Annotated in this window: 97 protein-coding genes and 1 pseudogene (1 of these 98 running past the window's edge); 48 read left to right on the forward strand and 50 right to left on the reverse strand. The window is 72.3% G+C overall.

Translation table 11 applies throughout. The features are described 5' to 3' along the window. Positions 1 to 123: 123 nt before the first annotated feature. From AB0J71_RS12055 to AB0J71_RS12070, 4 genes are all read right to left on the reverse strand, one after another. Complete coding sequence (locus AB0J71_RS12055; RefSeq protein WP_364414013.1) at positions 124 to 1,788, reverse strand: ABC transporter ATP-binding protein; 1,665 nt, start codon at positions 1,786 to 1,788, stop codon at positions 124 to 126. Between the two features lie 69 nt (positions 1,789 to 1,857). After that, entirely contained in the window at positions 1,858 to 1,989 is a 132-nt protein-coding gene (locus AB0J71_RS12060; protein ID WP_352327332.1) for a SapB/AmfS family lanthipeptide, read from the reverse strand. Positions 1,990 to 1,994: 5 nt separating this feature from the next. Beyond that, entirely contained in the window at positions 1,995 to 4,550 is a 2,556-nt protein-coding gene (gene lanKC, locus AB0J71_RS12065; protein ID WP_352327331.1) for a class III lanthionine synthetase LanKC, read from the reverse strand. Between the two features lie 127 nt (positions 4,551 to 4,677). After that, complete coding sequence (locus AB0J71_RS12070; protein ID WP_352327330.1) at positions 4,678 to 5,808, reverse strand: histidine kinase; 1,131 nt, start codon at positions 5,806 to 5,808, stop codon at positions 4,678 to 4,680. A 213-nt stretch (positions 5,809 to 6,021) separates the two neighbouring features. Between AB0J71_RS12070 and AB0J71_RS12075 the strand changes: the two genes are divergently transcribed. Beyond that, positions 6,022 to 6,606, forward strand: a complete 585-nt coding sequence (locus AB0J71_RS12075; RefSeq protein WP_364414015.1) for an aldo/keto reductase — start codon at positions 6,022 to 6,024, stop codon at positions 6,604 to 6,606. Positions 6,607 to 6,967: 361 nt separating this feature from the next. Here the strand turns inward: AB0J71_RS12075 and AB0J71_RS12080 are convergent, their stop codons facing one another. The 4 genes and pseudogenes from AB0J71_RS12080 to AB0J71_RS12095 form a co-directional block, all read right to left on the reverse strand. Next, positions 6,968 to 7,324, reverse strand: coding sequence for a helix-turn-helix transcriptional regulator (locus AB0J71_RS12080; protein WP_352327328.1), 357 nt, complete (start codon positions 7,322 to 7,324; stop codon positions 6,968 to 6,970). Positions 7,325 to 7,774: 450 nt separating this feature from the next. Then, on the reverse strand, positions 7,775 to 7,912 hold the full coding sequence (locus AB0J71_RS12085; RefSeq protein WP_364414225.1) for a hypothetical protein: 138 nt from the start codon (positions 7,910 to 7,912) through the stop codon (positions 7,775 to 7,777). A gap of 29 nt (positions 7,913 to 7,941) precedes the next feature. Beyond that, positions 7,942 to 8,607 (reverse strand): annotated as a pseudogene (locus AB0J71_RS12090) (replication initiator); the annotation flags it as partial. Between the two features lie 605 nt (positions 8,608 to 9,212). Continuing rightward, a complete protein-coding gene (locus AB0J71_RS12095; RefSeq protein ID WP_364414017.1) occupies positions 9,213 to 10,733 on the reverse strand; it encodes a recombinase family protein in 1,521 nt (506 codons plus the stop codon). 19 nt (positions 10,734 to 10,752) lie between these two features. On the opposite strand from AB0J71_RS12095, the gene AB0J71_RS12100 reads away from it, so the two are divergent. Both AB0J71_RS12100 and polX read left to right on the forward strand, forming a co-directional pair. Beyond that, positions 10,753 to 11,184 carry an aldo/keto reductase gene (locus AB0J71_RS12100; RefSeq protein WP_352327326.1) on the forward strand — a complete coding sequence of 144 codons (432 nt, stop codon included), beginning with the start codon at positions 10,753 to 10,755 and terminating at the stop codon, positions 11,182 to 11,184. 38 nt (positions 11,185 to 11,222) lie between these two features. Then, on the forward strand, positions 11,223 to 12,902 hold the full coding sequence (gene polX, locus AB0J71_RS12105; RefSeq protein WP_364414019.1) for a DNA polymerase/3'-5' exonuclease PolX: 1,680 nt from the start codon (positions 11,223 to 11,225) through the stop codon (positions 12,900 to 12,902). A gap of 577 nt (positions 12,903 to 13,479) precedes the next feature. Here the strand turns inward: polX and AB0J71_RS12110 are convergent. Continuing rightward, a complete protein-coding gene (locus AB0J71_RS12110) occupies positions 13,480 to 14,157 on the reverse strand; it encodes a hypothetical protein (protein WP_364414021.1) in 678 nt (225 codons plus the stop codon). 539 nt (positions 14,158 to 14,696) lie between these two features. On the opposite strand from AB0J71_RS12110, the gene AB0J71_RS12115 reads away from it, so the two are divergent. From AB0J71_RS12115 to AB0J71_RS12125, 3 genes are all read left to right on the forward strand, one after another. Beyond that, positions 14,697 to 15,416, forward strand: coding sequence for a hypothetical protein (locus AB0J71_RS12115; protein WP_364414023.1), 720 nt, complete (start codon positions 14,697 to 14,699; stop codon positions 15,414 to 15,416). Between the two features lie 172 nt (positions 15,417 to 15,588). Next, positions 15,589 to 16,662 (forward strand): sulfite oxidase, encoded by a 1,074-nt coding sequence (locus AB0J71_RS12120; RefSeq protein ID WP_352328354.1) that lies wholly within the window; start codon positions 15,589 to 15,591, stop codon positions 16,660 to 16,662. 182 nt (positions 16,663 to 16,844) lie between these two features. Beyond that, positions 16,845 to 18,326, forward strand: coding sequence for a wax ester/triacylglycerol synthase family O-acyltransferase (locus AB0J71_RS12125; protein WP_364414025.1), 1,482 nt, complete (start codon positions 16,845 to 16,847; stop codon positions 18,324 to 18,326). On the opposite strand, the gene AB0J71_RS12130 is transcribed toward AB0J71_RS12125, so the two are convergent. Further along, positions 18,264 to 18,809, reverse strand: a complete 546-nt coding sequence (locus AB0J71_RS12130) for a TetR/AcrR family transcriptional regulator (RefSeq protein ID WP_352328356.1) — start codon at positions 18,807 to 18,809, stop codon at positions 18,264 to 18,266. The two genes, AB0J71_RS12125 and AB0J71_RS12130, sit on opposite strands and share 63 nt — an antisense overlap. A 120-nt stretch (positions 18,810 to 18,929) precedes the next feature. Between AB0J71_RS12130 and AB0J71_RS12135 the strand changes: the two genes are divergently transcribed. From AB0J71_RS12135 to AB0J71_RS12145, 3 genes are all read left to right on the forward strand, one after another. Further along, on the forward strand, positions 18,930 to 19,502 hold the full coding sequence (locus AB0J71_RS12135; RefSeq protein ID WP_352328357.1) for a TetR/AcrR family transcriptional regulator: 573 nt from the start codon (positions 18,930 to 18,932) through the stop codon (positions 19,500 to 19,502). Beyond that, positions 19,502 to 21,007: an MFS transporter gene (locus tag AB0J71_RS12140; protein WP_364414027.1), complete on the forward strand. Its 1,506-nt coding sequence runs from the start codon at positions 19,502 to 19,504 to the stop codon at positions 21,005 to 21,007. The genes AB0J71_RS12135 and AB0J71_RS12140 overlap by 1 nt, the downstream gene beginning before the upstream one ends. A 78-nt stretch (positions 21,008 to 21,085) precedes the next feature. Beyond that, on the forward strand, positions 21,086 to 22,015 hold the full coding sequence (locus tag AB0J71_RS12145) for an aldo/keto reductase (RefSeq protein ID WP_364414029.1): 930 nt from the start codon (positions 21,086 to 21,088) through the stop codon (positions 22,013 to 22,015). An 80-nt stretch (positions 22,016 to 22,095) separates the two neighbouring features. Here AB0J71_RS12145 and AB0J71_RS12150 read toward each other — a convergent pair whose 3' ends face one another. Then, entirely contained in the window at positions 22,096 to 23,133 is a 1,038-nt protein-coding gene (locus AB0J71_RS12150; RefSeq protein ID WP_364414031.1) for a polyprenyl synthetase family protein, read from the reverse strand. 284 nt (positions 23,134 to 23,417) lie between these two features. On the opposite strand from AB0J71_RS12150, the gene AB0J71_RS12155 reads away from it, so the two are divergent. After that, on the forward strand, positions 23,418 to 24,788 hold the full coding sequence (locus AB0J71_RS12155) for a cytochrome P450 (protein WP_352324447.1): 1,371 nt from the start codon (positions 23,418 to 23,420) through the stop codon (positions 24,786 to 24,788). Continuing rightward, entirely contained in the window at positions 24,785 to 26,311 is a 1,527-nt protein-coding gene (locus tag AB0J71_RS12160) for a prenyltransferase/squalene oxidase repeat-containing protein (RefSeq protein WP_364414033.1), read from the forward strand. Before AB0J71_RS12155 ends, AB0J71_RS12160 begins: the two co-directional genes overlap by 4 nt. Here AB0J71_RS12160 and AB0J71_RS12165 read toward each other — a convergent pair. After that, positions 26,308 to 27,327: a terpene synthase family protein gene (locus AB0J71_RS12165; RefSeq protein ID WP_364414035.1), complete on the reverse strand. Its 1,020-nt coding sequence runs from the start codon at positions 27,325 to 27,327 to the stop codon at positions 26,308 to 26,310. The two genes, AB0J71_RS12160 and AB0J71_RS12165, sit on opposite strands and share 4 nt — an antisense overlap. A gap of 186 nt (positions 27,328 to 27,513) precedes the next feature. Here AB0J71_RS12165 and AB0J71_RS12170 point away from each other — a divergent pair, with 186 nt between their 5' ends. Genes AB0J71_RS12170 through AB0J71_RS12185 form a run of 4 tightly spaced genes read left to right on the forward strand, consistent with a single transcriptional unit; the run spans position 27,514 to position 31,237 of the window. Then, complete coding sequence (locus AB0J71_RS12170; protein ID WP_352324450.1) at positions 27,514 to 29,841, forward strand: nitrate- and nitrite sensing domain-containing protein; 2,328 nt, start codon at positions 27,514 to 27,516, stop codon at positions 29,839 to 29,841. Between the two features lie 34 nt (positions 29,842 to 29,875). Continuing rightward, positions 29,876 to 30,295 (forward strand): roadblock/LC7 domain-containing protein, encoded by a 420-nt coding sequence (locus tag AB0J71_RS12175; RefSeq protein WP_352324451.1) that lies wholly within the window; start codon positions 29,876 to 29,878, stop codon positions 30,293 to 30,295. After that, the gene (locus tag AB0J71_RS12180) at positions 30,292 to 30,669 is read left to right on the forward strand and encodes a DUF742 domain-containing protein (RefSeq protein WP_352324452.1); all 378 of its coding nucleotides are present in this window, start codon (positions 30,292 to 30,294) and stop codon (positions 30,667 to 30,669) included. Before AB0J71_RS12175 ends, AB0J71_RS12180 begins: the two co-directional genes overlap by 4 nt. Further along, entirely contained in the window at positions 30,650 to 31,237 is a 588-nt protein-coding gene (locus tag AB0J71_RS12185) for an ATP/GTP-binding protein (protein ID WP_352324453.1), read from the forward strand. The genes AB0J71_RS12180 and AB0J71_RS12185 overlap by 20 nt, the downstream gene beginning before the upstream one ends. Before the next feature lie 55 nt (positions 31,238 to 31,292). Here AB0J71_RS12185 and AB0J71_RS12190 read toward each other — a convergent pair whose 3' ends face one another. From AB0J71_RS12190 to AB0J71_RS12215, 6 genes are all read right to left on the reverse strand, one after another. After that, positions 31,293 to 32,117, reverse strand: coding sequence for a carbohydrate ABC transporter permease (locus AB0J71_RS12190; protein WP_352324454.1), 825 nt, complete (start codon positions 32,115 to 32,117; stop codon positions 31,293 to 31,295). After that, entirely contained in the window at positions 32,114 to 33,031 is a 918-nt protein-coding gene (locus AB0J71_RS12195; protein WP_364414037.1) for a sugar ABC transporter permease, read from the reverse strand. Before AB0J71_RS12195 ends, AB0J71_RS12190 begins: the two co-directional genes overlap by 4 nt. A 1-nt stretch (position 33,032) precedes the next feature. Then, the gene (locus AB0J71_RS12200; protein ID WP_364414039.1) at positions 33,033 to 34,424 is read right to left on the reverse strand and encodes a hypothetical protein; all 1,392 of its coding nucleotides are present in this window, start codon (positions 34,422 to 34,424) and stop codon (positions 33,033 to 33,035) included. Between the two features lie 238 nt (positions 34,425 to 34,662). Beyond that, entirely contained in the window at positions 34,663 to 36,282 is a 1,620-nt protein-coding gene (locus AB0J71_RS12205; RefSeq protein WP_352324470.1) for a cation acetate symporter, read from the reverse strand. Positions 36,283 to 36,299: 17 nt separating this feature from the next. Beyond that, a complete protein-coding gene (locus tag AB0J71_RS12210; RefSeq protein WP_352324458.1) occupies positions 36,300 to 36,629 on the reverse strand; it encodes a DUF485 domain-containing protein in 330 nt (109 codons plus the stop codon). A gap of 165 nt (positions 36,630 to 36,794) precedes the next feature. Then, positions 36,795 to 37,973: an aminotransferase class I/II-fold pyridoxal phosphate-dependent enzyme gene (locus tag AB0J71_RS12215; protein ID WP_352324459.1), complete on the reverse strand. Its 1,179-nt coding sequence runs from the start codon at positions 37,971 to 37,973 to the stop codon at positions 36,795 to 36,797. 11 nt (positions 37,974 to 37,984) lie between these two features. Here AB0J71_RS12215 and AB0J71_RS12220 point away from each other — a divergent pair, with 11 nt between their 5' ends. Together AB0J71_RS12220 and AB0J71_RS12225 are read left to right on the forward strand one after the other, a co-directional pair. Next, a complete protein-coding gene (locus AB0J71_RS12220) occupies positions 37,985 to 38,980 on the forward strand; it encodes a LacI family DNA-binding transcriptional regulator (RefSeq protein ID WP_364414041.1) in 996 nt (331 codons plus the stop codon). A gap of 73 nt (positions 38,981 to 39,053) precedes the next feature. Further along, positions 39,054 to 40,523, forward strand: coding sequence for a hypothetical protein (locus AB0J71_RS12225; protein WP_364414043.1), 1,470 nt, complete (start codon positions 39,054 to 39,056; stop codon positions 40,521 to 40,523). Between the two features lie 73 nt (positions 40,524 to 40,596). Here AB0J71_RS12225 and AB0J71_RS12230 read toward each other — a convergent pair whose 3' ends face one another. The 6 genes from AB0J71_RS12230 to AB0J71_RS12255 all read right to left on the reverse strand — a co-directional run bounded on the left by AB0J71_RS12230 (position 40,597) and on the right by AB0J71_RS12255 (position 45,808). Further along, a complete protein-coding gene (locus AB0J71_RS12230) occupies positions 40,597 to 42,084 on the reverse strand; it encodes a cation acetate symporter (protein ID WP_352324462.1) in 1,488 nt (495 codons plus the stop codon). A gap of 19 nt (positions 42,085 to 42,103) precedes the next feature. Beyond that, complete coding sequence (locus AB0J71_RS12235) at positions 42,104 to 42,574, reverse strand: hypothetical protein (protein WP_364414045.1); 471 nt, start codon at positions 42,572 to 42,574, stop codon at positions 42,104 to 42,106. Beyond that, on the reverse strand, positions 42,571 to 43,320 hold the full coding sequence (locus AB0J71_RS12240) for a LytTR family DNA-binding domain-containing protein (RefSeq protein ID WP_352324464.1): 750 nt from the start codon (positions 43,318 to 43,320) through the stop codon (positions 42,571 to 42,573). Before AB0J71_RS12240 ends, AB0J71_RS12235 begins: the two co-directional genes overlap by 4 nt. Positions 43,321 to 43,435: 115 nt before the next feature. Continuing rightward, the gene (locus AB0J71_RS12245; RefSeq protein WP_352324465.1) at positions 43,436 to 44,614 is read right to left on the reverse strand and encodes a histidine kinase; all 1,179 of its coding nucleotides are present in this window, start codon (positions 44,612 to 44,614) and stop codon (positions 43,436 to 43,438) included. Positions 44,615 to 44,690: 76 nt separating this feature from the next. Beyond that, positions 44,691 to 45,104 (reverse strand): HIT domain-containing protein, encoded by a 414-nt coding sequence (locus AB0J71_RS12250; RefSeq protein ID WP_352324466.1) that lies wholly within the window; start codon positions 45,102 to 45,104, stop codon positions 44,691 to 44,693. Further along, positions 45,101 to 45,808, reverse strand: coding sequence for a DUF1838 family protein (locus tag AB0J71_RS12255; RefSeq protein ID WP_364414047.1), 708 nt, complete (start codon positions 45,806 to 45,808; stop codon positions 45,101 to 45,103). The genes AB0J71_RS12250 and AB0J71_RS12255 overlap by 4 nt, the downstream gene beginning before the upstream one ends. 52 nt (positions 45,809 to 45,860) lie before the next feature. Here AB0J71_RS12255 and AB0J71_RS12260 point away from each other — a divergent pair, with 52 nt between their 5' ends. Together AB0J71_RS12260 and AB0J71_RS12265 are read left to right on the forward strand one after the other, a co-directional pair. After that, positions 45,861 to 47,417 (forward strand): MFS transporter, encoded by a 1,557-nt coding sequence (locus tag AB0J71_RS12260; RefSeq protein ID WP_364414049.1) that lies wholly within the window; start codon positions 45,861 to 45,863, stop codon positions 47,415 to 47,417. A gap of 5 nt (positions 47,418 to 47,422) precedes the next feature. Continuing rightward, a complete protein-coding gene (locus tag AB0J71_RS12265) occupies positions 47,423 to 48,019 on the forward strand; it encodes a helix-turn-helix domain-containing protein (protein WP_352328836.1) in 597 nt (198 codons plus the stop codon). On the opposite strand, the gene AB0J71_RS12270 is transcribed toward AB0J71_RS12265, so the two are convergent. The 4 genes from AB0J71_RS12270 to AB0J71_RS12285 are packed head-to-tail and all read right to left on the reverse strand — an operon-like array spanning position 48,006 to position 50,396. Beyond that, a complete protein-coding gene (locus tag AB0J71_RS12270; protein WP_364414051.1) occupies positions 48,006 to 48,443 on the reverse strand; it encodes a protease inhibitor I42 family protein in 438 nt (145 codons plus the stop codon). The two genes, AB0J71_RS12265 and AB0J71_RS12270, sit on opposite strands and share 14 nt — an antisense overlap. Then, positions 48,440 to 49,327, reverse strand: a complete 888-nt coding sequence (locus AB0J71_RS12275; RefSeq protein ID WP_352328832.1) for a YihY/virulence factor BrkB family protein — start codon at positions 49,325 to 49,327, stop codon at positions 48,440 to 48,442. The genes AB0J71_RS12270 and AB0J71_RS12275 overlap by 4 nt, the downstream gene beginning before the upstream one ends. 53 nt (positions 49,328 to 49,380) lie before the next feature. Beyond that, positions 49,381 to 50,019 (reverse strand): DUF3618 domain-containing protein, encoded by a 639-nt coding sequence (locus tag AB0J71_RS12280; protein WP_352328831.1) that lies wholly within the window; start codon positions 50,017 to 50,019, stop codon positions 49,381 to 49,383. Further along, the gene (locus AB0J71_RS12285; RefSeq protein WP_352328829.1) at positions 50,016 to 50,396 is read right to left on the reverse strand and encodes a phage holin family protein; all 381 of its coding nucleotides are present in this window, start codon (positions 50,394 to 50,396) and stop codon (positions 50,016 to 50,018) included. Before AB0J71_RS12285 ends, AB0J71_RS12280 begins: the two co-directional genes overlap by 4 nt. A 295-nt stretch (positions 50,397 to 50,691) precedes the next feature. Between AB0J71_RS12285 and AB0J71_RS12290 the strand changes: the two genes are divergently transcribed. Both AB0J71_RS12290 and AB0J71_RS12295 read left to right on the forward strand, forming a co-directional pair. After that, positions 50,692 to 53,652 (forward strand): DEAD/DEAH box helicase, encoded by a 2,961-nt coding sequence (locus AB0J71_RS12290; protein ID WP_364414053.1) that lies wholly within the window; start codon positions 50,692 to 50,694, stop codon positions 53,650 to 53,652. A 2-nt stretch (positions 53,653 to 53,654) separates the two neighbouring features. Beyond that, positions 53,655 to 54,428, forward strand: a complete 774-nt coding sequence (locus AB0J71_RS12295) for an SWIM zinc finger family protein (protein ID WP_364414055.1) — start codon at positions 53,655 to 53,657, stop codon at positions 54,426 to 54,428. A 2-nt stretch (positions 54,429 to 54,430) separates the two neighbouring features. Here the strand turns inward: AB0J71_RS12295 and AB0J71_RS12300 are convergent, their stop codons facing one another. From AB0J71_RS12300 to ctaD, 3 genes are all read right to left on the reverse strand, one after another. Further along, a complete protein-coding gene (locus tag AB0J71_RS12300) occupies positions 54,431 to 55,369 on the reverse strand; it encodes a diacylglycerol kinase family protein (RefSeq protein ID WP_358285242.1) in 939 nt (312 codons plus the stop codon). A gap of 78 nt (positions 55,370 to 55,447) precedes the next feature. Continuing rightward, complete coding sequence (locus AB0J71_RS12305; protein ID WP_364414057.1) at positions 55,448 to 58,198, reverse strand: immune inhibitor A domain-containing protein; 2,751 nt, start codon at positions 58,196 to 58,198, stop codon at positions 55,448 to 55,450. 213 nt (positions 58,199 to 58,411) lie between these two features. After that, the gene (ctaD, locus tag AB0J71_RS12310) at positions 58,412 to 60,130 is read right to left on the reverse strand and encodes a cytochrome c oxidase subunit I (RefSeq protein WP_364414059.1); all 1,719 of its coding nucleotides are present in this window, start codon (positions 60,128 to 60,130) and stop codon (positions 58,412 to 58,414) included. Between the two features lie 184 nt (positions 60,131 to 60,314). On the opposite strand from ctaD, the gene AB0J71_RS12315 reads away from it, so the two are divergent. Then, positions 60,315 to 61,520 carry an aminotransferase class I/II-fold pyridoxal phosphate-dependent enzyme gene (locus AB0J71_RS12315; RefSeq protein ID WP_364414061.1) on the forward strand — a complete coding sequence of 402 codons (1,206 nt, stop codon included), beginning with the start codon at positions 60,315 to 60,317 and terminating at the stop codon, positions 61,518 to 61,520. Here the strand turns inward: AB0J71_RS12315 and AB0J71_RS12320 are convergent. Next, entirely contained in the window at positions 61,517 to 62,089 is a 573-nt protein-coding gene (locus AB0J71_RS12320; protein ID WP_352320236.1) for a hypothetical protein, read from the reverse strand. The two genes, AB0J71_RS12315 and AB0J71_RS12320, sit on opposite strands and share 4 nt — an antisense overlap. A gap of 52 nt (positions 62,090 to 62,141) precedes the next feature. On the opposite strand from AB0J71_RS12320, the gene AB0J71_RS12325 reads away from it, so the two are divergent. The 7 genes from AB0J71_RS12325 (at position 62,142) to AB0J71_RS12355 (ending at position 72,725) form a co-directional block, all read left to right on the forward strand. Next, positions 62,142 to 63,503, forward strand: a complete 1,362-nt coding sequence (locus AB0J71_RS12325) for an FAD-linked oxidase C-terminal domain-containing protein (protein WP_364414063.1) — start codon at positions 62,142 to 62,144, stop codon at positions 63,501 to 63,503. A 162-nt stretch (positions 63,504 to 63,665) separates the two neighbouring features. Next, positions 63,666 to 66,068 (forward strand): protein kinase, encoded by a 2,403-nt coding sequence (locus tag AB0J71_RS12330; protein ID WP_364414065.1) that lies wholly within the window; start codon positions 63,666 to 63,668, stop codon positions 66,066 to 66,068. Positions 66,069 to 66,129: 61 nt separating this feature from the next. Beyond that, positions 66,130 to 66,759, forward strand: a complete 630-nt coding sequence (locus AB0J71_RS12335; protein WP_364414067.1) for a TetR/AcrR family transcriptional regulator — start codon at positions 66,130 to 66,132, stop codon at positions 66,757 to 66,759. Positions 66,760 to 66,812: 53 nt separating this feature from the next. Further along, positions 66,813 to 68,345: an acyl-CoA carboxylase subunit beta gene (locus AB0J71_RS12340; protein WP_352320329.1), complete on the forward strand. Its 1,533-nt coding sequence runs from the start codon at positions 66,813 to 66,815 to the stop codon at positions 68,343 to 68,345. After that, a complete protein-coding gene (locus tag AB0J71_RS12345) occupies positions 68,342 to 70,222 on the forward strand; it encodes a biotin carboxylase N-terminal domain-containing protein (protein WP_364414069.1) in 1,881 nt (626 codons plus the stop codon). The genes AB0J71_RS12340 and AB0J71_RS12345 overlap by 4 nt, the downstream gene beginning before the upstream one ends. Then, positions 70,219 to 70,980: an enoyl-CoA hydratase-related protein gene (locus tag AB0J71_RS12350; RefSeq protein WP_352320246.1), complete on the forward strand. Its 762-nt coding sequence runs from the start codon at positions 70,219 to 70,221 to the stop codon at positions 70,978 to 70,980. The genes AB0J71_RS12345 and AB0J71_RS12350 overlap by 4 nt, the downstream gene beginning before the upstream one ends. Next, on the forward strand, positions 70,980 to 72,725 hold the full coding sequence (locus AB0J71_RS12355) for an acyclic terpene utilization AtuA family protein (RefSeq protein WP_364414226.1): 1,746 nt from the start codon (positions 70,980 to 70,982) through the stop codon (positions 72,723 to 72,725). The genes AB0J71_RS12350 and AB0J71_RS12355 overlap by 1 nt, the downstream gene beginning before the upstream one ends. Here the strand turns inward: AB0J71_RS12355 and AB0J71_RS12360 are convergent. Continuing rightward, positions 72,651 to 73,517 carry an ROK family protein gene (locus AB0J71_RS12360; protein WP_364414071.1) on the reverse strand — a complete coding sequence of 289 codons (867 nt, stop codon included), beginning with the start codon at positions 73,515 to 73,517 and terminating at the stop codon, positions 72,651 to 72,653. The two genes, AB0J71_RS12355 and AB0J71_RS12360, sit on opposite strands and share 75 nt — an antisense overlap. A gap of 216 nt (positions 73,518 to 73,733) precedes the next feature. Between AB0J71_RS12360 and AB0J71_RS12365 the strand changes: the two genes are divergently transcribed. From AB0J71_RS12365 to AB0J71_RS12380, 4 genes are all read left to right on the forward strand, one after another. Continuing rightward, the gene (locus AB0J71_RS12365) at positions 73,734 to 74,747 is read left to right on the forward strand and encodes a phosphotransferase family protein (protein WP_364414073.1); all 1,014 of its coding nucleotides are present in this window, start codon (positions 73,734 to 73,736) and stop codon (positions 74,745 to 74,747) included. A gap of 86 nt (positions 74,748 to 74,833) precedes the next feature. Continuing rightward, positions 74,834 to 75,094 (forward strand): hypothetical protein, encoded by a 261-nt coding sequence (locus tag AB0J71_RS12370; RefSeq protein WP_352320252.1) that lies wholly within the window; start codon positions 74,834 to 74,836, stop codon positions 75,092 to 75,094. A 59-nt stretch (positions 75,095 to 75,153) separates the two neighbouring features. Next, positions 75,154 to 76,005, forward strand: a complete 852-nt coding sequence (locus tag AB0J71_RS12375; protein ID WP_352320254.1) for a helix-turn-helix transcriptional regulator — start codon at positions 75,154 to 75,156, stop codon at positions 76,003 to 76,005. 69 nt (positions 76,006 to 76,074) lie between these two features. Next, positions 76,075 to 76,341, forward strand: a complete 267-nt coding sequence (locus AB0J71_RS12380; RefSeq protein ID WP_352320256.1) for a hypothetical protein — start codon at positions 76,075 to 76,077, stop codon at positions 76,339 to 76,341. 50 nt (positions 76,342 to 76,391) lie between these two features. On the opposite strand, the gene AB0J71_RS12385 is transcribed toward AB0J71_RS12380, so the two are convergent. The 8 genes from AB0J71_RS12385 to AB0J71_RS12420 all read right to left on the reverse strand — a co-directional run bounded on the left by AB0J71_RS12385 (position 76,392) and on the right by AB0J71_RS12420 (position 85,329). Then, positions 76,392 to 77,009: a TetR family transcriptional regulator C-terminal domain-containing protein gene (locus AB0J71_RS12385; RefSeq protein WP_352320258.1), complete on the reverse strand. Its 618-nt coding sequence runs from the start codon at positions 77,007 to 77,009 to the stop codon at positions 76,392 to 76,394. A 58-nt stretch (positions 77,010 to 77,067) separates the two neighbouring features. Further along, entirely contained in the window at positions 77,068 to 79,071 is a 2,004-nt protein-coding gene (locus AB0J71_RS12390; RefSeq protein WP_364414075.1) for a glycosyltransferase family 39 protein, read from the reverse strand. Then, complete coding sequence (locus AB0J71_RS12395; protein WP_364414077.1) at positions 79,068 to 80,243, reverse strand: bifunctional glycosyltransferase family 2/GtrA family protein; 1,176 nt, start codon at positions 80,241 to 80,243, stop codon at positions 79,068 to 79,070. The genes AB0J71_RS12390 and AB0J71_RS12395 overlap by 4 nt, the downstream gene beginning before the upstream one ends. Positions 80,244 to 80,267: 24 nt before the next feature. Next, positions 80,268 to 81,617: a HAMP domain-containing sensor histidine kinase gene (locus AB0J71_RS12400; RefSeq protein WP_364414079.1), complete on the reverse strand. Its 1,350-nt coding sequence runs from the start codon at positions 81,615 to 81,617 to the stop codon at positions 80,268 to 80,270. Then, on the reverse strand, positions 81,614 to 82,312 hold the full coding sequence (locus AB0J71_RS12405) for a response regulator transcription factor (RefSeq protein ID WP_364414081.1): 699 nt from the start codon (positions 82,310 to 82,312) through the stop codon (positions 81,614 to 81,616). Before AB0J71_RS12405 ends, AB0J71_RS12400 begins: the two co-directional genes overlap by 4 nt. A 93-nt stretch (positions 82,313 to 82,405) precedes the next feature. Beyond that, positions 82,406 to 83,911, reverse strand: a complete 1,506-nt coding sequence (locus AB0J71_RS12410) for an NAD(P)/FAD-dependent oxidoreductase (protein WP_364414083.1) — start codon at positions 83,909 to 83,911, stop codon at positions 82,406 to 82,408. A 112-nt stretch (positions 83,912 to 84,023) separates the two neighbouring features. Then, entirely contained in the window at positions 84,024 to 84,326 is a 303-nt protein-coding gene (locus tag AB0J71_RS12415; RefSeq protein WP_352320270.1) for a hypothetical protein, read from the reverse strand. Between the two features lie 112 nt (positions 84,327 to 84,438). Next, complete coding sequence (locus tag AB0J71_RS12420; protein WP_352320272.1) at positions 84,439 to 85,329, reverse strand: LysR substrate-binding domain-containing protein; 891 nt, start codon at positions 85,327 to 85,329, stop codon at positions 84,439 to 84,441. 70 nt (positions 85,330 to 85,399) lie between these two features. Between AB0J71_RS12420 and AB0J71_RS12425 the strand changes: the two genes are divergently transcribed. The 4 genes from AB0J71_RS12425 (at position 85,400) to AB0J71_RS12440 (ending at position 90,655) form a co-directional block, all read left to right on the forward strand. Beyond that, positions 85,400 to 86,509 carry a putative sulfate exporter family transporter gene (locus AB0J71_RS12425; protein ID WP_364414084.1) on the forward strand — a complete coding sequence of 370 codons (1,110 nt, stop codon included), beginning with the start codon at positions 85,400 to 85,402 and terminating at the stop codon, positions 86,507 to 86,509. A gap of 120 nt (positions 86,510 to 86,629) precedes the next feature. Continuing rightward, entirely contained in the window at positions 86,630 to 87,556 is a 927-nt protein-coding gene (locus AB0J71_RS12430; protein ID WP_352320276.1) for a pseudouridine-5'-phosphate glycosidase, read from the forward strand. Further along, positions 87,553 to 88,482 carry a PfkB family carbohydrate kinase gene (locus tag AB0J71_RS12435; RefSeq protein ID WP_364414085.1) on the forward strand — a complete coding sequence of 310 codons (930 nt, stop codon included), beginning with the start codon at positions 87,553 to 87,555 and terminating at the stop codon, positions 88,480 to 88,482. The genes AB0J71_RS12430 and AB0J71_RS12435 overlap by 4 nt, the downstream gene beginning before the upstream one ends. Before the next feature lie 82 nt (positions 88,483 to 88,564). Further along, entirely contained in the window at positions 88,565 to 90,655 is a 2,091-nt protein-coding gene (locus AB0J71_RS12440; protein WP_364414087.1) for a hypothetical protein, read from the forward strand. Between the two features lie 13 nt (positions 90,656 to 90,668). Here AB0J71_RS12440 and AB0J71_RS12445 read toward each other — a convergent pair whose 3' ends face one another. The 6 genes from AB0J71_RS12445 to AB0J71_RS12470 all read right to left on the reverse strand — a co-directional run bounded on the left by AB0J71_RS12445 (position 90,669) and on the right by AB0J71_RS12470 (position 99,731). After that, complete coding sequence (locus AB0J71_RS12445) at positions 90,669 to 93,581, reverse strand: AAA family ATPase (RefSeq protein ID WP_364414089.1); 2,913 nt, start codon at positions 93,579 to 93,581, stop codon at positions 90,669 to 90,671. A gap of 58 nt (positions 93,582 to 93,639) precedes the next feature. After that, a complete protein-coding gene (locus AB0J71_RS12450; protein WP_352320284.1) occupies positions 93,640 to 94,074 on the reverse strand; it encodes a GNAT family N-acetyltransferase in 435 nt (144 codons plus the stop codon). 92 nt (positions 94,075 to 94,166) lie between these two features. Further along, positions 94,167 to 95,303, reverse strand: a complete 1,137-nt coding sequence (locus AB0J71_RS12455; protein WP_352320286.1) for an acyl-CoA dehydrogenase family protein — start codon at positions 95,301 to 95,303, stop codon at positions 94,167 to 94,169. Positions 95,304 to 95,305: 2 nt separating this feature from the next. After that, on the reverse strand, positions 95,306 to 96,211 hold the full coding sequence (locus AB0J71_RS12460) for a hydroxymethylglutaryl-CoA lyase (protein WP_364414091.1): 906 nt from the start codon (positions 96,209 to 96,211) through the stop codon (positions 95,306 to 95,308). Continuing rightward, on the reverse strand, positions 96,211 to 98,160 hold the full coding sequence (locus tag AB0J71_RS12465) for a biotin carboxylase N-terminal domain-containing protein (RefSeq protein WP_364414093.1): 1,950 nt from the start codon (positions 98,158 to 98,160) through the stop codon (positions 96,211 to 96,213). The genes AB0J71_RS12460 and AB0J71_RS12465 overlap by 1 nt, the downstream gene beginning before the upstream one ends. 2 nt (positions 98,161 to 98,162) lie before the next feature. Next, positions 98,163 to 99,731, reverse strand: coding sequence for a carboxyl transferase domain-containing protein (locus tag AB0J71_RS12470; RefSeq protein WP_364414095.1), 1,569 nt, complete (start codon positions 99,729 to 99,731; stop codon positions 98,163 to 98,165). Positions 99,732 to 99,840: 109 nt separating this feature from the next. Between AB0J71_RS12470 and AB0J71_RS12475 the strand changes: the two genes are divergently transcribed. Both AB0J71_RS12475 and AB0J71_RS12480 read left to right on the forward strand, forming a co-directional pair. Then, positions 99,841 to 100,392, forward strand: a complete 552-nt coding sequence (locus AB0J71_RS12475; protein ID WP_352320333.1) for a TetR/AcrR family transcriptional regulator — start codon at positions 99,841 to 99,843, stop codon at positions 100,390 to 100,392. Between the two features lie 231 nt (positions 100,393 to 100,623). After that, positions 100,624 to 102,759, forward strand: coding sequence for a thiamine pyrophosphate-dependent enzyme (locus AB0J71_RS12480; RefSeq protein WP_352320294.1), 2,136 nt, complete (start codon positions 100,624 to 100,626; stop codon positions 102,757 to 102,759). Here AB0J71_RS12480 and AB0J71_RS12485 read toward each other — a convergent pair. Both AB0J71_RS12485 and AB0J71_RS12490 read right to left on the reverse strand, forming a co-directional pair. Next, entirely contained in the window at positions 102,748 to 104,418 is a 1,671-nt protein-coding gene (locus AB0J71_RS12485; protein WP_364414097.1) for a protein kinase, read from the reverse strand. The two genes, AB0J71_RS12480 and AB0J71_RS12485, sit on opposite strands and share 12 nt — an antisense overlap. 46 nt (positions 104,419 to 104,464) lie before the next feature. Beyond that, positions 104,465 to 105,169, reverse strand: coding sequence for a M50 family metallopeptidase (locus tag AB0J71_RS12490; protein ID WP_352320298.1), 705 nt, complete (start codon positions 105,167 to 105,169; stop codon positions 104,465 to 104,467). 34 nt (positions 105,170 to 105,203) lie between these two features. Between AB0J71_RS12490 and AB0J71_RS12495 the strand changes: the two genes are divergently transcribed. The 8 genes from AB0J71_RS12495 (at position 105,204) to AB0J71_RS12530 (ending at position 113,940) form a co-directional block, all read left to right on the forward strand. Continuing rightward, on the forward strand, positions 105,204 to 106,091 hold the full coding sequence (locus tag AB0J71_RS12495) for an amidohydrolase family protein (RefSeq protein WP_364414099.1): 888 nt from the start codon (positions 105,204 to 105,206) through the stop codon (positions 106,089 to 106,091). A gap of 4 nt (positions 106,092 to 106,095) precedes the next feature. After that, complete coding sequence (locus AB0J71_RS12500; protein ID WP_352320302.1) at positions 106,096 to 106,572, forward strand: nuclear transport factor 2 family protein; 477 nt, start codon at positions 106,096 to 106,098, stop codon at positions 106,570 to 106,572. Between the two features lie 32 nt (positions 106,573 to 106,604). Beyond that, positions 106,605 to 107,723 (forward strand): magnesium and cobalt transport protein CorA, encoded by a 1,119-nt coding sequence (locus AB0J71_RS12505; RefSeq protein ID WP_352320304.1) that lies wholly within the window; start codon positions 106,605 to 106,607, stop codon positions 107,721 to 107,723. Positions 107,724 to 107,916: 193 nt separating this feature from the next. Next, positions 107,917 to 108,522 (forward strand): TetR/AcrR family transcriptional regulator, encoded by a 606-nt coding sequence (locus tag AB0J71_RS12510; RefSeq protein WP_352320306.1) that lies wholly within the window; start codon positions 107,917 to 107,919, stop codon positions 108,520 to 108,522. Positions 108,523 to 108,533: 11 nt separating this feature from the next. After that, complete coding sequence (locus tag AB0J71_RS12515; RefSeq protein WP_364414101.1) at positions 108,534 to 110,759, forward strand: glycoside hydrolase family 3 C-terminal domain-containing protein; 2,226 nt, start codon at positions 108,534 to 108,536, stop codon at positions 110,757 to 110,759. Between the two features lie 336 nt (positions 110,760 to 111,095). Continuing rightward, a complete protein-coding gene (locus AB0J71_RS12520) occupies positions 111,096 to 111,332 on the forward strand; it encodes a hypothetical protein (RefSeq protein WP_352320310.1) in 237 nt (78 codons plus the stop codon). Between the two features lie 8 nt (positions 111,333 to 111,340). Further along, on the forward strand, positions 111,341 to 113,389 hold the full coding sequence (locus tag AB0J71_RS12525) for a hypothetical protein (RefSeq protein ID WP_364414103.1): 2,049 nt from the start codon (positions 111,341 to 111,343) through the stop codon (positions 113,387 to 113,389). A gap of 128 nt (positions 113,390 to 113,517) precedes the next feature. Then, complete coding sequence (locus AB0J71_RS12530) at positions 113,518 to 113,940, forward strand: hypothetical protein (protein ID WP_364414105.1); 423 nt, start codon at positions 113,518 to 113,520, stop codon at positions 113,938 to 113,940. Between the two features lie 46 nt (positions 113,941 to 113,986). Here AB0J71_RS12530 and AB0J71_RS12535 read toward each other — a convergent pair whose 3' ends face one another. Next, positions 113,987 to 114,739 (reverse strand): IclR family transcriptional regulator, encoded by a 753-nt coding sequence (locus AB0J71_RS12535; RefSeq protein ID WP_364414107.1) that lies wholly within the window; start codon positions 114,737 to 114,739, stop codon positions 113,987 to 113,989. 440 nt (positions 114,740 to 115,179) lie between these two features. On the opposite strand from AB0J71_RS12535, the gene AB0J71_RS12540 reads away from it, so the two are divergent. After that, positions 115,180 to 115,343: the 5' end (the start) of a fumarylacetoacetate hydrolase family protein gene (locus tag AB0J71_RS12540; RefSeq protein ID WP_352320318.1), read on the forward strand. 658 nt of this gene lie beyond the right edge of the window; 164 of the gene's 822 nt are visible here — the first part of the coding sequence; it begins with the start codon at positions 115,180 to 115,182; its stop codon lies off the right edge, out of view.

A 115,343-nucleotide genomic window follows, 5' to 3' on the forward strand; every position in this document is an offset into this window, starting at 1 on the left:
ACGCGACTGTCGGAGGCCACCCGAGGCTCTTCCGCTCTTGCGCAGGGCGGTCGCGGGGCTGCGGGAGGGCGAACGCGGGGAGGGCGGGGGTCATGGGCCGGGCGGTGGCAGGGCGCGCGGGGGTCATGGGCGGGCCTCCTGGAAGACGGCCCGGTAGGCGGGGTCGCGCCACAGCACCTCGTGCGGGCCGGCGGCGCGCACCCGGCCCTCCTCCAGCCAGACGACCTGGTCGGCGCGGGCGGCGGTGGCCAGGCGGTGGGCGGTGATCAGGCGGGTGCGGCCCCTGGGGTCGCCGGTGAGCGCCCGGCTGACCTCGCGTTCGGTGACGGTGTCCAGGCTGGAGGTGGCGTCGTCGAGCACCAGCAGCCGATCCCCCCGCGCGAACGCCCTGGCCAGGCCGAGCCGCTGCCGCTCGCCGCCGGACATGGGGGTCTCGGCCAGCGGCGTGTCGTAACCGGCGGGCAGCCGGCGGACGAACCCGTCGGCGCGCGCCGCCATGGCGGCCTCCCGTCCCGCCTGGGAGCCGGGGACGGCGCTGATGGCCTCGCCGACGGTCTCGCCGACCATGACCGGCCGCTCGAAGGCGTAGCCGATGGCCGAGCGCAGGCCGTCGCGGGTCAGCTCCCGTAACGGGACGCCGTCGAGCAGCACGTCCCCGCGTTCCGGGTCGGTCAGGCGGCCGGCGAGAGCGGCCAGCAGGGACTTGCCCGAGCCCGACCGTCCCACCACGGCGGTGACGGTGCCGCCGGGGATCGTCAGGTCGCCCACGGTGAGCCCGTCGGCGGCGACGTCGCGGAACTCGACCGTGCCGGGGCCGGGCGGCAGCGCGCGGGCGCCGTGGCGGACCGGGGGCAGGGTGAGGACGTCGGCGACGCGGGCGGCGGCGGCCCGTGCCCTGGCCAGGCCGCCGACGTAACCGAGCGAGGTGCTGAGTGCGGCGCCGAGGGCGGCGTAGCGGGCGGCGGCGTACAGGTCGCCGACGGTGAGCCGCCCGGCGGCCAGCATGAACCCCCCGGCGGCCAGCACGGCGACCTCCAGCAGCGGGATCATCAGCCCCGACCGGACCCCGGCGGAGGCGTTCGCCCGCCACAGGGCCATGCCGTGCGCGCGCAGCCGGGGCAGGGGCGCCAGCACCCGCCGGGCCTCCTGGCCGGCGGTCCCGGCGGCGGCGATGGTGCGGGCGCCGTCGAGGGCGTCCACGAGGCGGGCCGCGATCTCGCCCTGGACCTCCTGGTAGCCGCCGGAGATGACGGTCGTGGCGCGCAGGAAGGCGCGCAGGACGAACACGATGAGGACGATGCCGGCCCCGAGCGTGAGGGTCAGCAGCGGATGGATGAGGGTGAGCGCGACCAGCGCGCCGGCGGTCGGCACCAGCAGGGCCAGGGCGCCGGTGACCGTCTCGGGGGCCCGTCCGGCCTCCTCGGCGTTCAGCCCGGCCCGGGTGACGAGGTCGCCCTCGGGGAAGCGCCGGGTGGCGGCCCGGCCGACGCCGAGCACGTGCCGCAGCACGCCGAGCCGCAGCCGGGCGGCCGCGTACGCGCTGCTCGCCCCTCTGGCCCAGCCGCCGAGGCTCTCGCAGAGCACCACCACGGCGACCACGCCCGCGCACAGCGCCAGGGCGGCGGCGGCCGCCGGCGAGCGGGCGAGGAGCAGGTCGAGCGTGCGGCCGACGAGGAACGGGACGGCCAGCTCACCGGCCGCGCCGGCGACGGCGGTGAGCGCCAGCACGGCGGGCCACGGGCCGCAGCGCCGTACGGCGTCCGTCACCAGGCGGTCTCCCGGTCCCACCTGCCGGCCTCCTTCGGACTCGGGAGGTCCCCGCGCCACCACGAAACGGCGCGGGGACCCTGTCAGCTATCAGTGGCAGAGAGCGACACTGAGGTTGCTCGGGTGACCCGAGTGACACGTGAGAGCAGTGAGCGAGCTGCCGCCGCTGGCCACGTCGCTGGCCGCGGGAGCCTCCAGACCCTGCAGGTCGAGAAGAACCATGTTCTTTACACCTCCTTCCGCGGTTGATCGTGCGCAGGCCGCTCTGGTGCGGCCTCCAGGAACGGCAGGCGTGCCGGCTGGTCTCCCAGCACCGCCCCGAGGGCGAACAGCACGCCGGCCGTACCGGTCGCGAAATCCATGGACAGGCGCAGCAGCCCGTCGCCGGGGAAGGCCAGGCCGCCGCCGTACGGCATGGCGTGCCAGGTCAACCCCTTGATCAGCTCGCGGGCCACCGGATCTCCGGCGAGTGCCGCGATGATGCCCGCGCGGCCGGTGAACAGCCCCGGCTGGACGAAGAACCCGGAGCGGGCGACCAGCTTGAGCCGGTCGAGCTCGGCGGCGAGTTCGTCGTCGTCGCGGTGCGCGAGAAAACGTCCGAGCACCATGGCGATGCCCACGGAGCCCTCGTCCAGGTAGGGCAGCATCCGCCAGCCCTGGTTCACCTGGAGCGAGCCGTCCTCCGAGGCCCGGCAGCGCCGCAGGTCCTGCCTGAGCGCGATCTCGGCCAGGTCGAGCAGCGCCCGGTCGCCGGTGTGCTCGTAGGCGTGCAGGAAGAGCAGGGCGGAGCCGGACGAGCCGTACATCAGGCCGGCTCTGGGGTTGCTGCCGCCGCTGATCTCGGGCACGTCCTCGGGGCCGCCGAGGCGGTCGGCGCAGATGTCCACCGCGCGCATGGCGTGCCCGGTCAGGGCGGGCTCGGTCCGGCCGAGGCGCAGGAGGTTCAGCCCGATGCCGGGCAGGCCGGAGAACAGGGCCGTCTCCAGGCGGTCCCACTGCTCGCGCAGGGCGATGTCGACGACGTCGAGCGCGTCCTGGCGGTGTCCGAGCCGGTCGAGGACGTGGGCGATGCCGTGCAGGCCGTCGTACAGGCCGATGCCGGAGCCGGCGGCGGGGCGCAGGGCGCGCTCGCGCAGCCAGGTCTCGTACTCGGGGAAGGGCCCGAGGCCGGTGGCCGACAGGGCGAGCAGCACGCCGGCCGCGCCGGTCGCCACGTTGAGGCCGCCGCCGGGCTTGAACTGGGCGACGTCGCCGGGGAAGAGGCGGTCGTCGCGCTCGGGGGTCGCGCTGGCCCGGATGGCCCGGCACATCGCCTCCCGCAGCTCGGCCCAGGTGGCCGTCCCCGGCATCGGCACGGGGGTCTCCACGGCCTGGTCACCCGCGATGGTCGCGGCGGCGGTGTCCATGAAGGCACCGGGGACGGGGAAGGTCTCCTTGACGATCCGCGCGAGCTGGAGGATCTTCGGCCGGTGGATCGGCAGCATGATCGTGCACTGCGGGGCGAACAGGGCGAAGCGCAGGCAGGCCAGCGCGTACCGGTCGACCTCGACGCCGTGGCGGTCGCGGGGGGCGGCGAAGGCGGGATGCGCCAGCGCGGCCCTGGCCCGGTCCGCGGCGAGGGTGGCGACCTCGTAGTCGATGAGCACGACCCGGCCGTCCTCGGTGAGCAGGATGTTGTCGGGGTGCAGGTCGCCGAAGACGACGCCGCGTCCGTGCAGCGACTCGACGGCCTCCTCGACGCTCTCCAGGGTCGTGGTGGCCCAGGCGGTGTAGTCGGCGAGGTCCTGCTCGTCGCAGGTGGCCCGGGTCAGCGGGAAGCGGCGCACCAGCCGCCGCTGGAGCGGGGTGCCGTCCACGAACTCCTGGACGAGGAAGTGGTGGCCGCCGATGGTGAAGTAGTCGCGCAGCTCGGGGGCGGCGGGCAGGCCGGCCAGGCGGCGCAGCATGTCGCGCTCGTGTTCGAGCCTGGCGACCGCGTCCCGGCCGGCCACGTCGAGGCCGGCGTGCGGCCTGCCCTCCTTGAGCACCATCCGCTCGTCGGTGCGGGTGTCGCGGGCCAGGTAGACGCCGCCGCCGTTGGAGAAGTGCAGCACGCTCTCGATCCGGTACGGCAGCCCTTCCATGGTCACCGCGTTGCGCGCGGCCAGGTGGGGTTCGAGGAACTCGGGCAGCGTCGTCCAGGGCGGCACCGAGAACGTCGCGCCGCGCACGTCGGGGATCAGCTTGCCGTCGCCGTCCTCCAGGGCCAGCACCCGCTCCCCGGACGGGGACAGGCAGTGCCGCTCGGCGAACCCGCCGTACCGGACGAACATCGGCCCGTCGCCGTAGCGCAGGTCGCTCAGGATGTACGGCCCCTCGACGCCGCGCAGCAGCTCGTCGAGCTCCTTGAGCACGAGTTCGAGCTGCCCCTCGTCCCGGGGGTAGATGGTGACCAGCTTGCCGCTGGAGGCCCGGGAGGCGGCCTTGGAGTTGACCATGACCAGCACCGCCGGGCCGCGCAGGAACTTGAAGGCGACCCCGCGGGGCACGCAGTAGTCCCACACGGTGTCGACGACCTTCTCGGCGTCCTCGACGCGGGCCGACACGTGGATCTTCCAGCCCTGGGCCGGCAGGGGCGCCTCGCCGGTGGGCATGTAGTACGCCCAGGTGTCGCTGAGGTCGTGGGCCCAGCCGTCGGGGACGGGCCGGCGCAGGTGGGCGAAGTCGACGTCCGCCGCCGTGCTGTGGTCGGGAGTGTCGTAGAAACACTGGTCCACAAGGCAGTAGAGCTCGTACTTGTCCATTTGGCGCGGCCCTCCGAGGCGGTGTGCTTGAAGCTTGCCGCACCCGCGCCGGGTCGGACTAGTAACACGCAACATGCGCCATATATGGCTATGAAATGTGCATTGATGCGTTTTTCACAAATGGTAATTATCTGCGCGGGGCATAAACGCTGAACGAGAATTCCCCGCTGCGCGACGTGGACGCCTCCAGCCAGCCGCCCAGCGCCGAGACGCGTTCGGCCAGGTTGAGCAGGCCCTGACCGGCGTCTCCCGGCCGGCGCGGCGGGCGTACGCCGTCGTTCCTGATGGTCAGGCGGACCACATTGTCGCGTTCCATGAGCTGGATCCAGCACTGCCCGGCCTCGGCGTGCCGCAGCACGTTCGTCACCCCCTCGCGCAGCACGTGGGTGAGGGCCTCCTCCACGTCGGGGTGCAGGTCACGGCAGGCCACCCTGATCTGGCAGCGCACCCGCGCCGACTCCAGCAGCGCCCGCGCCGAGCCCAGCTCGGCCGCCAGGGAGGAGCTGCGCAGCCGGCCGTGCGCGACGGCCCGGACGTCGGCCGACAGGTCGCGCAGGAGTTCGAGCGTCTCCCCCACCTCCTGCCGGGCCTTCTCGTCGCCCTCGGCCACCAGGCGCTGGATGAGCTGCGCCTTCAGCGTCAGGACGGTCAGCCGGTGCCCGACCAGGTCGTGCAGGTCGCGGGTGAAGCGGCGGCGTTCCAGCGTCACGGCCTGGCGCATGACGTCGGTACGGGCCCCCGACAGCCGGCGCACCCGGGCCAGCAGGCTCAGCAGCGCGAACTCCACCACGCCGATCAAGGGGGTGACCAGCGCCCACACCGGCTCGACCCGCCAGGAGCCCGGCGCGGCCAGCAGCACCGGCCCGCACGCCAGCGCCAGCACCACCAGCACGACCGACCTGATCCGGGACGCGACCACGAGCAGCGCGCCGGCCAGCAGCCCGCACACCGGCGTCCAGGCCGGCCCGAGCACCGCGAGCGGCACGTACGTCAGCCACGCCTGGACGGCCACCAGCCACCACGAGCCGGCGCGGCGCACGGGCTCCTCCAGGACGAACCTGACGTGCAGCGTGAGCAGGACGGCCAGCGCCACCGACCCCTCGACCACCAGCCCCGACCCGGCCAGCCCGGCCTGCACCGGGATCACCAGCCCGACGCCCCCGGCCGCCAGGCCGAGCCCGCCGGCCCAGCCGGGGGACGTCAGGACGTGCGCCCTGGAACGTAATCGGGGCGCCGGGCCACGGCGTGTGGCGTCCACCTCACCCCCCGCATGCGGTTGACGTGACGGGACAGTACGCGTGGCGAGTGCGCTCACCGCTCCCTCGTTCCTCTAATCGACCTGACACGGCGACCTTGTGTAAAGACCGAGGCCGCTTCCGGACACGCTGACTTCCCACCCCACAAGGGGTTAGGCAGTTCATATCAGTCATAGGGTGTCGGTATGGATTACATGCGACTTGGCACCACGGGTATGAAAGTTTCTCGCATCTGTTTGGGGATGATGAGCTACGGCGATCCGGCCCGGCAGGAATGGGCACTGCCGGAGGAACAGGCCGAACCAATCATCCGGCGGGCCGCCGACGCGGGCGTGACGTTCTTCGACACCGCCGACATCTACAGCCGCGGCCAGAGCGAGGTCGTCACCGGCGCCGTGCTGCGCCGGACCTTCCCCCGCCGCGAGGACTACGTGCTGGCCACCAAGGTCTACTTCCCGATGGGCCGGGGCGCCAACGACGGCGGCCTGTCGCGCAAGCACATCCTCGCGGCCGTCGACGCCTCGCTCGCCCGGCTCGGCACCGACTACGTGGATCTGTACCAGATCCACCGGTGGGACGACGAGACGCCCATCGAGGAGACCATGGAGGCGCTGCACGAGGTGGTCAGGTCGGGGCGGGCCCGCTACATCGGCGCGTCCACGATGTGGGCCTGGCAGTTCGCCAAGGCCCAGCACGTCGCCGAGGCCAACGGCTGGACGCGGTTCGTCTCGTTGCAGAACCACTACAACAAGCACTTCACTTCATGCAGGATGAGGAGCAGGCTCGCTCTAGCTGCTTGATCAAGCTTCGTCAACCGTTTGAGCTGCACCTTTGCCGCTACAGAGCCGAGCGCGTGAGTCCATTCCTGATCGGCAAGGGCCTCGACGGCGACAACTTTCTCTACAGAGTCAAGGCGTCGGCGCTGCGCGCCGCCGCGCGGGCGGCAGGACGGCCGCCCTCCCCGCCGGGCGTGCGGCCTGGGGGCCGGTCCCAGCGGGAGCGGCCAAGCCGCCCGCAGTCAGGCGTAAGGGCCGAGACGCCCCACTTCGGACCGCCCTCACGATCGCCAGAACCAGGCTGAGCTGCGGTCCGGGCCGGGGGCGATCGACGGTCCAGGACTTCGTTCCTCAGCCCTGGCCCACCGCACCACCTGTCGATCTGCTAGCGAATCTCTGAGCGGGTGATCTCAAGCCTCGTCCACTCGTCGAACGAGAGCTTGTAGACGGAGGAAAGCGCCTCCAGGCTTTGGGCGCTCGGAACGGCCAGCGCACGCTCGAAGTCGTTGATCGTCGCTTGAGCGATCCCCGCCTGGGCGCCGGCCTCATTCTGCGAAAGGCCGATTTTCTCGCGCGCGTCACGAAGCTGCGCGGCCAGCCTTCCTTCAGGACCCACTGGGAGCTTGGACGGCCTGGGGGTTGCCGACTGCGACTTCTTGCTCGTCTCGGAGGCGACCGGCGAAGAGTTCAGAAAGGCCGCGACTCCGCCGGACAGCAGCCCGAGGACAAGCAACAGCAGCACCAGTGAGAGCACACCAGACCAGCCGGCGTCGGAACCGACGGCAGGTGCGGGAGCGGCAGCGGCGGAACCGCGTCGCGTGTGGGCTCTAACCCGAACGATCTTGCCGCTCCTGAGACGCCGCAAGTGGGACCGGACGGAAACCATGGTGCGAGGGTAAGTGGCGTCTCCGACATTTCTCGCAAGGAACCGCAAGGGGTAAGTAAGGTGCATCTACCTGGAGGGCCGCACCTTACTTTACAGAGAGCATCGGGCGTGTTATGGAGCGCCCTCTAAGGCGATTAGGGCACACCTGGATGATGCGATCGCCCTTCCAGGTCCCGTTTCCTGGTCCCTGACTCGCCGTACGGCCGCGAAAGCTCGGTGAGGTCATCCCAGTGGATCATCCAGCGTCTTGTCCCCTGCGGCAGATCAGGCTTCGGCCCGTCGAGTCGGACGAGGGCGAAGCGGCCGTCACGCATGACGCAAATCACTACGCCCGTGCGACCGGTCATCAGCGATCCGAACACCCGTGTCGTCATCGGACTGTGCTCCATGCTGGAGATCACGACGCGGGTCGGCGGGGCCGTCCGGTCCGTCAAGTCTGACCACCGCATGGAAGTGGACCAGGCCGCGCGCCTGGTACTCGCGCCGACCTTGGCGTAGGAGAGGCGGGCCGTCCGGCGCAGTTCCTTCCGGGTGAGGCCGAGCAGGCGGGCGAGGACGCTCGGCATGGTTCTGGTGAACTCCCGCCAGAGTGCTCCCGCGTGCGCGTTCCAGAGAACGGCTCCGACATGGTCGTAGCAGTCCACGCACAACGGCTGCCCGACCTGGGAATCGTCGCGCTCATGCCGCAACCCGCAACCTTCCGGTCGTCCGTGCGCGCAGACAGGGCGGTCCCGTCGTGGACGACAGGGCAGAGTACGGCCGGCGTTCTGGCGGTGGGCATGGACCGCACCGAAGGACGGCGCAGTGAAGGTGACGAACGCGCGGGGATGAAGGCCGACCTCCTCAGGGACACCTTTGCCGCCACGCAGGCCGGTGATGATCAGGTGGTACGTGTCGTCCTTGTAGACCGCCGAACAGGCCGGACATCTGGACACGCGCCGGTTTCCGCACGCGGTGAGCAGGAAACCGGTGGGCTCGTCGGTGGTCCGGTACACGTCGAGCACCTCACCCGTCCGGCTGTCCAGGGTGTATCTCTCGCCGTGCAGCCGGATCGGTTGGGCACAACCACCCGTGGCGTAGACCATGCGTTGCCAGCGGGCGAAGTCGGGCATGGCCGCACGTTGGACGGCGGCCAGCATGTCAGATGACAGGGGGAGGGGAGGTCACTCACGCGGCGTCTCTCCCTGTCACATGAGGCACGGCCGCGTCCTCGGCGAACTCCAGATGGAATACGGCGGCAACGCGCCGCCACTTGTCGGGATGCCACCGGGGAGACTCGGCGGCCTTGCGCTTGCCCCACTCCTGGGCTTGTGCGAACAAAGGTGTCAGGGGGACTCCTCTCCTCGGAGGGAAGCCACCGCCCAGGAGCACGGTTCAGGTAAGAGCGAGAGTTATTGGAGTGTTTTCTGTTTTTGCGCGACTTCTTATATACCGGACGGCACTATGCGGATTGCCCGCTTTGTCATGCCTGCGCTGGTCGCGTTCCGGTCCTCGCCGTCCCTGCCGTCGGCCGTGTTCGGTGACCGTCTGTGGCACCAGTAGTACCACTCGTACAACGACTTCATGCAGGCCAGCGGTTCCACACGGGAACGCAAGGATATGTCACAAGACGTCCGATGGAGTCCGCCAGAGTCCACAGACGTCCAGCCATGTGCAGCCATTCCTCTACAAAAGAAAGGGGCCGTAGCCTGAAAGTAAGGACGGTCCCCATTCGCGAACAGAAAGACGTCTCGGACGTCCCAAATCAGTTTTCCCGCCAAATAGGGTCGAGCTTGCCCGGATCGAACTTCTTGTTTCCCTTGCCGGCGGGGTACATGATCACAGCGTGCAGCGCCTCGCGAATGTACGTGCGTTTCGTCGAGATCGGCAGACCGCCCTCGTCCTCAAGCCGGTACCACCGCTTCCGGATCTTCTCGACGTCGGTCGCCTTTCGTGCCTGCCGGAGCTGGGCGGACGCGTCGTGCTTGGTCTTCTCCGTGCGATAGTCGGCGATCTCCTTTTCCAAGCCGGGCGCGAGCGAGAAGAACAGCTCGTTACCGATCGCCTTCGCCTGCCACTGCCTGGTCAGCTCGTCCAGGCGGCTGATGGAGTCCTGGAGCAGTTCCTCCTTGTCCCACTCCCCACTGTCCGACGCGTCGACCAGCGCGCCCTCTTCGAGCTTCGCCAGGACCGCCTCGGAGACGAAGAGGTCCACCATGTCGCCGCGCCTGGAGACGCCCCCGCAACCTCCCTCGGCCTTGCTCAGGCACGTGTATACGTGGTGAGGTGCGTCCTTGCCCCGGTTGACCCTCAAGGGCGTGTTGCAGAGGTTGCCGTCCGGCAGCGTGTTGCCACAGCGCAGGATGCCCGACAGGAGATAGGTCGGGTCCCGGTAGTCGCTGGGATGCCGCTTGCCGATCTTCCCGTCCCTCCCGATGAAGTGCCCCTTGCGTGCCCCGAACACAACCCGGATCGCCTTCCACTCGTCGCCGGTGATGATCGGAGCCCACTGGCCTTGCACGGGTTCGCCGCTCGCGTCCCGGACGAGTTCCCCGTCCAGCTCGCGCCAGCCACAGATACGCGGATTCAGTAGCGCGACCTTCAAGGACCGCACGCTCCAGTCGTTACCGAGCGAGGTCCTGATGCCCTTGTCCTGCCACTCCCTGACGATCGAGTGCAGGGAGCGCCCAGTGAGAAAGTCGGCCGCCGCCTGCCGCAGGAGATCGGCCTCGTCCTTGTCGAGGGTCAGCCGGTCGAGCTTCCAACCGAAGGGGCGTGGCCCGCCTGACGGCCTGCCCTCCTCTGCTCGAGCCCGATGGGAGCGGCGCCTACGGCGCTGCATCTTGCGGACCTCCATCTTGGAGATGACGGCCCCGAACAGGCCCATGCTCTCCACGTCCTCGCTGTACAGGTTCTTGGTGCCCCGGGCGTCGGCGAACACGCGCCCGTCGTGGTGCGTGAACGCCTCCACGAAGCGTTCGTAGTCACCCGGACGGCGGGTCAGCCGATCGTCGGCGAGGACCACGATGCCCGAGACCGGTTTCCCGTCGGGGAGCTTGCCCGCCTTCAGTGCCTTCAGCATGGCCTCGAAGTCGCCGCGCACGACGTCCGCCTTCGCCGCCGACTTGTCGTTGTCGGTGAACTCGTGGACGACCGTCCATCCGTACCTCGCGGCGGTCTCAGAGTTGACCTTGTGCTGGTCCCGTACCCCGTGTTCGTCGCCCTTGCAGTCGGCCGAGATGCGAGCGTAGGAGACGACAGGGATGGGGGGTGCTGTCTGGCTCATGGGCAACATCTTGCATGAAATGCAGAGCTATAACCTGCTCTACCGCGAGGAGGAGCGCGAGATGCTGCCCCTCTGCGCCGACCAGGGCGTGGGCGTGATCCCGTGGAGCCCGCTCGCGCGCGGCGTGCTGGCCAGGGCGGGCGCGGCCGGCCCGGCGGCCTCCGCGACCGCCAGGACCGGCTCCGACGCGCGCATCGACTTCCTGTACGACCCCGACAACGACCGGCGCATCCTCGACCGGGTCGCCCAGCTCGCCGCCGAGCGGGAGCTGCCGCCGGCCCAGATCGCCCTGGCCTGGCTGCTGCACCAGCCGGGCGTCACCGCGCCGATCGTCGGGGCCACCAAGGACGGCCACGTGGACGACGCCGTGGCGGCCGTCGGGGTGGAGCTGTCGGACAAGGAGCTGGCGTTCCTGGCCGAGCCGTACCGGCCGCGGGAGGTCAAGTTCTGAGCACCGGGATTGTCGGCCGGAGATCCTAAGGTAGGGGCATGCGGGCTAATGAGGAGGCGGCGGCGGCGCTGCAGGAATACGCGGAGCTGTTCGCGCTGAGCGGCGGCGACGCCTTCCGGGTGCGGAGCTACCAGAAGGCGGCCAAGGCGATCGCCGGGTTCCCCGAGGACATCTCGGAGGTCGACGTGCGCGGCGTCCCCGGCGTCGGGGAGGCCATCGCCAAGAAGATGGAGGAGTTCCTCCAGCGCGGCAGCTTCCGGCAGCTCGACGACCTGCGGGGCCGCGTGCCCGAGGGCGTGCGGCGGCTCACCCGGGTGCCCACGCTCGGCCCCAAGACGGCCATCATGCTGTTCGAGGACTACGGCATCGACTCCACGGTGGCGCTGGGCGAGGCCATCACCTCCGGCCGGCTCGACGGCGTCAAGGGCCTCGGCCCCAAGACCCTGGCCAACCTGCTCAAGGGCATCGAGCAGCTTGAGCAGGCGGGCCGCCGGGTGCACATCGGCGTCGCGATGGCCCTGGCCGAGCAGGTCATCGGCTCGCTCGAGACCGAGCGGGTCGCGTACGCGGGGTCGCTGCGGCGGATGAAGGACACGATCGGCGACATCGACATCCTGGCGGTGGCGCCCGAGTCGATCATGGCCGACTTCCGCGCGCAGCCCTACGTCGCCGACGTGATCGCCGCGGGCGAGAAGAAGACCTCGATCCGCACGACCTCCGGCGTCCAGGTCGACCTGCGCCTGATCCCGGCCGGGTCGTGGGGCGCGGCGATGCAGTACTTCACCGGCTCCAAGGAGCACAACGTGGCCATCAGGGAGATGGCGGTGAAGAAGGGCTGGAAGCTGTCGGAGTACGGGCTGTTCGAGGGCGAGCGGGTGATCGCCGCCGAGTCCGAGGAGGACATCTACGAGGCGCTCGGCATGCAGTTCGTGCCACCGCCCATGCGGGAGGACGGCGGCGAGGTCAAGGCGGCGCTGCGCGGCGAGCTGCCGGTGCCGGTGGAGCTGGCCGACCTCAAGGGCGACCTGCACACCCACACCGACCTCACCGACGGCATCGCGTCCCTGGAGGACATGGTGGCCGCCGGCGCCGCGCGCGGCTACTCCTACTACGCGGTCACCGACCACGCGCCCGACCTGGCCATGCAGCGCATGACCCTGGACAAGGCGCTGGAGCAGCGCGGGCGGGTGGCCGAGCTGCAGAAGAAGTACCTGCACATGCGCATCCTGCACGGGTCGGAGCTCAACATCGCGCCCGACGGTTCGGTCGACTGGCCGGGTGAGGTGCTGCGCGAGTTCGACGTGTGCGTGGCCTCCGTCCACTCGCACTTCGGCATGTCGCGGGAGGAGATGACCCGCCGGTTCATCACCGCCTGCGAGAACCCGTATGTGGACATCATCGGCCATCCGACCACCCGGAAGATCGGCAAGCGCCCGCCGGTCGACGCCGACTGGGACGCCGTCTTCCGGGCGGCCGCCCGTACGGGCACCGCGATGGAGATCGACTCCTACCCCGACCGCTCCGACCTGCCGGCCGACCTGGTGCGGCTGGCCAAGCACCACGGGGTGAAGTTCTCCATCGACAGCGACTCGCACGCGATCCCCCACCTGGCCCACCAGCGGTTCGGGGTCGGGATCGCGCAGCGGGCCTGGCTGACGGGCGACGACGTCATCAACACCTGGCCCCTCGACCGCCTCCTGGCCTTCCTCGGCCGCTGACCCTCCCCCGTCCCGGGTCGGGGCGGGAGACGGGCGCGGCCCACACAGAAGTGGCGGTCGGGCGCGGCCCGCCAGAGGTGCCGGTCGGGCGCGGCCCGCACCCAGCGCGGGCCGCACCCGAGCCTCGACGGGGGCATCCGCCGCAGATGGTCGCGGCCCTTCTCCAGGAGCGGGCATCCACCAGACTTCCTTCTCCCAAATCAGTACTTAACACCCAAACCGGGATATTTGCCGCAACATTGGAGCCGCCCTGCTCCTTGAAATGCGGGCCGACGCACACACCCGGCGCCCGGCCGAGCGCCACGCAGCGCCCCCCTCCGACGGACAACACGCTCACGACTCCGCCGCGCGGGCGACGCCCCAGACCCTTCTGACGCCCGCCCGGCCTACGTGCACATGAACCCCGCAGGCAGCAGGCCCCACCCGCGGAGGGCGTACGCGGGTGCCTCCCGACGCGCACACAGGCCCCTCCCACGGACCCCGTGCCCACGGCCCCCCCACAGGCAGTGCGCGCACGACCCCCCCGCAGACGGTGTGTGCAGCCCCTCCCCTGGCTGGCCGCCGTACCTGGATGGCGTCAGTCGGTCAGGCGCGCCCGGACGACGCCGTCACTCGCCGACTCGGCCGCCGGCCGGGCTCCGGGCCGCAGGACCGGCAGCCCGGCCCGCAGCCGCTCCAGGAATTCGTCGACGTCCAGGCAGCGGCCCTCCGCGTCGACGACCTCGGGCACGAACGCCTCGACGATGCCGTCCCCGACGGCGAATTCGGCATCGTCGTCATCGTCGTCGTAATTGTTCACCCAGCGCCCGCCGGGGGCGTACACGTCCATGGCGTGGTCGTAGTCGATCACCCAAGGGGTGTCGACGGTCCCGGTCCGCAGAGAGCCGTGGTTGTACCAGCCGTAGACCAGGTGGGTGAAGGCGCCGTCGTGGATGCAGATCTCCGCTTCGCCGCCCTCCAGGGTCTCCGCCTCGGTGTGACCGCCGACGTACAGGCTGGGCCGGTCCTCGTAGAGCGCGATCGGGCCGTTGACCTTCAGGTCGCCGGTGACCACGATCAACTCGACGTCGCCGCCGCGCAGTTGCTTGACGGCATCCAGGAAATCCCCGTCGAGGGTGAGGTCGCCGTCGAAGAACAGCACCTCACGGTAGCCGGGCGACGCTCCCGCACCCTCGAACACGGCGGACAACGTGCCGCCCAGGCGGGCATCGGCTTCGGCATAGGACAGGGACGCGGGGATGGCGGAGATCGACATGGGGAAGAGCGTAGGTCCGTGTACTGACAGTCCGGCACGCGCGACAAGGTTCTGAAACACGGCCTGGTGCACGACAGATGGCGCAGCGCAGGGCCGTCTCGGCAGACGACCCGCACAGGAGCCCTTCTGCGGCCCGTGCGCCGGATAGCCGGTCCCGGCCAGTCTGCGCAGCACCCGTCCGGTGGAAGGGGACAGGGGGCGGCCGGTGGCGGGACAGCGCCCGGCCGTTGGCGGGTGTGCGCGTAGATTCTTCTGCTTCGCTAGCTTGGACGCCGATGGAGGACAACCAGCCCCCGCGCCCCGTAGCCCCGGACCCGGCCTCTGTGCCCAGGCCCGTCGACTCCGCCGCCGGGACACCCCGAGATCCAGCCGCCCCTCCCGCCGCCGCGCCTGATTCCAGCAAGGATCCCGCCGCCGCCGTTGACTCCAGCAACGATCCCACCGCCGCTGGTTCCAGCAACGGTCCCGCCGTCGGGGTGCCGGGCGGTCCTGTCGGGGCGTCCGCGCCGCACCTCAGGACGGGGCGTAGGAGACGGCGGGTGCGGAAGGTTGTCGTCGGCGCGCTGGTCGGGCTGGTGTTCGCCGCTGTCGGCGGGGTCGCCCTGGCCTACCCCTCGCTGGCCGCCACCACCTGCCCCGGCTGCTACGGCCTGACCGAGCTGAGCCCGGGGGTGCACGTCGAGGACGGCCTGACCCCCGCCCAGCGCGCACGAGCCGGCGAGGTGGCCGACCAGGCCGCCCGCCGGGTCACCGCCTTCTACGGCGACCGCCGCAGCTCCCCCGACCTGCTGGTCTGCCTGACCGAGGCGTGCTACCGGCGCATCGGCGGCGGCCAGGAGCGCGGCGTCGCGGTGCTCAACCGGTCGGTCATGCTCTCGCCGCGCGGCCTCGACCCGGTGATCGCCTCCCACGAGATGTCCCATGTCGAGTTGCACGCCAGGCTCGCCTCCTCCGCCGAGGTGCCCCAGTGGTTCGACGAGGGGCTGGCGGTGGTGGTCTCCGGCGACCCCCGCTACCTGGCCCCGGAGTCCGCGTCGGAGTCCGCGCCGGACCGCTGCCTGGTGGCGCCGTCCGGGCCGCTGCCGGTGACGCTGGAGGAGTGGCTGCGCACGGCGAGCGCGGACCCCGCCACGTACGCCAGGTCGGCCTGCCGGGTGAGCCGCTGGCTGGGCGAGAACGGCGGCCGTGCCGCGCTGCTCGGCCTGGTGACCAGGCTCAACGCCGGCGAGCCGTTCTCCGCCCTCGTCCGGACGCGCTGACGAACCACCCCGAAAGGCACGGTTGCCGCACCCGTGCCGCTGGGTAGGTCTTCGTACGGCTGGAACGGTCCCAGGATCGGGACAGCATTCGGCAAGCACGCGCACGCGGAGACAGCGCGAGGAGATTAAATGGTTTCCAGGTAGGAAATACGTCTTGCGAGAGGTGGCTCCCATGAAGCAAGTCGCGGCGACGATCGTCAAGCCGCTGCCCGACCACCTGTTCCGGGTGCACGACGGGAACGCGGAGATGCGGTGGGAGGCGATGTCCGGGGTCGGCTACCACACGCCGAACGACCGCTTCTTCGTCAGGAACCACACCGCCACCCCGCTGATCGACGCCGCCGGCTGGCAGCTCCACCTGCACGGCGCCGGGCTGCGCGGGCCGCGCGCCTTCACCTACGACGAGCTGCTGTCGATGCCCTCGCGCACCCACGACGTGGCCATCGAGTGCGCCGGCAACGGCCGCGCCTTCTACGGCACCCAGCAGGGCGACCCCGCGCCCGGCACCCAGTGGGGCCTGGGGGCCGTCGGGGTGGCGAGGTGGCGCGGCGTGCCGCTGCGCCACCTGCTCGCCGAGGCCGGCCTGCGTCCCGAGGCCGTGGACGTGCTGCCCACCGGCCTCGACGCGCCCTTCGAGGACCACGGCCACGTGCGCCGCCCGCTGCCCGTCGCCAAGGCGGTGCACGACGTGCTCGTGGCGTACGAGATGAACGGCCGGCCGCTGCCGCCCGACCACGGGTTCCCGGTGCGGCTGGTGGTGCCGGGATGGGTGGGGATCGCCTCCATCAAGTGGCTGGGCGACATCGAGGTCTCGACCAGCAGGCTGTTCACGCCGTGGAACACCGTCTTCTACCGGGACGTCGCGGCGCAGCCCGTGAAGAGCGCCTTCGAGCTGCCCTGGGACGCCCGGCTGCCGATCCGCGGCCCGCACGCCTGGCGCGGCCGTCCGGGGCCGCACGTGCTGCGCGGCCGGTCGTGGTCGGGGCGCGGGCGGATCGTCGCGGTCGAGGTCAGCTTCGACGGCGGGCAGTCCTGGCAGCCGGCCGAGCATCACGGCCCGCACCTGGTCGGGGCGTGGTTGCCGTGGCACGTCCAGTGGGCGCCGAAGCACACCGGGCCCGCCGTGCTGATGGCCAGGGCCACCGACGAGACCGGCGCCACCCAGCCGCTGCGCACGCCCAAGCACCCCTTCGGGTACTCCTTCGACGCGGTCGTGCGGCATCCGGTGCAGGTGGTCAACGGATAGATAAGTGTCACGAACACGGCTGAGCTGGCCGTTCATCCGAAAGTGGTCCGGAGGTGTGCATTTCATCTGAAAGACTCTCGCGGAAACGTTACGGAAATGACACCGTGCGAGGCTTTCGCACAAGACGAAGCACGCATCGAAGCACTCAGTGAAGAACGCCACGAAGGAAGAAGGGAGAGCAGATGCGCCAGCTGACCCCGTTGGACGCCCAGTTCCTCCATGTCGAGTCCGAGACCACCGCGGCGCACGTCGCCGGGCTGGCGGTCCTCGACCCGGCCGGCGGCGCGGTGGACCGGGACGCGCTGGCCGAGCTGCTGCTGGACCGCGTCCATCTCTCCCCCGCGCTCAGCCTGCGTCTGGTCGAGGTGCCGTTCGGGCTCGACCGTCCCTACTGGTGCGCCGACCCGGACTTCGACCTGGCCAACCACCTGTTCGAGACGACGCTGGCGGCGCCCGGCGACGACGCCGCGCTGGCCGGGGCGGTGGCCGCGATCCACGAGCGCCGGCTCGACCGGTCGCGTCCGCTGTGGGAGATGCACCTGATCAAGGGGCTGGCGGGCGGCCGGGTCGCGGTCTACACGAAGGTGCACCACGCGGCCATCGACGGCGTGTCGGGCGCGGAGACCCTGGCGACCTTGCTCGACCTGACTCCGGAGGGCGTGCGGGAGCCCGGGCCGCGCCCGGCGCCGCACCGGCAGGACCCGCCGGGCCTGGTGGAGATGCTGGCCGGGGCCGCCGTGCGCTCGCTCACCCATCCGGTGCGCGCCGCCCGCTCGGTGGTCAGGGCCGCGGGCGACCTCGACGCGATCCCGCTGGCCGGCGCGCTGCCCGGCGCGCAGGCGATCGCCAGGGCCGCCCGGCTGGTGACCGGCGACCAGAAGCAGCGCCCCGAGCTGCCGGGGCTGACCGCGCCGCGCACGCCGTTCAACGGGCCGATCAGCGCGCGGCGCGAGCTGTCGTTCGGGTCGGTGCCGCTGAAGGAGGTCAAGAAGGTCGCCAAGGCCAACGGCATCAGCGTCAACGACGTGGTGATGGCGCTGTGCGCCTCGGCGCTGCGGTCGTGGCTGGACGAACGGGACGCGCTGCCCGCCGAGCCGCTGGTGGTGGCCGTGCCGGTGTCGGTGCGTACGGGCGGGGCCGCGGACGTGGTCGGGAACCAGATCTCGGCCATGGTGGCGCCGATGCCGACGAACGTACCCGACGCCGGGGAACGGCTGCGGGCGGTCGGCGAGACCATGAGCAGGGCCAAGCGGCGCTTCGCCGTCGCGCCGGCGAGCTGGCTCGGCGAGCTGTGCTCGCTGCTGCCCGCGCCGGTCACCAGCCTGGCCACCCCGGCGATCTTCCGGCTGGCCGGGACGGCGTTCCCGCCGATCAACCTGATCATCAGCAACGTGCCGGGCCCGCAGTTCCCGCTCTACATGTGCGGCGGCCGGGTGCTGGCCTACTACCCGCTGTCGGTGCTGACCGACCTGTCCGGCGGCGTGAACATCACCTGCTTCTCCTACGACGGCATGCTCGACTTCGGCATCGTGGCCTGCCCCGAGCGCGTGGACGACGTGTGGGGCCTGCTCGGCCACCTGCGCGACGCCCTCGACGAGCTGCTAGCCGAGGGCGTGGGCGATGAGTTCGGCGACGGCGTCGGGGTCGATCTGGTGACCGGTTAGCTGGCACAGGTTCTCCTGGTAGAGCAGCACGGCGGCGAACGTCGCCGCGGCCACCTCCAGGCGGGCCGCGTCGCCGCGGGCGCCGGGCAGCGCCAGCTCCAGCGCGAACCTGGCCCTGCTGATCAGCTCGCCGTTGAGCCTGCCGAGCCGCTCCTTGACCGAGCCGTGCGTGTCGGCCTCGCGGAACAGGATGCGCCGCATCGCCGGTGAGGCCCGCAGCGGCAGCCCGCGTGCCAGCCGGGCCAGCGTGCCGGCCGGGTCGCCGGGCACGGCTTCGACCTCACGGCCCTCCTCGACCAGCGTGCGCTCGTCGACGAGGGCGACCAGCACGTCGATCTTCCGCGGGAAGTAGTGGAAGATCAGCCCTTTGGGGACTCTCGCGAGCCTGGCGATCACCGCGGTCGGAGTGGCTTCGTAGCCGCTGCCCGCGAACAGTTCCTCGGCCGCGTCCAGGATGCGCGTGCGCGCGTCACCGATCGACACAGCTCGCACCCTAGCGCCACCTGCGGCTTCATCGCCATCCCGCCGGGGCGAGAGCCTGCTGCCCTCCGGCCGGAGGGTAGGATTGAGACGTAAATGTCTCATATTTGACGGAGTTGTCTCATGGTGGTGAGCCGGGAGCAGATCATGACCGCGGCGATCCAGCACCTCAACGAGCATCCGGCCGCCTCGATGGCCCAGCTCGCCGAGGCGGTGGGGATCAGCAGGGCCACGCTCCACCGGCAGTTCAGCAGCCGGGAGGAGCTGATGACGGCGCTCGGCCACCGCGCGCACGACCGGTGGCACGACCTCCAGGTGCGCGCGGACGTGCCGGCCGCCGCCGCCTCCGGGGACCCGGGCGAGCTGCGCCGGGCCCTGGAGATCCTGCTGGAGGGGTGGATCGAGGTGGCCGACGAGTACGGATTCGGCCTCACCGACCACGCGATGGCCGTGCACCCGGAGCTGCTGCGCCGCGCGGAGGAGCTGGAGGAGCGCGAGATCGTGCTCTTCGCCGCCGCCCAGCGGGCCGGGCTGCTGCGCGCCGACCTGCCTCCCCGCTGGATCAGCAACACGGTCTACGGCCTGCTGGTGGCCGTCCGGGAGAGCCTGCGCCGCGGCGACGTCGCCCGCCGGGACGTCGCCAGGCTGCTGCGGGAGACGTTCCTGGCCGGTGCGGGCGCAGGGGGGTGGTCGTGATGACGGCCACCGGCCTGTCGGCGCGCCGGCGGTGGGCGGGCCTGGCCGTGCTGTCGGCCAGCGTGCTGCTCGTGGTCATGGACATGACCGTGCTGAACGTCGCCCTGCCCGCGATCACCGAGGACCTGCGGCCGACGTCGGTCGAGCTGCTGTGGATGGTCGACGCGTACTCGCTGGTGCTGTCCGGGCTGCTGGTCACGGCGAGCGCGCTCGGCGACCGGTGGGGGCGCAAGCGCATGCTGCTGGCCGGGTTCACCGTGTTCGGGGTGGCCTCGACGGCGGTGCTGCTGGCCGGCTCGGCCGCCGAGGTGATCGCCGTACGGGCGCTGCTCGGGGTGGGCGGTGCGATGATCATGCCGTCCACGTTGTCGATGATCCGGAACCTGTTCACCGATCCGGGCGAGCGGGCCAGGGCGCTCGGCGTCTGGTCGGCGATGGCGGCGATGGGCGCGGCGCTCGGCCCGATCCTGGGCGGGTTCCTGCTGGAGCACTTCTCCTGGCAGTCGGCTTTCCTGGTGAACGTGCCTGTCATGGCGGCGGCCGTCGTCGCCGGGCTGCTGCTGCTGCCCGAGACGCGCAACCCCCGGCCGGGCCGGTGGGACGCGCTGGGTACCGTCCTGTCGATGGCGGGCATGGCCGCGCTGCTGTACGCGGTCAAGACGTTCGGCAAGGACGGCCTGACCTCGCCCGCCGGCCTGGCCGCCACCGTGGTCGCGGCGGTCGCGCTGGGCTGGTTCGTGGTGCGGTGCGCGCGCAGGCCCGATCCGCTGCTGGAGATCAGGCTGTTCCGCAGCGCGCCGTTCTCGGCGGGCGTGGTGACGGCGCTGACCACGTCGATCGCGATGGCCGCCGTGCTGCTGCTGCTCGCGCAGTGGATGCAGCTCGTCCAGGGGTACGCGCCGCTGGAGACGGGCGTGCGGCTGCTGCCGGCCGCGCTGGCCGCGCTGATCGCCTCGCCGCTCGCGCCGGTGCTGGCCGAGCGCGTCGGCGCCCGGGTGGTGCTGACCGGCGGGCTCGCGGTGACGGGGCTGGGGTTCCTGCTGGTGTGCCTGGCGCCGCAGCCGCTGGGCTACTGGCCGGTCGCCGCCGCGCTGGCGCTGATCGGCGCGGGCAACGGCGCGCTGGCCATCGCCTCCGCGGTGATCATGGCCGGTTCGCCGCCGGAGAAGTCGGGCAGCGCGGCGGCCATCGAGGAGACCAGCTACGAGGTGGGCGCGGCGCTCGGCGTGGCCGTGCTGGGCAGCGTGGCCGCCGCGGTCTACCGGAACGGGCTGGACTACGCGGGCGCCGGCGCGGACGCGGCCGGCGAGTCGCTGGGCGGCGCGCTCGACGTGGCCGCCGAGCTCGGGGCCCAGGGTGCGCGGCTGGTGGAGACGGCCAGGGCGGCCTTCACCGACTCGCTGGCGCTGACCTCGGGCGCGGGGGCGGCGCTGATGCTGGCCGGCGCGCTGGTGGTCTGGCTGCTCACCCCGCGCGCCCTCGACCTGGCCTCCGTGGAGCACTGACCGCACGTCCGCGACCAGGCACGGACGTGACCGGGGCGCCGTCCGTGCCTGCCCGCCGGCGGTGCGGATAATGGCCGCATGAGATCAATAGGCACGACGGACCTGTCCGTGTTCCCGATATCGCTCGGCACCAACGTCTTCGGCTGGACCGCGGACAAGGAGACTTCGTTCGCGGTGCTCGACGCCTACGTCGAGGGCGGCGGCAACTTCATCGACACGGCCGACGTCTACCCCCACTGGGTGACCGGCGAATCCACGTCCGAGCTGATCATCGGCGAGTGGATGGCCGCCCGCGGCAACCGGGACTCGGTGGTGGTGGCCACCAAGGTCGGCATGCTGGAGGGGCTCGAAGGGCTGGCCCCGGCCACCATCCGGACGGCCGTCGAGGACTCGCTGCGCCGCCTGCGCACCGACTACATCGACCTGTACTGGGCGCACGTGGACGACCACGACACGCCCCTGGTGGAGTCGCTGGCCGCCTTCGACGCCCTGGTCAAGGAGGGCAAGGTGCGCCAGATCGGCGCGTCCAACTACGGCCCGGCCCGGCTGGCCGAGGCCCTGCGGATCTCCCGGGACGAGGGGCTGGCCGCGTACGTGGCACTGCAGCAGCCGTACAACCTGGTCGACCGGGGGTACGAGGGCGAGCTGCGGGACGTGGTGGCCTCGGCCGGCCTGTCGAGCACGCCGTACTTCGGGCTGGCCCGCGGGTTCCTGACCGGCAAGTACCAGCCGGGCGTCACGGTCGACAGCCCGCGGGCCGGGAAGGCGGCCGAGTACCTGGAGACCGAGCACGGGCGCAGGACGCTCGAAGGGCTGCTGAAGGTGGCGGCCGAGCGCGGCGCCGAGCCCGCCTCCGTGGCGCTGGCCTGGCTGGCCGCCCAGCCCACGGTCACCGCGCCGATCGCCAGCGCGCGCGACCCCCGCCAGCTCAAGCCGCTGCTGGCGGCGGCGGAGCTGGAGCTGAGCGAGGAGGAGCTGGTCCTCCTCGAGGAGGCCTCCCGCCCCTGACGCCCCGCCCCTGACGCCCCCCGGGCCCGCGCCGGGCCCGCGCCGGGCATGGGCCGGGCATGGGCCGGGCATGGGCCGGGTCAGTGGCTGCGGTTGGTGACCGAGACGCACAGGGCGCGCAGGGCGGCGGCGCGGGGCAGGTGCTCGTCCATGACGGCCAGCGCCGCCGACAGGTGACCGGCGGCCACCTCCTCGGCCAGGGCCCGGCCGCCCGCCTCCTCGACCAGGCGGGCGGCCCGCCGCGCGGTCTCCTCGTCCCCCGCGCCCTTCGCCAGCACCGTGGCCAGCTCCTCGGCGGCGGGCCCGCCGGCCGCGAGCGCGGCCAGCACGGGCAGGGTCTTCTTGTCGCGCCGCAGGTCGCTGTGCACGGGCTTGCCGGTCACCCGCGGATCTCCCCAGATGCCGAGGACGTCGTCGGCGATCTGGAAGGCGATCCCGAGGTCGAGACCCATCTCCCACATGCGGTCGGACAGCGCGGGCGCACCGCCGAGCGCCGTGCCCACCGCCGCCGCGGCGGCCAGCAGGCTGCCCGTCTTGCCCGAGGCCATCCGCGTGTACTCCGCCACGGTGACCTCCTCTGGACCGGTCCACGGGCGGGTCTCGAACGTCATGTCGGCCGTCTGCCCCCGCACCAGCTCCGTGAGGGCCGCCGACAGGTGGTGCATCGCCTCGCCCCGGCCGCTCAGGCGGCTGACGGCCAGCGCCAGCAGGGAGTCCCCGGCCAGCACCGCCGGGCCGACGCCGTACGCCTTCCAGAGCGCGTCCCGGTGCCTGCGCCGCTCGTCGCGGTCGATGATGTCGTCGTGCACGAGCGAGAAGGCGTGCACGAGCTCGACCGCGACCGCGCCGGGCAGCGCCTGCTCGGCGGTGCCGCCGACGGCCTCGGCGCTGAGCATGGCGATGGCGGGCCGGAGGATCTTGCCGCCGTTACCGGAATTGCCCGGTGTGACCGGGTCGGCGCCGTCGCCGACGTCGGGCCAGCCGAGGGCGAAGGAGGCCATCCGGGCGCCCCACGGCTGCAACTCGGCGACGGCCTCGCGGAGGGCGGGTTCGAGCAGGGAACGGCAGCGCGCGATCACGTCGTCGTCGCGTCGTGCCGCCGGCCGGCCGGGATCCATCGCCGCTCCACCCCCAAGTACGATCTTGAGCCTGCCCGGAAGACCGCACCGTCCCGCGGGCAAGCGCCCAGGTCGGATGAGGGGCAGGCCGTCAGCGAAGTGTACGGCCCCGGCCGCGCGCCCCCACGACGCGGCTCGCATGATCCCACAAGAAGCACAACCGTATCATCGTGCCCAACCTTGATCACGGGCGGATGATCATGCCATAATCACGCAAAAAGTCACATATGGCGATATAGCCACTCTTGCCTTCAGCGTCATCCTCAGGATCGGGGCTCCCCCCAATGCCGCCACCCCCCGCGAGCAACCCCAGAACGCTTCCCCTTCACCGAGTGGTCCCGCGGCTGATCAAGGATCCGGTCAGCGAACTGGCGAAAATGGGGACGGAGGCGGACGGGCGGATCGTGCGGCTCGATCTGGGCCCGTTCCGCCCGTACCTGATCTCGCATCCCGACCACGTGCAGCAGATCCTCAAGACCGACGCGGCGAACTTCGTCCGCGAGGGCACGCTCTGGCAGGCCGTGCGCCGGGTGACCGGCCACGGCATCCTCAGCGAGGGCGACACCTGGTCGGTCACCAGGAAGATCCTCCAGCCGCTGTTCACCGTGAAGCACACGGCCTCGCTGGCCGAGGACATGACCGAGCTCATCGACGACTACCTGCGCGCCTTCGACGACCACGCCCGCACGGGCCGGCCGGTGGACGCCGGGCGCGAGATGACCACGATCATCAACCAGGCCGTCGCCCAGGTCCTGTTCGGCGGCCGGATCTCGCGGGAGACGGCCGCGGTGCTGGCCCCCGAGTTCGCCACCTGCGCCACGTCCATCGCCTTCCGGCTGCTCCTGCCGTTCGTGCCGGACTCCGTGCGGCTGCCCGGGGACCGCGCGTTCCTCAGGGCCAAGAAGAAGATCGACGAGATCGTCTACCCGCTGATCGAGCAGGCCGTCGCCGAGACCCCGGACGACGGGGCCACCGACGTGCTGGCCGCCCTGGTCAGGGGCAGGCGCGGCCCGGACGGCGCGGTCGACGTCCACCAGGTGCGGCACGACCTGGTCAGCGTCTACGGCACGGCCACCGAGACCACGGCGATGTCGCTGACCTGGCTCTGGGGCCTCCTGCACGAGCACCCCGAGGTGGCGGCCCGGCTGCGCGCGGAGATCGCCCGCCTCGACGTGGCCGGCCCGGTACGCCCGGCCCAGGTCGCCGAGCTGCCCTACCTGCGCATGGTCCTGCAGGAGCTGCTGCGCATCTACCCGACCGCGTGGATCGTGCCCCGCCAGACGGTGGCCGACACCGAGGTCGGCGGCGTCCGGATCAAGGCGGGCACGCACGTGCTGATCAGCCCGTTCAGCACCCACCGGCTGCCGGAGTTCTGGGACCGGCCGCTGGAGTTCGACCCGGACCGCTGGGCCGACGGCAAGGGCGAGCGGCGGCACCGCTACGCCTTCATCCCCTTCGGCGCGGGCCCGCACATCTGCCTCGGCCAGCACCTGTTCTACGTCGAGGCCCCGCTCGTCGTCGCCAACCTGCTGAGCCGGTACCGGCCGGAGCTGACCAACCCCCAGCCGCTGACGGCCCTGCCCGGCGCCTCGACCCGGCCCAAGGAGAAGCTGATGCTGAGGCTGCACCCGATCGAGCGGACCGCACGCGCGTGACCCCGACGAGCATCGCCGCCGGCGCGGCGGCGGACATCACCGCGCGCGCGGGCGAACTGATCTCCAGCCTCATGCTCCGCCCATGGGGACAGGTCTCCACGTCGGTCTACGAGACGGGCCGGCTGGTCTCCCTCGCCCCCTGGCTGATCGGGCACCGGGAGCGGCTCGACCACCTCCTCACGGCCCAGCACCAGGACGGCTCCTGGGGCGCCCCCGACGGCTACGGGCTCGTGCCGACGCTGAGCGCGACCGAGGCGCTGCTGGCCGCGGCGCGCCGGGGCGACCCCGACGTGGACCACGACGCGGCCGCGCTGGCGGCGGGACGCGGCCGGGACGCCCTCTCGATCCTGCTGTCCGGGTCGTCGTCCGGGGCGCTCAGCCTGCCCGACATGCCGGCCATCGAGCACATCGTCCCCTCGCTGGTGTCCCTCATCAACGGCTACGACGGGCACCCGCCGCTGCCCCTCCCCGCGGGGATGGGCTACCGGAGCCTGGACGCGGTCAGGTCGCTGGTCGCCTCCGGGCAGGACGTCCCGGACAAGTTGCTGCACGCCCTGGAGATCGCGGGAGAGGCCGCCCGGGGCGCGGCCGGGGCGCGTCCGACGGCCATCGGCACGGTCGGCGCCTCGCCCGCCGCGGCCGCCGCCTGGCTGGGCGGCCGGGTCGCGGGCCCGGTCCTGGACCATCTGGAGGCCGTCGTGCGCATCCACGGCGGCCCGGTCCCGGTCGGGCTGCCGATCACCGTGTTCGAGCGCGGCTGGGTGCTGAGCTGGCTGGTCCGCGCGGGGGTGCCGGTCGAGGTGCCGCCGGAGATGATCGCCGACCTGCGGGCGGCGATCGGGCCCGAGGGCACCCCGGCCGGGCCGGGCCTGCCGGCCGACGCCGACACCACCTCCGTCGCGTTGTACGCGCTGGCGCTGCTGGGCTCGCCGTACGAGCCGGACTGCCTGTGGCACTTCCACGACGGCGCCCACTTCGCCACCTGGCCCGGCGAGCAGGGCGTGTCGATCAGCGTGAACGCGCACGTGCTGGACGCCTTCGGCCAGTACGCCGCCCGCCGCCCCGACGCCGCGCCGCGCTACGGCGAGGCGATCGCCGGCCTGTCCGCCTGGCTGCGCGACCGGCAGGACCCGGACGGGTTCTGGACCGACAGGTGGCACGCCTCGCCGTACTACGCGACCGTGAGCTGCGCGCTCGCGCTGGCCGACTTCGGCGGCCCGGAGTCGGCGCGGGCGGTGGCGGCGGCCGTCCGCCGGGTCCTGGACACGCAGCGTCCCGACGGCTCGTGGGGCCGCTGGACGGGCACCAGGGAGGAGACGTCGTACGCGATGCAGACCCTGCTGCTGACGCCGGGCCGCGCCGAGCCCCGGCGGCGGGCGGCCGTGGAACGGGGGCTGGCGTACCTGACGCGCGCGGCGGGCGAGCGGCACGTACCCCTCTGGCATGACAAGGACCTGTACGTGCCGGTCGCGGTGGTGAGGTCGGCCGAGCTCGCCGCGGCCCACCTCGCGCGTTCCGCCTAGCCGCCGTGCGCCCCGGCGTCCCCCGTCAGCTCGCGGACCGTGTAGGCGTGCGTGTCCCTGGCCAGGTACCAGGCGCCGTTGAAGGACACGCTCCTGCGCTGCCCCTCGGCGATCCCCGCCAGCTCGGGGGGCAGCTCGGCGAGCGCGTCCAGGAAGCGCGCGTTGAGCTCGGCGATGTGGGCGGCGACGCGGGCGACCGCGGCTTCGGTGTCCGTGCCGGCGTGCTCCAGGATGAGGACGGAGTTCGGCTTGCCCTCGCCGCGCTCCCGTTCGAACGTCCTGATGTCGTTGGCCAGCCGCATGCAGGTCGCGCCGAGGTGGGTGGCGGGCAGGACGGCCCGCCAGTGCCGGTCGTGCGCGGGCTCGGGGCCGCGGACGCCGAGGCCGGCCACCCACCACGTCCTGTACATGATCGTCTGGGTGCCGTTGTCGACGTACGTCGCGTAGTCCGGCCACGGTTCGCGGCCTTCGGCCCACACCCGCTCGCGCGCCATGGCCGCGCCCGTCAGGTCGAGCTGCTCGGCCAGGACGGGCGCGTACGCCGCCATGCCGGGGTGGGCGCCGATCCGCGTCCACCAGTCCCGCCAGGCGCTTACGGCCTCGCCTACCGGCCCCTCGCCGGGCTCGGTCGCCTGCCCGCGCAGGACGGCGGACAGCAGGCCGAAGATCCGCACGATGTCGTCCGGGGTCCAGGAGCCGGCGATGTTGTCGGCAATGTCGTCCAGACCGAAAAGGATCGCGGTGAGTGTGCCGAGTTCGGCGACTTCGTCACGCCCCGCTTGCGGAAACGTGGCCGCGGCGGACAGGCAACTGAAGGCCAGCCTGCTCGCGGAGCTGTCGCCGTCGGCGAACAACGCGGAGTAGGGCCGCAGGAATCCCGCCGCCACCGGGACGGCCTCCAAGGCGTTGCCGAGGACCGCGGCCCGGTCGGGTTCGGGCACGCCGGCGAGCTGGTCGGACTGCTTGAGCAGGGTATTTCTGATGCCGAAGTAAGCGGGGGAAGCGGAGTCAGACATCAATAAAGGGTACCCATTTTGCCCGTTTTTGACGACCAGAGTCAAAAATGGGATATAAGTACAGATAGTGCCTAGTGTTGCTTGAGGGACGGTTTGAAACTGCGCTAAAGTTTCGTGATCGACAGCGTCGATATGCCATGACGTGTCCGGATGAGCAAGCGAAATGACTTTCACAGGGTGGGTATAATGGGCTTCCGCAATACGAGCCTGCGGACCAAAGTCACTGCTCTACTGCTCTCCCTCACGGCACTGTGGGCGTTCGCTGCGTGGGTCACCCTGCGCGAGGGTGTCAACCTGCTCTGGGTCTCCCAGGTCGACTCCAGCGTAGTGGGCCCCAGCGAGCCCTTGCTCATCGAGCTCCAGCGGGAGCGCCGGATCTCCGTCGTCAAGCTCAGCGACCTGTCGGGCGGCCCGCGCCGCGACCTGGAGCAGCAGCGCAGGCAGACCGACGGCCTGCTCGCGGCCTTCCGCGAGGCGGCCGGCGGCGGCCTGGTGAGCTGGGCCGTCGACGACGAGGGCAACGCGCGGCTGCAGGAGGTGCTCGCCGGTCTCGGCACGCTCAAGGAGACCCGCAAGGCCATCGACGCGGGCCGGCTGGACAAGCTCCAGGCCACCGCCGCCTACAGCGAGCTGATCGACTCCGTCTTCACCCTCTACGGCTCGCTGGCGACCGTCGACGACAAGACCGTCGCCAAGGACATCCGCACGCTGCTGGCCCTGAACAGGTCCCGCGAGGTGCTCGCGCGTGAGGACGCCCTGCTCGCCGGCGCGCTCGTCCAGGGCCGGATCACGGCCGAGGAGCAGGCGCAGTTCACCCGGACGGTCGGCGCCTGGCGCGTCCTGGCCGAGCAGGCCGGGGACGAGCTGCCCGACTCCGAGCAGGCCGCCTTCGACAAGCTGATGAAGGGCGAGTCGCTGAGCAGGCTCCAGATCATGGAGAACCTGATCGCCGACCGGGGCCCGCAGGCCGGAGCGCTGCCGTTCGGCGCGGCGCAGTGGAAGACCACGGCCGACCGGGCGCTGGCCGACTTCAGCACCCTGGTGCTCGCCGCCGGCGACCGCCTGGTGGACCGGGTCGTGCCCGTCGCGGCCGGGGTCATCGTCCGGCTGGTGCTGGCCGCCGGTCTCGGGCTGGTGGCCGTCGTCGCCTCGATCATCCTGTCCATCACCACCGCCCGCTCCCTGTTCGCCCAGTTGCAGAAGCTGCGCGACGCCGCCCACGAGCTGTCCGACGACCGCCTGCCCGGCATCGTCGAGCGCATCGGCCACGGCGAGGTGGTGGACGTCGCCAAGGAGGCGCCCGCGCTGGAGTTCGGCGACGACGAGATCGGCCAGGTGGGCCAGGCGTTCAACACCGTGCAGCGCACGGCGATCAGCGTCGCGGCCGAGCAGGCGGAGCTGCGCCGCAGCATCCGCGACATCCTGCTCAGTCTCGCCCGCCGCACCCAGGGCCTGGTGCACCGGCAGCTGACCGTCCTCGACGTGATGGAACGCCGGGAGACCGACCCCGAGGAGCTGAAGGAGCTCTTCCGCCTGGACCACCTGGCCATCCGGATGCGGCGCAACGCCGAGAACCTGATCGTCCTGTCCGGTTCGTCCCCTGCCCGTACGTGGCGGCGGGCCGTCCCCATGGTGGACGTCGTGCGCGGCGCGCTGGCCGAGGTCGAGGACTACACCCGGGTCACGCTCATGCCGATGGGCGAGGTGGTGCTCGTCGGCCGGGCCGTCGGTGACGTCATCCACCTGCTGGCCGAGCTGATCGAGAACGCCGTGTCGTTCTCGCCGCCGTACACGAACGTGCAGGTCAGCGGCCAGCTCGTGGCCAACGGGTACGTCATCGAGATCGAGGACCGCGGGCTCGGCATGAAGCCCGAGGACCTGGAGGCGGCCAACGAGCGCATCGCCGACCCGCCCGAGTTCCGCATCTCCGGCACCGCCCGGCTGGGGCTCTACGTGGTCAGCCAGCTCGCCCGGCGGCACGACATCCAGGTCGTGCTGAAGCCCTCCCCGTACGGGGGGACCACGGTCGTGGTGCTGCTGCCGCAGGAGCTCGTCGAGCTCGACCCGGCGCCGCGGCACCCGGAGGGCGACACCCGGCCGAGCCTGCCGCGCCGGACGAGCACCGGAACCACGCTGGCGACGGTCGCGCGGCCCGCCGAGAACGTGCGCACCCTGACCCCGCCGCGTCCCGCCCCCGCCCAGCTCCACGCGGTGGCCACCCCCTTCCCGGCACCAGCACCCTCGCCTTCACCTGAACCAGAACCGCCCGCGGAACCGGAGCAGCAGCCTGTGACCGAGTTCACGCCGTCCGGCCTGCCGTTCCGAGTCCCTCAGGCCAACCTGGCGCCAGCGCTGCGGGACGACACGCCGACGCAGCCCGACTTCGAGGAGGACGATGACGAGCGCTCGCCCGAGGAGATCCGCGCCATGATGGGATCCCTGCAGTCAGGCACCCGTCTTGGCCGCACGGAGGCGGCCAGGCTGATGGAAGAGCAGCCGGGAGGCGAGGCATGAGCGCCGCGGCCCGGCTCCCGACGGGAGGCCCGACATGACGCCCACCGCGGGCACCGACCTCAACTGGCTGCTCGACGACCTGATCGGCCGGATCAAGGAGGCCGAGCACGCCATCGTGCTGTCCTCCGACGGCCTGCTCATGGCCTCGTCGGCCGGTCTGCAGCGCACCGACGGGGAGCACCTGTCGGCCGTCGCCTCCGGCCTGCAGAGCCTGGCCAAGGGCGTCGCCGACCACATCGCCGCCGGCGCGGTGCGGCAGACGGTCGTGGAGTGGAAGTCGCAGTTCCTGATCGTGACGACCGCCGGCGAACGCGCCTGCCTGGCCGTGCTGTGCGCCCAGAACGCCGACATCGGGCTGGTGGCCTACGAGATGGCGATGCTGGTGGCGCGGGTCGGCCAGTACCTCACCTCCGGCGCGCGCAACGCCGAGGCCGTGGCCAGGAGCGACCGGTGAGCACCACGGGTGAGTCCACGGACGAGCACTGGATCGATCCGGAGATCATCCGGCCCTACGTCGTCACGCGCGGGCGGACCCAGCCCGCGCACGGCAAGTTCGACCTCATCTCCATGGCGCTGGCGGTGGGTCCGCCGCCGGGCCCCGACGCCGGGCTGGACCCCGAACACCTGCGCATCCTCCAGCTCTGCCGCGAACCCAAGTCCGTCGCCGAGATAGCCGCGCACCTCAACCTGCCGGCCGGCACGATCCGCGTGCTGCTCGGCGACCTGTTCGACCGCGAACTCGTCTCTGCCCAGGAACCGCAATCCGAGGTGGACATGCATGACATGAAGATGTACAGGGCGGTGCTCGATGGTCTTCGCTCGCTCTGAGCGCCCGCGCCTCCCGACGGCGATCAAGATCCTGATCGCCGGAGGGTTCGGGGCGGGCAAGACGACGATGGTCGGAGCCGTGTCCGAGACCCGGCCGTTGCGCACCGAGGAGGTGCTGACCGACCGCAGCGTGGGCGTCGACGACCTGACCTCCGTGGAGGCCAAGCGCACCACCACGGTGGCCATGGACTTCGGGCGCATCACCCTGGGCACCGACTACGTCCTGTACCTGTTCGGCACCCCCGGGCAGGAACGCTTCTGGTTCGTGTGGGACGAGCTGGCCGAGGGCTCCCTGGGGGCCGTCATCCTGGCCGACACCCGCCGCCTGGCCGACTGCTTCCCCTCGGTCGACTACTTCGAGCGGCGCGGGACGCCGTTCGTCGTGGCGGTCAACTGCTTCGAGGGGTCGCCGACGTTCGAGCTTGACGAGGTGCGGCTGGCGCTGCAGCTCAACCCGTCGATCCCGATCGTGATGTGCGACGCGCGCAAGCGGGACTCCAGCCGCGAGGTGCTGATCACTCTGGTCAAGCACTCGGCCCGGCTGCGCGCGGAGCCGGTCGGAAGCTGATTCGCCCGCCTTCCGGGCCGGTGCCGCACCGGGCCGGCCCGGAGGGCGGCGCGACTCATCTGCCGCCCGAGGTGGCGATGCCCTTGACGAAGTGCTTCTGGCCGAGGAAGAACAGCACGATCATCGGGATCGTGGTGAGCACGCCGGCGGTCATGACGATCTCCCAGTGCCACTCGCCGCCGAACCCGTACTGGTCGAGCAGGGCCTTCAGGCCGCGCGGGACGGTGAAGGTGCCGGAGTCGCGCAGGTAGATCAGCGGCCGCATCAGGTCCGTCCAGGCCATCTGGAACTCGAACAGCAGCGTCACCACGACGGCGGGCCGGCACAGCGGCAGCGCGATCCTGGAGAAGATTGTCCAGTTGTCCGCCCCGTCGATCCTGGCCGCCTCGAACGGCTCGCGCGGCAGCGTGAGGAAGAACTGCCGCAGCAGGAAGATGTAGAAGGCGCTGCCGAACAGGTTCTGGGCCCACAGGGGCGTGAGGGTGCCCACCATGCCGAGGGAGTTCCAGATGAGGAACACCGGGATCATGGTGACCGCTCCGGGCAGCATCATCGTGGCCAGCACGAGCCCGAACAGCGGCCCTCTGGCGGGGAAGCGGAAGTAGGCGAACCCCCAGGCCACCATGGCGCTGCTGAACGTGACCGCGACCGCCGCCAGTACGGTGACCAGCAGCGTGTTGGCCATCCAGAGCGCGAGCGGCGCCTCCTGCCAGACCTTGATGTAGTTGTCGAAGGTGAAGGTCTCGGGCAGCAGCCGGTTGTCGAACACCTCGCCGCGCGGCTTGAACGAGGCGCTCAGCAGCCACACGAACGGGTAGATGAACACGCCGGCGAACGCGGTCAGCGCCGTGAACGCGGCGACGCGCCGCAGGCGTCTCACGGCTGTCCCCCTTCGTAGTGCACGTACCGCCTGGTCACCAGGATCTGCACGGCGGTGATCAGCATGATCACGATGAACAGCAGCCAGGCCAGCGCCGAGGCGTACCCCATGTGCAGGAACTCGAAGGCCTGCTGGAACAGGTAGATCACGTAGAACAGGGCGGCGTCGTTGCTGTAAGTCGTGTTGCCCGCGCCGAAGAAGGCCGTGTACGCCTCGGTGAAGGACTGCAGGGCGTTGATGGTGTTCACGATGAACAGGAAGAACAGCGTCGGGCTGATCAGCGGCACGGTGATGCGCAGCGTGCGGCGCCACCAGCCGGCGCCGTCCACCAGCGCGGCGTCGTGCAGCTCCTGGGGGACGCCGCGCAGGGCGGCGAGCAGGATGATCACCGACGAGCCGACGGTCCACAGGTGCATCAGCACCAGGCCCGGCTTGACCCAGTCGGGATCGGTGGTCCAGGCGGGGCCGTCGATCCCCAGCAGGCCGAGCGCGCCGTTGATCAGCCCGTTCTGGCCGTTGAACAACATCAGCAGCAGGATGCCGACCGCCACCGGCGGCGTCATCTTGGGCAGGAAGTAGGCGGTGCGGAAGAACCCGGTGGCCCGCGCCGCCGTGTTGAGCAGCAGGGCGAGCCCGAGCGCGACGACGATGTGGGCGGGCACGGACAGCGCGGTGTAGACGAAGGTGTTCCACAGCGCGAGTCCGACCTTCGGGTCGGCGAAGAGCTGCCGGTAGTTGTCGAGGCCGACGAAGTCCGGGTCGTTGATGACGTCGTAGTCGGTCAGCGACAGGTAGGCGCTGTTGACGATCGGCCAGGCGGTGAAGATCAGGAAACCGGCCAGCCACGGGCTGATGAACAGCAGCGCCGCCCGGGTCTCGACGAAGCGCGCGCTGCGGATGCGGGTGCGGGCCATGTCAGTCGGTGCGCTTCGTCCACCCGGCCCACGCCTTGTCGAGTGCGGCCTGGGCGTCCCGCTGGGCCTCGTCGAGCGCCTGCCGGGGCTGCTCCTGGCCGTTCAGCACCCGGTTCACCGCGCCCTGCCAGGCGTCCTTGAACTCCTTGTCGGCCGGGTTGGCCGGCAGGCTGAAGGTGTACTCGCTGGCCTCGTAGAACGCCTTGACGCCCGAGTCCCAGGGCTCGCCGCCCGAGGTGACCATCTTCCGGATCTCCTTGTCGGCCCGCACGTTGCCGGTCAGCACGCCGGTGAACGGCTTGCCCTGGCCCTTGCGCTTGTCCAGCCGGGCGCGGGCGGCGGCCGTCCAGGTGTCCACGAGGGTCATCGTCCTGGCGAAGCGGCAGGCGGCCGCGGCGTTCCCGGCCCCCTTGGGGATGGCCCAGGCCGATCCGGACGAGTAGGCCAGCGGCTCGCCCTGCGGCGTGCGGAAGGCGTCGAAGGCCAGCGACGCCCTGGGCGAGACGTCGTTGAGCACGTTGACGTACCACTGCTCCATGGGCATCGCCCCGAGCCCGTGCTCGGCGAACTGGTTGCCCTTGCCGAAGAAGTCGGCCGCGTCGCGCACCGCCTTGACCTTGGCGAAGCCGCCCTGCGCGGCGTAGATCCCGACGGCGAACTCCAGCGCCTGGACCACCTGCGGGCTGTTGAGCCGCGCGGTGCGCCCGTCGGGCGACAGCAGGTCGGCGCCGTTGGCCTTGGCCCACAAGGGCAGGAACTCGGGCAGCTTGCTGTCGAAGCCGATCACCCGGAGTTTGCCGCCCGGCGCCTTGACCAGCTTCTTCGTCGCCTCGGTGATCTTCTTCCAGTCGGAGCCGTTGACGTCGGCGACGGTGAGCCCCGCCTCCTTGAGCAGGCCGGCGTCGGCCATGACGATCTGGACCTGGTTGAACTCCGGGACGGCCCAGACCTCGCCGCCGAACGTCACCTGGGCCAGGGCGTTCCTGTCGTACATCGAGGTGTCGATCCGCTCGCCCTTGACGCAGGCGGTGAGCGGGACGATCGCACCGCGGGAGGCGAAGGTGCCGATCTGGTCGCGATTGGCGTAGACGAGGTCGGGCGGGTCGCCGGCCGCCACCGAGGACAGGAACTGCTGGATGTCGAGGTCGCCCTCGACGAGCTTGACGTCCGCCCCGCCGAGCGCGGCCTCGGCCTTGTCCAGGCGGGTGGCGCCGATCTCGTCGCCGGCGCCGAACCCCATGACGGTCAGGGTGCCCGTGAACGTGGCGGCCGGGTCGTACCGGCTCGGTTGCTGGGCGGCGGCCGTCCCGCCCCCGGTCCCCCTGGCGCACCCGGCGAGGGCCAGAGCCAGGGAGAGGGTGAGCGCCGGCCAGCGGACGACGGGGGATCTCATGGGGGATCTCATGGGTTTCGCCCTCCACACTGTCAAGGCGGCGCGGGGCGGTGTGGCCGCGTTCGTCTGCCTGAGAACGCACCGGTGTCGCCGAGATCGCGTCGACCACTCATGTCACTGGGTTCTCGCTGCCGGTCAGGGGTGACAGCGGAGCCCGGGACCGCTTCCCCTGCCGGGCACCCGTAAACGGGGCCCGGCCTGTGGCAGGCCGGGCCCCGTCACGCAGGGAGAGCGAGGGTCAGTGCTCGGCGGCCTTCTCGGCGCCCACGCCGGTCAGCGAGCGCACCTCGATCTCGGCGTACTTGGCGGCGTTGTACTCCTTGCTGAGGATCGTGCCCAGCCAGCCGAACAGGAAGCCGAGCGGGATGGAGACGATGCCGGGGTTGCTCAGCGGGAACCAGTGGAAGTCCACGCCGTGGATCAGCGCGGTCACCGCGGCGCCGGGGGGCGGCGGCGGGGCCGAGACCACCGGCGAGAAGATCACCAGGATCAGCGCCGAGCCGAGGCCGCCGTAGATGGCCGCGACCGCGCCCGCCGTGTTGAACCTCTTCCAGAACAGGCTGTAGAGGATCGCCGGCAGGTTGCCCGAGGCCGCGATGGCGAAGGCCAGGGCGACCAGGAACGCGACGTTCTGGCCCTGGGCGAGGATGCCGAGGCCGATCGCGATGGCGCCGATCACCAGGGCCGAGACGCGGGCCACCACGACCTCCTGCCGCTCGCTGGCGCCGCCGCGCTTGAAGACGTGCGCGTACAGGTCGTGGGCGAAGCTGGAGGAGGAGGCGAGGGTCAGGCCGGCGACGACGGCCAGGATCGTGGCGAAGGCCACGGCGCCGATGAGCGCGAGCAGGATCGTGCCGCCGACGTCGCCGAAGATCTGCGCGCCGATCCGCTCGGCGAGCAGCGGGGCGGCGGTGTTGGCCGCCTTGTCGGCCTTGAGGATGTCGGTCTTGCCGACGATGGCCGCCGCGCCGAAGCCGAGCACCAGGGTCAGCAGGTAGAACACGCCGATGATGCCGATGCCCCACAGGACCGACTTGCGGGCGTCCTTGGCGGTGGGGACGGTGTAGAAGCGGATGAGGATGTGCGGCAGGCCCGCCGTGCCGAGCACCAGCGCGAGACCGAGGCTGATCAGGTCGATCTTGCCCGCGAGCCCCTGGGCGTCGGTGCCGTACTTCAGGCCGGGGATGAGGAAGTTGCCGGGGTTGGCCTTCGGGCCGCTGGTGGCGGCGGCCTGGCCGAGCAGGGACGACAGGTTGAAGCCGTACTTGCCCAGCACCAGTAGCGTCACCAGCGCGGCGCCGGTCATCAGCAGCACGGCCTTGACGATCTGGACCCAGGTGGTGCCCTTCATGCCGCCGAACACCACGTAGACGATCATCAGCGCGCCGACGCCGATGATCGTCCAGACCTTGCCGGCCTCGCTGGTGATGCCGAGCAGCAGGCCGACCAGCGCACCCGCGCCGACCATCTGGGCCAGCAGGTAGAAGATGCTGACCACGATCGTGGACACGCCCGCCGCCGTGCGCACCGGGCGCGGGCTCATCCGGAACGCCAGCACGTCGGCCATGGTGAACTTGCCGGAGTTCCGCATCAGCTCGGCCACCAGCAGCAACGCCACCAGCCAGGCGACCAGGAACCCGATGGAGTACAGGAACCCGTCGTAGCCGGAGACGGCGATGATGCCGGCGATGCCGAGGAAGGAGGCGGCCGACATGTAGTCGCCGCCGATCGCCAGGCCGTTCTGGACGCCGCTGAAGGACCGGCCGCCCGCGTAGTAGTCGGCGGCGGTCTTGGTCTGGCGGCTGGCCCAGAACGTGATGGCCAGGGTGCCGGCGACGAAGGTGAGGAAGAGGATCATCCCCAGCGTCGTGGAACTCACTGCGTCTTCTCCTCGACCTCGTGACGGAGCTTGTCGGCGATCGGGTCGAGCTTCTTCTCGGCGTGCCGCGCGTACGCCCACGCGATGAGGAACGTCGAGACGAACTGCAGCAACCCGAAGATCAGCCCGACGTTGATGTCGCCGAACAACTTGATGCCCATGAAGCCGCGGGCCCAGCCGGACAGCACCACGTACAGCAGGTACCACACCAGGAAGGCCACCGTCATGGGGAAGGTCCAGCGGCGGAAACGCCGCTTCAACTCCTGGAACTCACTGCTCTCCTGCACCTGTTCATAGACGGACGCGTCATGTTCTCTGGTCGTCACGAGACCTCCACTGTGATGCGGATCACGCTCAACGTAAGAGCGCAACCTACCCGTCGTGGAGAGCCGTGGGGGTGCTGTTCGGCGAGCCGCTCGCGTACCGCGATTAGTTGGGGATGGCCTGCGGTGAAAGGTCTGTTCGGCGCGATGAGCGGTCGGGTATTCCGTTCACCCCGATATCGGACGCGGCGGGCCGGGCAGGGCGCCCAGCGCCTGGTCCAGGTCCTCGATGAGGGTCGCGGCGGGCTCCAGGCCGATCGACAGGCGGGCCAGGCCGACGGGGATGCCCATGGTGGCCCGTACGCTCTCCTCGACGGTCAGGGCGGGGGCGTTGACCAGGCTCTCGAAGCCACCCCAGGACACCCCGATCCTGAAATGTCGCAATTTATCGAGGAAAAGTGCGGCCTGTTGGCGATCGTCCGTGGCGAGCTCGATGCTGAACAGGCTGGAGAAGCCGGACATCTGCCGCAACGCGGTCGCATGGCCCGGATGCGAGGGCAACCCCGGGTGGTTCACCGCCCGTACGGCGGGATGCCCCTCCAGGAACGCCGCCACCGCGAGCCCCCGCTCCTGGTGGGCGGCCATGCGCACGGGCAGCGTGCGCAGCCCCTTGATCACCTTGGCCGCGTCGTGCGGCGACATGGCCGCGCCGTAGAGCTGGTACTCCGTCAGCGCCAGCGGCCGGATCAGCCGCGCCGGGCCGACCACCACGCCGCCGACCAGGTCGCTGTGCCCGCCGACGTATTTGGAGAGCGAGTGCACGACCAGGTCCACGCCCAGCGTCAGCGGTTTCTGGAACAGCGGCGTGGACCAGGTGTTGTCCATCACCGTGACGAGCCCGCGCCCGCGCGCCCAGGCCGCCACCTCGGCGATGTCCACGATCGCGTACGCCATGTAGGAGGGCGACTCGAAGTAGAGTAGGCGGGTACTCGCCCTGATAGCGCTGTCACATCCCGCGAGGTCGTCGACGTGCGTATGCGTGACGCCGTACTTCTCCAGGTAGCGCAGGAACTGCGTGGTCGGCCCGTACACCGCGCCGAGCACCAGCACGTGGTCGCCGGCCGAGACGAGCGAGGAGATCGTCGCCGAGATGGCGCCCATCCCCGAGCCGAAGCACTTGGCCCGCTCACCGCGCTCCAGCGCGGCCAGCTTGCGCTGCGCCACGTCGACGGTCGGGTTGGTGCCGCGGCCGTAGACGTACCGCTCGTCCTCGTCCCGGATCGCGGCGCCGAGCTCGGCCGCCGTCCCGAAGGTGAACAACGAGTTCTCGAACACCGGCGGGTTCACCGCGCCCAGCGTCCACGGCTCGTCCTCGCCCATCCGGCCGCAGATCCATTCATCCTCCATGGGGGCAGACTATGACAACGCGTAAGCCCACCATGGCGGACGTGGCCCGGCACGCGGGCGTCAGCCTGAAGACGGTGTCCCGCGTGGTCAACCAGGAGCCGCACGTCCGGGCCTCGCTGCAGCAGCGGGTGCACGACTCGATCAGCGCGCTCGGCTTCCGCCGCAACGAGGCCGCCGCCCGGCTGGCCCGCGGCGCGACCATGCTCACGCTCGGCCTGGTGATGGAGAACATCTCCAACGAGTTCTACGCCCGCCTGGCCGCCGCGGTGGAGGCGGCGGCGGCCGAGCACGAGGCGCTGGTGGTGTTCGGCTCGTACGAGGAGCGTCCGGACAAGGAGCGCATGCTGATCGAGTCGATGCACGCGCGGGGCGTGGACGCGCTGATCGTCGTGCCCTCGGCGGCCGACCACTCCTGGCTGGCCGAGCACGGCCGTCCGCGCACGGTCTTCGTCGACCGGGTGCCGCGCGGGCTCGACCGCGCCGACGTGGTCATGCTCGACGACGAGCACGGCGGCCGGACGGCGACCGCGCACCTGCTCGCCCACGGGCACCGCCGCATCGCGCTGATCTCCGACGACGACGGGCTGAGCTCGGTGCACCACCGGGCCCGCGGCTACCGGGCGGCGCTGCGCGAGGCGGGCGCGGCGGCCGACGAGGCGCTGGTGGTGCGGGGGGTGTTCGATCCGGGGCGGGTGTCGTACGAGGTGGGGCGGCTGCTCGACCTGCCCGGCCCGCCGACGGCGTTCTTCGCGACGAACAACCGGGCGGCGATCGGGGTGCTGCAGGCGTTGCGGGAGCGTCCCGAGCGGCCGGCGTACGTGGGGTTCGACGACTTCGCGCTGGCCGGCCTGTTCAGCCCGGGGGTGACGGTGGTGCGGTACGACATCGACCGGCTGGCGCGCGGCGCGGTGGAACTGCTGCTGGATCCCGTACGCGAGCCGCGCCGGATCACGGTTCCCGTGGAGCTGGTCGCCCGGGGGTCCGGCGAGTTGCCGCCTGTTGTCTGACCTTCCGGTCAAACCTCCCCCAAGTCCCCTTATTTCGGAGCCTGATGGGATACGGCAGGGGTAATCGCAGGTCATGGCCGAGAGCAGCCCGTACCGCCACGACCGTACGCCCGAGGAGCAGGCGCCCGGCTCCGGCGCGCCCGCCCGTCCGAGCCCTGAGGTGTGCCTGGAGATCTCCGGGCTGCGGGTGGAGGAGGCCGGGCCGGAGGGCCGGCGCGACGGCCCGCGGGCGCGGGCGACGCTGCGGGTGCGGCTGGACGACGTGGCGCACCTCATCGGCCATCTCCTGACCGCCGCCCCCCACCTCCTGGACCACCTGACCCCGGCCACCGCCGCTCCCCCACCCCGCACCCCGCGACACGCCTTCCCCGCCACCCCGGACTCCCCGGCCGCGGAGTCGTCCTTCTTCGAACCGGCCACCGCAGCCCCCCGCACCCCGGGCACACCCGGTCCGGGCACGCCCGCTGCCGGGACGACCGCCTCGGCCGCGCGGGGAGGCGGGGTTCGGGGAGTCCCGCCGGAAGAGGGCCGCGGGATGCGGGGAAGCCGGCCGGAGGAGGGCGGCGGGGTGTGGCGGGGGTGGCCGAGGGGCGGCGCGCCCTCCTGGCGGCCGGAGCGGAAGCACGCGGGCGACCTGGGCGCGGCCACCGGACGGACCATCCGCCACGCGGCCCCGGGCGAGCAGGCCCCGCACACCGTCCCGGGACACGAGGTGCTCGACGTCGAGACCCACGCCGGCACGGCCGCCAGACCCATGACCGAACAGGCCGCCCGGCACGGCGACGCCTCCCCGCCCACGCCCCCGACCAGACCGTACTTCGCCCCCGACGAGGGAACCGTCCCTGACGAGCCCGCCCGGCAGGCCCGGGACGTCATGCCGCCGCCTGCGGACAGGCGTTCCCGCGCGGCCGGGCCCGACGTCCGTGACCCGGGGCCCGGACGTTCCAGGACCCCGCACGCCGGCGTCGGCCCCCGCCCGGGTCTGGACCCTCCGCCGCAGGAGCCGTCCCACCCCGGCCTGGCCCACCGGGTACCGTCCCAACCCGGCCCTCGGGCGCAGGCGCCGGTCCAGCCCGCCCACGCGCCGCAGGCGTCAGCGCAGCAACAGCAGCCCGGCCGCCCCGCGTCCCACCCCGGCGGCACGTCACAGGAATGGACCCGTCCGCACGTCCCGCCCCAGGGGACCGCCCGGCCACGCCCTGGCCGGTCCCCGGCCCCACCCGACACCGAGCCGGAGGGGCCGGCCCGGCCGGAAGTGGCGGATCAGCCCTGGCCCGGCCGGAGCACGTCCCCGCGCCCCGCCGGCCCCTACCGGCCCGGCCTGGACCCGCCGCCCCAGAGCGAACAGCCCCACGACCGGGGCGCCATCCCGCGTCCCACGCGAGGCGACCGTACGCCCCGAGCCGCGAGCGACCGCACGAGCCCGGCCGCGTCAAGGGCAGCGGGCGGCGCGGGGGCCGCAGGTGTGGCGCGGAACGAGGGCGCCGCCGGGAACGGGGTGGCGTCGGAGCGCCTGGGAGGCGTCGCCGCGGGCTGGTCGTGAGAGGGAAGGTCCCGGCGCCTGGGCAAGGCGGCAGGCGGCCGGACGCCCACCGGCACGCCGGCCGGGCGCGGGGTCATGGGGAGCGGGGGTGCCAGTCGCCGCGGTCCAGGTCGAGGTTCTCCGGGGTGTGGAGGCGGACCATCGTGCGGGCCACCCCGGGCGGCACGCGGTGCGGCGTCAGGAACGACACCGACACCATCACGGTGAACGCGATCGGCACCGTCCAGGCCGCCGGCTGGGCCAGCAGCGCCCCCGCGAGCCCCTCGTACGGCCCCCCGGTGATCGTGGCGAGCACGGCCGAGCAGGCGAGCCCGCCCCCCACGAACAGCCCGGCCAGCGCCCCGGTGGTGGTGAGCCGCCGCCACCAGATGCCCAGCACCAGCAGCGGGCAGAACGACGAGGCGGCCACCGCGAACGCCAGCCCCACGACGTCCGCGACCGGCAGCGCCCGCGCCCACAACGCCAGCGCCAGCGGCACGGCGACGGCCATCAGCGTGGCGATCCGGAACGAGCGCACCCCGCCCTTCAGCAGGTCCTGCGCGATCACCCCGGCGACGGACACGGTCAGCCCCGAGGAGGTGGACAGGAAGGCCGCGAACGCCCCGGCCGTCACCAGGGCGGTGAGCAGGTCGCCGAGCGTGCCGCCGATCATGCGGCTGGGCAGGGTGAGCACGACCGCGTCGGTGCGCACGAGGTCGGGGGCGTAGAGGCGGCCGAGCCAGCCGTACAGGGCGGGCAGCAGGTAGAACGCGCCGAGCAGGGTCAGCACGACCAGCGTCGTACGGCGGGCGGCCCGGCCGTCGGGGTTGGTGTAGAAGCGCACGAGCACGTGCGGCAGTCCCATCGTGCCGAGGAACGTGGCCAGGATCAGCGAGTACGTCGAGTAGAGCCCGTACTCCTTGGCCCCGGCCAGCGGCATCTGCCAGGTGGCGGCGTCCTGGACGCTGAGGGCGGGCGCGCCGTCGCCCTTCCAGGCCAGCAGCAGGAACACCAGCGGCACGGCCAGCGCGGTCAGCTTGAGCCAGTACTGGAACGCCTGCACGAACGTGATCGACCGCATGCCGCCGGACAACACGTTCACCGCCACCACCCCGGCGACCAGCAGCCCGCCCGCCCACACCGGCGCGCCGGTGATCGTGCGCAGCACCAGCCCGGCGCTCTGGAACTGCGGCATCAGGTACAGCCATCCGATCAGGACGACGAGCACGCTGGCGGTCCTGCGCACGGTCATCGACTCCAGCCGGGCCTCGGCGAAGTCGGGCAGCGTGTACGCCCCCGAGCGCCGCAGCGGCGCCGACACCAGCACCAGCAGCACCAGGTAGCCGCCGGTCCAGCCGACGGGCAGCCACAACATGTCCACGCCGTAGGACAGGATGAGCCCGGCGACGCCGAGGAAGGAGGCCGCCGACAGGTACTCGCCGCCGATGGCGGAGGCGTTCCACAGGGGGCTGACGGTCCGGGAGGCGACGTAGAAGTCGGAGGTGGTGCGGGAGAACCTGATGCCGTACGCGCCGATGAGCACGGCGGCCGCCATCACGACGACCACCGCGGTGAGGCTCACGAGGGGCCCTTCGCGCCGGTCACCGGCGTTCCACCAGCTCGGCGAAGTGGCGTTCGTTGCGCTCGGCCTGGCGGACGTACAGCCAGGCGCCGATGACGAAGGCGGGGTAGATGAGCCCGGCCAGCACCGCCCAGGGCAGGGAGACGCCGAGGACGTCCACCTCGCGCAGTTCGGGGATGAGCAGGAACAGCAGCGGCAGGCCGCCGACCACGCAGGCCAGCACGGTGCAGACGAACAGGGCGAGCCGGAACTGGGTGCGCAGCAGCGAGCGCATGTAGACCTCGCCGAGGCGGGTCTGCTCGTCGATCTCCCTGGTGGCCGGGTAGCGGGGGCGGCGGGCGGCGGCGGTGCGCGGGCTGGTGACGCTGACCCGGCGCGGCGTCTCGGAGCGGCGGAAGGCGTCCATGCGGCGGGCGGCGTCGGTGCGGCGGGCGGCGGGGTCGGTGCGCGGCGAGCCCGCCGGACGCCCCGGCCGGGGATCGGGGGTCATTCCGTCCTGCCCTTCCTGGCGCGGCGGACCAGCAGGTCGCGCAGCTCGCGGGTGTGCCGGCGGCTCACCGGGAGCTCGGTGTCGCCGACCCGCACGCTGCACCGGCCCGAGTCGATGTGCAGTTCCTCGATGTGCTTGACGGCCACCAGATGGCTGCGGTGCACCCGGACGAACCCGGCCGGGGCCCAGCGTTCCTCCAGCGTGGCGAGGGGGATGCGGACGAGGTGGCTGCCGTTCGCGGTGTGCAGCCGGGCGTAGTCGCCCTGGGCCTCCACGTAGAGGACGTCGGCGCTGGAGACGAACCGGGTCACGCCGCCCAGCTCGACGGGGATGGTGTCGCTCTCGCCGGTCTCGGCGGGCACGTCGGCCGAGACCGCCACGCGCCTGATGGCCTCGGCGAGCCGTTCGGGACGTACCGGTTTGAGCAGGTAGTCCTCGGCCTTGATCTCGAAGGCGTCCACCGCGTGCTCCTCGTAGGCGGTGACGAACACGACCCGCGGCGGGTTGGCGAACTGCGACAGCAGCCGTCCGAGCACGACGCCGTCCAGCCCGCGCATGCGGATGTCGAGGAAGACGGCGTCGATCGGGCGGCCCTCGGCGATGCCGCGGTCCAGCAGGCGCAGCGCGGCCGCCCCGTCGCGGGCCGTCACCACCTCGCCGATGCGGGCGTCGGCGCGGAGCAGGTAGGACAGGTCCTCCAGCGCGGGTAGCTCGTCGTCCACCGCCAGGACGCGCAGCCCGGTCACACGTCACTCCTCACACCTCGAATGCATTAGACAGTGATGAAACCGGCACCAAACGTCAAGGCCGTCACGGCGGGGTCACAGGTGGGGGCAGGTATGAGGGCGGCCTCGTTGAAGGTCAGCGGGCCGAGACGCCGGGGTGGTACTTCGGCAGGCGCACGTTGACCTTGGTGCCCGCGCCCGGGCCGGTCTCGACGACCAGGCCGTACTCGTCGCCGTAGACCTGGCGGAGCCGTTCGTCGACGTTGGCCAGGCCGACGCCGCCGGTGGGGGCGATCTCGCCGGCCAGGATGCGGCGCAGCCGCTCGGGGTCCATGCCGAGGCCGTCGTCCTCGACGGTGATGCGGCACTCGGCGCCGGCGTCCTCGGCGATGATCGTGATGCGGCCGACGCCGTTGCGGCTCTCCAGGCCGTGCCGGACGGCGTTCTCGACCAGCGGCTGCAGGCACAGGAACGGCACCGCCACCGGCAGCACCTCGGGGGCGATGCGCAGGGTGACCTGCAACTGGTCGCCGAACCTGGCGTGTTCGAGGGTGAGGTAGCGCTCGATCGAGTGCAGCTCCTCGGCCAGCGTGGTGAACTCGCCGTGCCGGCGGAAGGAGTAGCGGGTGAAGTCGGCGAACTCCAGCAGCAGCTCGCGGGCGCGTTCGGGGTCCGTACGGACGAAGGAGGCGATCGTGGTGAGCGAGTTGTAGATGAAGTGCGGCGAGATCTGCGCGCGCAGGGCCCGGACCTCGGCCTCCATGAGCAGCGTGCGCGAGCGGTCGAGCTCGGCGAGCTCCAGCTGCGAGTTCACCCAGCCGGCCACCTCCTGCGCCGCCCTGACCAGGCCGGCCGAGGCGTTCTGCCCGTAGGCGGCCAGCGCGCCGACCAGCCGGTCGTCGGTGGTGAGCGGGACGACGACGGCGTGCCGGATCGGGCATTCGAGCAGCTCGCAGTCGATGGTGAGCACCTGGGTGCGGCCGTCCCGCAGGGTGGCGGCGGCGTGCTCGAACGCCTGGGCGGCGTGGTGGTCGCCGGCGCCGTCGTAGACGAGCAGGCGCTCGCGGTCGGTGATCGCGAGCGCGGCCGAGCCGAGCAGCGCGCGCAGGTGGCGGGAGGCGCGCTCGGCGCCCTCGGGGGTCAGCCCGGCCCGCAGCGGCGGCCCGGCCATGGAGGCGGTGTGCAGGGTCTCGAACGTGGCCCGCTCGGCCGGGCTGGTGCCCAGCTCGCGGCGGCCCCGCATGACGCGCCAGAGCACGATCGCGGGCACGCCCACCAGCACGGCCACGACGGCGACGCCGACCAGGTACTCCACGCGCCCCGAGCCTAGCGCCCGCCGCCGCCCATGCCGTCCGCGGCACCTGCACCTGCACCGGCACCACGTGCGAGCCTCACTCGGCCGCCAGCGCCTTGGCGACGGCCGCCGCGTAGGTCTCGGCCTCCTGCGCGGACTCGTAGGTGGTGCGCGGCCAGAAGAAGCCGCGCAGCCCGTCCTTGCGGTTGCGCGGCACGACGTGCACGTGCAGGTGGGGCACGCTCTGACTGATCCGGTTGTTCATCGCCACGAACGTGCCGGCCGCCTCCAGCCCCTCCTCCACGGCCCTGGCCACGGCCTGCACCCGGGAGAAGAACGGCCCGACGTCGGCGAGGTCGGCCAGCGTCTCGACGTGCAGCCGCGGCACGACGAGCACGTGCCCCTTGAAGACCGGACGGGTGTCGAGGAAGGAGACGGCCACCTCGTCGGCGCTCACCACGTGGGCGGGACGCGCGCCGGCGATGATCTCGCAGAACAGGTCGGTGCTCACCGACCGACCTTATCGGCGAAGGCCGTCCAGCTCGTCATGTTGGGCGCGCTCCACTCGGCGGGGGCGTGCAGGAAGTGCTCGCCGACGCGCTCGCGCAGCCGCCCGGGGACGTCGGCGACCTTGGCGCCCCGGCAGTGGTAGACCAGCCCGCCCGGCCGCTGCCTCATGGCCATCCAGGGCAGCCAGGGCGAGACCCGGCACCAGGAGAAGACCGCCGGCACGTCGGGCATGCCGGACTCGACGTCGGCGGCCGAGGCGAAGAACTGGAACAGCTCCAGCGCCCGGTACGTGTCCCGAGCCGAGTTCTCCGGATATTTCGCGACAGGTAGTGGCGAGGGGTAGGAAAGGCGGATGTCGGCGTTGAAGACGACCTGCTCCCCCAACCGCGTCACCGGCACCGGATAGGCCCCGAGCCGCTGGTTGACCGGGTCGTTGAAGACGTGCTGCACCTCGACGGACCGTCCGGTGAGCGGGTTGTCCCACACGTCGATCGGTTCCCTGGTCCTCGGGTCGAGGTAGAGCGCCGCCTCCCTGGTCAGCAGCTCCCAGCCGCCGTCGGCCGGGCGGGCCCGCGCCACGTTCAGCCCCTCGAAGCCGAACAGGTGATGGGGGCCGTCGTCGTCCTGCCAGCCGTAGACGTCGCCGGTCCAGTAGGAGATCGTCTCGGCGCCGTCGGCCGAGGCACGCACCCGGATGAAGTCCATGATCCGGAGCTTACCCCTTGTTTCGAGACAGCATGTTGCTATCTTTAGGGACATGGTGTCGCTAAATGCGCGGACCCGGCAGAGCTGGCTCCCGCTGATCGTGCTCGGCGTCGGGATGTCGATGATCATCATCGACGCGACGATCGTGAACGTCGCCGTCCCCGCGATCATGGGCGATCTGGGCCTGTCGGCCACGGACGTCGAATGGGTCAACTCCATCTACTCCCTGGCCTTCGCCGCCCTGCTCATCCCCCTCGGCCGGACCGGCGACGTGCACGGCAGGCGCCGGATGTTCGCCGTCGGCCTGGTGGTGTTCCTGGCCGCGAGCATGCTGGCCGCCTCCGCGCCGAGCGGCGCGCTGCTCATCGCCGCCCGCGTCGTCCAGGGGGTCGGGGCGTCCATGGTGGTCCCGATGACGCTGGCGATCATCAACTCCCTCTACACGGGCTCGCGCCGGACGATCGCCTTCGCCGTCTGGGGCTCGATCATCGGCGGCATGGCCGCGCTCGGCCCGCTGCTCGGCGGCTGGGTGGTGACCGACTTCGGCTGGCGCTGGGCGTTCTGGGTGAACCTGCCCATCGGCCTGCTCGTGCTGCTCGGCACGGCCAGGGTGCCCGAGTCGAAGGACCCGGCGGCGGGCGGCTCGGACGTCCCCGGCGTGCTGCTGTCGGTGGCCGGCCCGGCCGCGCTGGTGTTCGGCCTGATCGAGGGCCAGCGCTACGGCTGGTTCACGCCGACCGGCGAGGCCACGCTGTTCGGGTGGGACTGGCCGCTCGGCGGCGTCTCGCCGATCCCCTTCGCCTTCGGGCTCGCCGCGCTCGCGCTGACCGCGCTGCTGCTGGTCGAGCGGTCGCGGGCACGATCGGGCCGCCCGGTCGTGCTGGACCTGTCGCTGTTCGCCATCCCCTCCTTCAGGTACGGCGGCGCCGCCGCGATGATCATCAGTCTCGGCGAGTTCGGCCTGATCCTGGTGCTGCCGCTGTTCCTGCAGGCGGCCATGGGGTTCACCGCGTTCGCCACCGGCCTGATCATCGCCTCGCTGGCCGGGGGCACGTTCCTGGCGGGCGGCGTCGTGCCGCGGCTGGGCCTGGCGCCCAGGGTCGTCGTGCGGCTGGGGCTCGTCCTGGAGGCCGTGGGCGCGATCGCGATCGGCCTGGCCGTCTCCCCCTCGCTCGGCCCGTGGACGCTGGTGCCGTGGCTCGTCGTGTACGGCGTCGGCGTCGGCTTCGCCTCGGCCCAGCTCCCGAACGTGATGCTGGCCGACGTGCCCGCCCGCCGCTCCGGCGTGGCCTCCGGGCTCCAGAGCACGATCCGGCAGCTCGGCGCCGCCGTCGGCATCGCGGTGCTGGGCGCCGTCCTGGTCACCGGCCTGGACGCGGCGATGGCCGCACGCCTGCCCGGCAAGCCCGCGCTCGGGCAGGCCGTACGGGAGAGCGCCGGCGCGGCCGTCGCGGCGATCAGGGAGCCGGCCGACCACGCCGCCGCGGTGGCGGCGGCGGCCGATGCCACCCGCCGGGTCACGATCGTGACCGGCATCGTGCTGTTCGGCGGCGTCGGGGCGACGTTCCTGCTGCCCGATACTGGGGGGAGACGACGCGAGGAGGAGTGAGTCCGGTGCCGAGGATCAGCGCCGCCACGGTGGCCGACCATCGGGCCAGCCAGCACGCGGCCCTGCTGGCGGCCGCCATGGAGGTCCTGGCGGCCGAGGGCCCGGCCGGGCTCACCCCCGCGGCCGTGGGCGCGCGGGTCGGGCTGGCCCGCTCCAGCGTCTACCGCTACTTCTCCTCCACCGCCGACATCCTGGCCCAGCTCGTGGAGGACGCGATCCCCCGCTGGGCCGACCGGCTCGTCACGGCCACCCGCGACGGCGGCCTCGAGGAGCGGGTGCGCGCCTTCGGCGCCGTGTCGCTGGCGTTCGTCACCAGCCCCGACCACGCGCTGCTGCGCGCGGTGGCCGCGGCCGACCTGCCCGCCGAGTGCCGCCACCGGCTCGACCAGCTGCACGAGACGATGATCGAGCCGCTGCGCGGCCTGCTCGCCGAGGCCGGGGAGCCGCATCCGGACCTGGTGGCCCACCTGGGGTGGAGCATCCTGGGCGAGGGCCGGCGCCGCCTGGCCGCGTGCGCCGAATCCGGCGCCGACGCCGGCGCCGAGGTGATCACCGCGACCACCCTCGACGTGTTGTGCCGGGCCGTGCTCAGCGCACGGTGATCTCGAAGACCGCCTCGCCCGACTGCCGCCTGCTCTCCTCGTCGGGCGGCGTCGAGCTCCGGCCGCAGCGCCAGCAGTCGCGCAGCGTGATCTCGGCGGTGCCCGGACTCTTGCTGTTGAAGACGAAGTAGGCCGTGCCGCCGCTGCCGGGGCCCTGGCCCGCGCTCCTGCGCTCCTCGCTGATGTAGGAGGCCACCCTGGCGTCGGGCACCGCCGCGAGGCGCCAGTCGTCGCCCACCGACGGGTTGTCCGGGACGGCCAGCGAGAACCGCTGCCCGGGGCGCAGCTCGGCGCGCACGGTCGTGCCCTTGGCGCCCTTGACGACGGTGCCGAAGTCGCTGACCGCCGAGCCGTCGCTGCAGCCGGCCACCAACCCCGAGGTCAGCAGGGCCAGTGCGGCGACGACGGCCTTTCCACGCTTCACTCGGGAAGGCTATCCTCCTTCGGCGGGTCCCTGGGCTCCACGTACGGCTCCTGCCCGACGGGCTCGCCTTCGGCGATCTGGCGTTCCCTGATCAGCTCGGCGTCCAGCTCGGCCCCCAGCAGCAGGGCCATGTTCGACAACCACAGCCAGATCAGGAACACCACGACGCCGGCCAGCGTGCCGTAGGTCTTGCCGTAGGACCCGAAGTGGCCCACGTACAGGGCGAAGCCGCCGGAGACCACGACCCAGAGCACCACCGCGAGCAGCCCGCCGGGGGTGATCCAGCGCACGCCGGGCTGGCGCACGTTCGGCGCGGCCCAGTAGAGCACCATGATCAGCCCGGCCGCGACGAGCGCCAGCACCGGCCATTTCAGGATGTCCCAGGCGGTCACCAGCGCGCTGCCCAGGCCGAGCGCCTTTCCGACGCTCCTGGCCAGGTCGCCGGTCAGCGCGACGGAGATCGCGCCGAGCGCCAGCAGCACGGTGGCCAGCACGGTGAGCCCGATCCGGAGCGGCGTCACCTTCCAGAACGGACGCCCCTCGTCGATGTCGTAGATGGTGTTGCCGGCCCGGATGAACGCGCCGATGTAGCCCGACGCCGACCAGAGCGCGACCAGCAGGCCGACGATCGCGACCAGGCCGGCCGAGGCCGCGTTCTCCTGGACCGAGCGCACGCCCGTGACGATCAGAGAACGCACCTCGTCGGGCGCCAGCACCACGAGGTTGCCGACCAGGGTGGCGGTGTCGCGCCTGCCGAGCAGGCCGAACACCGACACCAGCACGATCAGCGCGGGGAAGATGGACAGGACGGCGTAGTAGGTGAGCGCTGCCGCGAGGTCCTGGACGCCGTCGTTGCGGAACTCGACGACGGTGCGTTTGAGCACGCTCCACCAGGCCCTGCGGGGCAGTTCCGCAGGTCTTTCGGGGGAACGCACGCCTACTTCGCCCTGTTGCGCTTCCTGAGCCGCCGCACGACGAGGGCCGTCACCGCCGCCGCCGCGGCCAGCAGCAGCACCGGACGCTTGCGCGCCCCGGTGGCGGCGTCCTTGACCTGGTGGGGGGTGGCCTCGCGGACCTTGCCCGCGACCTCGCCGGCCATGCCCTTGGCGGTGCCGGTCACCTCGGCGGCCTTGCCCTTGGCCACGCCGGTGATCTCGGCGACCTTGCCCTTGGCCGTGCCGGCCGCCTCGGCGGCCCGGCCCTTCAGGTCGGCCTTGTGGGCCAGGGCGCTGACCGTGTCGCCCAGTTCGTTCCTGGTCTCCTTGATGCTTTTTCGCACGTCGTCCTCTTCCTCGTCGTCCTCGCCACGGCCCCCGCCCCCGCCGCCGCCCAGCGACTCCTCCTCGACCGCGCGGCTCTCCACCGCCTCGGTCCGGTCGTCGGGCACGGGGGTCTCGGGGATGAAGGTCTCGTGTTCCTGGCGGGCCAGTTCGGCCCGTTTCGCGTTCTCCGCAGCCCCCGGTCTTGTCGGAGGCACGTTGATCGACTCGCGTTCGGTCGGCGTGCCGACGGTCGCCCTGCGGGCGCCCACGTCACCGGCGTGCTGCTCGCTGTATCCGGGGTCCGTCTCGCTCATCGGCGTGCCCTCTCCTTGACCATGTCGATATCGGCCTTGACGCTCGCGATGGTCTCCTCGGGGACCGGCGGCGTGGCCTGTTTCACCTGGTTCTTTCCGGTCAGGCCGAGCAGGGCGGCGGCGATGAGCAGGACCGCCCCCACGATCGCGGCGGCCGCCCACGCGGGCATGACCAGAGCGAGGAGCAGGACGACGGCGGTCACCAGCGCGGCACCGCCGAAGAACGCGGCCATCCCGGCCGCGCCGAACAGCCCCGCGCCGAACCCCGCGCGCCTGCCCTTCTCCGCGAGCTCCAGCCTGGCCAGGCGCAGTTCGTCCTTGACAAGCCTGGAGACCTGGTCGGAGAGATCACTGACCAGCTTGTGGGTATCGTTCACGACGTCGCCTCCTCCGCTGAGCAAGGCGACTACCCAGCTGACCGCCTGTTATTACCTCTTGGCGGCCTTCAGCAGGAACCGCAGGACGGATTCCACCGGCGACTTGGGCGCCTCGCACCAGTTGTCAGGCTGCTTCGGCCTGCTCCACGGAGAGGGGAGCTCGCACGAGGGAGCCTGCGGCTCAGGCCGCTCACACCACGATCCGGGAGTGTTCATACTTCGATGGTACGACTTCCGGCCCGGCCCGCAGAAGACTCGCGGACCGGTCGCTCCGGGCCGGCGGTAACCTGCCGGGGTGCTGGTACACGGGGTGTGGGCGGGTGACGGGCTCGCCTTCTGGGGAGAGGTTCCCGGCCGGGCCGCCGCCGTGTCCCGTGGGGCGGGCGCGCGGCCCCATCCGTTCGCCGCGTCCCCTGACGAGCTGGCCGGCGCGCCGGGGCTCGGGGTGGGCGGGACGCCGTCCAGGGTGCTGGAGCTGCTGCTGCCGGGGTCGGCCAAAGGGCCGCTGCCCTCGCCGGAGACGGGGCTGCTGACGGAGGTGGTCAGGCCGCGGCTGCTGCCGTGGCGGGTGCCCGCGGTCGTGCTGCCGCCCGCGGAGGCCCTTGACGCGCTGGACGGCCCTTCGGGCGAGGCCACCGCCACCGTCCGCCACTGGGCCGCCGTCGCCGCGCTCGCCCGCGACCTGGTGGCCCGCGGCCGGGTCGTCCCCCAGCTCGTCCCCCGACCCGCCCCCGCGCCCGGCCCCGAGCTCGGTCCCGGGCCCGGCAGCGACGGCGGCAGCGGTGCCGACGGCGCCGACGGAGCCGCGCTGGCCCTGTGGCGGCCCGTGCTGACCGGGGCCGACGCCGCCTACTTCCGCGACCTGGCCCTGGCCATGCCGCCGGCCTGCCGCACCTGGGCCGCCGAGCGCCCGGCCGCCGAGGTGCAGCTCCAGGCTTTGGAGGCGTTCACCGACGCGCTCGTCCGGCGGGCCGTCACCACTCCCCTGGCCACCGCGCCCACGACGCCGCGGGAGCGGTGGCTGGCCGCGCTGACCGGCGACCCGGCCTGCCCCGACGACCCCGGGCTGCGCGAGGAACTGGACCGCTGGCGGGCGGCCGTCACGGCGGCCGAGGGCGCCACCCGCGTCTGCTTCCGCCTGCTCGAACCGGCCGCCGGCGACGACTGGCGGGTCGAGCTGGCGTTGCAGGCCGCCGACGACCCCAGCCTGTACGTCCCGGCCGCCCGCGTCTGGGGCGGCGAGAAGGGCCTGCCCGGCCGGCCGGAGCGCGAGCTGCTGGCCGGGCTCGGCCGGGCCGTGCGGCTCTACCCGGAGCTGGACCGGGCCCTGCGCGTGCCGGAGCCGAGCGAGCTGGCCCTCGACACGGCGGGCGCGTTCGGCTTCCTGCGCCAGGCCGCGCCGCTGCTCCAGGCGGCCGGGTTCGGGGTGCAGCTGCCGCGCTGGGCGGGCCGTACGAAACTCGGGCTCAAGCTCACCACCAGGACCAAGCCGCAGACGGCGGCCGTCAGCCAGGGCTTCGGGCTGCGCGAGCTGGTCGACTTCCGCGTCGACCTGGCGGTGGGCGAGGAGACGATCAGCGAGGCGGAGCTGGCCGAGCTGGCCAGGCTCAAGGTGCCGCTGGTCCGGGTCCGCGGCCAGTGGGTGGAGCTGGACGACCGGCAGCTCAAGGCGGCGCTGCGGGCCGTGGAGGGGGTGCGCGCGGGCGAGGCGGCGGCGGCCGACCTGCTGCGCCACGTGATCCAGGGCGACGACGAGCTGCCGTTGCTGGCGGTCGACGCCGACGGCGTGCTCGGCGACCTGCTGTCGGGCCAGGCCGAGCGGCGGCTCACCCCGCTCGCCACCCCGCCGGGCCTGGACGCCGTGCTGCGGCCCTACCAGGAGCGCGGGCTGGCGTGGCTGAGCTTCCTGTCGGAGCTGGGCCTCGGCGGCGTGCTCGCCGACGACATGGGCCTGGGCAAGACGGTCACCACGCTGGCGCTGCTCGTGCACGAGCGGGCCGCCGCGCCGACGCTGCTGGTCTGCCCGATGTCGCTGGTGGGCAACTGGCAGCGGGAGGCGGCCAGGTTCGCCCCGGGGCTGCGCGTGTACGTCCACCACGGCCCCGGCCGGGACGCCGCCCGCATCGCGACGGCCGACCTGGTGATCACCACGTACGGCACCGCCCACCGCGACCTGGAGGCCCTGCGGGAACACGAGTGGCGCCGGGTGGTGTGCGACGAGGCCCAGGCGATCAAGAACAGCGGCACCCTGCAGGCCCGTGCCGTACGGTCGATCCCCACCGGCACCCGGCTGGCGCTGACCGGCACGCCGGTCGAGAACCACCTCGCCGAGCTCTGGTCGATCATGGAGTTCGCCAACCCCGGTCTGCTCGGGCCGCGGGCCCGCTTCCGCACCCGGTTCCAGGAGCCCATCGAGGCCCGCCAGGACGAGCAGGCCGCCGCGGCGCTGAAGCGGGCGACGGGCCCGTTCATCCTGCGCCGCCTCAAGACCGACCGGTCCGTCATCTCCGACCTGCCGGAGAAGATCGAGATCAAGGAGTGGTGCCCGCTCACCCCCGAGCAGGCCACGCTCTACCAGGCGGTCGTGGACGACATGCTGGCCCGGATCGACGACAGCGAGGGCGTCGAGCGGCGCGGCCTGGTGCTGTCGGCCATGGCCAGGCTCAAGCAGGTCTGCAACCACCCGGCCCACCTGCTGAAGGACGGCTCCCGCCTGGCCGGCCGCTCGGGCAAGCTGGCCCGGCTGGAGCAGCTGGCCGAGGAGGTCCTGGCCGAGGGCGAGAAGGCGCTGCTGTTCACCCAGTACGCCGAGTTCGGCACGATGCTCCAGCCCTACCTCGCCCAGCGGCTCGGCCGCCCGGTCCTGTGGCTGCACGGCGGCCTGCCCAAGAAGACCCGCGACCGGCTGGTCGAGCGGTTCCAGAACGACCAGGAGCCGATGTTGTTCCTGCTGTCGCTCAAGGCGGCCGGCGTCGGGCTCAACCTGACGGCGGCGAGCCACGTCGTCCACGTCGACCGCTGGTGGAACCCGGCCGTGGAGGACCAGGCCACCGACCGGGCCTTCCGCATCGGCCAGCGCAGGAACGTCCAGGTGCGCAAGCTGATCTGCGCGGGCACCCTCGAAGAGCGCGTCGACCAGATGATCGAGCGCAAGAAGGCGCTGGCCGAGCGGGTGGTCGGCGCCGGCGAGGAGTGGCTGACCGACCTGTCCACCGACGAGCTGCGCGAGGTGTTCCGCCTCACGGGAGGGTCCTGACCATGCCCGACTGGTACGACGGCGGCGGCCCCATCGAGGTCGAGGGCGGCCTGCGGGCCCGGTCGCGGCGCGGCAGCATCGGCTCGGCCTGGTGGTCCAGGCGCTTCGTCGACATCCTGGAACGCGTCTGCGACAAGGGCCGCCTGTCCCGCGGCCGCGCCTACGCCCGCAAGGGCCAGGTGCTCTCGATCGAGCTGTCGGCGGGGCTGGTCCGGGCGTCCGTGCAGGGGTCGCGGCCGAAGCCGTACGACGTCGTGGTCAGGATCGACGTCTACGGCGAGGACGTGTGGGCGCGGCTGGAGGAGGCCGTCGCGGCGCAGGCCGTCCACCGGGCCAGGCTGCTGGCCGGGGAGATGCCGGTCGAGATCGAGGAGCTGTTCGCCGCCCATGGCGTCGACCTGTTCCCGCGCGACCTGGACATGGACTGCTCGTGCCCCGACTGGGGGTTCCCGTGCAAGCACCTGTCGGCCGTGCTCTACCTGCTGGCCGAGTCGTTCGACGACGACCCGTTCCTGGTGCTGGCCTGGCGCGGGCGCACCCGCGAGCAGCTGCTCGGCTCGCTGGCCGACGACCCGCCCGCGCCGGACCCGCTGGAGGTGGCCGACGTGCCGTTCGCCGACCGGCTGGCCGACTTCTACGCGCCCGGCGCCACCGCGCACCGCCCGGAACGCCGCTCCGCCGCGGCCGCCTCCGACCTGCTGCCGCGGGTCTTCCCGCCGCCCGCGGGCCTGGCGGACGCGCTCGCCCCCGCCTACCGGGCGCTGGGCGAGGGCTGAGGTCAGTTGTCCTCGAAGGAGTCGGGGACCATCACCCGCACGCCGTTGGGCACCACGCGCAGCGTGATCGGGGTGCGCAGGCGCACCTCGCCGTCGACGTCGGCGGCCATCGGCGGGTCGGTCTCCAGCAACATCTCCCGGCCGACCACGAACGGGCCGCCCGCCAGGCTGCGCCAGCGGCCGGTGGTCGCGCGCAGCAGCGTCTCGCCGAGCAGGCGCAGCTTCTTGCCCGAGCCGAGCTGGTAGGCCACCAGCATGCCGTTGTCGATGCTGATGTCCTTGGCCACCTGCCAGCCGCCGTGGAAACGCCCGTTGGCGATGTTGAGCTGGTGGGTGAGCAGCTCGTGGCGCTGGCCCTCGACGGTGATGTAGGCCCGGAAGGGCCGGTGGCCCGGCAGGACGGTGAGCGCGGTCATCGGGTAGGCCGGGCGGCCCACGATGCGCTTGAGCCACGGCTTGACCCGGCCGGCCACCTCGACCGAGACGCCGAAGCTGGCCAGGTTGGCGAAGGGCCGGTCGCCGGCCATGCCGAGGTCGATGTCGGCGACCTTGCCGGTGGAGAACACCCGGATGGCGCCGGCCAGGTCGAGCGGCAGGCCGAGGCTCCTGGCGAAGTTGTTGGTGGTGCCGAGCGGCAACACGCCGAGCGCCACGTCGCGGTGGGCGACGTGGCGCACGGCCGAGGAGAGGGTGCCGTCGCCGCCGCCCACGATCAGCAGGTCGGGGTCGGTGGCGAGGGCGGTGTCGAGCAGGTCGCGCAGCCGCTTGGGGTTGTAGACCGACAGCTCGGCCAGCGGCTCGAACCCCAGGTTGTGCAGCTGCTCGATGACCTCGAAGTAGTGGCGGCGGCCGCGGCGCGAGCGAGTGTTCACCACCACCGCCACCCGGCGATCCCGCCGGATCGCCTCAGTGTGCTCGATCTTGGTGCGCAGTTCGCTCATGGTCATCAATCGTAGGCGCTGTGTCCGCCGCTCCGTGCTGGATCGGGGGCCGCCGGAGACCCGGCGGCCCCCCTCACGCTACTTCTTCGGCGGGACGACCTGGACGATGGCGCCCAGGTTGCCCGGCAGCGGGCTGATCAGCTTGAACTGCACGCCCAGCGCCTTGCCCTCGTCGCCGGGGTTGCCCGAGCCGGCGACGTGGCCGTTGCCGAGGTCGGTGCCGTACAGCTCGGTGGCGGGGGTGCCGTCCAGGTGCACCACGCGGGTGCTGTACGGCTGGTCGCCCTTGCTCGGCACCACCGTGGAGGCGTCGAAGTCACGGTAGTAGAGCGAGCCGTTCTGCAGCTCGAAGCCCGGAACCCAGGTCTTCGCGTCGGTGAAGTTCGGCACGCCCTTGAGCGCGGGGACGTTGGTGCAGTACTCGCTGAACGGCTCGTCCGGCGCCTCCAGGCACTCCTTCAGCGGGTAGGTCTTGTTGAAGGAGAACGCCGCGTTCGAGGACTGCGTACGGCCCTCCAGGTTCTTGTGCCTGGACGGGTCCTTCTCGGCGGCGGTGCCGGTGCGGCGCAGCGGGTCGTAGTGCGAGTCCACGACCAGCAGGCTGCCCTTGGAGCCGATGCTCGGCGGCAGGGTCAGGTTGTTGACCACCGAGTTGTTGGTGAAGGTCGAGTCGCGGTACCAGACCAGCAGGCCGGGCGCGTTGTACTTGACCTTCTCGACCTTCCACGCCCCGTCGCGGGAGTAGTTGGTGTCGTAGGCGTACTGCAGGCCCTTGTCGAAGCCGTCGAAGTTGCGCCACTCGGCGAGGTAGAAGCGGGAGATCTCGCGCGAGCCGTTGTTGATGGTCCAGCCCTGGCCGCTGGTGTTGGTGAACGTGCCGCCGGTGGCCTTCCAGCCGTTCTCGCCGTTCTCGACGTCGTCGCTCCAGACGGCGGTGCCGCCGTTGGTGAGCGAGAAGTCGTCGGCGTGCCAGCCGCGCGGCTCGAAGGCGGCGTCGGTGTTGTAGGTCAGGCGCAGCTTGATCGACTGCCCGGCGTACGGCGTCAGGTTGACGTAGTCGTGCCGCCACTGGCCGCCGGTGTCACCGGTGAGCCCGTACTTCTTGTTGCCGAACGTCTTGAGGTTCTTGTTCGGGTCGGGGTAGCCGTCGGGGGTGGTGACCTCGGCGCCGGCCTCGTCGTAGACCTTGAGCTGGGTCCAGGTCTGGCCGCCGTCGGTGGAGACCTCCACGAAGCCGAAGTCCCAGTCCTGCTCGATCTCGTAGTTGTTCCACATCCAGAACCGCACGTCGGAGCCCGCGGGCACCGGGACGTCGCGGGTCAGGGTCTGGTTGGCCCAGTCCTGGTCCAGGTTGGACCACCAGGCCTTCGTGCCGCTGTGCGGGTCGATCATCTTCAGCGGCGTGGAGGCCAGGTTCACCCGGACGCCGTCCTCGGTGAGCTTGGGCGTGCGCGAGGACTGCCCGACCGTGACGAGCCTGGAGGCGTCACCCGGGTTGAACGTCTTCGGGTTGGCCCAGCCGAGCACCCACTTGTCCCACAGGCCCATGTGCGTGGGCATGGACTGGAAGATGGGGCCGGAGTGGGAGCCGCTGGACATCAGGTCCCAGAAGTCCACCGCGGAGCTGGCCTGGCCGCTGGTGTCGTACAGGTCGGGCAGGCCCAGGTCATGGCCGTACTCGTGGGCGAAGACGCCGACGCCGGAGTCCTCGGGCTGCACGATGTAGTTGGAGATCTTCTTGTCGCTGCCGGGGATCTTGTAGCCGCCCGCGACCGCGCTGGAGTGCGCCCAGATGGCGTAGGTGCCCTCGGCGCCGCCGTCGGAGGACTTGTCCTTGCCGGCGTGCACCATCACCAGGTGGTCGATGACGCCGTCGGGCTCGTCGAAGTTGCCGTCGCCGTCGGAGTCGGCCACGTCCTCCTGGTCGTAGTCGGCCCACGGGAAGTTGGGCTGGGCCGCGGCCAGGGCGTTGACCGTGTCGATGGCGAGCTGGCCCGCGCCGGTCGGGTTGCTGGGGTGACCCGACATGTCCTGCGGCTGGCCGCCACAGGCCGCGGCGCCGTAGTACGCCTCGGAGTGGGGTGCCTTGATCCAGCCGACCGCCGAGCCGGTGACGGAGTAGGCGCCCTTGGACAGCTCCTCGTACATCTTCTTCATCGTGAAGCCGGAGATGTCGATGCCGGGCTTGCCGTCGCGCGGGTCCTTGAGGTCCTTGCGCACGCGCTCGGTGATGCCCTTGTCGCTGTAGAGCATCTTGTTGAAGTGGTCGGTGCTGAAGTCCTTGAGCCAGAAGGAGTTGTTGTCCTTCTGCGGCAGCGTCGCCGGGTCGGGAATCTTGTTGTGCAGCGGGCCGTTCTTGAGCGTGCCCGGCGGCTCGACCACGCAGTCGTCCGGCGGGCTGTCGGTCGTGCGCAGCCGGTTGAAGCCGGAGAAGTCGTCGTTCGCCTGCTCGTTGAACTCGACCAGGACGGTGAGGAGCTTGGCGGTCTTGACCTGCTTGGAGTTCTTGAAGATCCACTCAGCCGGGTTGCGGCCGGTCCTGATCGCCTGGTTCTCGCGGGCGGCGAGGACGCGGGCCGCGGCGGGGTTCCCGCTGACGAACTTCCTGTCGAACTTCTCCGCCGGTGAGAGCGAACGGGCCTTGCCCTTGTTCAGGCCGGGTTCCTGCGGCTCCTTCTCGACCCGCGGGGGAGCGTAGTTGATGTAGTAGTCCGCCGCCGTTGGCTGGTAGCTGGCCACTGACGTGGCCTGGGCCGCCGGGACGGTCAGCGCGGCGCCGAGGAGGGCGACCGCCGGGAACGCGACTAACAGGCGCTTTGAGCTTGGCACCAGGTACCCTCTCTGCCCGGGGTCGCCGGGCGCATGGCCATAGGGTGTGCAATGCCGGACGCTAGAGGGTGGATAAACGGGTCGTAAAGTACGTTGTTGAAACGTGATCAAACCACGACATTTTGACCAACAGAATTGCCGCGGCGGCGTCGCCCGCAATGGTCCCGCATAAACCGAACAACGCGATCTTGAAACGCCGGACCGGCCGGCAGGTCAGTCGGCGGCGAGCACCGGCGGCGGCTGCTCGGGGCCGGGGTCCGGCTCCCCGGGGCCGGGGTCCGGCTCCACGGCGGGCGTCGCGTCCTCGTGCGGGTAGTGCAGGTCGAACGCGGGCCGCTCGGAGCGGATCGGCGGCATGCTGGTGAAGTTGTGCCGCGGCGGCGGGCACGAGGTCGCCCATTCCAGCGAGTTGCCGTATCCCCAGGGGTCGTCGAGCGTGACCCTGGGCGCGTGCCTGGCCGTCCGGTACACGTTGTAGAGGAACGGCAGCGTCGAGGCGCCGAGCAGGAACGCCCCCGCCGAGGAGATCTCGTTGAGCGCGGTGAAGCCGTCGGCCGCGCTGTAGTCGGCGTACCGGCGCGGCATGCCGAGCTGGCCCAGCCAGTGCTGGACGAGGAACGTGGTGTGGAAGCCGATGAACAACGTCCAGAAGTGCACCTTGCCGAGCCGGTCGTCCAGCATCTTGCCGGTCATCTTCGGCCACCAGAAGTAGAAGCCGGCGAACATGGCGAACACGACCGTGCCGAAGACCACGTAGTGGAAGTGCGCGACGACGAAGTAGGTGTCGCTGATCTGGAAGTCCAGCGGCGGCGAGGCCAGGATGACGCCGGTCAGCCCGCCGATCAGGAACGTGACCAGGAACCCCACCGCGAACAACATCGGCGTCTCGAACGACAGATGGCCGCGCCACATCGTGCCGATCCAGTTGAAGAACTTCACCCCCGTCGGCACCGCGATGAGGAACGTCATGAACGAGAAGAACGGCAGCAGCACCTGCCCGGTCGCGAACATGTGGTGCGCCCACACGGTCATCGACAGCCCGGCGATGGCGATGGTGGCCCCGATCAGGCTCATGTAGCCGAAGATCGGCTTGCGGCTGAACACCGGGATCACCTCGGTGACGATCCCGAAGAACGGCAGCGCGATGATGTAGACCTCGGGATGGCCGAAGAACCAGAACAGGTGCTGCCACAGCAGCGGCCCGCCGTTCGCGCCGTCGAAGACGTGCGTGCCGAGCTTGCGGTCCGACTCCAGCACCAGCAGCGCGGCGGCCAGCACGGGGAAGGCCATCAGCACGAGCATGCTGGTCAGCAGCACGTTCCAGGTGAAGATGGGCAGGCGGAACATGGTCATGCCCGGGGCCCGCATGCCGATGATCGTGGAGATGAAGTTGACCGCGCCGAGGATCGTGCCGAGGCCGGACATCACCAGGCCCATGATCCACAGGTCGCCGCCGACCTGCGGCGAGTGGACGGCCGACGACAGCGGCGTGTAGGCGAACCAGCCGAAGTCGGCGGCCCCGCCCGGGGTGAGGAAGCCCGCCAGCACCATCAGGCCGCCGAACAGGAACAGCCAGTACGCCACCGCGTTCAGCCGGGGGAAGGCCACGTCGGGCGCGCCGATCTGCAGCGGCATGACCACGTTGGCGAACCCGGCGAACAGCGGCGTGGCGAACAGCAGCAGCATCACCGTGCCGTGGATGGTGAACAGCTGGTTGTACTGCTGCTGGCTGACCACCTGCATGCCGGGCTGCGCCAGCTCCGCCCTGATCAGCATGGCCATGACGCCCGCGACGAGGAAGAAGCCGAAGGAGGTGATCAGGTAGAGGTACCCGATGACCTTGTGGTCGGTCGTCGAGAGCCAGGAGGCGATGACGGTCCCGGTACGGCGGCGCCTGACCTGCTCGATCGAGGTGTCCCGAACAGTCGTCACGGCTGCTCCCTCCTTCGCGGAGTTGTGCCTGCCCCGATGTCCTCCATTCCACTCCGGCGATCGCCGGACGGGAAGCGCTTCTTTAGAACGTCTTTGAACCGGTGTCCCACATGCCGGGCGATTACCGGACCCCTGGGGGACTTCTTCTATCCTTTGGACCGAACCGACTCGGAGGAGAGATCTCGTGACCGCACAGAGTGACTACGCCGCCCTCGTCCAGCGGGGGCTCTCGCTCGACCTCACCCGGGGCAAGCCGTCACCGCGCCAGCTCGATCTCTCCGACGACATGCTCAAGCTGCCCACCTCCGTCAAGGCCGCCGACGGCACCGACGGCCGCAACTACGGCAACCTCCAGGGCCTGCCCGAGCTGCGCGAGATCTTCGCGCCGCTGGTGCAGGTGCCCGCCGGGCAGCTCGTCGTGGGCGGCAACTCCAGCCTGACGCTGATGCACGACACGATCGTGCACGCGCTGCTGTCGAAGGTGCCGGGGGCCGAGCGCCGCTGGGTCGAGGAGCCGGAGATCACGTTCCTGTGCCCGGTGCCCGGCTACGACCGGCACTTCACCATCTGCGAGCGGCTCGGCATCAAGATGACCGCCGTCCCGATGAACGCCGACGGCCCCGACATGGACGTCGTGGAGCGCCTGGTCGCCGCGGACCCGGCGGTCAAGGGCATCTGGTGCGTGCCGAAGTACAGCAACCCGTCCGGCGTCACCTACAGCGACGAGACCGTGCGCAGGCTGGCCGCCATGCCGACGGCGGCCCCCGACTTCCGGATCATGTGGGACAACGCCTACGCCGTCCACCACCTCACCGACACGCCGGACGAGCTGGCCGACCTGCTCGCGCTGGCGGCCGAGCACGGCAACCCCGACCGCGTGTTCGTCTACGCCTCCACCTCGAAGGTGACGTACGCGGGCTCGGGCGTGTCGTTCTTCGGCTCCTCGCCGGCGAACGTGGAGTGGTTCCTCGCCAACACCGCCAAGCAGTCCATCGGCCCCGACAAGCTCAACCAGCTCCGGCACGTGGAGTTCCTGCGCGACGCCGCGGGCGTGGCCGCGCACATGCGGCGGCACGCCGAGCTGATCGGCCCGAAGTTCGAACTGGTCGACAAGGTGCTGACCGAGCGGCTCGGCGACCTGGCCACCTGGACCAGCCCGCGCGGCGGCTACTTCGTCAGCCTGGAGGTGCCGCACGCCGCCGAGGTGGTGGCCAGGGCCAAGGCCGCGGGCATCGCGCTCACCCCGGCCGGCGCCACCCACCCCTACGGCCAGGACCCGGCCGACCGCACGATCCGCATCGCCCCCACCTTCCCCGAGCTGGAGGAGCTGGAGCAGGCCATCGACGGCCTGGCCGTGTGCGTCCGCCTGGTGGCGGAGGAGCGCGGCTAGATCGCCCGGCCCCGGAAGCCGAAGATGTACTCGCGCGTCTCGCCCGGATGGAACGAGACGCCGACCCCCGGCTCGAACGCGACGTTGTCGCGGGCGCAGTAGTACAGCCGTTCCCACACGGCCAGCGCCTTCTCCCGGGCCGGGGCCTCGGCGTGGTCGCGCCTGCGGGCGCCGCGCGCGCCGAGCACGAACAGCAGCCCGAGCCCCCAGAACAGCCCCGTGAGGCAGAACGGCGCGAGCAGCACCTCGCTCCACTGCGAGTCCTTGCCCATCGCGATCACCAGCGACACGACGAGGTGCACCAGGGCCGCCACGCCGAGCATGATCCACCCCTGGTTCCTGGCCCAGGGCGTGTAGTGGCGGCTGGGGAACGACATCCACACCGCGAGCTGCGTACGGCTCATGACGTGCTTCGACGCGCCCATCGACGGCGCGGTCGGCAGGTCGGCGACCTCGCGCTGGCTGGGCAGTCTGACCCTTCCGATCCGGTATGTCGTCCCCGCGGCGACCGCGCCCGGAACCGAGACGAGCTGGTCAGCCTGCGTACATACCGGGCACCTGACTTCCACCCAGGGCAGTCTGGCCTTAAGGAACGGTCCGCGCAAACCGTAGGGTTCAGGTGTGAGACCGATTGATGCCCTGGTGAACTCGCTGTCCGAAGCTCGCGTGCTGACCGACCCGGACGTGATCGACTCCTACGCCCGCGACCGCACGTTCGTCGAGCCGGGCAAGCCGCTCGGCGTGGTGCTGGCCGCCTCCCGCGAGGACGTGGTGACGACCCTGCGGTGGGCCACCGAGCACCGGGTGCCGGTCGTGCCGCGCGGCGCCGGCACGGGCCTGGCGGGCGCGGCCACGGCCGGCGACGGGACGATCGTGTTGTCGCTGGCCAGGATGACGGCCATCAGGGAGCTCTCGCCCGCCGACGAGATCGCCGTGGTGGAGCCGGGGGTCATCACCGCCGACCTCGACCGCGCCGCCCGCGAGCACGGGCTCATGTACGCGCCGGACCCCTCGTCGTACGAGATCTCCACGATCGGCGGGAACCTGGCCACCAACGCCGGCGGCCTGCGCTGCGTGAAGTACGGCGTCACCAGGGACGCCACGCTCGGCCTGGAGGTCGTGCTGGCCGACGGGCGGATCCTGAACACCGGCCGGCGCACGATGAAGGGCGTCACCAGCTACGACCTGACCGGGCTGTTCGTCGGCTCGGAGGGCACGCTGGGCGTGATCACCGCGGCCACCGTGCGGCTGCGGCGGGCGCCGGCCGCGCCGCCGGCCACGTTCGCCGCCGAGTTCGGCTCGCTGCGCGAGGCGGGCGCGGCCGTGTCGGCGATCATGGCCGCGGGCTGCCAGCCCTCGCTGATGGAGCTGCTGGACCGCGCCACGCTGGAGGCCATCGACGACTGGCGCAACATCGGGCTCGAACCGGCCACGCAGGCCATGCTGATCGGCCAGTCCGACGCCGCCGACGGCCAGGCGGTGGCCGCCCGCATGGAACGGCTCTGCCTGGACAACGGCGCCTCGTTCGTGGCCCTCTCCACCAGCCCCCAGGAGACCGAGGAGCTGGTCGGGCTGCGCAGGATGGCCTACCAGGCCAAGGAGCGGCTGGGGGCGTGCCTGGTCGAGGACGTGTGCGTGCCGCGCTCGGCGCTGCCCGAGATGATCACCGCGATCGAGGCGGCGGCGGCCCGGCACGGCGTGCGGATCTGCACGGTGGCCCACGCCGGCGACGGCAACCTGCACCCGGTCTTCATCTTCGAGCACGGCACGGCCGAGCCGCCCGCGCAGGTGTGGGCCGCGGCCGACGAGGTGTTCCGGCACGCGCTCTCCCTCGGCGGCACGCTGACCGGCGAGCACGGCGTGGGCGTGCTCAAGCGGCGCTGGCTGGGGCTGGAGTCCGGGCCGGTGGCGGCCGAAATGCAGCAGGGCATCAAGGCGGTCTTCGACCCGCTGGGCATCATGAACCCGGGCAAGGCCATCTGAATTTGCCAAGCCGTGACCTTGGGCTCCGGCGCGGACACGACCTGCGACGAAACACTGACATGTCCCGTCAAAAGGCGAAACTTACTTACAGGTCCGGCAGACGTCCCACATGTCACGCTGGTAGCGTTTTGCCCCATCTATTGGTTGTCATGGGGGTCCGACGTGAATCAGTTCCAGCCGTTGGCGGCGGACGACCCGCGGCGGCTGGGGGCGTACGACATCGTCGCCCGGCTCGGCGAGGGTGGTCAAGGCGTCGTCTATCTGGGCAAGAGCGACTCAGGTGACCAGGTCGCGGTCAAGCTGCTGCACAACGCCCTCGTGGCCGACGCCGACGCGCGGACCAGGTTCCTGCGCGAGGTGGCGGTGGCGCAGCGGGTCGCCCGGTTCTGCACCGCGCCCGTCCTCCACGCCGACCTCGACGGGAGCCGCCCGTACATCGTGAGCGAGTACGTGCCCGGCCCCTCGCTGCGCGAGCTCGTCATCAACGAGGGCCCGCGGCGGGGCGCGGCGCTGGAACGGCTCGCGATCAGCACGGCCACCGCGCTGGCGGCCATCCACCGGGCCGGGATCCTGCACCGCGACTTCAAGCCCGCGAACGTGCTCATGGGCCCCGAGGGGCCGGTCGTGATCGACTTCGGCATCGCCCGCGCGCTGGACTCCCCCGGCGCGACGGCCACGGGGATGGCGATGGGGACGCCGTCCTACCTGGCGCCGGAGCAGCTCAGCGGGGCCGCCGTGTCGGAGGCCGCCGACGTCTTCGCGTGGGGCGTCACGATGGTGTACGCAGCCACCGGCAAGCCCGCGTTCGGGGCCGACTCGATCCCCGTGGTGATGAACCGCATCCTGAACGAGGAGCCGCAGCTCGGCGGGATGGAGGGCGAGCTCGCCGCGCTGGTGGGCCTGTGCCTGTCGAAGGACCCGGCGCAGCGGCCGAGCGCCGACGAGCTGATCGTCCGGCTCACGGGGCAGCCCGCGCCCAAGGCCGCCGTCGAGCCGGTCACCGGCGCGACCGCCACCCCGGCCGTGCCCCATCTGGCCGGGCCGGTGAACGGCCCCTCCGGGGCGGCGCAGGACGCCTACCCCGGTCCCTGGACCCAGCCGACCGGCGCCAACGCCGTGCCCCGGCAGCCCGGCCCCGACAACCGTCCCGCCCCCGGCCTCCCCCAGGGACCGGCGGGCGGCCACCAGGGCGCGGCGGGCCCTCAGGGTGCGGCGGGCGGCCCTCAGGGCCTCCCGACCGGCCAGGGCGCGCCGGGCGGCCCCCACGCGGCCGCCATGCCCGGCGCCGCCCAGGGCGGCCCCCACCCGGGCGTCCCGCAGGCCGGCGTTCCCGGCGGCCCGCACACGCCGGGCGGGCCCCAGACGGGCGCTCCCCATGGCGGCGCCCCCGCCGGCACGCCCGGCGGCCTCCAGAGCGGCGTTCCCGGTGGGCCTCAGGGCGGGGTTCCCGGCGGTCCCCAGGCGGGTGGCATGGGTGCACCGGGCGCGCAGGGCGCGGGGCCGCACGGGCACCCGCACGGCGGCATGCCGGGCACTGCTCAGGCAGGACATCCCGCCGGCCCCCAGGCGGGGCACCCTGGCACCCCTCAGGCGGGGCACGCCGGTGGACCTCAGGCGGGGCACGCCGGCGGCCCCCAGGCGGCGAACGCGGGGGCGACCAGGGTCGGCGGTCCCGGTGGTCCCGGCGGTCCGCAGGGCGGGTCCCCCGGCGCGTCGTCCGGTGAGGCGTCCGGCAAGGCGCCGGACAAGCAGCGCCGGACGCTGACGCTCGCGCTCTCCGGCGCGGCCGCCGCCGCGCTGCTGGTGGTGGCCGGCGCCGTCGTGGTGCAGGCCAACAGCGACAAGGTCGCCGTGAACACCACCGGCAACTCCTCCCAGAACCCCGCGGGCGACGGACAGGCCGGGCAGCCCGAGCCGCCGGTCGCCGAGGTGACCCCGGACCCGATCCTCACGGCGGAGACCGGCGAGCCCGTCCCCACGCTGGACGTCGGCCAGGCCGAGCCGCCCAAGAAGGTCAAGCACACCAAGGAACCGGTCATCACGGTGCCGCACCCGGTGACGACCGTGCCGACGACCCGTCCGGCCACCAAGAGCCCCACGCCCAAGGCCACCCCCACCAAGAAGAAGAAGCCGACCGGGCTGATCAACGGCGAGGAGCAGCCGACGGCGCCCCCGACCGCCGGCCCCACGACGACGGTCCCGGCCAAGAGGCCGGCGGCGAGCAGGCCCTCCCCCAAGCCGAACACCTACAACGTGGTGACCGTCTGCGGCTCCGGCTACAAGGTGATCGACAAGCACGCGCTGGGCGCCTCGGCCACGATCTACCTGCTCTACAACACCGGCGCGGGCAAGAACTGCGTGGTCACGATGTCGAAGCTGGTCTATCCCGGCAAGGTCTCCATGAACGCCACCCTCCAGGTGCAGGGCGGCGCGAGCGGCGGCAACCCGGGCAAGTTCACCGCGTACGCGGGCCCGGTCCGGCTGGCGGCCGTGAAGAAGTGCGTGATCTGGGGCGGTTCGTGGAACTCGCTGAGCTGGAAGTCCGGCTGGAGCCACTGCACCTGACGTGACGGCGCGCGGCGGGAACCCCTTCCTTCCGCGCGCCCCGCTCGCTACGGTGACTGACGTGATCGTCAGATCCTTGACCCTGCGCGGCAAGCGCACGCGGGCCACGTTGCTCGCGGCCGGGCGTGAGGCGTTCGAGGAGCACGGGTATGACGCCGTGCGGATCGACGACGTGTGCGCGCGGGCCGGGGTCTCCCACGGCACCTTCTACACGTACTTCGACTCCAAGGAGTCGCTGTTCGGGGAGGTGGCGCAGACGGTGGTCGGCGAGATGTTCGCGGCGAGCGCGGTCGGCGACGCCGCCTCCGGCGACCCGTACGCCCGCATCGAGGCCGCCAACCGCCTCTACCTGCGGGCCTGGACGGCCAACTCGCGCCTGGTCCGCATGGTGGAGCACGCCGCCGACGCCGATCCCCGCTTCGGGCGGCTGGTGCTGGAGCTGCGCGAGGCGTTCGTCCGGCGCGGCGCCGACGGGCTGCGCCGGCTGCAGGAGCAGGGCCTGGCCGACCCCTCGCTCGACCCGCGGCTGACGGCCGTCATGCTGGGCGGCATGGTCGAGCACTTCGCCCACGTGTGGCTGGACCTCGGGGAGCGGGCCGGCGAGCAGGACGCCGTCGACCACCTGACCCGGCTGTGGGCGCGGGCCATCGGGCTGACGTCCACGTCGACTTCGCGACAGGAGGCCCCGTGATCAGGAGCCGGCTCGATCCGCGCGACGCCGAGCACCTGGCCCGGCGCGCGGCCATGCTCGCCAAGCTGGCCGAGCTCGACGCCGAGCACGCCAAGGCGGTGGCCGGCGGCGGCGAGAAGTACGTCGAGCGCCACCGCCGGCGCGGCAAGCTGCTCGCCAGGGAGCGCGTCGAGCTGCTGATCGACCCCGATTCGCCGTTCCTGGAGCTGTCGCCGCTGGCCGCGTGGGGCAGCGAGTTCCAGGTGGGCGCGGGCATGGTGACCGGCATCGGGGTGATCGAGGGCGTCGAGTGCGTGATCACCGCGAACGACCCCACGGTCAGGGGCGGCGCGTCCAACCCGTGGACGCTGCGCAAGTCGCTGCGCGCGGCCGACATCGCGCTGGCCAACCGGCTGCCGTACGTCAACCTGGTGGAGAGCGGCGGCGCCGACCTGCCGACGCAGAAGGAGATCTTCATCCCGGGCGGCCGGATCTTCCGCGACCTGACGCGGCTGTCAGCGGCGGGCGTCCCGACGGTGGCGCTGGTCTTCGGCAACTCCACGGCCGGCGGCGCGTACGTGCCGGGCATGAGCGACTACGTGGTGATGGTCCGCGACCGCGCCAAGGTGTTCCTGGGCGGGCCGCCGCTGGTGCGGATGGCCACCGGCGAGGAGTCCGACGACGAGTCGCTGGGCGGCGCCGAGATGCACGCCAGGACCAGCGGGCTGGCCGACTACCTGGCCGAGGACGAGCACGACGCGCTGCGCATCGGCCGCGCCGTCGTGCGCTCGCTCAACTGGCGCAAGCAGGGCGTGGCGCCGCTGCCCGCCCGCGAGCCCGCCTACCCGGCCGACGAGCTGCTGGGGATCGTCCCGGAGGACCTGAAGATCCCCTTCGACCCGCGCGAGGTGCTCGCCCGCGTGGTCGACGGCAGCGAGTTCGAGGAGTTCAAGCCCCTGTACGGCCCCTCGCTGGTCACCGGCTGGGCGCGCGTCCACGGTTACCCGGTGGGCGTGCTGGCCAACGCGCGCGGGGTGCTGTTCAGCCAGGAGTCGCAGAAGGCCACCCAGTTCATCCAGCTCGCGAACCAGTCGCGCACGCCGCTGCTGTTCCTGCAGAACACCACCGGCTACATGGTGGGCAAGGACTACGAGCAGGGCGGCATCATCAAGCACGGCGCCATGATGATCAACGCCGTGTCGAACTCGACCGTGCCGCACCTGACCGTCGTCATGGGCGCCTCCTACGGCGCCGGCAACTACGGCATGTGCGGGCGCGCCTACGACCCCCGCTTCCTGTTCAGCTGGCCCAGCGCCAAGTCGGCGGTGATGGGCCCGGCCCAGCTCGCCGGGGTGCTGTCGATCGTCGGCCGGGCCGCGGCGCAGGCCAGGGGGCAGGTCTACGACGAGGAGGCGGACGCGGCGATGCGTGCCATGGTGGAGTCCCAGATCGAGGCGGAGTCGTTGCCGTTCTTCCTGTCGGGGCGGCTCTACGACGACGGGGTGATCGACCCGCGCGACACCCGTACGGTGCTGGGCATGTGCCTGTCGGCGATCAACAGCGCGCCGGTGCCGCCCGCGGCGGGGTTCGGGGTGTTCCGCCCGTGATCACTCGTCTGCTGGTGGCCAACCGGGGCGAGATCGCCCGCCGGGTCTTCCGCACCTGCCGCTCGCTGGGCGTCTCGACGGTCGCCGTCTTCTCCGACGCCGACTCCGGCGCGCCGCACGCCCGCGAGGCCGACCTCGCCGTCCGCCTGCCGGGGTCCCATCCGGCCGAGACCTACCTGGCGGCCGACCGGATCATCGAGGCGTGCCGGGCCTCCGGCGCCGACGCGGTGCACCCGGGCTACGGGTTCCTGTCGGAGAACGCCGCGTTCGCGCGGGCCGTGCTGGACGCCGGGCTCACGTGGGTGGGGCCGCCGCCGGAGGCGATCGAGGCGATGGGCTCGAAGATCGCGGCGAAGCGGCTGATGACCGAGGCCGGGGTGCCGGTGCTGCCCTCGCTCGACCTGGCCGCGCCGGGCGAGTTCCCGCTGCTGGTGAAGGCGTCCGCGGGCGGGGGCGGGCGCGGCATGCGGATCGTCCGGCACGCCGGTGAGCTGGCGGCCGAGGTGGAGTCGGCGCGGCGGGAGGCCGAGGCGGCCTTCGGCGACGGCGCCGTGTTCGCCGAGCCGCTGCTGGAGGCCGCCCGGCACATCGAGGTGCAGGTGCTGGCCGACGGGCACGGCACGGTGTGGGCGTTGGGCGAGCGGGAGTGCAGCGTCCAGCGCAGGCACCAGAAGGTCGTCGAGGAGTGCCCGTCGCCGGGGATCTCGGAGCGCACCCGCGAGCTGTTGTGCGCGGCGGCCGTGCGCGCGGCCCGCCGGATCGGCTACGTCGGGGCCGGCACGGTGGAGTTCCTGGTCAAGGGCGAGCGGGTGGCGTTCCTGGAGATGAACACCCGGCTCCAGGTCGAGCATCCGGTCACCGAGCTGGTGTTCGGCGTCGACCTCGTCCGGCTGCAGCTGGAGGTGGCCGAGGGCGCGGCGCTGCCGCCTGAGCCGCCCGCGCCGCGCGGCCACGCGATCGAGGCGCGGCTGTACGCCGAGGACGCCGCCTACGTGCCCCAGACCGGCGTGCTGCGCCGGTTCGAGGTGCCGGGTGACGTCCGGGTCGACTCGGGCGTCGAGTCCGGGTCGCAGGTGTCGCCGCACTACGACGCGATGCTGGCCAAGATCGTCGCGTACGGCGCGACGCGGGCGGAGGCGGCGCGGAAGCTGGCCGCGTCCCTGCGCGGGGCCCGGCTGCACGGCCTGACCACCAACCGCGACCTGCTGCTGGACGTCGTGACCAGCCCGGCATTCCGCGCAGGTGAGACGAACACCGCCTTTCTTTCCCCCGGCGGCCCGCTGTCGCCGCCGTCGTCCCCGTCGTCCGGGGACGACGCCCTGCCGGCGCTGGCCGCCGCGCTCGCCATGGCCGCCGCGCACCGGCGGGACGCGCCCGTCCTGGCCGGGCTGCCCGGCGGCTGGCGCAACGTGCGCTCGCAGCCCGCCCGCGCCCGGTTCGAGGAGGCCGACGTCGTCTACGACCCGATGCCGGCGGGCGTCACGGTGGTCTCCGCGCGGCCGGAGGAGGTGGTCCTGGAACGCGACGGGCTGCGGCGCACGTTCCAGGTCGCCCGGTACGACGGCGACGAGCGCGTCTACGTCGACTCCCCCATGGGCGCGGCCGTGCTGACGCCGGTGCCGCGCCTGCCCGAGCCGGTCGAGCACGTCGCCCCGGGCTCGCTGCTCGCGCCCATGCCGGGCAGCGTGCTGCGGGTCGAGGTGGCCGAGGGCGACACGGTGGCCCGAGGCCAGCCGGTCCTGGTGCTGGAGGCGATGAAGATGGAGCATCGCATCGCCGCCCCGGCGGGCGGCGTGGTGTCGGACGTACGCGTCGAGAAGGGACAGCAGGTCGAAGCCGGGGCCGTGCTGGCGATCATCCAGGAGGAGACCACATGACGAGCCTGGTGCACAGGGAGCTGGCGGACGGCGTGGCCACCGTCACGCTCGACTCGCCGGCCAACCGCAACGCGTTGTCCAGGCGGCTGCTGGCCGAGCTGGCCGAGCACCTGCGCTGGGCGCTGGCCGAGCCGGGGGCCCGGGTGATCGTGCTGACCGGCACGGGCCGGGTGTTCTGCTCGGGCGCCGACCTGAAGGAGCAGCGCGGCGACGCGGACGCGCCGGTGACGGCGTCCTTCCCGGAGATCATGACGCTGCTCTGGGAGAGCCCGAAGCCGGTGATCTGCCGCCTGAACGGCACGGCCCGCGCGGGCGGCCTCGGCCTGGTCGCCGCGTGCGACTTCGCCATCGCGCCGGACACGGCGTCGTTCGCGTTCACCGAGGTGCGGCTCGGGGTGGTGCCCGCGATGATCTCGGTGCCCGTGCTGCGCAGGCTCGACCCGCGGGCGGCGGCCGAGTACTTCCTGACCGGCGAGGTGTTCGACGCCGCTACGGCGGCCCGCATCGGCCTGCTGACCAGGGCCGTCCCGGAGGACGAGCTCGACGCGACCGTACGGCACTACGCGGGGATGCTGGCCAGGGGCGGCCCCGAGGCGCTGGCCATCACCAAGCGGCTGGTGCGGGAGGTGCCGGCGGTCTCGTTCGAGGAGGGGCTGCGGCGGATGAGCGAGCTGTCGGCCGAGCGGTTCACCTCGGCGGAGGGTCAGGAGGGCATCGCGGCGTTCATGGACAAGCGTCCGCCCAAGTGGGTGCCGTGATGGCGCTGCGCGTCGCGAACTGCAGCGGGTTCTACGGCGACCGGCTCTCGGCGGCCAGGGAGATGGTCGAGGGCGGCCCGATCGACGTGCTCACCGGCGACTGGCTGGCCGAGCTGACCATGCTCATCCTGGCCGGCAACCGGCTCAAGGGCCGTCCCGGCTACGCACCGACGTTCCTGCGCCAGCTGGAGGACGTGCTCGGCCCGTGCCTTGACCGCGGCATCAGGATCGTGACGAACGCGGGCGGCCTCGATCCGGCCGGGTGCGCCGAGGCCGTGCACGAGCTGGCCGCCCGGCTGGGCCTGTCCCCCAAGGTCGCCCACGTGACCGGCGACGACCTCATGGGCCGCCCGCTCGACCTGGTCCACGCCGACACCGGCGAGCGCGCGCCGGCCGCGCCGCTGACCGCGAACGCCTACCTCGGCGGCCGTCCCATCGCCGCCGCGCTGTCGGCCGGCGCGGACGTCGTGGTGACCGGCCGCGTGACGGACGCCGCCCTGGTCACCGGCCCCGGCATCTGGCGGTACGGGTGGGGCCCCGGCGACCTCGACCCGCTGGCCGGCTCGGTCGTGGCGGGCCACGTCATCGAGTGCGGATGCCAGGCCACGGGCGGCAACTACGCCTTCTTCCAGGACGTGCCCGACCTGGCCCACTGCGGCTTCCCCATCGCCGAGCTGCGCGCCGACGGCTCGGCGGTGATCACCAAGCATCCGGGCACGGGCGGCCTGGTCTCGGTCGGCACGGTCACCGCGCAGCTCGTCTACGAGCTGGGCGGCCCGCGCTACCTGGGCCCCGACGTGGTGGCCAGGTTCGACACGATCACGCTCTCCGACGACGGCCCCGACCGGGTGCTGATCTCCGGCACGCGGGGCGAGCCGCCGCCGGACACGCTCAAGGTCGCCGTCAACTACCCGGCCGGCTACCGCAACACGATGACGCTCGTCCTGACCGGCCTGGACGTCGAGGCCAAGGCGCGGGTGGCCGAGGAGGCCGTCTGGGCGCGGGTGCCGCGCGAGACCTTCGACCAGGTGGACGTGACGCTGACGGACGCGGGCCTGCTGCGGATCACCGTCATGGACGCCGACCGGCGCACGGCGGGCCGGGTCTTCTCCTCGGCCGTCGTGGAGACCGGCCTGTCCAGCTACCCGGGCTTCCACGGCCTCACCCCGCCCGGCGACGCCTCCCCGTACGGGGTGTACTGGCCGGTCCTGGTGCCGGCCTCGCAGGTAAGCCCGCGGGTCTTCCTGGACGGCGTGGAGCTGCCCGCCCAGGAGGAGCCTCCCGTCCCCCGGGGCGGGCCGGTCCCGGAGCCGCTCGCGCCGCCGGTCCCGGAGCCGCCCGAGCCGTCCGCGCCGCCGGTTCCGGCGCCGCCCGGCGGGCCTGCCGTGCGCGTGCCCCTGGGCCGGGTCGCGGGGGCGCGCTCCGGCGACAAGGGCGGCGACGCCAACCTCGGCGTCTGGGTCGCGACCGACGAGCAGTACGCCTGGCTGGCGGCCACCCTCACCGCCGACCGGCTCACGTCCCTGCTGCCGGAGCTGGCCGCCCACCGCGTCGAGCGGCACGAGCTGCCCAACATCAGGGCGCTCAACTTCGTCGTGCACGGGCTGCTGGGCAGGGGCGTGGCGGCCAGCCCGCGCCTGGATCCGCAGGCCAAGGCCCTGGGCGAGGAGCTACGCGCCCAGGTGGTCGACGTGCCCGCCGCCCTGCTCCCCCAGCGCCCGCAGGCCGAGCAGCCCGGCGCCTAGCAGGCCCGCGTCCACGCCGAGCGCCGACGCCCGTACCTCGGGCGCGGGGCGGAAGGCGAGCCGCGCGGCCAGCCGGGCGCGCAGCGGGATCAGCAGGGCGTCCCCGGCCAGCGACAGGCCGCCGCCGACGACGATCACCGCGGGGTCCAGCACCAGCGTGTACGTGGCCAGCGCCAGCGCCAGCGCCTCCACGGCCTCCGCCCACACGCGCGCGGCCGGCTCGTCCCCGGCGGCGGCCCGGCGGACGACGTCCTCGGCGGAGGTCTCGCCGGCGCGGGCGGCGACGGAGGCGGCCGAGGCGTAGGCGGACAGGCAGCCGCGCTGCCCGCACGGGCACGGCAGCCCGCCGGGACGCACCGGGATGTGCCCGATCTGCCCGGCCCAGCCGGCGGCGCCGCCGTACAGGGAACCGGTCAGGACGACGGCTCCCGCTATGCCGGTGCCGATGGGCAGGTAGAGGGCGTCGGGGGCCGCCGAGCCGTACGCGAGCTCCGCCTCGCCGGCCGAGCGCACGTCATGGCCGAGGGAGAGCGGGAGCGTCCCGTCGGTGAAGGCCGCCGCGGGCACGTCCCGCCAGCCGAACGCGGCCGAGAACACCGCCCGCCCGGACGCGACCAGGCCGGGCACGGCCAGGCCCACGGCCGCCGGGCGGAGCAGGGCGCCGGCGACGGTCCGCGGCGCGCTCAGGTCGGCGACGAAGGCGGAGATGGTCGCGATCACGCGGTCCGGCCCCTCGGTGCGGGGGGTGGGGCGGCGTTCCCGGTGGAGGATGCCGCCGTCCGGGGCGATCAATCCACCCTTGAGAGTCGTTCCACCCACATCAATGGCCACAACACACTTCATCCACCCATGTTCTCCCAGCAGCGGCCGTCATCGGCCCGGTCGTGGCCCAGGACGAGCCGACCGGTCGCGGCCGTTCCCACCGTTCATGCCGGCACCGGGTTGACCGGGCGTCGGGGGCTCTCGTAGGTTGAAGCCTCCAGAATATCGTTCTGTCAAAGGGCGGCCATGACCTCCACCCACATCGACGTCAGCGCCATCGACCTCGACGACCTCGGCGCGTGGATGGACGCCGAGGGGCTGCCGGGCGGGGCGATCACGGAGGTCGCGGCGATCCCCGGCGGCACCCAGAACGTCATGGTCCGCCTCGAACGCGGCGGCCGGCCGTACGTGCTGCGCAGGCCGCCCCTGCACGCCCGGGCCAGGAGCAACGAGGTGCTGCGGCGCGAGGCGCGGCTGCTGGCGGCGCTGAGCGGCACGGCGGTGCCGGCGCCCCGGCTGGTGGCCGCGCAGACCGCCCGGGAGCCGGTGTTCTACCTGATGGAGCCGGTGGCCGGGTTCAACCCCTCGACCGGGCTGCCCGAGCCGCACGCCTCCGACGCCGCGATCCGCCACCGGATGGGCCTGGAGGCCGCCGCCGCGCTGGCCGAGCTGGGACGGGTCGATCCGGCGGTGCTGCCCGGGTTCGGCCGTCCCGAGGGCTTCCTCGACCGGCAGGTGCCGCGCTGGCTGAAGGAGCTGGACTCCTACGGCGAGCTCGACGGCTACCCCGGCCCCGACATCCCGGGCCTCGACGCCACCGCCGACTGGCTGACCCGCCACCGGCCCGCCGCGTTCGTCCCGGGGATCATGCACGGCGACTACCACTTCGCCAACCTGATGTTCGCCCTCGACGGGCCCAGGGTGGCGGCGATCGTCGACTGGGAGATGTGCACGATCGGCGACCCGCTGCTCGACCTGGGCTGGCTGCTGGCCACCTGGCCGGTGAACAACGGGCACGTGCCGGGGCTGCCGTCGGAGCGGGAGCTGGTCGCGTACTACGCGGCGCTGTCGGAGCGCGACCTGCCGGCGATCGACTGGTACGCGGTGCTGGCCTGCTTCAAGCTCGGCATCGTGCTGGAGGGCACGCACGCGCGGGCGTTCGCCGGCAAGGCGCCCCGGGACATCGGCGACGTGCTGCACGCGACCACGCTCGGTCTGTTCGCCCGCGCCCACGACATCATGGAAGGCTTGTTGCGCTGAACCCGATGCGGAAAAAGGATCACGCCGGACGCCCAGATGCGTACAATTGCGCGCAATTGCATCTGGCATTCGGGGAAAGGATCGTCATGCGCATGCGGTTCCTCGGCTCCACCTCGGAGGCGGGCGCCTGCCCCACCCTGTACGAGACGGATCGCGGCACCATCGTCGTCCAGGGACTTCAGGTCACCGACCCCGAGGCGCTCGCGGACCTTCGCGACGTGCTCGACGGCGAGGCCGCCGTCGAGGTGCCCCGCGAGCTGCTCACCGAGATCGCCCGCCGGGTCCTGCCCGACGGGTCAGCCGGCGCCCGGCCCACCAGCGACGGGACACCGTCGGCAACCGCTTGATCACGATTGCGCGGCTGGGCCTGGCCTGATCGGTGCCCGCGGAGCTAGCCTCTTGCCGCGTGACGTCCTATCAGCAGGCGCGCATCGACCTCGGCGGCCAGCTTCGCCAGCTGCGCGAGGCCGCCCACCTGTCGGGCAAGGACCTGGCCGAGCGGCTGCGCTGGCAGCCGTCCAAGGTCTCCCGCCTGGAGAACGCCAGGCAGACGGCGACCGAGGACGACGTGGTCGTGTGGGCGCAGGCCGTGGGGGCCACGCCCGACACGACCGACGAGCTCATCAGGCAGGCCATCGCGCTGCTGGAACGGCACGACGACTGGAAGCAGCGTCACCGCAGCGGCCTGGCCGCCCTCCAGGAGGACATCCGCGACCTGGAGGCGCGCACGAAGCTGTTCCGCGTCTTCGAGCCCGGCATCGTCGTCGGCCTGCTCCAGACCTCCGAGTACGCCCGGCACGTGTTCCGCAAGGTCAAGCGCCTCTACAGCGCGGCCGACCAGATCGACGCGGCCGTCCGCGTGCGCATGCAGCGCCAGGAGATCCTCTATGACCGCACGCGCACGTTCCGGTTCGTGGTGCCGGAGTCGGCGCTGCGCAGCGCGCTGGCCCCGGCCGACGTCATGCGCGGCCAGCTCGACCGGCTGCTGGCCGTCAGCACGCTGCCCAACGTGGAGTTCGGGGTGATCCCCTTCGGCACCGAGCTGCCGTCCGCGCCGATCAACGGGTTCTGGATCTACAACGAGGCCATGGTGGGCGTCGCCACGATGACCAAGGACCTCGTGCTGCGCGACCCCGACGACATCGCCTTCTACGTGCGGGCCTTCGACGACTACGCCAAGGTGGCGGAGTTCGGCGAGCCCGGGCGAGAAGTCATCATCCGTATTCTTCGCGAATACCTGCAACAAACCCCACATTAACCTCAGCAATTGCTTGCCACCCGCAGCAAGATCGTGCAATTCTGTCGCGAGACGTTGCGGAGGTGACGCATGATGCTTGATACCGCGCTCTGCCTTGAGCGGTTCGCGTGGCACGCGGGCCGTCACGCCGATCTTTCGGTGCAGAATGTCGCGCTGGCCAGCGACCCGGCGTACGTGTCGGTGCGCAACCGGTTCTCCGCCACCCTGGCCGAGACGGTGACCTGCTCCGACGACGGCGCGTACATCACGTCGTGGGGCTACCGCCTCGGCACCGCCGAGGACGTCGAGTCGGCCGCGGCCCGCCTGGCCTTCCTGCTGGCCGCCCTGCCCGCCTGACGCGGGCCCGGCTCAAGCTCGCCTCAAGCCCGGCCCAGGCCCGGCCCGGTTCAGCCGAACCGCTCCACCGCGATGCCGGCCTCCCCGGCGGCTGCCGTGCGCGCGTGGGCCAGCAGCCGTGCCCGGTCGAGCACGTTGGGATGCAGGGTGTAGCGGATGATCAGGCCGTCGAGCATGGCGTCGATGCGCTCGGCCGCGCCCGCCGGATCGGCGCACGCGAACTCCCCCGCCTCGGTGCCGGCCGCCAACACCTGGGCCAGCGCGTCGAGCCAGGCCGTCTCCAGCTCCAGCATGATCGCGTTGACCGCGGGCTCGCGCAGCGCGGTGTTCCAGGCGTCGATCCAGAGCAGCCAGCTCTGGTCGGAGCGCGACTCGGGGATGTAGTAGCGCAGCACCCGGTCGAGGCGCTCCACCGCCGTGCCGGGGCCGTCGGCCAGCTCCTTGAGCCGGGCGCTCTCGATGTCGAGCGTGGCCCGCAGCATGGCGGTGATCAGCTCGTCCTTGGTCGCGAAGTGGTAGTGGATCAGGCCGCCGCTGACGTTGATGGACTTGGCGATGTCGGCGATGCGCGTGTTGGCCAGGCCGCGTTCGAGCACCACTTTGCGGGTGGCCTCGAGAAGCTCTGCTCTGCGCTGGTCGGCCTGATCGGCCCGGGTCGTACTCGCCACCCGATCAGCCTATAGCGCGCCGCGGGGACGGGCCCCGCGGCCGCCGTCGCTTCCTTCCTCAGTGTGCGCAGTCGTACAGGCCGGTGTGGCCGGCCACGGCCGCGCAGTTGGCGGTGACCCAGGCGGTCACCTCGGTCTCGCCGCCGCCGGGGCCGCCCCGGCCGCCGGGCAGCACGTACCTGAGCCGTCCGGAGGAGAGGAGTTCCCGGAGGCGGGGGACGGTCATCGCGGGGTCGGAGCCGGTGAAGCCGCCCATGGCGATCACCGGGCGGCCGGTGGCCAGGATGATCGAGGACGCCTGCTGGGCGCTGCCCACGGCCACCAGCCACGTCGCCCTGCCCTGGTTGGCGACCAGGTACTTCACCGTCGCATCGGCCACGCCGCCGCCCATGGGACCGCGGCTCCGGACGCCCGGCTGCCCCTGCGGCGGCTCGCCGCCCTGGAGGGCGTCCGTCCGGACGCCGGGGAACTCGCCGCCCGGCGGCGGGCCGCCGAAGCCGCCGGGGCCGCCGGGGCCGCCCATGCGGCTCGTGGACGGGCCCGCCGTGGGGTTGGTCCCGTTCACCCGCGCCCCCAGCGGTGAGACGGCGTAGGCCGCCGGACCCGCCAGCCCCGCGACCAGAGCGGCCGCCAGCGCCACGACGGTCACCCGGCCCGCCCCCCGCCCCCTGCCCGCCACGAGCCCCGCCACGGCCCCTGTCACGGCCCCTGTCGCGGACCCTGTCGCGAGCCCGGTCACGATCACTGTCACCAGCGCCGCCACGGCCACTGTGGTCGCCCCGAGCACGACCCAGGCCAGCCACGGCAGCCACTCCGGCGTACGGCGCAGCACCACGAACGCCCACCCGCCGGTCACCGCGACCGCCACGGGCAGCGCCCACGCCCAGCCCCGCGACCCCCGGTAGGCCTGCCACATCACGGCCGCCCCCATGCCGGTCAGCGCGGCCACGGCGGGCGCCATCGCGGTCGTGTAGTAGGGGTGGAACGTGCCACTGGAGAAGCTGAACACGGCGTAGTGGACGACCAGCCAGCCGCCCCACAGCAGCCAGGCGGCCCCGTCGAAGAGGGTCCCGCGCACCCGCAGCAGCACGGCGAAGGCCAGCGCCACCGCGCAGAACGGCAGCAGCCAGGAGATCTGCCCGGCCATGACGTCGTTGAACAGCCGCCCGGCCCCGGCCTGCCCGCCGAAGTTCGCGCCGCCGGGCCCGCCGCCGGCCCGGTCCTGGCCGAAGATCCGGCCGAGCCCGTTGTAGCCGATCACCAGGTCCCGGACCGTGTTGTCGGTCGAGCCGCCGACGTAGGGCCGCGAGGCGGCGGGCCAGAGGTCGACGACCACCATCCACCAGGCGCTGGACACCACCAGCACGCCCCCGGCGGCCAGCAGGTGCCCCGCCCGCCTGGCCAGGCCGTGGCGGGCGCACACCAGGTACGCCACCCCGAACGCCGGCACCACCAGGTACGCCTGCAACATCTTGGCGTTGAACCCCAGCCCCACGAACAGCGCGGCGAGGAGCAGCGGCCGCAGCCGGGCGGTGCGCAGCGACTCCAGGCAGAACCAGGCCGCCAGCACCAGCAGCAGCACGAGCACGGTGTCGGGGTTGTTGTCCCGGTTGATGGCGACCGTGATCGGCGTGAGCGTCATGACCACGGCCGCGACCAGCGCCGCGACGTGCCCCTGACGGGTGCGCCCGAAGGACCGGCGGACCGCCGAGTACACCGCCCCGACGGCCGCCACACCGGCGAGGACCTGCGGCATCAGCATGCTGTACGTGCCGTAGCCGAAGATCCGCGCCGACAGCCCCATGACCCACAGCGCGAGCGGCGGCTTGTCCACCGTGATGAACGACCCGGCGTCGATCGCGCCGAAGAAGAACGCCTTCCAGCTCCGCGTGCCGGACAGGACGGCGGCGGCGTAGTACTCGTTGGCGTCCCCGCTGAGCGCCCAGGCGTACAGGACGAAGGCGGCGGCCAGCACCGTCCACATCGCGGGCCGCGACCAGCGCGGGTCGCCCGCGGCGCCGGTCAGCGCGCGCGCCCGGGCGGGCGCGGCGACGGCGGTCACCGTCCGCTCCTGCGCCGGGGGTTGAACACCCACACGCGCAGCAGCAGGAACCGGACGAGAGTGGCCGCCGCGTTGGCCGCGATGACCGCCACCAGCTCCACCCCGTGCGAGACCCCGCCGGGCAGCAGCGCGAGGCTCCCCGACGTCAGCGCCAGCCCCACCAGGAACGCGATCAGGCCCTCGAACTGGTCGCGCAGCGCCCCGCCCGAGCCCTTGACCCCGAAGGTGAAACGGCGGTTGGCCGCCGTGTTGGCCACGGCCGTGACCAGCAGCGCGACCGCGTTGGCCGGCTGCGCGGGGACGACCTGCCGCGACATCGAGAACAGCGCCAGGTAGGCCAGCGTGCTCACCACGCCCACGATCGCGAACCTGGGCAGCTGCCTGGCCATCCCCCTCGGCAGCTCGGCCCGCCGCACCCGGGCGGGCATCGGCAGGCGCGCCGCACCGGACAGCGTCCTGCGGGCCACCCTGGCCAGCCCGCGCAGGTCGTCCAGGGCGGTCCGCAGGAGGTCCACGCGGCTGTCGGGGTCGTCCACCCAGTCGACGGGGACCTCGTGGATGCGCAGGCCGTGCCGCTCGGCCAGCAGCAGCAGCTCGGTGTCGAAGAACCACTCCTCGTCCTCGACGGCGGGCAGCAGCGCCTGCGCGATCTCCGTGCGCACGGCCTTGAACCCGCACTGGGCGTCGGAGAACCCGGCGCCCATCACCGAGCGCAGCAGCAGGTTGTACGAGCGGGAGATGAACTCCCTCTTGGGCCCGCGCTCCACCCGCGAGGCCCTGGCCAGGCGGGTGCCGATGGCCAGGTCGCTGTGGCCCGACAGCAGGGGGGCGACCAGCGGGAGGAAGGCGTCCAGGTCGGTGGACAGGTCGACGTCCATGTAGCTGACGACGTCGGCCTCGCTCGTGGCCCAGACCTGGCGCAGGGCCCGGCCGCGGCCCTTCTCGTCGAGGTGCACGGCCCGTACCTGCGGCAGCTCACGGGCCAGCTCGGTGGCCAGCCGCCAGGTGTCGTCGGTGCTGGCGTTGTCGGCGATGGTGATGCGGAAGCCGTACGGGAACGTGGTGGCGAGGTAGGCGTGCAGCCGGGCGACGCTCTCCCGCAGCGCCCGCTGCTCGTTGTGGACCGGGACGACCACCTCTACCAGGCGCGTCCTTACCGCTGTTGTCTCCATGCAGCCAGCTCACGATTCGGGTCTTTAAGAGGACTTATCCGATTGTGAGTGACGAGTGAGAGTTCCGGGAAGATCGATGGTCGCGATCGCGCCGCCGCCGGGCGCGTTGGACAGCCGTACCCTGCCGCCGGTCTCGGACACGGCCTGCGCCACGATCGCCAGGCCCAGCCCCGAGCCGGGCAGGCCGCGGGCCGAGGGCGAGCGCCAGAAGCGCTCGAAGACGTGCGGCAGCTCCTCCTCGGGGATGCCGGGGCCGTGGTCGCGGACCGTCAGCCGGCCGTCCTTGAGCGAGACCTCGACCTGGCCCTCGGGGCTGAACTTGCGGGCGTTGTCGATGAGGTTGAGCACGGCGCGTTCGAGCGAGGCGGGGCTGCCGACGACGTACCAGGGGCTCAGGTCGGTGCGCACGTCGGCGCCGCGCAGCCGGGCGCGTTCGGCGGCGGCCGTGACGACGTCGTGCAGGGCCAGCTCGACGTGCGGCTCGTGGTCGGTGTCGCCCCTGGCGAGCTGGAGCAGGTCGCCGACCAGCGTGGACAGCTCGGCGAACTGCGCCTTGACGTTGACCAGCAGGCGTTCCTTGGCGCCCGGGTCGAGCTGCCTGCCGGTCTGTTCGCTGCGCAGCAGCAGGTCGATGTTGGTGCGCAGGGTGGTGAGCGGGGTGCGCAGCTCGTGACCGGCGTCGGCGACGAGTTGCTGCTGGCGTTCGCGGGAACCGGCCAGGGCGGCGGTCATGGCGTTGAAGGAGGAGCTGAGCCGGGCGATCTCGTCGTTGCCCTGGACGGGGATGCGCGTGTTGAGGTCCTCGGTCTCGGCGATGTGCTCGGCCGCCTTGGTCAGCCGGCCCACGGGCCGCAGGGCGGTACGGGAGATGGCCCGTCCCGCGAGTGCGGCGCCGATCACGCCGACGGCCGCGATGGCGGCGAGCGCGAGCGCGGTGTTCCGCAGGGTGATCTTGATGTGATAGAGCGGCCTGGCCTCCAGGACGGCCACGCCGGGCGCGAAGTTGACGGCCACGACCCGGACCTCGCTGCCGTCCCGCGTCACGCCGTTGCGGTAGACCGGCTCGCCCGGTCCGGGTATCGCCTTCTTGTCGTCCTCCACCGGCACGATCGGCGAGCCGAGCGAGCAGGTCCTGCCGTCGGCGAACAGCAGCGTGGCCATGTCGTGGTAGTCGGAGGAGCCCTCCGGTGTGCAGTTCTTCTGGAGGAACCGCTTGTCCCCCTCGCCCTCCGGCTCCAGGATGGTCTGGTCGAGCTGCCTGATGACCTGGTTCTGCACGATGAACCAGGACAGCCCGGCGCACACCGCGATCGCGATCGCGACGGCGGCCGTGACCAGCAGCGTCAGCCGCGTGCGCAGGCTGTTGCGGATCACGGTGTCGCCCGGAGGACGTACCCCACCCCGCGGACCGTGTGGATCACCCGGGGCTCTCCCCCGGCCTCGGTCTTGCGGCGCAGGTACATGACGTACACGTCGAGGGAGTTGGAGGTGGGCTCGAAGTCGAAGCCCCACACCTCGTTGAGGATCTGGTCGCGGGTCAGGACCTGGCGGGGGTGGGCCAGGAACAGCTCCATCAGCAGGTATTCGGTCCTGGTCAGGTCGAGCGCGCGGGCGCCGCGGGTGACCTCCCGGGTGGCCGGGTCCATGCGCAGGTCGCCGTAGGACAGCGTGCCGCCGTCGGCGGCGCCCGTGCTGAGCGCGCCGCGGCGCAGCAGCGCGCGCACCCGGGCCAGCAGCTCGTCCAGCTCGAACGGCTTGACCAGGTAGTCGTCGGCCCCCGCGTCGAGCCCGGACACGCGGTCGCCGACGGCGTCGCGGGCGGTGAGCATGAGCACGGGGATGTGGTTGCCCTGGGCCCGCAGCCGCCGGCAGGCGGTGAGCCCGTCGAGCCGCGGCATCATCACGTCGAGCAGCACCGCGTCGTACGGCTCGGCCGCCAGCGCCGCCAGCGCCGCCTGGCCGTCGTTGGCGGTGCCGACCCGGTAGCCCTCGAACTCCAGGCTCGACTGCAGCGCCTCGCGCAACGCGGGCTCGTCGTCCACCACCAGCAACCGTGCGGGCTCACTCATGTGTCACAAGATATGAGCCCACTATGAGAGCACGATGAACGGGTTCACGAGGTGTCCTGAGAAATACGGGGAAACGGGCGTCTCCGGCGCGGTTCAGGGCCGCAGCAGCGCCATGGCCGCGTTGTGGCCGCCGATCCCGCTCACGCCGCCGCCCCTGCGGGCCGCGGCGCCGCACAGCAGGATGCGTTCGTGCCCGGTCTCGACGCCCCAGCCCTTCTCCTGCGCGTACGGCCAGCTCAGGTCGGCGTGGAAGATGTGGCCGCCCGGCAGCCCCGCGTCCCGCTCCAGGTCGACGGGGGTCTTCACCTCGACGCACGGGGTGCCGTCGGGGGCGCGCAGCAGGCAGTCCTCGATGGGCTCGGCGAGCACCGCGTTCATGGAGGCGAACGTGGCCCGCAACGCATTCTCACGCGCTTTTTCTGGATTTTCCCGGAAAAGTCGGGCGGGCATGTGGAGGCCGAACAAGGTCATCGTCTCGGCCTTCCCTCGCAGTTCCGGCCCCAGAATGGACGGGTCCGTCAAGGAATGGCAGTAGACCTCCGCGGGCGGCGATTCCGGGATCTCCCCTCGCGCCGCCTGCTCGTACGCCTTCGCCAGCTGGTCGCGCCCCTCGTTGATGTGGAACGTGCCGCTGAAGGCGGCCCGGGGATCGGCCGAGGGGTCCTTGAGCCGGGGCAGCCGGGCGAGCACCATGTTGACCTTGAGCTGCGCCCCCTCCGGCACGGCCGCGGGCTCGCCGAGCACCCGGCCCAGCACCGCCGGGGGCAGGTTGACCAGCACGTGGCGGCCGTCCACGGTGTGCTCGCCGTCCTCGGCGACGTACGTCACCTCGCCCGACGGCGAGATGCCGACGATCTCCGCGCCGGTCCTGATCTCGGCCCCCGCCCGCCTGGCCGCTCGCTCCAGCGCGCCGGAGACCGCGCCCATGCCGCCCACCGGGACGTTCCACTCGCCGGTGCCGTCGCCGATCACGTGGTAGAGGAAGCACTTGTTGGCCAGCAGGTCGGCGGACGGGTCGGCGAACGTGCCGATCAGCGCGTCGGTGAGCACGACGCCGCGCACGGTGTCGTCGGCGAACCGCTCGTCCACGGTCTGGCCGACGGGCCGGGCGAACAGGTCGCGCCAGGCCTCCGGGCCGACCAGGCGCTCGATCTCGGCGGGGGTGCGCAGGGGTTCGAGCAGCGTGGGGGCCAGGGTCCTGGCCACGTCCGCCGTCATGGCGTAGAAGTCGCGCCAGGCGCGGTGGTCGTGCTCGCCGCCGGCGACGGTGCGGAAGGAGGCGGCGGTGCGGGCCTCGTCCTCGTTGTCGACGAGCAGGCCGGTGTCGCCCTTGGGGGTGTAGGAGGCGTACCGGCGGCGGCGCAGGTCGAGGTCGAGGCCCAGGTCGCGGACGATCTGGGTGGGCAGCAGGCTCACCAGGTAGGAGTAGCGGGACAGGCGGACGTCCACGCCGGGGAAGGCGCGCGTGGAGATCGCCAGGCCGCCGACGTGCCCGAGGCGCTCCAGCACCAGGACCCGGCGGCCGGCTCCGGCGAGGTAGGCGGCCGCGACCAGCCCGTTGTGCCCGCCACCTGCCACGACGACGTCATACGCACCCATCCCCGCACCTTATGACCCGACCTGTGCCCTTAGTCAACGGTTTGCGAGGAGATGGTGCGGTCGCTCGCGGGTGGACCCGGCCGGGGTCCCCTCCCGGCCGGGCCCGGATCCGTCAGCCCGTCCTGTTGACCCAGACGCGCTTGACCGGCCACGGCGTGAGCCGTACCGAGGACACCCCGCCGACGGCCGTCCAGCCGCCGGTGAGGACGATGGGCCCGGCGTACGGGTGCGACTGCTCCACCCCGACGGCGTGCTGGCCGGTGCCGGAGGCGCAGCTGCTGTAGGCGTAGCCGCCGCTGACCCAGGCGGTGCAGTCGGTGGGCGCGGCCAGGGCGGGCGACGGCGCGAGGCCCGCCGCCGCCAGGCACATCACCGCCGATCCGGCCAGGGCGACGAGGGGACGACGAAGGCTCATACGGAGTCTCCTGAGGTTCGGGGGGTGAACACGCTCTTACTTTTAGGAAACTTTCCTAAGCGAAAGCTAGATCGTGCTTCGGGCGGCGTCAACGGCCCCTTTCCGGACGTCCTCAGGGACGGCTGGCGATGGCCAGCAGCGTGGCGGCCGGCGCGGTGAGCGAACGCCCGCGCCGCCACACCGCGCGCAGGTTGCGGACCAGGTTGAGCCCGGCGAGGGGCACCTCGACCAGGCGGCCGGTCGCGATGTCGGCCTCGACCGCGTAACCGCTGAGCACCGCGGGCGCGGCCCCCGCCTGCGCCGCCCCCTTGACCGCCGAGTTCGACCCCAGCTCCAGGCGGGGGCTGGCCCGGTGGAGGCTCTTGAACGCCACGTCGAGGGTCTCGCGGGTACCCGAGCCCGGCTCGCGTACCACGAGCGGCGTGGCGGCCAGCTCGGCCCCGCGCAGGGCCGTACGGCGGCGCGCCCAGGGGTGGCCGGGGGCCACCACGACGACCAGCCGGTCGGTGCCCACCACCCGGCTGTCCAGCCCCTCGGGCACGGTCGGCCCCTCGACGAACCCGAGCTCCACCTCCTCGCCCAGCACCCTGGCCGCGACGTCCGTGGAGTTGACCACGTCCAGCCCCACCTGGACCTCGGGCTCGCGGTTCTGCAGCTCGCCGAGCCAGCGCGGCACCAGGTACTCGGCCACCGTCATGCTGGAGGCCACCCGCAGGTGGGCCGCCTCGCTGTGCCGCACGGCCTCCACGGCCCGCATCAGCTCCTCGGCCGCGGCCAGCACCTGGGCCGCCCACCCGGCCACCATGCGGCCCTCGGCGGTGAGCGTGGACCCGCGCGGCGTGCGCTCCAGCAGCGGGACACCGAGGCGGCGCTCCAGCATGGCCACCCGCTTGCTGGCCGACGGCTGGGCCATGCCCGCCGCCTTGGCCGCCTGGCCCAGGCTGCCCAGCTCGCCCACGTCGACCAGGAGCTTCAGCGAGTCGAGATCCGGCAGCGCACTCATAGCCACAGGCTATGGCCTCCCAGTCAACGCGTGTCTACCGGCCGGTACGCGGGCCCCGAAGACTGGGATCATGCCTCTCCCCGACCAGCGGATCTCCCCGCTCACCGCGCCCCGGCCGGCCCTCGACCCCCGAGGCGGCGCGGCGCCGGCCGTCCCCGCGGCGTCGGTGTGGCCGGGCATCGGGCTGGCGGTCGTCGCCGTGGTGGTGGCCGTGGTGGCGAACCGGTTCGCCCCGGCGTTCAGCCCGGCGGTGATCGCGGTGCTGTCCGGGGCGGTCCTGGCCAACCTCGCGGCCTGGGCGGCGACGTCCGCGCGGTGGGCGAGGGCGGGGGCCGTCTGGGAGCGGTTCAGGCCGGGGCTGGCGTTCGTGGCCCGGCGGGTGCTGCGGGTGGCGATCGCGCTGCTCGGGCTCCAGATCGCGCTGCCGCAGGTGCTCGCGCTCGGCTGGCAGACGCTGGTGATCGTGGTCACGGCGACCGGCGTGACGTTCACCGTGACGCCGCTGATCGGCCGCCGCCTGGGCCTGTCGTCCGGCACGTCGCTGCTGGTGGCGACCGGGGTGTCGATCTGCGGGGCGGCGGCGGTCGCGGCCATGCGCGAGAGCGCGGACGACGCCGACGACGACGACGCGGCCGCCGCGCTGAGCGTGGTCGTGCTCTACGGCAGCGCGGCCATCGTGGCCGTCCCGGCGCTGGCGGCGCTGCTCGGGCTGTCGCCGGCCCAGCTCGGCGTCTGGACCGGCGCGGCCGTGCACGAGGTGGCGCAGGTGGCCGCGATCGGCGCGGCGTCGGGCGTCCTGGCCGCCGCGGTGACGGTCAAGCTGGCCCGCGTCGTCCTGCTGGCCCCGATCGTCGCCCTGACGTCCTTCCGGGCCCGCCGCTCTGCGACCGGTGCGCCCGCGGCGAGCCGGCGGGAGGGGCGCCGCACGCCCGTCATGCCGCTGTTCGTGGCGGCCTTCCTCGTCATGGTGGCGGTCCGCAGCACCGGCTGGGTGCCGGACGTGGTCACGCGGGCGGTCCCGCAGGTCACCAACGTGCTCATGGCCGCCGCCCTGTTCGGCCTGGGCACCGGGATCGACGTGCGCAAACTCGTCAAGGGCGGGCGGGCCGTGCTGCTCGGCGCCATCGCCACCGGGCTCATCGCCGCCGTCTCGCTCACCGGGGTCGCCGTGCTGCTGTGAGGCCGCCCGAGTGGACGTCCTGGCCAGGCCACCGTACGCTGCTCTGTTCGGAACAAATTCCGTCAGGCACGCCGTTCTCCCTGAACCGGCCAGGACCACTCAAGGAGCTTGAAACCCGTCATGCGCAGCGCCACCGATCCCCTTCTCCAGCCGTCCGACGAGGTCGCCGAGGCCCTGGCGGGCGGCGCGCCCGTCGTGGCCCTGGAGTCCACGATCATCTCCCACGGCCTGCCGCAGCCGCGCAACCTGGAGGTGGCCCGCGAGCTGGAGGGAGTGGTCCGCGCGGCGGGCGCGGTCCCGGCGACGATCGCCGTCCTCGACGGCGTGGCCAGGATCGGCCTGAACGAGCTGGAGCTGGAGCGCATCGCCACCGAGTCCGGGCTGCGCAAGCTGGGCCAGCGCGACCTGCCGCTGGCCGCCGCGCTGAAGGCGAGCGGGGCGACCACCGTGTCGGCCACGTCGTTCCTGGCCGCCCGCGCCGGCGTGCGGATCTTCGCGACCGGCGGTCTGGGCGGCGTGCACCGCGGCTGGACCGAGGACCAGGACGAGTCCGCCGACCTCGACACCCTGGCCCGCACCCGCATCACGGTCGTCTGCGCGGGCGTGAAGTCGATCCTCGACGTGCCGGCCACGCTGCAGCGGCTGGAGACGCGCGGCGTGACCGTGGCGGGCTACCGCACCGACACCTTCCCCGGCTTCTACCTCAACTCCTCCGGCCAGCCGATCGAGTGGCGGATCGAGTCGCCCGAGGACGCCGCCGCCGTCATGCGCGGCCAGGACGCGCTGGCCGGCCCGGAGACCGCGTTCATCGTCGCCAACCCGGTGCCTGAGGACCGGCAGCTCGACCCGGCTCTGCACGACCGCGTGCTGGCCGAGGCGCTGGCCGCCGCCGAGCGCGAGGGCGTCAAGGGGCAGGCGATCACGCCGTTCCTGCTCAGCTACCTCGTCAACGGCACCGGCGGCGCGTCGCTGGAGGCCAACCTGGCCGCCGTGCGCGGGAACACCGCCCTGGCCGCCGAGATCGCCGTGGCCTGGTCGCGGGCGTGAGCGACACCGGTCTCCTGGTGATCGGTGACGTCGTCACCGACGTGGTGGCGCTGCACGGCTCCCCGGTCATGGCGGGCGCCGACACCGCCGCGGAGATCGTGCTGCGCCCCGGCGGCTCCGGTGCGAACACCGCCGCCTGGGCCGCCCACCTGGGGGCCGACTCGCGGCTGCTGGCCAAGCTCGGCTACGACAGCAGCGAGTGGCACACGACCGAGCTGGTCAGGACCGGCGTCCGGCCCCACGTGGTGGTGGACCGGGAGCATCCCACGGCGGTCGTCATCGCCATGGTGGACAAGACCGGCGAACGGTCCATGCTCACCAACCGCGGCGCGGGCGGGCTGATCTCCGACGCCGACTGGGACCCGTCCCTGCTCGACGGGGTCGGCCGGCTGCACCTGTCGGGTTACACGCTGTTCGCGGCGCCCGGCCTCCGCCTGGCCAGGGCCGCCGTCCGGGACGCCGTGGCCGCCGGGGTGCCGGTCAGCATCGACCCGGCCTCGACGGGCCCGCTGCGGGACTTCGGCGTCGAACGTTTCATGCGGGAGACGTCCGCGGCCGATTTGATCATCCCGAACCTGGACGAGGCGCTGGTCCTGACCGGCGTCACCTCGCCGGAACGGGCCGCCGTCCTGCTGAGCGAGACGTACGGCACGGCCGTCGTGAAGCTGGGCGCCGAGGGCGCGCTGGTGGCGGTGGACGGCAAGGTCACGGCGACGTGCGCGGGCGTGTCCGCCGAGGTCGTGGACTCCACGGGCGCCGGTGACGCCTTCGCGGCCGGGTATCTCGCCGCCACCCTTCAGGGGGCGGGCGCCGCGCTCGCGCTGGAGGCGGGTTGCCGTGCCGGTGCGCAATGTGTGGCCCAGGTGGGCGGCCGTCCACGGTACGGTTTGGATCTGAACCGTCTTTACCCTATTCACACTGATTGATAGCTTGCCGCGTAGGCTGCACCATTAGCCACATGCGTACCGGGTTGCCCACGCGGCCCACTGGGGAGGTTAAGGTCCGCCGATGGAAGTCGAGTCATCGATCTGCCTGAGCGACCTCGTCCCTGCTCTGCGCTGGAGCCGCCCTCAGCAGGTGGCCGAGGTGCTGGGTGATCCGCGGCTGCCGGCGGGGTGGTGGTCCTCGCTCGCGGTGTCCAGGGCGCTCGGCACGGCGGGTCTCGACTGGGTCTGCGAACGGCTCGCCCGGCTGATCTCCTCCCGCTGGGACCATCTGCCGCTGGTGGACCTGCTTCCCGCGCTCGCCGTCCATCAGGTCGATCCGGCGCTGCCCGGCTGGCCGGAGGCCACCCGTACGGCGATCGCCGGCCTCGGCGGCTGGCAGCGGCTGCGCCGCCTGTCGCCCGGCGATCTGGGCACCCCGTCGGCCACGCCCGAGGTGGTGGTCGGCTCGGTCCTGCGCGAGGTGCTCGGGCGCATCCCGGCGCAGCGGGAGGCCGTACCCGCCCAGCAGTCCGGCTCGCCGGACGTCACCCGCCCGCTCGCGCGCGGCGCGACGGGCTCCTTCCCGGCCGTCCCCGTGGCCGAACCCGGTGCGTACGCCGCCCAGCCCGGCAGCGGCCCCCAGCGTCCGCCCGCCTTCACCCCGCACAGCGACGCCTTCCCGGCCCAGCCCCAGAGCGCCCCGCAGCAGGCCCCGGCCGGTGAGGGCGGCCTGCCGCAGCGTCCGGCCGCGGCCCAGCAGCCCGGCTCGTTCGCCCCGCCGCCGGAGAACGCCCAGGGACACCAGACCGGCTCCTTCACCGCCCAGCCCGACGCCACCCGCCAGACCGGCTCGTTCCCGGCGCAGCCCGAAGGCGGCCGCCAGACCGGCTCGTTCCCGGCGCAGCCCGACGCCACCCGCCAGACCGGGTCGTTCCCCGCCCAGCCCGCCGACGGCCCGCAGACCGGGTCGTTCCCGGCGCAGGGTGGTGCGCGGCTGCCGCAGCGGCCCACCGCCGGGCGTCCGGACGGCGGCCCGCAGGCCGGCGCCGACGGCCCCCCGTACGCCGCCCCCGTCCCCGGCGGGACGGCCGCTCCCGGCCCGGCGCCCGCCGACCCCGACCACGCGATGGTCCGCGTCGTGGACGGCCTGTTCCGCGGCCTGGACAAGCTGGAGCTGGCCGTCGCCGTGCACCGGCTGTTCGCCGAGGACCCGGTCAGCCTGCGCACCCTGGCCCACAAGCTGCTGGTGGACCGCGACGTGCTCTCCCAGGCCCAGCGCACCGCCGAGGAACGCGTCCTGCACTGGCTGCGCTCGTCGGAGTCCGCGCCGGTCACCGGGCACATGTTCCGGCTCACCGAATGGCTCGGCGCGGCGGCCACCGAGGAACAGCTCATCGGCGCCGACCCGGCCCACCCGGCGATGGTCCCGTCGCTGCGCACGCCCCTGTGGCGGGTGCTGGTGACGCTCATGCCGGACCGCCGCCTCCAGGACGGCTGGCTGGTCGTCGGCGACATCCACGGCCTCCAGGCCCGTACGCGGCAGCTCCTGGCCGCCGCCCCGCCGGACACCGACGTCGTCGAGCTGCTGGCCGAGCTGGGCATCCGCGCCCACTCCGCCAAGGCGTGGCTCGACGCCCTGCCCTCGGAGTCGGCCCCCGGCCCGGCGGACGCCTCCCCGCAGCCCGCCCAGCCCCTCCCCCGCCGTACGCCGGGCGCCAACGGCCACCACCACCGGGGCGGCCAGCCCATCCCGACGGCGGGCGCGAACTCGATCGACCCCTCGGCGGCCCTGGCCACGTTGTCGGCGCTGTCCGGCGGCCGGTCGGGCATGCTGCCCGGCAGCCTGGCCGGAACGCCGTCCACGCCGCCTCCACCGCTGCCCAGCCCGTCGTCCGACCCGCGTCGCTGGCAGCGCATCGAGGTCACCCCGGAACACCTCAGGGGCGGCCCGGTGCCGGTGCCGGAGGGTTACGCGGCCCAGCTCGGCATGCGTCCGGGCACCCTGCTGTCGGTGACCGGCCCCGGCGACAACGCGATCGTCCTGGTCTGGCAGGGCCACCAGCCGGTCTTCGACTCGTTGCAGCCGGTGCTCATGCGCCTGAACGCCCGCCCCGGCGACCAGGTCTACGTCACGGTGGACGGCTACCGCCTGGAGGCCCAGCTCACCGGCTGACGCTCCTGCGCGGTCACCCGAACAGGCCGAGCCGGTGGGCCGTGGCCGCCGCCTCGCCGCGGGTGGCGACGCCCAGCTTGGCCAGGATGTTGGAGACGTGCACGCTGACCGTCTTCACCGAGATGAACAGCGCCTCGGCGATCTCCCGGTTGCTGCGCCCGTTGCTCACCTCGCGCAACACCTCCAGCTCGCGCGCGGTCAGCCCCAGCGGCGGCCCTTCGGGTTCGTCGGGGCCGCCGACGCGGGCCCGCCGTCCGAACACGTCGAGCTGTTCGAGCAGCGGCGTGGCGCCCAGCTGCGCGGCCAGCTCCCGCGCCCGCGTCACCATCGCGGCCGCGGCGCGCCGGTCGCCCTGGGCCAGCGCCGCCTGGGCGGCCCCCACCAGGCACTGCGCCTCCGCGTACGGCTGCCGCAACCCCGCCCAGGCCGCCACCGCCGACTCCCACGCCTTGAGCTGGGCTGCCCCGCCGAGCCCCTCCTCCGGCCCGGTCAGCGCCGCGAACGTCAGCCGCTGCGCCTCCTGCAGGTCGCCGTCGACGGCCAACTCCCGCGCCACCTCCCGCAGCCGCGCCACGAGGGCCGCCGCGACCCCCGCGTACGGCGCGCCGCCCTCGCCGAGAGCGGGCCGGGCGAGCTGCGCGAACGTCACCAGCAGCGGCCAGGCGTACCGCGGCGAGGGCAGCAGGTCCTGGTTCTCCAGCCCCCGCGACGCGGCCTCCAGCGCCTCGCCGAGCCGCCCCTGGGCCCGCAGCAGCAGAACCTGCCTGCGCAGCTGCGGCAGCACGGTCTGGTCCCGGTAGGTGCCGCGCGCGAACACGCTGGCGGAGGACGACAGCAGCTTGTCGGCCCGGTCGATCTCCCCCCGCGCTAGCGCGATGTCCGCCAGGAACCCCTGGAGACTGGCCCGGTAGGGGGCCGGCGGCGCGAGGTCGAGCGCCTGCTCGACCACCTGCAGCGCCTCGTCCCAGCGGCCCAGCGACAGCAGCGGCTCGGTCAGGTTGATCGCCAGGAACGTGCCGGACGTGCGCGCCAGGCCGTAGTGCCCGGCCTCCTGCACGCCCTCGCGGGCGACCTGGGCGGCCCGCTCGTGCCGTCCGGCGCCCTCCAGCGCGTCGGACTCGGAGATCGCGCAGCGCATCAGCGCGTTGTAGGCGCCCTGGGCGCGGGCGACCCGGCGGGCCTCGGCGAACTGCCCGAGCTGCGCCTCGATGTCGGAGAAGCGCGACCGCGCCCAGGCGAGGCTGATGAGCGCGTGGGCCTCGACGTTCGCGTCGCCCATCTGGTGGCCGATCTCCATGGCGAGCTGCGCCGTCGCCAGCTTCTCCGGCCAGTCCTCCGGACGGTGCAGCATGCGCGCCAGCGTCTCCAGGACCTGGCCGCGCAGCTTGCTCGGCGGCTCGGCGGGCACCAGCTCGGCCGCCTGGCGCAGGTCGTCGAGATATCCGGCGCGGCCCAGGTCGTAGCGGGTCAGGCCGCGCTGGCGCAGCAGGGTGGCCGCGGTGATCGGGTCGGCGTCGAGGTCGACCTCGGCGAGTGCGGCCCCGGCCAGGGCCAGGCTGCGCTCGTACTCGCCGGCGAGGTGGGCGACCGTGGAGGTCTGCCTGAGCACGTCGAGGCGGCCGCAGCCGATGCGCTCGGCGGCGTCGGGCACCTGGTCCCACAGCTCCAGCACCCGCGAGAGCATCCTGAGCTGCTCGTCGTAGGCGGTGGACTTGCGGGCCGCGGCGGCCGCGCGCCAGGCGCTGACCAGCGCCCAGGTGGAGTCGTGGGCGGAGTGCCAGTGGTGGGCCAGCTCGATCGCGCCGCGCGGGGCGGGCAGGATCGACAGGTCGCGTTCGAGCGCCTGCGCGTAGCGGGTGTGCAGCCGGGTGTGCTCGCCGGGCAGCAGGTCGTCGTGGAGCGCCTCGCGGATGAGCGCGTGCCGGAAGCCGTAGCCCTCGCCGTCGACCACCAGCACGTTGCCCGCCACGGCCGGGCGCAGCGCCCGCGACAGGGCGGTGTCGTCGAGCCCGGCCACGGCGCTCAGCAGGTCGTGCTCGATGCGCTGGCCGCCCGCGCTGGCCACGCGCAGCAGTTCCTGGGTCTCGTCGGGCAGCCGCTCGACGCTGGCCAGCAGCAGGTCGCGCAGCGACTCGGGCAGCATGTCGCCGCCGTCGGCCTCGCTCAGCAGCGCCTCGACGAACAGCGGGTTGCCCTCGCTGCGGGCGTAGATGAGGTCCATCGCGACGGCCGACGGCTCGCGCCGCAGGATGCTGGCCGCCTGCGCGACGGCCTCCCTGCGGGTGAGGCGGCGCAGCTCGATCCGGCTCACCCACTCGATGCGGCCCAGCTCGGCCAGCATCGGCCGGAGCGGATGGGTGCGGTGCAGCTCGTCGGTGCGGTAGGTGACCACGATCATCAGCCGGGCCGCCGTGCGCTGGTAGCGGACCAGGAACGACAGCAGGTCACGGGTGGAACGGTCGGCCCAGTGGGCGTCCTCGACCACCAGCAGCACCGGACGCTCCTCGGCCAGCCGCTCCAGCAGCCCGAGCACCTGCTCGAACAGCCGGGCCCGCGCCTCGGCGCCGTCCTTGTCCGGCTCGCCGAACTCGGGCAGCAGCCGGGCCAGCCCGCGTGTCGTGCCCCCGGGCACCAGCGCCGCCACGCCGTCGCGCCCGAGCTCGCGCACGAGCCCGCGCAGCACGGCCGTGAACGGCGCGAACGGCAGGCCCTCGGTGCCCAGCTCCAGACAGCCGCCGACGAGCACCCGCGCATCGCCCGCCCGGTCGATGAACTCGCTGATCAGGCGGGTCTTGCCGACCCCCGCCTCGCCGCCGACGAGCACGGTGGACGACGCGCCCGCACGTGCTCTGGCCAGGGCGTCGCCCAGAGCGTGCAGCTCGCGGGCGCGCCCGACGAACAAGGGGCTGACGGTGTGAATGCTCACGCCCCAAGGATGCCATCAAACACCGACAAAACGGACCGAAACTCCGGGCCGTCGTCTGTCAGCGCAAAACCTTGCGGAAGAAGGTCGCCGACGCCTCGTAGCCCAGGGCGTGGTAGAACTCCGGCGCCCGCCGGGTGGCCATCGCCACGTACCCGGCCTGACGGGTACGGGCCCACGCCTCGAACTCCTCCAGCAGCCGGCGGCCGATGCCCTGCCGGCGCGAGCCCGACTGGACCATCGCCTCCTCGACCCAGGCGACCGGCCCGTTGGCGAACAGCGTCAGGTGCACGAACCCCAGCAGGTACCCGTGGACGCGCCCGCCCACCACGGCCGTGAGCAGCAGGGCGTCCTCGTTGCGCAGGAGCTGCGGGAGCGCGGCGTCGAAGGCCGCCCGCTCCGGCCTGAAGGTCAGCCCGAACTCGCGCGCCAACGCGAACACCTCGTCCGCGTCCGCCTTCTCCGCCCTCCTGATGAGAAGATCGTCCGCCGTCATGAGGTACGACACTAGAACCTCTGTGCCCTTTCGTCCATCGTGCCACGGGAGTGTGCCGTGACGTCCGGTACGGCGTGCGAAACGGCCTCCGGTCAGAGGTCGCCGAGGCCGAGCTGGCGGGCGATGAGCATGCGCTGCACCTCGCTGGTGCCCTCGCCAATCTCCAGTATCTTGGCGTCGCGGTAGAAGCGGCCGACCGGGAACTCGTTCATGAAGCCGTACCCGCCGAACACCTGGGTGGCGTCGCGGGAGTTGTCCATGGCCGCGTTCGAGGACACCAGCTTGGCGATCGCCGCCTCCTTCTTGAACGGCGCCCCGGCCAGCATCTTCTCGGCCGCGTGGTAGTAGGCCAGCCGGGCGGTGTGGGCGCGCACCTCCATGTCGGCGATCTTGAACTGGATGGCCTGGTAGTGGCCGATCGGGTGGCCGAACGCCTTGCGGTCCCTGACGTACTTGAGGCATTCGTCCACGCAGCCCTGGGCCAGGCCCACGCTGAGGGCGGCGATGGCGATGCGGCCCTCGTCGAGGGTCTGCAGGAACTGCGCGTAGCCGCGGCCGCGCTCGCCGAGCAGGTTGGCGGCGGGCACCCGGCAGTCGGAGAAGGACAGCTCGCGGGTGTCGGAGGCGTTCCAGCCGACCTTGGAGTACTTCTTGGAGACGGTGAACCCCGGCGTGCCGCTCGGCACCAGGATCGTGGAGATCTCCCGCTCGCCGGTGAGCGCGGCCACGCCGATCACGCCGGTGATGTCGGTGCCGGAGTTGGTGATGAACGCCTTCGTCCCGTTGATCACCCATTCGCCGCCGTCGAGCACGGCGGTCGTCCGCATGCCGCCCGGCACGTCGGAGCCGCCGCCGGGCTCGGTCAGCCCGAACGCGCCCAGCATCTCGCCGGAGGCCAGCCGGGGCAGCCACTCCTGGCGCTGCTCGTCGGTGCCGAACCGGTAGATCGGCATCGCGCCCAGCGAGACCGCGGCCTCCAGGGTGATCGCCACGCTGGAGTCGGCGCGGGCCAGCTCCTCAAGGGCCAGGCACAGCGCGAAGTAGTCGCCGCCCATGCCGCCGTACTCCTCCGGGAACGGCAGGCCGAACAGCCCCATGTCGGCCATCTTGCGCACGATGTCGTAGGGGAACTCCTCGCGCTCGTAGTAGTCGCCGATCACGGGCGCCACCACGTCACGGGCGAACGCCTCGACGGTCTTGCGCAACTCTTGGTATTCGTCGTTCAGCATGATCAGCCTTTCGCGAGGGCCTGGACGACGCGCGAGGGGCTGGGCCGGCCCAGCCGCTCGGCCAGCCAGGTGCTGGTGGACACGAGTTTGTCCAGGTCGAGCCCGGTCTCGATGCCGAGCCCCGACAACATCCACACGAGGTCCTCGGTGGCCAGGTTGCCGGTGGCGGACTCGGCGTACGGGCAGCCGCCGATGCCGCCGGTGGAGGCGTCGACGGTGGTCACGCCCGCCTGCAGGGCGGCCAGCGTGTTGCCGAGCGCCTGCCCGTAGGTGTCGTGGAAGTGCACGGCCAGCCGCTCGGGGCCGCCGAACGCGCCGATCAGCTCGGTGACGTGGCCCGGCGTGCCGACGCCGATCGTGTCGCCGAGCGACAGCTCGTAGCAGCCGAGCCCGAGCAGCCGCTCGCCGACCGCGACGACCTGCGCGACCGGCGTGGGCCCCTCCCAGGGGTCGCCGAAGCACATCGACACGTACGCGCGCACCCGCACCCCGTGCTCCAGCGCTCTGGCCACGACCGGCTCGAACATGTCGAACTGGCTCTCCAGCGTGCGGTTGAGGTTCTTGGCGGCGAAGGTCTCGGTGGCGCTGGCGAAGATCGCGATCTCGGTGACGCCCAGCTCCAGCGCGCGGTCGAGCCCGCGCTCGTTGGGCACCAGCACCGGGTAGCGCACGCCGGGCCTGCGGTCGAGGCGGCCGAGCAGCTCACCGGCGTCGGCCAGCTGCGGCACCCACTTGGGGTGCACGAAGCTGGTCGCCTCGATCACCTGGTGGCCGGCGTCGGCCAGCCGGTCGATGAACTCGGCCTTCACCTCGACCGGCACGATCGCCGACTCGTTCTGCAGGCCGTCGCGCGGGCCCACCTCGTAGACCGTGACCCGCTCGGGAAGCCCTCGCATGCGGTACGGCATCACGCCTCCTCACCGGTGACCACGGCCAGCACGGCGTCCATGTCGACCGGCCTGCCCGGCTGGACGGGCAGCTCGACGACCACGCCGTCACAGGGGGCGGTGACCGTGTGCTCCATCTTCATGGCCTCGACGACGACCAGCGGCTGCCCCTTGCTCACCCGGTCGCCCGGCTGCGCCTTGACCAGCAGGACCGTGCCGGGCATGGGGCTCCTGACCACGCCGTCGCCCGTCCCCGCGGCGCCGGGCCGGTCGCCCGGGTCGCCGATGAGGTGGCGGGTGAACGCCCACGACTCGCCGTCCTTGCCGAGCCAGAGTGTGTCGCCATGGCGGGCGGTCAGGTAGCGGGCGGTCCGGCCGCCGAGCGTGACGGCCGCCTCGCCGCCGCCAGTCGTGATCCGGGCGGGCACCGCCTCTCCGTCGAGCAGCACCTCGGCCGACCGGCCGGGCAGGCCGCGGACGGGCGCCGCGTGCACGCCGTCGCGCGACTCCAGCCGCCAGGTCGTCCAGGCGGGCGCGCCGACCCGCCAGCCGTCGGTGACCTGCCAGGGGTCGGGGCCCTGCGGCAGCGTGTGGAAGATCAGCGCCGCCGCCGCGGCCACGTCGCGCGGCACGCCGGACTCCGGCAGCAGCTCGGGCAGCACCCGTTCGACCAGGCCGGTGTCCAGCTCGCCCGCCACGACCTCGGGGTGGCGGACGAGGGCGCGCAGGAACGGCACGTTGGTGACCACGCCCAGCACCGCGGTGCGGGCCAGCGCCCGGTCGAGCGACCTGAGCGCCGCCTCCCGGTCCGGCGCCCAGGCGATCACCTTGGACAACATGGGGTCGTAGTCGCTGCCGACGACCCCGCCCTCGGCCAGGCCGGAGTCGACCCGCACCCGGCCCGGCCCGTCGCCGCCGGGCTCGCGCAGGGCCAGCACGCGCCCGCCGCTGGGCAGGAAGCCGCGCGCCGGGTCCTCGGCGTAGACGCGCGCCTCGACGGCGTGGCCGTCGAGCCGCACCTGCTCCTGGCCGAACGGCAGCGGCTCGCCGGCCGCGACACGTAGTTGCAGCTCCACCAGGTCCAGGCCGGTGACCAGCTCGGTGACCGGGTGCTCGACCTGGAGCCGGGTGTTCATCTCCATGAAGTGGTAGGAGCCGGTGGTGCCGTCGACGATGAACTCGACCGTGCCCGCGCCGACGTACCCGACCGAGCGGGCGGCCTCGACGGCCGCGGCGCCCATGTCGGCGCGCATGCCGGGGGTCACGAAGGGCGACGGCGCCTCCTCGATGATCTTCTGGTGCCGGCGTTGCAGGCTGCACTCGCGCTCGCCCAGGTGCACGACGTTGCCGTGGGCGTCGGCCATGACCTGGATCTCGATGTGCCGGGGGTTCTCGACGTAGCGCTCGATGAGCAGGGTGCCGTCGCCGAACGCCGCCCGCGCCGTACGGCGGGCCGACTCCAGCGCGTCGGGCAGCTCGGCGGCCGAGCGCACCAGCACCATGCCCTTGCCGCCGCCGCCCGCGGACGGCTTGATCAGCGCCGGGAAGTCGGCCCACCGCGCCAGGTCGTCGCCCGGCTCGGCCCCGCCGGGGACGACCGGCACCCCGGCCGCCGACACGGTGGCCTTGGCCCGGATCTTGTCGCCCATGGCGTCGATGGCCTCGGGGGACGGGCCGACGAAGACCAGCCCGGCCTCGGCGCAGCGCCGCGCGAAGGCGGCGTTCTCGGCCAGGAAGCCGTAGCCGGGATGCACGGCCTGCGCGCCGGAGGCGAGCGCCGCCTCAACGATCGCCTCGATGTCCAGATATTTCGAGACTTCGAGGGCGATGTCTGCTTCGCGGGCGTGCCTGGCGCCCGCGTCGGGCGGCGTGAACACCGCCACCGACTCGATGCCGAGCGCGCGCAGCGTCCGGACGACCCGGACGGCGATCTCGCCCCGGTTGGCGATGAGAACACGGTCGAAGAACATGATCACATCCGGAAGACGCCGTAGCCGGCGGGTTCGAGCGGCGCGTTGGCCGCCGCGGACAGGGCAAGGCCGAGGACGGTGCGGGTGTCGAGCGGGTCGATCACGCCGTCGTCCCAGAGCCGGGCGGTGGAGTAGTAGGGGTTGCCCTGGTGCTCGTACTGGGCGCGGATGGCGTCGGGGTCGGCGTTGCCGACCGTGGTCAGCACGTTCGCCGCCTGCTCGCCGCCCATGACGGAGATGCGGGCGTTGGGCCACATCCACAGGAACCTGGGCGAGTACGCCCGTCCGGCCATGGCGTAGTTGCCCGCCCCGAACGAGCCGCCGATCACCACCGTGAACTTGGGCACCCGCGCGCACGACACGGCCGTCACCATCTTGGCGCCGTGCTTGGCGATGCCGCCCGCCTCGTACGCCTTGCCGACCATGAACCCGCTGATGTTCTGCAGGAACACCAGCGGGATGCGGCGCTGGTCGCACAGCTCGATGAAGTGCGCGCCCTTCATCGCCGACTCGCTGAACAGGATGCCGTTGTTGGCCACGATGCCCACCGGGTGGCCGTGCAGGTGTGCGAAGCCGGTGACGAGGGTGGAGCCGTACTCGGCCTTGAACTCCAGGAAGCGCGAGCCGTCCACCAGGCGGGCGATGACCTCGCGCACGTCGTAGGGCTGGCGGGTGTCGGCCGGGACGAGGCCGTAGAGGTCGCGCGGGTCGTGCCGCGGCTCCTCGGGCGCGACCGTGTCCCAGGGACGGGGCGCCCGGGGGGCCAGCGTCGAGACGATGTCGCGGACGATGGCCAGGGCGTGGGCGTCGTCCTCGGCCAGGTGGTCGGTGACGCCGCTGACCCGGGAGTGCAGGTCGCCGCCGCCCAGCTCCTCGGCCGTGACCTCCTCGCCGGTGGCCGCCTTCACCAGGGGCGGACCGCCCAGGAAGATCGTGCCCTGGCCGCGGACGATGACCGCCTCGTCGCTCATGGCCGGCACGTACGCGCCGCCGGCGGTGCACGAGCCGAGCACCGCGGCGATCTGCGGGATGCCGCGGGCCGACATCGTGGCCTGGTTGTAGAAGATGCGCCCGAAGTGCTCCCGGTCGGGGAAGACCTCGTCCTGTCTGGGGAGGAACGCGCCGCCGGAGTCGACCAGGTAGATGCAGGGCAGGTGGTTGTGCAGGGCCACCTCCTGCGCGCGCAGGTGCTTCTTGACGGTCATCGGGTAGTACGTGCCGCCCTTGACGGTCGCGTCGTTGGCCACGACCACGCACTCGCGCCCGGCCACCCTGCCGACGCCGGTGATGATCCCGGCGGCGGGCGCCTGGTCGTCGTAGAGGCCGCCGGCCGCCAGCGGCGACAGCTCCAGGAAGCGGGAACCCGGGTCGAGCAGCCCGTCGACGCGGTCGCGCGGCAGCAGCTTGCCCCGCTCGACGTGGCGCTGCCGCGACCGCTCGGGACCGCCGAGCGCCGCCGCGGCCAGCCGTTCGAGCAGCTCGGCGGCCAGCCTCTCGTTGAGCTCGGCGTTGCGCTTGTACGCCTCGCTCCCGGGCTCCACGGCCGACTTCAGCACCGGCCAGTCGCTCATGAGTCCCCTCTCGTCATGGCCGAGATGTTAGTCATCATTAACGTAATCGTCTAGCATGTGAGACGTGACCACTGCCTCCACACCTACCCGCGAGCGCGGCAGAAGGCGCATGGAGATCCTCGCGGCGGCCGCCCGGCTGTTCGCCGCCCGCGGTTTCCACGGGGTCTCCATCGAGGACATCGGGGGCGCGGTCGGCGTCTCGGGTCCCGCGCTCTACCGGCACTTCAGCGGCAAGGAGGCGCTGCTCGCCGAGATGCTGCTCGACGTCAGCTCCCGGCTGCGGGAGTCGGCGGTGGCGGTGGCGACCTCCTCCGGCGGCCCGGCCGAGACGCTCGACGCGCTGCTCAACGTGCAGATCACGTTCGCGCTCGACCAGCCGGCGCTGATCACCGTGCACGACCGCGAGCTGGGAAACGTGCCCGAGCCGGAGCGGCGCAGGATCAGGCGGCTGCAGCGGCTCTACGTCGAGGAGTGGGTGACCGTGCTGGCCGAGCTGCACCCGGCGTGCCCGCCGGCCCGGCTGCGCGCGGCGACGCACGCGGTGTTCGGCCTGCTCAACTCGACGCCGCACAGCGCGGGCGAGCTGCCCCCGCACGACATGCGCCCCCTGCTGCACACGATGGCCCGCGCCGCGATCGAAGCCAGCGTTAACCATCACTAACTGGCCGCCGGCGATTCCCGCTGTACGAAAACCCCCGATACGCCGTAAACCTCTGCAAACGGTCATGGACCAGGGTTAAACGGACCGGACCACAATCTGTCATGCACTCCGGCAGACGGCGGCGGCGATGACGGACATAATCAGGGTGTGGCGCGCGACACTGTTGAGACACATTTCATCCAATCCGTTGAGGCGCTGAAGTCAGGCCCTGCCCGAGATCCCGGCGGCCCGGTGCGCGAGGGCACGTCGCTCACCGGCGACCGGTGCCGGACCCTGTTCCAGCGCCAGCTCGACAGCCGCCTGCTCGACATCGCCGCCCGCTGGCTCCGCGAGCAGAACGAGGGCTTCTACACGATCGGGTCGGCCGGCCACGAGGGCAACGCGGCGGTCGCCGCCGCGGCCCGGGCGAGCGACCCGGCGCTGCTGCACTACCGGTCCGGCGCCTTCTACCTGACCAGGTCCGAGCAGGCCGGCCGGCTGCCCGAGCAGGGCCTGCGCGACGTGCTGATGGGCCTGACCGCGGCCGCCGACGAGCCGATCGCGGGCGGCCGGCACAAGGTGTTCGGCCACCCCCACCTGGCCGTCATCCCGCAGACCTCGACGATCGCCAGCCACCTGCCACGCGCCGTGGGCGTGGCCTTCGCCATCGAACGGGCCGCCGCGCTCGGCGACCGGTCGGCCTGGCCGCCCGACGCCATCGCCGTGTGCAGCTTCGGCGACGCCTCGATCAACCACGCCAGCGCCCTGACCGGGCTCAACACCGCCTCCTACGCCACCTTCCAGGGGCAGCCGCTGCCCATCCTGTTCGTGTGCGAGGACAACGGCATCGGCATCAGCGTCCGCACCCCCAAGGGCTGGGTGGAGGCGGCGGCGCGGCGGCCGGGCATCGCCTACTTCGCCGCCGACGGCTGCGACCTGGCCGACGCCTACGACGCCGCCACGCTCGCCGTCCAGCACGTCCGCGCCAACCGCTCCCCCGCGTTCCTGCACCTGTCCACCGTGCGGCTGATGGGGCACGCCGGGTCCGACGTCGAGTCGGCCTACCGCACCCAGCGGGAGCTGCGGGCCGACCTGGAGCGCGACCCGCTCGTCCGCACCGCGCGGCTGCTGGTGGAGGCCGGTCTGGAGACGCCGGAGGAGCTGCTCAAGACGTACGAGTCGGCGCGCGAGCACATCCTGCGCATCGCCCTGGAGACCACCCGCGCCCCGCGGCTCGGCTCGGCCGCGGAGGTCATGGAGCCGATCGCGCCGCGCCGCCCCGAGCTGATCGCCAACATCAGCCCGACCGCGGCCGAGGGCCCGATCAGGGAGAAGGCCTTCGCCGGCACGCTGCCCGAGACGGAGAAGCCGCTGACGTTGTCGCAGACCATCAACCGCACGCTCGCCGACGCGCTGGTGGTCTACCCCGAGATGACGGTCTTCGGCGAGGACGTCGCCAAAAAGGGCGGCGTCTACGGCGTCACCCGGGGGCTGCAGAAGCGGTTCGGCGGCTCGCGGGTGTTCGACACGCTCCTCGACGAGCAGGCCATCCTCGGCCTCGCGCTCGGCTCGGCGGTGTCCAACCAGCTCCCGGTGCCGGAGATCCAGTACCTGGCCTACCTGCACAACGCGCTCGACCAGATCCGCGGCGAGGGCGCCACCCTGTCGTTCTTCTCGCGCGGCGCCTACACCAACGGCATGGTCGTCCGCGTCGCCGGCTACGCCTACCAGAAGGGCTTCGGCGGCCACTTCCACAACGACAACGCGGTGGCCGCGCTGCGCGACATCCCGGGCCTGGTCCTGGCCTCGCCCGCGCGTCCCGACGACGCCGCCGCCATGTTGCGCACCTGCCTGGCCGCCGCCCGTACGGCCGGGTCGGTCTGCGTGTTCCTGGAGCCGATCGCGCTCTATCACACGCGTGACCTGTTCGAGGAGGGCGACGGCGGCTGGCTGGCGCCGTACACGCCGCCGGGGCGCTGGCGCGAGACGCACGTCCCCGTCGGCCGGGCCCGCTCGTACGGCGAGGGCCGTGACCTGACGATCGTGACGTTCGGCAACGGGCTGCGGATGAGCCTGCGCGCCGCGGTCCGGCTCACCCAGGAGGGCTACGGCTGCCGCGTCCTCGACCTGCGCTGGCTGGCCCCGCTGCCGGTGGACGACCTGCTGCGGGCGGCCGAGCTGACCGGCAAAGTGCTGATCGCCGACGAGACCCGCCACTCCGGGGGCGTGTCCGAGGGCGTGACGACCGAGCTGATCGACGCCGGGTTCACCGGGCAGGTGGCCCGGGTGACCTCGGCCGACAGCTTCATCCCGCTGGGCGACGCGGCCAACCACGTGCTGCTGTCGGAGGAGGAGATCGAGCAGGCGGCGCGCAAGCTACTGGGCTGAGCGCGCCCCTCTGACGCAGGCCGGCTTCGACCAGGCGACCGTGGTGGCCGCCGAGATGCGCAGCGGCACGCCCACCAGGAAGCAGTAGCCGGTGTCCGGGTCGAGCCCGGCGACGCGGCCGCTGGTGGCGCCCGTGCCGAGGGCGACGACGGTCACGTCGCCCCCGCCCGCCCGCGTACGTTGCAGGACGACCGGGTAGCGGCGGGCGTCGGCCGGGAGCGCCCAGCTCAGCTCCACCAGGGCGCCGCGGTCGGCGGTGACCTTGAGCCTGCGGGGGGCGAGCGCGGCGACGTCCCGCTTGCTGATCGGCGGAGGGGTGGTGGCGGCGGTCGCCGCGGGGGTCGCCGCGGGGGTCGCGGCCTCGGGGCGGCGGTCGGTGGGGCCCGAACCGGCGGGCGGCTGCAGCGACAGGTAGACGGCCAGGCCGGTGCCGCCGATCGCCACGGCCGCGACCGAGCCCCCGATCAGCAGGCGCCTCCCGAGGCTCCCGGCCCCGGCAGGCGGCGCCGTGACCGCCTCCCGCCTCGCCCCGCCCACGTCTCCGGTCGTGGGGGCTCCGCGCCGAGCGCCGCCCACGTTCCCCGTCGTGGGGGCCTCCCGCCTTCCCCCACCCACGTTCCCCGTCGTGGGGGCCTCCCGCCTTCCCCCGCCCACGCTCCCCACGCGGCCGGGCAGAGGCGGGGCGGGGGCGTGGGGGAGGCGGCTGCCGGTGGCGGGGAGGGAGGAGTCGCCGGGGTGCGGCGGGGCCTGCGGGCCGCCGCGCGGGCGGCGCGGGACGGTGGACGTCGCCGGCCCGGGCCCCGGATCCTGGCCCACCAGGTCGGTCACCGGCAACCCCAGCTCGGCCTGCACCTCCTGCAACCGCCACGCCAGCTCTCTGGCCGAGCCCGGCCGCAGCCCGGGCTGCTTGGACATCGCGTGCAGGATCGTGCCGAACACCGCCGGCGGCACGTCCGGCCGGTTGATCGGCGGCGGGTCGAGGCTCAGCACCCGGTACATCAGCGGCGCGATCGACGGGTCGGCCGGGTTGTGGAAGGCGGGCTGCCCGGCCAGCAGGTGGTAGAGCGTCGAGCCCAGGGAGTAGATGTCGCCGGAGACCGAGTGCGGCTGCCCGGTGAGCACCTCCGGGGCGGCGTGCAGCGGGGTGAACGCCTGGGAGGTGGCCGAGATCTCCGCGTTGTCCACCACCCTGGCCACGCCGAAGTCGGCGATGGCGGGCTCGCCGTAGCGGGAGACGAGGATGTTCTGCGGCTTGATGTCGCCGTGCAGCACCCCGGCCTCGTGCACGGCGGCCAGCGCGCCGGCCAGCTTGACGCCCGCGCGCAGCACGTCGGGCACGCCGAGCGGCCCCTCCTTGCGGACCCTGTCGCGCAGCGAGCCGTTCTCGAAGAAGTCCATCGCGATGTACGGCTTGCCCGAGCGCGTCACGCCGGTGTCGAAGACGGTCACGACGTTGGGATGGCCGGTCAGGCGGCCGGTGAGCCGGAGCTCGCGCTGGAAGCGGCGCATGGTGCGCTGGTCGACCCGGTCGACCGACAGGACCTTCAGCGCCACGACCCGGTCGAGGCGCTCCTGGTAGGCGCGGTAGACGACGGCGAAACCGCCCTGGCCCGCCTGGTCGAGCACCCGGTAGCCGGGCGCGTCCTCGGCTGGCAACACGGCACTCCCCCCTGTTGCCGGTGAGTTTAATGTGAAATTTCGGCTTTCAAGGGGTCAACGGGTTCATCAGGTACGCCCCGAACACCACCGACACGGCGGCCACGACCAGGAAGAAGAAGACGTAGAAGCCGCCGGGCAGGAACGTCAGCCGGGCGAGCTGATCGGCGTCGGAGTCTCTGGCCTGCCGCCGGCGCCGCTTGCGCTGCAGCTCGACGATCGGCCGGACGCCGCCGAACAGCAGGAACCACGTCGCGACCATGGCCACGATCTGCTGGACCTCGGCGGGCGCGTACATGGACAGGGCGAACACCGCGCCCCCGGTGACCAGCAGGATCAGCGCGCCGTAGAGGTTGCGGATCAGCAGCAGCATGCACACCAGGAAGAGCAGCACGCTCCAGATCAGCAGCGTGATGCGGCCCTGCTCGGTCAGCCAGGCGGCGGCCAGCCCCAGCAGCGAGGGGGCCAGGTAGCCGGCGAGCGCGGTCAGCACCATGCCGGGGCCGTTGGGGCGGCCCCTGGTCAGCGTGACGCCGGAGGTGTCGGAGTGGAGCCGGATGCCTTCGAGCTTGCGCCGGGTGAGCAGCGCCATGACCGCGTGGCCGCCCTCGTGGGCGATCGTGATCAGGCCCCTGGACACCTGCCAGGGTGTGCGGAACGCGACGACCGCCAGCGCGGCCAGCGCCGAGACCAGCACGACCCAGGGGTCGGGGTCAGGCTGAACCTTGATCAGGTGGGTCCAGAGCATGTCCATCGAGGAGAAACACTAGCCGGGTAAAGTCCCGGCTGTGGCCGCAGAACTACATTCTGACGCGGACGTTCCGGCGTGGTGGCGCGACCTCGGGCTGCCGGGCGTGATCGACCTGCATGTGCACTTCCTGCCCGAACGAATGGAACGCCGGGTCTGGCATCACTTCAACCACGGCGGCCCGCTGATGGGCGCCGGCTGGAAGATCGAGTACGAACAGCCGGTCGAGGAGCGGCTGACGAGGCTGCGCGAGATGGGCGTACGGCGTTTCCCCGCCCTGGCGTACGCGCACCGGCCGGACATGGCCCGCGACCTCAACGCCTGGACGCTCGACTTCGCCCGCCGCAACCCCGACTGCCTGCCGTCGGCGACGTTCTACCCCGAGCCGGGCGTCGCCGGCTATGTGCGCGCGGCGCTGGCGGACGGCGTCCAGATCTTCAAGGTGCACCTCCAGGTCGGCGGCTTCGACCCGGCCGCGCCCGAGCTGACCGAGGTCTGGGGGCTGCTGGCGGAGTCGGGCGTGCCCGTGGTCGTGCACGCCAGCTCGGTGCCCGTGCCCGGCGGCCACGTGGGGCCGGGGCCGATCGGCGCGGTGCTGGCCGCCCATCCGCGGCTGCGGGCGGTGATCGCGCATCTGGGCATGCCCGAGTACGAGCCGTTCTTCGAGCTGGCCGTCCGCCATGAGCGGGTCGCCCTGGACACCACCATGGCCTTCACCGACTTCTCCGAGCGCGGCATGCCGTTTCCCCACCGATTGCGCCCGGTTCTGCGTGATCTCGGGCTTTCGGGGAAGGTGGTGCTCGGCAGCGATTTCCCGACGATCCCGTACCCCTACGCGCACCAGCTCGACGCACTCGCCCGCCTGGATCTCAGCGAGCAGTGGCTGCGGGCGGTGTGCTGGGACAATGGTGCGGCCATGATTCGATAGCAAGGTGAACGATCGGCACGTGGCGCTCATCAGCGCCTTCTACGACGCTCTGGGTCGCGCGGACTTCGCGGCCATGGAGCGCTGCTACCACCCCGAGATCAGTTTCGGCGACCCCATCTTCCAGGAGGTCGAGGGCCGCGACCGGGTGATGGCGATGTGGCGGTTGCAGCTCGGCGTGCGCGACGGACTGAGATCCGCCTACCGCGACGTCCAGGCCGACGAGTTCAGCGGCTCGGCCCACTGGACGGCCAGCTACACCTTCTCCTCCACCGGCCGCACGGTCGTCAACGAGATCGACGCGCTGTTCAGGTTCGAGGACGACCTCATCGTCCGCCACCACGACGATTTCGACTTCAGGCGCTGGTCCAGAATGGCTCTCGGCAGGCCGCAGGGGCTGCTGTTCGGCTGGACGCCGATGTGGCGCAAGACCATCAGGGACCGGGCGACCCAGGAGCTCGACAGCCTGGTGTCCCCACAGTAAGTAGTCGACACGGCAACCGGAACGGAGGGTGCATGGCCAGGGTGAAGGGGTTCAGGCGCAGCGGTGACAACCGCGAGGAGGCGCCGGAGCACTCGATGGACCCGCGCGCCGCCGAGGAGCACCCCTACCGGCCCACCGTGATCGACAACGCCGTCTACCAGAACGGCGAGCGGGTCGACAACCCCGGCTCGCTCGCCGACGCCTTCGAACGACTCAAGCAGATGCCGGACAGCATGGCCTGGATCGGCCTCTACCGTCCGAAGGAGTGGGAGCTGGTCAAGCTCGCCGAGGAGTTCGAGCTGCACGAGCTGGCGCTGGAGGACGCGATCGTCGGCTCCCAGCGGGCCAAGGCCGACCGCTACGGCGACACGCTGTTCGTGGTGCTGCGCGCCGCCCGCTACCTCGACGACGTGGAGGAGGTGGCCTTCGGCGAGCTGCACGTCTTCGTCGGCCCCAACTTCGTGATCACCGTGCGCCACGCCGAGGCCCCCGACCTGCAGGGCGTGCGCAAGCGCATGGAGTCCGACCCCGACCTGCTGCGCCAGGGCCCGCAGGCCGTCCTGTACGCGATCCTCGACGCCGTGGTCGACGGTTACGCGCCGGTGGTGGCCGGGCTGCAGAAGGACATCGAGGAGATCGAGGTCGAGGTCTTCAGCGGCGACCCCTCGGTGTCGCGGCGCGTCTACGAGCTGTCCGGCGAGGTGATCGAGTTCCAGCGGGCCACCGCGCCGCTGGTGGGCATGATCCACGGCTTCATCGCCGGCGCCGCCAAGTACGGCGTCAACGACGAGCTGCAGAGCTACCTGCGCGACGTCGCCGACCACGCGATCACCGTGACCGAGCGCATCTCGGCCTTCCGCCAGATGTTGCAGAACATCCTGGTGGTCAACTCCACGCTGGTGACCCAGGCCCAGAACGCGGAGATGGCCCGCATGACCGAGGCCAGCATCCAGCAGGGCGAGGAGGTCAAGAAGATCTCCGCGTGGGCGGCCATCCTGTTCGCCCCGACGCTGGTCGGCACCATCTACGGGATGAACTTCGACTTCATGCCCGAGACCCACTGGGTGTTCGGCTACCCGTTCGCGATCCTGCTGATGGCGGCGGTGTGCATGGTGCTCTACATGGTCTTCAAACGCCGCGACTGGCTCTAGGGCCCGCCGCGGTCGGCCGTGGTCCGCTGCGGTACGCCGTGGTCCGCCGTGGTCCGCCGTGGTCCGCCGCGGGCGTTGGTCCGCGAAACTAACCACGTGGTAGGTTCTTGGGCGAGCCGGTGGAGGGCCGATCCCGCGGTCCCCCGGCCCGCATTCGCAGCCCGCGTGCCCCCAGACCCAGAAAGGCCGGCCGGTGACCGAACCGACGCCACGGCGAGGGAGCAAGGGCGAGCGCACGCGCGCCCGCATCCTCGACTCCGCCACGGAGCTGTTCTCCCGCTCGGGTTTCCACGCGGTGTCGCTGCGCGACATCGCCGCGCACGCGGGCCTGACCCACGCAGGGCTGCTGCACCACTTCCCCGGCAAGGAGAGCCTGCTCATCCAGGTGCTCAGCCGCCGCGACGAGGTCGACGGCGAGCTGATGGGCGGCCCCGACGACGGGCTCTCGCCGCAGGAGCTGCTCGACCGCGCGGTCGAGCAGGTCGCCAGGAACATGGGCACGCCCGGCCTGGTCGGGCTGTACGTGAAGATCTCCGGCGAGGCCGCCGATCCCGGCCATCCCGCCCACGACTACTTCGTCCAGCGCTACCGCAGGCTGCGCCGGCAGGCCGCGTGGCTGCTCGGCGCCCTGTTCGAACGCGCCACGCCGCCGCTCGACCACGATCCCGACGCCGTCGCCCAGCAGCTCATCGCGCTCGTCGACGGCCTGCAGACGCAGTGGCTGCTCGACCCGGACCAGGTGGACATGCGTGCCGCCGTCATCACCTTCCTCAAGCAACTAGGACTGCAGCCCAGATAACGAGGTGTTCCATGGCTCTCCCCCCCGACCTCACCACGGCAGAGAAGGCGTCGCTCACGTCCGGGAGCGACACCTGGCACACCACGGCGGTCCGCGACGCGGTGCCCGCGCTCACGCTGTCGGACGGGCCGCACGGCATCCGCCGCCAGCGCGAGGACGCCGGCGACGCGCTCGGCCTGACCCGCAGCGAGCCCGCCACGTGCTTCCCGCCCGCCGTGGCCCTCGGCTCCTCGTGGGACCCGGCGCTGGCCCGCCGGGTGGGCGCGGCGCTGGCCAAGGAGGCCGCCGCGCTGGGGGTGGACGTCGTGCTCGGCCCGGGGGTGAACATCAAGCGGTCGCCGCTGTGCGGGCGCAACTTCGAGTACTTCTCCGAGGATCCGTACCTCACCGGGGTGATGGGGGCGGCGCTGGTCACCGGCGTCCAGTCGCGCGGCGTCGGGGCCTGCGTGAAGCACTTCGCGGTCAACAACCAGGAGACCGACCGCATGCGGATCAGCGCGGACGTCGACGAGCGCACGCTGCGCGAGATCTACCTGCCCGCCTTCGAGCACATCGTCCGCGAGGCCCGCCCGTACGCGATCATGAGCTCCTACAACCGCGTCAACGGCGTGTACGCCTCCCAGCACCGCTGGCTGCTGACCACCCTGCTGCGCGAGGAGTGGGGCTTCGACGGCCTGGTGATGTCGGACTGGGGCGCGGTCAACGACCGGGTGGCGGCCCTCGAAGCCGGCCTGGACCTGGAGATGCCGCCCACCGGCACCGACGGCCTGATCGAGGACGCGGTGCGCTCGGGCCGCCTGCCCGAGTCCGTGCTCGACCTGGCGGCGGGCCGCGTGGCCGGGCTCGCCGAACGCGTCGCCGGCCGCGAGCGGCACGACGGCTGGGACGTCGACGAGCACCACGAGCTGGCCCGCGAGGCCGCCCGCGCCTCCGCAGTGCTGCTGAAGAACGACGGCGTGCTGCCGCTCGCCCCCGGCCTGCGCGTGGCCGTGCTGGGCGAGCTCGCCCGCACCCCGCGCTACCAGGGCCACGGCAGCTCGCACGTGGTGCCCACCCGCCTGGACACCGCGCTCGACGCGCTCGGCCGGGCCGTCGAGGGGCTGACGTTCGCCGCCGGCTACCGGCTCGACGGCCAGGCCGACGCCGACCTGGCCCGGGAGGCCGTGGAGAGCGCGGCCGCGGCGGAGGTGGCCGTGGTGTTCCTCGGCCTGCCCGAGGCCGCCGAGTCCGAAGGCTTCGACCGCACCTCGATCGACCTGCCCGGCGTCCAGGTCGAGCTGCTGCACCAGGTGGCCGAGGTGTGCCCGCGGGTGGTCGTCGTGCTGTCCAACGGCGGGGTCGTGTCGGTGGCCGGGTGGCGGCATCTCGCCTCGGCCGTCCTGGAGGGCTGGCTGCTCGGCCAGGCGGGCGGCGCGGCGCTGGCCGACCTGCTGCTCGGCACGCACAGCCCGTCCGGACGGCTCACCGAGACGATCCCGCTGCGCCTCGCCGACGTGCCGTCCCACCTGCACTTCCCCGGCTCCGACGGCCACGTCGTGTACGGCGAGGGCCGCTACGTCGGCTACCGGCACCACGACACGCTGGGCACCGAGGTCGCCTACCCCTTCGGCCACGGGCTGACCTACACCCGGTTCGAGTACTCCGACCTGGACGTGCACGAGACCGGCCCGCACACCTGGGACGTCGCCTTCACCGTCACCAACACCGGCGACCGCCACGGCCAGGAGGTGGCCCAGCTCTACGTCGCCTTCGAGGCCGAACATCCCTCGCGGCCCCGCCACGGGCTGCGCGCCTTCGCCAAGGTCGGCCTGGCCCCTGGGGCGAGCGAGCACGTACGGCTCACTCTCGGGCCGCGCGACCTGGCGCGGTGGTCGGTGACGCGCGGCGGCTGGCGGATCGACCCCGGCGCGTTCACCGTCGAGGTGGGCGCGTCGTCACGGGACATCCGGCTGCGCGCGGAGCTGAGCACGCCCGGCGACGGATATGTGGGCGAACTGAGTGAGATGTCCACGCTGGGCGAGTGGCTGGCGCACCCGGTGGGCGGCCGGGTGCTGAAGGAACGGCTCCGGCAGGCCCCGGGGCTGCCCGACCTCGACCGGACCGATTCGCCGTTGGTGGGGCTGGCGCTCGGCATCCCGTTGATCAAGTTCCGCACGTTCGGCATCGGCCTGACGGCCGAGGTCGTCGCCGACCTCGTCACCGCCACCCGGAACGCCGTCCCAGGGGATGACCGTTAGGCCGTCCATCCATCCGTCCTCTTGGGCAAACCCCATGACCGTCCCCCCAAGAGGACGCACCCTCATCTCCCCCAGCAGCACCGCGCCCTCCACACTCAGCCTCGCCACCAGCGCTCGTCTCCCTTCACCTGACACCCACCCCAACACTTCCTCCTCGCCTTTATCCAACAAATAATGCGTTTAGTCTATTTATCATTACGAACTCCCCACTTCTAATTCATCAGCCCAGAGCCGAATTACGCGAGGCCCCTTTTTCATTTCACCGACGCCGACGCGGCGGGCTAATATGCCATCGACCACCCCTCCCCCGCCCCCAAAGCGCAACGAAATCGGGTGATGATGGCGACGCAGCACGAAATAACCGCCGCCCGGCGTCACATCGAACGGCTGCGCGACGAACACGCCAACGACCTGACCGCCCTGATCCGTCTGGTGGACGGCGGCGCGCTCAAGGGCCCCGCCGGCGACAGCCTCGCCGCCGACCTGCGCACCTGGGACCACGGCTTCAAGGACCTCTTCACCCGGGCACTGAGGCTGCTCGACACACTGCACCCGTCCGAGCCCGCCTCATGACCCCTCCCGTGGGCATCGACCCCGCCCTGATGACCCAGCTCATCAACGGCATGAACCGAGCAGGCCGCACGCTCCCCGACATCGGCCTCCAAGTCGAACGAGCCCTCACCACCCTCGGCCTGTCCCTGTGGGGGCCGGCCCAGCTGTCGACCATCGGCCGCCAGCTGCACGACCGGATCCCCACACTCCAGGGCCGTCTCGACCTCATCCTCGCCACCCCGGACCGGCGCCCCGGCGAAGACGGCGTCCTGTGGGCCGACGAATCCCCATGGCTGTCGAAATCCCCCTCCGAAGGCACGGCCGCGGCCACCGCACTGGCCGCGCGACTCCGTGCAAAAATCGCATCCCATTCACTCGACGCAGAATCCGTCGCCGAACTCGAACGTCACAAGAACGACCCGTTCTTCGCCGTGGCCTTCCTCACCCTGATGCCGCCACGTGAACTCAAATCGCTCATAGCCCGCGCCTACTCCTCCGACCTCCCGCCCGGCGACCGTCCCCTCCTCTACGACACGGCCACCCAGGACAGGTTCCTCACCATGCTCAGCACCCTGCTGGGCACCGCCTCCCACGGCGTCGGCCGGATGCGCCTGGCCGCCGACTACGCCGACCGCCTGATCGAGGACATCGGCCACCCCCAGGACGCGTTCGCCGTGAAAAGACTCCTCCAGGACGGCGACTTCGACCACACCTTCCTGCTCACCCTGGTCCGCAAGCTGCACGACCAGGACCTGGCCCATCCCCCCGACCTGTCCCTCCCCCGAGATCCCTGGACGCTCCCCGGCCCCAGAGACGTCTCCCCCGGCGACCTCAGCCCCATGGGCACCGCCCTGATCGCCCTGGCCCACCACCCCGCCGTGGCCCAGGACTTCTTCACCGACCCCGCTCGCAAACCCCTCGCGTACCTGATGCGCACCCACCCCTGGCTCGGCGACGCCGACGCCGACCTCGGCTGGGCCATCCAGGCCGCCACCACGGAGTTCCGCGACCACGACCTGCCACCGGGCGGATCACGCGGCTACAAGTCCGCCCTGATCGCCTCATGGGCGGTCCGCTTCTGGAGCGACCCCAAGGTCCAGACCAACCTCCCCTCCACCCGCCCCCACCTCGGCACCGTCCTCACCCAGTACATCGGCGATGTACACCGCTCCGCGCAAATCTTCAGCAAGGAGGTGCCGGGCGTCGTAAGCGGTCTTGATCCGGCCAAGGAACTGCCCGGCTGGAAACCCTATGGTTCGAGATTCGATGCGGATGAAATCCGCAGGGCCATGACGTGGGCCTTCGAGGACGAAGAAACATTCCGGACGGTCGCCGCCGCGCATGGCCTCTACGCCGTCAGGATGCTGGACGAACTCGCGGCAAAGGTCGCCACAGAGGTGGAACGCGGCTTCATCACATGGCAAGAGGCACACCCAGAAGCAACACAGCAGCAGCGAGACAACATGCGCCAGGACATCCTCGAGGAGCGCATGGCTCGTAGCGGAGGGGCGGAGTTCGCCGGGGCAGTGGGCAGTCTCGGCATGACGACCTGGTTGGTCACGGATGCCGCCAACATTTCCTCGATCGCAAAGGCGAAAGCTGACGACGTCCGCCTGAACTCCTTCAAGAGCTTGACCGAACAGGTGGTCGGTCTGATCCCGATGCCATCGGGGAAGTTCGTCGGACTCATGACCGACACAGCCAAAGGGTTGATGTTCGATAAGGTTCCACCGAGTCATGAGGAGCAGGCTCGCCAGGACGCCGACACTGCACTGGGCGCGGCCAAGCACATGTTCACCGATCTGACGGCATCCGTAATGATGCGCCACGGCCTGTTCGGTGACGCTTCTGCCCAGACTCACCCGTACTACTATGAAGATTTCTCGCCTGGTGCGCCGGGGCATTTCATTGCGGACAGGTCCATCAAACCTTGGGCCGAGATGAACGCTGAACAACGTTCCGCCTACGACGAGTGGCTGTCCCTGCCCGTAACAGCCCGCGTCTTTGGCCAGCCCGATGTCGCCATTGCACTAAGTTTCAAGGCGGCGGAAAAGCAATATGGCGGGGATGACTCATGAGAAGGAAACTATCGCTTTTGTGCATTGCCCCTCTCCTGCCCCTCCTGGCGGCATGCTCATCACCGCCCGACACGGCTTCGAACACTCGGCCACTCGGGAACGTCACCGCTAGCCCGCGCGAGTGCGACTTGATTTCGGCGAACGCCATCCAGATCGCCACTGGCTTCAAGGATTATCGGGCCATTGGTACGAAAATGAGTGGAGGGCGGCAGTTCGGGTCCTGCTCGGTTGTTGACGGTCTTGCCTTGGAAGGCGAGCTGGGGTTGGTCATCAAGGTCCATGAGCCGTCTCCGGTCAGCCCCGAAGGACTCGAGAACACGAAAGTGGCCACTGGGGGAAATGACCTACCTGCTGGACTGCGGCCGGGATTCGCGTCACAACGAAAAGATGCCACCGGCCACGTGATCGATTTCGTCTACGGCTGGACCCCTGACTACCAGCGTCTGCTCAGCATCGAGGTGACGGAGGGGGCGCCGGGGAGGGATTCGTTGGCGGATGCGGTGGAGTTTTTTCGGCAGCTCAAGCCGTTGCTGCTCACCTCCCCTCGATAGTCGGTTGTCTTGTGGTGATCGGCGGCTGTCGGGGGCTTCTGGCGGGTCAGGTGGGGAAGTCGGTGAGGTGGGGTTCGGCTTCGGTTATGGATTGGCGGAGGTCGGTCAGGAGGGACGGGAGGCGTGCGGGGGTGTAGCGGGCCGAGGGGATCGAGATGGACAGGGCGCCTACGGGGGTGCCGCGGCCGTTGCGTAACGCCGCTCCGATCGCCGAGACGCCCTGTTCCGTGCCGTCGAGGTTGAGGGCGTAGCCGCGGGGGCGGATCTCGTCGAGTTCGCGGAGCAGGGACGCGCGTTCCTGGTCGGGCAGGTCCTGGTAGAGGGCGGCGAGCTGGTCGCGGGGCAGCGAGGACAGCAGGACCTTGCCGCCGGAGGCGCGGTGGGCGGGCAGGATCGTGCCACGGCGATCGCCGACGTACAGGATCTGCGGGGATTCGATGCTGTCCAGGAAGCGTACTTCGGTGCCCATCCTGACCATGAGGTTCACGGTCTCCCGGACGCGGGCGCACAGGGCCTCCATGGCCGGCCGGACGTGCGCGCGCAGCTCGCGCAGGGACGAGCCGCCGCCGTCGCCCGCCGCCGGGCCGAGGAAGGGGCCCGGCAGGTAGGTGTGGTGCTCGTCCTGGACGGCGAAGTCGCGATAGACCAGCATCGCCAGCAGGCGGTGCGCGGTCGAACGGGCGATGCCGAGCTCCTTGGCGACGTCGGTGACCTTGAGACGTCCTTGGTCACGCAGCATGTGGAGCAGGAGCAGCGCGTTGTCGACCGAGCCCAGGGGATACGCGGGCTTGTTCTTCACAGCAGAACGCTAGTGCAGTACGCGGAATTACTCCCTAGCGTTGGGCAGCATGAATCCCGAGGAGGGGGGTACATGCGGGCCTCACCGCCGGGCATCCGTCCTGTTCTGGGAGTAGGTCGGCGGCTTGATGCGTGTTCGTCCTGGGTCGGGGCGCGGGTGCGTGGGGGTGAGTGGAAGACGCTGCATCCGACGGTCCAGCGGGCGGGCGAGGTGGGGTGGGTACGTGGCGAGCGTGGGGCTGTCGTGCCGGCCCACTCCGGTCCGGACGTCCGCCGGGTGTCACCCCGGCCTTCGGGCGGGCATCCAGTGCCTGGGGCTGCTGTCGCCTGGGCATCGCCGCATCCGGGACGCGGTGGTTTCAGGCGCGGACCCGGTTCGAGTTGTTCTGTTTCTCCGACACGCCCGTCTGAGGGCCTGCACCAGTATCGAGAGGAGCTCGAGTGAAGCTCGCGACGCTGCGACTGCCGCGCCGTACGGCCGCCGTCCGGATCGACGGGGAGCACGCCGTTGAGGTCGGGGCGCCCGACGTCGGGATGTTGCTGGCCGATCCGCGCTGGCGGGAGGTGGCCGCCGCGGCGGACGGGGCGCGGCATCCGCTGTCCAC

This window comes from Nonomuraea sp. NPDC049637 (genome assembly GCF_040675235.1).
GTDB lineage: Bacteria > Actinomycetota > Actinomycetes > Streptosporangiales > Streptosporangiaceae > Nonomuraea.

Coding starts and splice junctions, on each gene's coding strand:
- AB0J71_RS12460 (WP_364414091.1), bottom strand. CDS start 96,211: ATGCCGTACCGCATGCGAGGGCTTCCCGAGCGGGTCACGGTCTACGAG.
- AB0J71_RS12465 (WP_364414093.1), bottom strand. CDS start 98,160: ATGTTCTTCGACCGTGTTCTCATCGCCAACCGGGGCGAGATCGCCGTC.
- AB0J71_RS12295 (WP_364414055.1), top strand. CDS start 53,655: ATGCCCGACTGGTACGACGGCGGCGGCCCCATCGAGGTCGAGGGCGGC.
- AB0J71_RS12175 (WP_352324451.1), top strand. CDS start 29,876: ATGACGCCCACCGCGGGCACCGACCTCAACTGGCTGCTCGACGACCTG.
- AB0J71_RS12455 (WP_352320286.1), bottom strand. CDS start 95,303: ATGCTGAACGACGAATACCAAGAGTTGCGCAAGACCGTCGAGGCGTTC.
- AB0J71_RS12370 (WP_352320252.1), top strand. CDS start 74,834: ATGCGCATGCGGTTCCTCGGCTCCACCTCGGAGGCGGGCGCCTGCCCC.
- AB0J71_RS12300 (WP_358285242.1), bottom strand. CDS start 55,369: ATGAGCGAACTGCGCACCAAGATCGAGCACACTGAGGCGATCCGGCGG.
- AB0J71_RS12415 (WP_352320270.1), bottom strand. CDS start 84,326: ATGAGCCTTCGTCGTCCCCTCGTCGCCCTGGCCGGATCGGCGGTGATG.
- AB0J71_RS12440 (WP_364414087.1), top strand. CDS start 88,565: ATGGAAGTCGAGTCATCGATCTGCCTGAGCGACCTCGTCCCTGCTCTG.
- AB0J71_RS12410 (WP_364414083.1), bottom strand. CDS start 83,911: ATGGGTGCGTATGACGTCGTCGTGGCAGGTGGCGGGCACAACGGGCTG.
- AB0J71_RS12355 (WP_364414226.1), top strand. CDS start 70,980: ATGGCGCTGCGCGTCGCGAACTGCAGCGGGTTCTACGGCGACCGGCTC.
- AB0J71_RS12170 (WP_352324450.1), top strand. CDS start 27,514: ATGGGCTTCCGCAATACGAGCCTGCGGACCAAAGTCACTGCTCTACTG.
- AB0J71_RS12395 (WP_364414077.1), bottom strand. CDS start 80,243: ATGGAGACAACAGCGGTAAGGACGCGCCTGGTAGAGGTGGTCGTCCCG.
- AB0J71_RS12405 (WP_364414081.1), bottom strand. CDS start 82,312: ATGAGTGAGCCCGCACGGTTGCTGGTGGTGGACGACGAGCCCGCGTTG.
- AB0J71_RS12365 (WP_364414073.1), top strand. CDS start 73,734: ATGACCTCCACCCACATCGACGTCAGCGCCATCGACCTCGACGACCTC.
- AB0J71_RS12350 (WP_352320246.1), top strand. CDS start 70,219: ATGACGAGCCTGGTGCACAGGGAGCTGGCGGACGGCGTGGCCACCGTC.
- AB0J71_RS12280 (WP_352328831.1), bottom strand. CDS start 50,019: ATGAGCGAGACGGACCCCGGATACAGCGAGCAGCACGCCGGTGACGTG.
- AB0J71_RS12340 (WP_352320329.1), top strand. CDS start 66,813: ATGCTCGCCAAGCTGGCCGAGCTCGACGCCGAGCACGCCAAGGCGGTG.
- AB0J71_RS12260 (WP_364414049.1), top strand. CDS start 45,861: ATGGTGTCGCTAAATGCGCGGACCCGGCAGAGCTGGCTCCCGCTGATC.
- AB0J71_RS12220 (WP_364414041.1), top strand. CDS start 37,985: ATGACAACGCGTAAGCCCACCATGGCGGACGTGGCCCGGCACGCGGGC.
- AB0J71_RS12420 (WP_352320272.1), bottom strand. CDS start 85,329: ATGAGTGCGCTGCCGGATCTCGACTCGCTGAAGCTCCTGGTCGACGTG.
- AB0J71_RS12135 (WP_352328357.1), top strand. CDS start 18,930: ATGGTGGTGAGCCGGGAGCAGATCATGACCGCGGCGATCCAGCACCTC.
- AB0J71_RS12205 (WP_352324470.1), bottom strand. CDS start 36,282: ATGATCCTCTTCCTCACCTTCGTCGCCGGCACCCTGGCCATCACGTTC.
- AB0J71_RS12150 (WP_364414031.1), bottom strand. CDS start 23,133: ATGGATCCCGGCCGGCCGGCGGCACGACGCGACGACGACGTGATCGCG.
- polX (WP_364414019.1), top strand. CDS start 11,223: ATGCGGGCTAATGAGGAGGCGGCGGCGGCGCTGCAGGAATACGCGGAG.
- AB0J71_RS12505 (WP_352320304.1), top strand. CDS start 106,605: ATGGCCAGGGTGAAGGGGTTCAGGCGCAGCGGTGACAACCGCGAGGAG.
- AB0J71_RS12140 (WP_364414027.1), top strand. CDS start 19,502: ATGACGGCCACCGGCCTGTCGGCGCGCCGGCGGTGGGCGGGCCTGGCC.
- AB0J71_RS12235 (WP_364414045.1), bottom strand. CDS start 42,574: ATGACCCCCGATCCCCGGCCGGGGCGTCCGGCGGGCTCGCCGCGCACC.
- AB0J71_RS12450 (WP_352320284.1), bottom strand. CDS start 94,074: ATGACGGCGGACGATCTTCTCATCAGGAGGGCGGAGAAGGCGGACGCG.
- AB0J71_RS12165 (WP_364414035.1), bottom strand. CDS start 27,327: ATGTCTGACTCCGCTTCCCCCGCTTACTTCGGCATCAGAAATACCCTG.
- AB0J71_RS12380 (WP_352320256.1), top strand. CDS start 76,075: ATGATGCTTGATACCGCGCTCTGCCTTGAGCGGTTCGCGTGGCACGCG.
- AB0J71_RS12215 (WP_352324459.1), bottom strand. CDS start 37,973: ATGGAGGATGAATGGATCTGCGGCCGGATGGGCGAGGACGAGCCGTGG.
- AB0J71_RS12255 (WP_364414047.1), bottom strand. CDS start 45,808: ATGGACTTCATCCGGGTGCGTGCCTCGGCCGACGGCGCCGAGACGATC.
- AB0J71_RS12425 (WP_364414084.1), top strand. CDS start 85,400: ATGCCTCTCCCCGACCAGCGGATCTCCCCGCTCACCGCGCCCCGGCCG.
- AB0J71_RS12110 (WP_364414021.1), bottom strand. CDS start 14,157: ATGTCGATCTCCGCCATCCCCGCGTCCCTGTCCTATGCCGAAGCCGAT.
- AB0J71_RS12075 (WP_364414015.1), top strand. CDS start 6,022: ATGAAAGTTTCTCGCATCTGTTTGGGGATGATGAGCTACGGCGATCCG.
- AB0J71_RS12125 (WP_364414025.1), top strand. CDS start 16,845: ATGCGCCAGCTGACCCCGTTGGACGCCCAGTTCCTCCATGTCGAGTCC.
- AB0J71_RS12515 (WP_364414101.1), top strand. CDS start 108,534: ATGGCTCTCCCCCCCGACCTCACCACGGCAGAGAAGGCGTCGCTCACG.
- AB0J71_RS12430 (WP_352320276.1), top strand. CDS start 86,630: ATGCGCAGCGCCACCGATCCCCTTCTCCAGCCGTCCGACGAGGTCGCC.
- AB0J71_RS12470 (WP_364414095.1), bottom strand. CDS start 99,731: ATGAGCGACTGGCCGGTGCTGAAGTCGGCCGTGGAGCCCGGGAGCGAG.
- AB0J71_RS12200 (WP_364414039.1), bottom strand. CDS start 34,424: ATGAGATCCCCCGTCGTCCGCTGGCCGGCGCTCACCCTCTCCCTGGCT.
- AB0J71_RS12520 (WP_352320310.1), top strand. CDS start 111,096: ATGATGGCGACGCAGCACGAAATAACCGCCGCCCGGCGTCACATCGAA.
- AB0J71_RS12195 (WP_364414037.1), bottom strand. CDS start 33,031: ATGGCCCGCACCCGCATCCGCAGCGCGCGCTTCGTCGAGACCCGGGCG.
- AB0J71_RS12225 (WP_364414043.1), top strand. CDS start 39,054: ATGGCCGAGAGCAGCCCGTACCGCCACGACCGTACGCCCGAGGAGCAG.
- AB0J71_RS12120 (WP_352328354.1), top strand. CDS start 15,589: ATGAAGCAAGTCGCGGCGACGATCGTCAAGCCGCTGCCCGACCACCTG.
- AB0J71_RS12490 (WP_352320298.1), bottom strand. CDS start 105,169: ATGGACATGCTCTGGACCCACCTGATCAAGGTTCAGCCTGACCCCGAC.
- AB0J71_RS12145 (WP_364414029.1), top strand. CDS start 21,086: ATGAGATCAATAGGCACGACGGACCTGTCCGTGTTCCCGATATCGCTC.
- AB0J71_RS12100 (WP_352327326.1), top strand. CDS start 10,753: ATGCAGAGCTATAACCTGCTCTACCGCGAGGAGGAGCGCGAGATGCTG.
- AB0J71_RS12095 (WP_364414017.1), bottom strand. CDS start 10,733: ATGAGCCAGACAGCACCCCCCATCCCTGTCGTCTCCTACGCTCGCATC.
- AB0J71_RS12155 (WP_352324447.1), top strand. CDS start 23,418: ATGCCGCCACCCCCCGCGAGCAACCCCAGAACGCTTCCCCTTCACCGA.
- AB0J71_RS12060 (WP_352327332.1), bottom strand. CDS start 1,989: ATGGTTCTTCTCGACCTGCAGGGTCTGGAGGCTCCCGCGGCCAGCGAC.
- lanKC (WP_352327331.1), bottom strand. CDS start 4,550: ATGGACAAGTACGAGCTCTACTGCCTTGTGGACCAGTGTTTCTACGAC.
- AB0J71_RS12185 (WP_352324453.1), top strand. CDS start 30,650: ATGGTCTTCGCTCGCTCTGAGCGCCCGCGCCTCCCGACGGCGATCAAG.
- AB0J71_RS12475 (WP_352320333.1), top strand. CDS start 99,841: ATGGAGATCCTCGCGGCGGCCGCCCGGCTGTTCGCCGCCCGCGGTTTC.